Origin of the sequence: Maribacter halichondriae, from assembly GCF_027474825.1 — a bacterium.
GTDB classification, from domain to species: Bacteria; Bacteroidota; Bacteroidia; order Flavobacteriales; family Flavobacteriaceae; genus Meishania; species Meishania halichondriae.
On record NZ_CP107030.1, the window covers coordinates 3,288,811 to 3,404,153 of the forward strand.

Annotated in this window: 94 protein-coding genes and 17 pseudogenes (2 of these 111 only partly in view); 64 read left to right on the forward strand and 47 right to left on the reverse strand. The window is 41.0% G+C overall.

Annotated features, from left to right (window positions below):
- Positions 1 to 926: the 5' portion of a M56 family metallopeptidase gene (locus N8A86_RS15265; protein ID WP_273566180.1), read on the reverse strand. The gene continues 322 nt to the left of window position 1, outside the view; only the first 926 of its 1,248 coding nucleotides appear in the window; the start codon lies at positions 924 to 926; its stop codon lies beyond the left edge, outside the window.
- Positions 926 to 1,285, reverse strand: a complete 360-nt coding sequence (locus N8A86_RS15270) for a BlaI/MecI/CopY family transcriptional regulator (protein ID WP_273566181.1) — start codon at positions 1,283 to 1,285, stop codon at positions 926 to 928. The genes N8A86_RS15265 and N8A86_RS15270 overlap by 1 nt, the downstream gene beginning before the upstream one ends.
- Before the next feature lie 155 nt (positions 1,286 to 1,440).
- Between N8A86_RS15270 and N8A86_RS15275 the strand changes: the two genes are divergently transcribed.
- The 5 genes from N8A86_RS15275 (at position 1,441) to N8A86_RS15295 (ending at position 7,534) form a co-directional block, all read left to right on the forward strand.
- Positions 1,441 to 2,379 (forward strand): calcium/sodium antiporter, encoded by a 939-nt coding sequence (locus N8A86_RS15275; RefSeq protein WP_273566182.1) that lies wholly within the window; start codon positions 1,441 to 1,443, stop codon positions 2,377 to 2,379.
- A gap of 14 nt (positions 2,380 to 2,393) precedes the next feature.
- A complete protein-coding gene (locus N8A86_RS15280; RefSeq protein ID WP_273566183.1) occupies positions 2,394 to 3,623 on the forward strand; it encodes a carboxypeptidase-like regulatory domain-containing protein in 1,230 nt (409 codons plus the stop codon).
- Positions 3,608 to 3,994 (forward strand): hypothetical protein, encoded by a 387-nt coding sequence (locus tag N8A86_RS15285; RefSeq protein WP_273566184.1) that lies wholly within the window; start codon positions 3,608 to 3,610, stop codon positions 3,992 to 3,994. Before N8A86_RS15280 ends, N8A86_RS15285 begins: the two co-directional genes overlap by 16 nt.
- Before the next feature lie 152 nt (positions 3,995 to 4,146).
- Positions 4,147 to 5,766, forward strand: a complete 1,620-nt coding sequence (locus tag N8A86_RS15290; protein WP_273566185.1) for a carboxypeptidase-like regulatory domain-containing protein — start codon at positions 4,147 to 4,149, stop codon at positions 5,764 to 5,766.
- Positions 5,767 to 5,914: 148 nt separating this feature from the next.
- Positions 5,915 to 7,534, forward strand: coding sequence for a carboxypeptidase-like regulatory domain-containing protein (locus tag N8A86_RS15295; RefSeq protein ID WP_273566186.1), 1,620 nt, complete (start codon positions 5,915 to 5,917; stop codon positions 7,532 to 7,534).
- 39 nt (positions 7,535 to 7,573) lie between these two features.
- On the opposite strand, the gene N8A86_RS15300 is transcribed toward N8A86_RS15295, so the two are convergent.
- Complete coding sequence (locus N8A86_RS15300) at positions 7,574 to 8,590, reverse strand: glutamine synthetase beta-grasp domain-containing protein (protein WP_273566187.1); 1,017 nt, start codon at positions 8,588 to 8,590, stop codon at positions 7,574 to 7,576.
- 217 nt (positions 8,591 to 8,807) lie between these two features.
- On the opposite strand from N8A86_RS15300, the gene N8A86_RS15305 reads away from it, so the two are divergent.
- The 11 genes and pseudogenes from N8A86_RS15305 to N8A86_RS22135 all read left to right on the forward strand — a co-directional run bounded on the left by N8A86_RS15305 (position 8,808) and on the right by N8A86_RS22135 (position 20,555).
- Positions 8,808 to 10,994: a glutamine synthetase III family protein gene (locus tag N8A86_RS15305; RefSeq protein ID WP_273566188.1), complete on the forward strand. Its 2,187-nt coding sequence runs from the start codon at positions 8,808 to 8,810 to the stop codon at positions 10,992 to 10,994.
- A gap of 566 nt (positions 10,995 to 11,560) precedes the next feature.
- Positions 11,561 to 12,652, forward strand: a complete 1,092-nt coding sequence (locus N8A86_RS15310; RefSeq protein ID WP_273566189.1) for a hypothetical protein — start codon at positions 11,561 to 11,563, stop codon at positions 12,650 to 12,652.
- A gap of 266 nt (positions 12,653 to 12,918) precedes the next feature.
- The gene (locus N8A86_RS15315) at positions 12,919 to 13,434 is read left to right on the forward strand and encodes a hypothetical protein (protein ID WP_273566190.1); all 516 of its coding nucleotides are present in this window, start codon (positions 12,919 to 12,921) and stop codon (positions 13,432 to 13,434) included.
- A gap of 21 nt (positions 13,435 to 13,455) precedes the next feature.
- A complete protein-coding gene (locus tag N8A86_RS15320) occupies positions 13,456 to 14,229 on the forward strand; it encodes a CsgE family curli-type amyloid fiber assembly protein (RefSeq protein WP_273566191.1) in 774 nt (257 codons plus the stop codon).
- A gap of 4 nt (positions 14,230 to 14,233) precedes the next feature.
- Positions 14,234 to 14,635 carry a curli production assembly/transport component CsgF gene (locus N8A86_RS15325; protein WP_273566192.1) on the forward strand — a complete coding sequence of 134 codons (402 nt, stop codon included), beginning with the start codon at positions 14,234 to 14,236 and terminating at the stop codon, positions 14,633 to 14,635.
- 12 nt (positions 14,636 to 14,647) lie between these two features.
- Entirely contained in the window at positions 14,648 to 16,054 is a 1,407-nt protein-coding gene (locus N8A86_RS15330; protein ID WP_273566193.1) for a CsgG/HfaB family protein, read from the forward strand.
- 2 nt (positions 16,055 to 16,056) lie between these two features.
- Positions 16,057 to 17,583, forward strand: coding sequence for a carboxypeptidase-like regulatory domain-containing protein (locus tag N8A86_RS15335; RefSeq protein ID WP_273566194.1), 1,527 nt, complete (start codon positions 16,057 to 16,059; stop codon positions 17,581 to 17,583).
- Between the two features lie 125 nt (positions 17,584 to 17,708).
- A pseudogene (locus N8A86_RS15340) lies at positions 17,709 to 18,886 on the forward strand (AIR synthase related protein).
- Between the two features lie 49 nt (positions 18,887 to 18,935).
- Entirely contained in the window at positions 18,936 to 19,379 is a 444-nt protein-coding gene (locus N8A86_RS15345; protein WP_273566195.1) for a QcrA and Rieske domain-containing protein, read from the forward strand.
- A gap of 286 nt (positions 19,380 to 19,665) precedes the next feature.
- Positions 19,666 to 20,256: pseudogene (locus N8A86_RS21680) on the forward strand (FAD:protein FMN transferase); the annotation flags it as partial.
- Between the two features lie 119 nt (positions 20,257 to 20,375).
- Complete coding sequence (locus N8A86_RS22135; RefSeq protein WP_337251808.1) at positions 20,376 to 20,555, forward strand: FAD:protein FMN transferase; 180 nt, start codon at positions 20,376 to 20,378, stop codon at positions 20,553 to 20,555.
- A gap of 8 nt (positions 20,556 to 20,563) precedes the next feature.
- Here N8A86_RS22135 and N8A86_RS15355 read toward each other — a convergent pair whose 3' ends face one another.
- Positions 20,564 to 21,235, reverse strand: a complete 672-nt coding sequence (locus tag N8A86_RS15355) for an ATP-binding cassette domain-containing protein (RefSeq protein ID WP_273566196.1) — start codon at positions 21,233 to 21,235, stop codon at positions 20,564 to 20,566.
- A 390-nt stretch (positions 21,236 to 21,625) separates the two neighbouring features.
- Between N8A86_RS15355 and prfA the strand changes: the two genes are divergently transcribed.
- Both prfA and pyrF read left to right on the forward strand, forming a co-directional pair.
- The gene (prfA, locus tag N8A86_RS15360; protein ID WP_273566197.1) at positions 21,626 to 22,702 is read left to right on the forward strand and encodes a peptide chain release factor 1; all 1,077 of its coding nucleotides are present in this window, start codon (positions 21,626 to 21,628) and stop codon (positions 22,700 to 22,702) included.
- Between the two features lie 76 nt (positions 22,703 to 22,778).
- A pseudogene (pyrF, locus tag N8A86_RS15365) lies at positions 22,779 to 23,587 on the forward strand (orotidine-5'-phosphate decarboxylase).
- Between the two features lie 8 nt (positions 23,588 to 23,595).
- On the opposite strand, the gene N8A86_RS15370 reads toward pyrF, so the two are convergent.
- Positions 23,596 to 23,859: a hypothetical protein gene (locus N8A86_RS15370; protein ID WP_273566198.1), complete on the reverse strand. Its 264-nt coding sequence runs from the start codon at positions 23,857 to 23,859 to the stop codon at positions 23,596 to 23,598.
- A 166-nt stretch (positions 23,860 to 24,025) separates the two neighbouring features.
- Here N8A86_RS15370 and N8A86_RS15375 point away from each other — a divergent pair.
- Both N8A86_RS15375 and N8A86_RS15380 read left to right on the forward strand, forming a co-directional pair.
- Positions 24,026 to 24,804, forward strand: a pseudogene (locus N8A86_RS15375) (alpha/beta fold hydrolase).
- Between the two features lie 37 nt (positions 24,805 to 24,841).
- Positions 24,842 to 25,345, forward strand: coding sequence for a hypothetical protein (locus N8A86_RS15380; RefSeq protein WP_273566199.1), 504 nt, complete (start codon positions 24,842 to 24,844; stop codon positions 25,343 to 25,345).
- An 85-nt stretch (positions 25,346 to 25,430) separates the two neighbouring features.
- Here the strand turns inward: N8A86_RS15380 and N8A86_RS15385 are convergent, their stop codons facing one another.
- The 6 genes from N8A86_RS15385 to purU form a co-directional block, all read right to left on the reverse strand.
- A complete protein-coding gene (locus tag N8A86_RS15385; RefSeq protein ID WP_273566200.1) occupies positions 25,431 to 26,330 on the reverse strand; it encodes a hypothetical protein in 900 nt (299 codons plus the stop codon).
- Complete coding sequence (locus N8A86_RS15390; RefSeq protein WP_273566201.1) at positions 26,327 to 28,069, reverse strand: SusD/RagB family nutrient-binding outer membrane lipoprotein; 1,743 nt, start codon at positions 28,067 to 28,069, stop codon at positions 26,327 to 26,329. The genes N8A86_RS15385 and N8A86_RS15390 overlap by 4 nt, the downstream gene beginning before the upstream one ends.
- Positions 28,070 to 28,088: 19 nt before the next feature.
- Entirely contained in the window at positions 28,089 to 31,340 is a 3,252-nt protein-coding gene (locus tag N8A86_RS15395; RefSeq protein ID WP_273566202.1) for a SusC/RagA family TonB-linked outer membrane protein, read from the reverse strand.
- Between the two features lie 657 nt (positions 31,341 to 31,997).
- Entirely contained in the window at positions 31,998 to 33,341 is a 1,344-nt protein-coding gene (locus N8A86_RS15400; RefSeq protein ID WP_273566203.1) for a helix-turn-helix domain-containing protein, read from the reverse strand.
- Between the two features lie 625 nt (positions 33,342 to 33,966).
- Positions 33,967 to 34,674 carry a DUF4197 domain-containing protein gene (locus N8A86_RS15405; RefSeq protein WP_273566204.1) on the reverse strand — a complete coding sequence of 236 codons (708 nt, stop codon included), beginning with the start codon at positions 34,672 to 34,674 and terminating at the stop codon, positions 33,967 to 33,969.
- Between the two features lie 41 nt (positions 34,675 to 34,715).
- Positions 34,716 to 35,567, reverse strand: a complete 852-nt coding sequence (purU, locus tag N8A86_RS15410; protein WP_273566205.1) for a formyltetrahydrofolate deformylase — start codon at positions 35,565 to 35,567, stop codon at positions 34,716 to 34,718.
- 143 nt (positions 35,568 to 35,710) lie between these two features.
- On the opposite strand from purU, the gene N8A86_RS15415 reads away from it, so the two are divergent.
- Positions 35,711 to 39,148, forward strand: a complete 3,438-nt coding sequence (locus N8A86_RS15415; protein ID WP_273566206.1) for a methylmalonyl-CoA mutase family protein — start codon at positions 35,711 to 35,713, stop codon at positions 39,146 to 39,148.
- A gap of 17 nt (positions 39,149 to 39,165) precedes the next feature.
- On the opposite strand, the gene N8A86_RS15420 is transcribed toward N8A86_RS15415, so the two are convergent.
- Positions 39,166 to 39,600, reverse strand: coding sequence for a hypothetical protein (locus tag N8A86_RS15420; protein WP_273566207.1), 435 nt, complete (start codon positions 39,598 to 39,600; stop codon positions 39,166 to 39,168).
- A gap of 119 nt (positions 39,601 to 39,719) precedes the next feature.
- Here N8A86_RS15420 and N8A86_RS15425 point away from each other — a divergent pair, with 119 nt between their 5' ends.
- The 6 genes and pseudogenes from N8A86_RS15425 (at position 39,720) to N8A86_RS15450 (ending at position 45,430) form a co-directional block, all read left to right on the forward strand.
- The gene (locus tag N8A86_RS15425) at positions 39,720 to 40,172 is read left to right on the forward strand and encodes an Lrp/AsnC family transcriptional regulator (protein WP_273566208.1); all 453 of its coding nucleotides are present in this window, start codon (positions 39,720 to 39,722) and stop codon (positions 40,170 to 40,172) included.
- 79 nt (positions 40,173 to 40,251) lie between these two features.
- Positions 40,252 to 41,085: a hypothetical protein gene (locus N8A86_RS15430; RefSeq protein WP_273566209.1), complete on the forward strand. Its 834-nt coding sequence runs from the start codon at positions 40,252 to 40,254 to the stop codon at positions 41,083 to 41,085.
- On the forward strand, positions 41,049 to 41,369 hold the full coding sequence (locus N8A86_RS15435; RefSeq protein WP_273566210.1) for a helix-turn-helix domain-containing protein: 321 nt from the start codon (positions 41,049 to 41,051) through the stop codon (positions 41,367 to 41,369). The genes N8A86_RS15430 and N8A86_RS15435 overlap by 37 nt, the downstream gene beginning before the upstream one ends.
- 116 nt (positions 41,370 to 41,485) lie before the next feature.
- Positions 41,486 to 43,065 (forward strand): annotated as a pseudogene (locus N8A86_RS15440) (alanine/glycine:cation symporter family protein).
- A 49-nt stretch (positions 43,066 to 43,114) separates the two neighbouring features.
- Positions 43,115 to 43,939 (forward strand): mechanosensitive ion channel family protein, encoded by an 825-nt coding sequence (locus tag N8A86_RS15445; protein ID WP_273566211.1) that lies wholly within the window; start codon positions 43,115 to 43,117, stop codon positions 43,937 to 43,939.
- 78 nt (positions 43,940 to 44,017) lie between these two features.
- On the forward strand, positions 44,018 to 45,430 hold the full coding sequence (locus N8A86_RS15450) for an alpha/beta hydrolase (protein ID WP_273566212.1): 1,413 nt from the start codon (positions 44,018 to 44,020) through the stop codon (positions 45,428 to 45,430).
- Here N8A86_RS15450 and N8A86_RS15455 read toward each other — a convergent pair.
- Positions 45,417 to 46,154 (reverse strand): DJ-1/PfpI family protein, encoded by a 738-nt coding sequence (locus N8A86_RS15455; RefSeq protein ID WP_273566213.1) that lies wholly within the window; start codon positions 46,152 to 46,154, stop codon positions 45,417 to 45,419. The two genes, N8A86_RS15450 and N8A86_RS15455, sit on opposite strands and share 14 nt — an antisense overlap.
- Positions 46,155 to 46,241: 87 nt before the next feature.
- Here N8A86_RS15455 and N8A86_RS15460 point away from each other — a divergent pair, with 87 nt between their 5' ends.
- On the forward strand, positions 46,242 to 46,892 hold the full coding sequence (locus tag N8A86_RS15460; RefSeq protein WP_273566214.1) for a DUF1684 domain-containing protein: 651 nt from the start codon (positions 46,242 to 46,244) through the stop codon (positions 46,890 to 46,892).
- 63 nt (positions 46,893 to 46,955) lie between these two features.
- On the opposite strand, the gene N8A86_RS15465 is transcribed toward N8A86_RS15460, so the two are convergent.
- The 6 genes and pseudogenes from N8A86_RS15465 to N8A86_RS15490 form a co-directional block, all read right to left on the reverse strand.
- Positions 46,956 to 48,101, reverse strand: a complete 1,146-nt coding sequence (locus N8A86_RS15465) for an outer membrane beta-barrel protein (RefSeq protein WP_273566215.1) — start codon at positions 48,099 to 48,101, stop codon at positions 46,956 to 46,958.
- A 135-nt stretch (positions 48,102 to 48,236) separates the two neighbouring features.
- Entirely contained in the window at positions 48,237 to 49,469 is a 1,233-nt protein-coding gene (locus N8A86_RS15470; protein WP_273566216.1) for an ammonium transporter, read from the reverse strand.
- 27 nt (positions 49,470 to 49,496) lie between these two features.
- Positions 49,497 to 49,834: pseudogene (locus tag N8A86_RS15475) on the reverse strand (P-II family nitrogen regulator).
- A 283-nt stretch (positions 49,835 to 50,117) separates the two neighbouring features.
- Positions 50,118 to 50,489 (reverse strand): fluoride efflux transporter CrcB, encoded by a 372-nt coding sequence (gene crcB / locus N8A86_RS15480; protein WP_273566217.1) that lies wholly within the window; start codon positions 50,487 to 50,489, stop codon positions 50,118 to 50,120.
- A gap of 17 nt (positions 50,490 to 50,506) precedes the next feature.
- A complete protein-coding gene (locus N8A86_RS15485) occupies positions 50,507 to 50,686 on the reverse strand; it encodes a hypothetical protein (RefSeq protein ID WP_273566218.1) in 180 nt (59 codons plus the stop codon).
- A 115-nt stretch (positions 50,687 to 50,801) separates the two neighbouring features.
- Positions 50,802 to 50,990 carry a hypothetical protein gene (locus N8A86_RS15490; protein ID WP_273566219.1) on the reverse strand — a complete coding sequence of 63 codons (189 nt, stop codon included), beginning with the start codon at positions 50,988 to 50,990 and terminating at the stop codon, positions 50,802 to 50,804.
- Positions 50,991 to 51,024: 34 nt separating this feature from the next.
- Here N8A86_RS15490 and N8A86_RS15495 point away from each other — a divergent pair, with 34 nt between their 5' ends.
- The gene (locus N8A86_RS15495; RefSeq protein WP_273566220.1) at positions 51,025 to 51,411 is read left to right on the forward strand and encodes a nucleoside triphosphate pyrophosphohydrolase family protein; all 387 of its coding nucleotides are present in this window, start codon (positions 51,025 to 51,027) and stop codon (positions 51,409 to 51,411) included.
- A 206-nt stretch (positions 51,412 to 51,617) separates the two neighbouring features.
- Here the strand turns inward: N8A86_RS15495 and N8A86_RS15500 are convergent, their stop codons facing one another.
- The 6 genes from N8A86_RS15500 to N8A86_RS15525 all read right to left on the reverse strand — a co-directional run bounded on the left by N8A86_RS15500 (position 51,618) and on the right by N8A86_RS15525 (position 57,953).
- On the reverse strand, positions 51,618 to 53,348 hold the full coding sequence (locus N8A86_RS15500) for a DUF885 domain-containing protein (RefSeq protein WP_273566221.1): 1,731 nt from the start codon (positions 53,346 to 53,348) through the stop codon (positions 51,618 to 51,620).
- An 86-nt stretch (positions 53,349 to 53,434) separates the two neighbouring features.
- The gene (locus N8A86_RS15505) at positions 53,435 to 54,922 is read right to left on the reverse strand and encodes an ArnT family glycosyltransferase (protein ID WP_273566222.1); all 1,488 of its coding nucleotides are present in this window, start codon (positions 54,920 to 54,922) and stop codon (positions 53,435 to 53,437) included.
- 165 nt (positions 54,923 to 55,087) lie between these two features.
- Positions 55,088 to 55,477, reverse strand: coding sequence for a methyltransferase domain-containing protein (locus N8A86_RS15510; protein WP_273566223.1), 390 nt, complete (start codon positions 55,475 to 55,477; stop codon positions 55,088 to 55,090).
- Positions 55,450 to 55,731 carry a hypothetical protein gene (locus tag N8A86_RS15515; protein ID WP_273566224.1) on the reverse strand — a complete coding sequence of 94 codons (282 nt, stop codon included), beginning with the start codon at positions 55,729 to 55,731 and terminating at the stop codon, positions 55,450 to 55,452. The genes N8A86_RS15510 and N8A86_RS15515 overlap by 28 nt, the downstream gene beginning before the upstream one ends.
- Positions 55,732 to 56,116: 385 nt before the next feature.
- The gene (locus N8A86_RS15520) at positions 56,117 to 56,686 is read right to left on the reverse strand and encodes a hypothetical protein (protein WP_273566225.1); all 570 of its coding nucleotides are present in this window, start codon (positions 56,684 to 56,686) and stop codon (positions 56,117 to 56,119) included.
- Between the two features lie 202 nt (positions 56,687 to 56,888).
- A complete protein-coding gene (locus N8A86_RS15525) occupies positions 56,889 to 57,953 on the reverse strand; it encodes a branched-chain amino acid aminotransferase (RefSeq protein WP_273566226.1) in 1,065 nt (354 codons plus the stop codon).
- A gap of 104 nt (positions 57,954 to 58,057) precedes the next feature.
- Between N8A86_RS15525 and N8A86_RS15530 the strand changes: the two genes are divergently transcribed.
- The 10 genes and pseudogenes from N8A86_RS15530 to N8A86_RS15575 all read left to right on the forward strand — a co-directional run bounded on the left by N8A86_RS15530 (position 58,058) and on the right by N8A86_RS15575 (position 67,877).
- On the forward strand, positions 58,058 to 58,552 hold the full coding sequence (locus N8A86_RS15530) for a DUF4920 domain-containing protein (protein ID WP_337251636.1): 495 nt from the start codon (positions 58,058 to 58,060) through the stop codon (positions 58,550 to 58,552).
- A gap of 37 nt (positions 58,553 to 58,589) precedes the next feature.
- Entirely contained in the window at positions 58,590 to 59,258 is a 669-nt protein-coding gene (gene mnmC2, locus N8A86_RS15535) for a tRNA (5-methylaminomethyl-2-thiouridine)(34)-methyltransferase MnmC2 (protein ID WP_273569074.1), read from the forward strand.
- Between the two features lie 191 nt (positions 59,259 to 59,449).
- Positions 59,450 to 60,412: a TIGR01777 family oxidoreductase gene (locus tag N8A86_RS15540; protein ID WP_273566227.1), complete on the forward strand. Its 963-nt coding sequence runs from the start codon at positions 59,450 to 59,452 to the stop codon at positions 60,410 to 60,412.
- Between the two features lie 137 nt (positions 60,413 to 60,549).
- On the forward strand, positions 60,550 to 61,107 hold the full coding sequence (locus tag N8A86_RS15545; RefSeq protein WP_273566228.1) for a nucleotide exchange factor GrpE: 558 nt from the start codon (positions 60,550 to 60,552) through the stop codon (positions 61,105 to 61,107).
- 9 nt (positions 61,108 to 61,116) lie between these two features.
- Positions 61,117 to 62,234 (forward strand): annotated as a pseudogene (gene dnaJ / locus N8A86_RS15550) (molecular chaperone DnaJ).
- Between the two features lie 440 nt (positions 62,235 to 62,674).
- A complete protein-coding gene (locus tag N8A86_RS15555) occupies positions 62,675 to 63,610 on the forward strand; it encodes an ABC transporter ATP-binding protein (protein ID WP_273566229.1) in 936 nt (311 codons plus the stop codon).
- Positions 63,603 to 64,934: pseudogene (locus N8A86_RS15560) on the forward strand (ABC transporter permease). The gene N8A86_RS15555 and the pseudogene N8A86_RS15560 overlap by 8 nt, the downstream one beginning before the upstream one ends.
- Position 64,935: 1 nt before the next feature.
- Entirely contained in the window at positions 64,936 to 65,841 is a 906-nt protein-coding gene (locus tag N8A86_RS15565) for a mechanosensitive ion channel family protein (protein ID WP_273566230.1), read from the forward strand.
- Positions 65,820 to 66,704, forward strand: a complete 885-nt coding sequence (locus N8A86_RS15570; RefSeq protein WP_273566231.1) for a DUF6268 family outer membrane beta-barrel protein — start codon at positions 65,820 to 65,822, stop codon at positions 66,702 to 66,704. Before N8A86_RS15565 ends, N8A86_RS15570 begins: the two co-directional genes overlap by 22 nt.
- Before the next feature lie 10 nt (positions 66,705 to 66,714).
- Positions 66,715 to 67,877, forward strand: a pseudogene (locus N8A86_RS15575) (sigma-54-dependent transcriptional regulator).
- A gap of 24 nt (positions 67,878 to 67,901) precedes the next feature.
- Here N8A86_RS15575 and N8A86_RS15580 read toward each other — a convergent pair.
- A complete protein-coding gene (locus N8A86_RS15580) occupies positions 67,902 to 68,591 on the reverse strand; it encodes a hypothetical protein (protein ID WP_273566232.1) in 690 nt (229 codons plus the stop codon).
- Positions 68,592 to 68,790: 199 nt separating this feature from the next.
- On the opposite strand from N8A86_RS15580, the gene N8A86_RS15585 reads away from it, so the two are divergent.
- The 3 genes and pseudogenes from N8A86_RS15585 to N8A86_RS15595 all read left to right on the forward strand — a co-directional run bounded on the left by N8A86_RS15585 (position 68,791) and on the right by N8A86_RS15595 (position 72,089).
- Positions 68,791 to 69,675, forward strand: coding sequence for a PPK2 family polyphosphate kinase (locus tag N8A86_RS15585; RefSeq protein ID WP_273566233.1), 885 nt, complete (start codon positions 68,791 to 68,793; stop codon positions 69,673 to 69,675).
- Positions 69,672 to 71,045 (forward strand): M20/M25/M40 family metallo-hydrolase, encoded by a 1,374-nt coding sequence (locus N8A86_RS15590; protein ID WP_273566234.1) that lies wholly within the window; start codon positions 69,672 to 69,674, stop codon positions 71,043 to 71,045. Before N8A86_RS15585 ends, N8A86_RS15590 begins: the two co-directional genes overlap by 4 nt.
- Positions 71,046 to 71,157: 112 nt before the next feature.
- Positions 71,158 to 72,089: pseudogene (locus N8A86_RS15595) on the forward strand (peptidylprolyl isomerase).
- 921 nt (positions 72,090 to 73,010) lie between these two features.
- Here N8A86_RS15595 and N8A86_RS15600 read toward each other — a convergent pair.
- From N8A86_RS15600 to N8A86_RS15610, 3 genes and pseudogenes are all read right to left on the reverse strand, one after another.
- Positions 73,011 to 73,205 carry a cold-shock protein gene (locus N8A86_RS15600; protein WP_013304911.1) on the reverse strand — a complete coding sequence of 65 codons (195 nt, stop codon included), beginning with the start codon at positions 73,203 to 73,205 and terminating at the stop codon, positions 73,011 to 73,013.
- A 120-nt stretch (positions 73,206 to 73,325) separates the two neighbouring features.
- Entirely contained in the window at positions 73,326 to 74,324 is a 999-nt protein-coding gene (lpxD, locus tag N8A86_RS15605; RefSeq protein WP_273566235.1) for a UDP-3-O-(3-hydroxymyristoyl)glucosamine N-acyltransferase, read from the reverse strand.
- A 187-nt stretch (positions 74,325 to 74,511) separates the two neighbouring features.
- A pseudogene (locus N8A86_RS15610) lies at positions 74,512 to 75,148 on the reverse strand (peroxiredoxin).
- A 195-nt stretch (positions 75,149 to 75,343) separates the two neighbouring features.
- Here N8A86_RS15610 and N8A86_RS15615 point away from each other — a divergent pair.
- Complete coding sequence (locus N8A86_RS15615) at positions 75,344 to 75,871, forward strand: YfiT family bacillithiol transferase (protein ID WP_430682161.1); 528 nt, start codon at positions 75,344 to 75,346, stop codon at positions 75,869 to 75,871.
- Between the two features lie 30 nt (positions 75,872 to 75,901).
- Here the strand turns inward: N8A86_RS15615 and N8A86_RS15620 are convergent, their stop codons facing one another.
- The 3 genes and pseudogenes from N8A86_RS15620 to N8A86_RS15630 form a co-directional block, all read right to left on the reverse strand.
- Entirely contained in the window at positions 75,902 to 76,429 is a 528-nt protein-coding gene (locus N8A86_RS15620) for a GNAT family N-acetyltransferase (protein ID WP_273566236.1), read from the reverse strand.
- A gap of 6 nt (positions 76,430 to 76,435) precedes the next feature.
- Positions 76,436 to 76,756 carry a cupin domain-containing protein gene (locus N8A86_RS15625; RefSeq protein ID WP_273566237.1) on the reverse strand — a complete coding sequence of 107 codons (321 nt, stop codon included), beginning with the start codon at positions 76,754 to 76,756 and terminating at the stop codon, positions 76,436 to 76,438.
- Between the two features lie 10 nt (positions 76,757 to 76,766).
- Positions 76,767 to 77,332 (reverse strand): annotated as a pseudogene (locus N8A86_RS15630) (thioredoxin family protein).
- A gap of 219 nt (positions 77,333 to 77,551) precedes the next feature.
- Here N8A86_RS15630 and N8A86_RS15635 point away from each other — a divergent pair.
- The gene (locus tag N8A86_RS15635) at positions 77,552 to 78,472 is read left to right on the forward strand and encodes a bile acid:sodium symporter family protein (protein WP_273566238.1); all 921 of its coding nucleotides are present in this window, start codon (positions 77,552 to 77,554) and stop codon (positions 78,470 to 78,472) included.
- Entirely contained in the window at positions 78,469 to 79,521 is a 1,053-nt protein-coding gene (locus N8A86_RS15640) for a lysophospholipid acyltransferase family protein (protein ID WP_273566239.1), read from the forward strand. The genes N8A86_RS15635 and N8A86_RS15640 overlap by 4 nt, the downstream gene beginning before the upstream one ends.
- Positions 79,522 to 79,542: 21 nt before the next feature.
- Here the strand turns inward: N8A86_RS15640 and N8A86_RS15645 are convergent.
- The 3 genes and pseudogenes from N8A86_RS15645 to N8A86_RS15655 form a co-directional block, all read right to left on the reverse strand.
- Positions 79,543 to 82,061, reverse strand: a pseudogene (locus N8A86_RS15645) (M14 family zinc carboxypeptidase).
- Positions 82,062 to 82,168: 107 nt separating this feature from the next.
- Entirely contained in the window at positions 82,169 to 82,546 is a 378-nt protein-coding gene (locus N8A86_RS15650; RefSeq protein WP_273566240.1) for a PUR family DNA/RNA-binding protein, read from the reverse strand.
- Positions 82,547 to 82,624: 78 nt separating this feature from the next.
- Complete coding sequence (locus N8A86_RS15655; RefSeq protein WP_273566241.1) at positions 82,625 to 84,379, reverse strand: ABC transporter ATP-binding protein; 1,755 nt, start codon at positions 84,377 to 84,379, stop codon at positions 82,625 to 82,627.
- Positions 84,380 to 84,559: 180 nt separating this feature from the next.
- On the opposite strand from N8A86_RS15655, the gene nusB reads away from it, so the two are divergent.
- From nusB to N8A86_RS15675, 4 genes are all read left to right on the forward strand, one after another.
- Entirely contained in the window at positions 84,560 to 85,507 is a 948-nt protein-coding gene (gene nusB, locus N8A86_RS15660; RefSeq protein ID WP_273566242.1) for a transcription antitermination factor NusB, read from the forward strand.
- Between the two features lie 161 nt (positions 85,508 to 85,668).
- On the forward strand, positions 85,669 to 86,145 hold the full coding sequence (locus N8A86_RS15665; RefSeq protein WP_273566243.1) for a DUF1573 domain-containing protein: 477 nt from the start codon (positions 85,669 to 85,671) through the stop codon (positions 86,143 to 86,145).
- A 30-nt stretch (positions 86,146 to 86,175) separates the two neighbouring features.
- A complete protein-coding gene (gene yajC, locus N8A86_RS15670) occupies positions 86,176 to 86,463 on the forward strand; it encodes a preprotein translocase subunit YajC (protein ID WP_273566244.1) in 288 nt (95 codons plus the stop codon).
- 354 nt (positions 86,464 to 86,817) lie between these two features.
- Positions 86,818 to 88,167: a Gfo/Idh/MocA family protein gene (locus N8A86_RS15675; RefSeq protein WP_273566245.1), complete on the forward strand. Its 1,350-nt coding sequence runs from the start codon at positions 86,818 to 86,820 to the stop codon at positions 88,165 to 88,167.
- Positions 88,168 to 88,252: 85 nt separating this feature from the next.
- Here the strand turns inward: N8A86_RS15675 and N8A86_RS15680 are convergent, their stop codons facing one another.
- Positions 88,253 to 88,849 (reverse strand): YdeI/OmpD-associated family protein, encoded by a 597-nt coding sequence (locus N8A86_RS15680; protein WP_273566246.1) that lies wholly within the window; start codon positions 88,847 to 88,849, stop codon positions 88,253 to 88,255.
- A 5-nt stretch (positions 88,850 to 88,854) separates the two neighbouring features.
- Positions 88,855 to 90,081: a peptidase T gene (gene pepT, locus N8A86_RS15685; protein ID WP_273566247.1), complete on the reverse strand. Its 1,227-nt coding sequence runs from the start codon at positions 90,079 to 90,081 to the stop codon at positions 88,855 to 88,857.
- A gap of 60 nt (positions 90,082 to 90,141) precedes the next feature.
- On the opposite strand from pepT, the gene N8A86_RS15690 reads away from it, so the two are divergent.
- Both N8A86_RS15690 and N8A86_RS15695 read left to right on the forward strand, forming a co-directional pair.
- Positions 90,142 to 90,582, forward strand: a complete 441-nt coding sequence (locus N8A86_RS15690) for a hypothetical protein (protein WP_273566248.1) — start codon at positions 90,142 to 90,144, stop codon at positions 90,580 to 90,582.
- 88 nt (positions 90,583 to 90,670) lie between these two features.
- A complete protein-coding gene (locus N8A86_RS15695; protein WP_273566249.1) occupies positions 90,671 to 91,720 on the forward strand; it encodes a quinone-dependent dihydroorotate dehydrogenase in 1,050 nt (349 codons plus the stop codon).
- Between the two features lie 118 nt (positions 91,721 to 91,838).
- On the opposite strand, the gene N8A86_RS15700 is transcribed toward N8A86_RS15695, so the two are convergent.
- Entirely contained in the window at positions 91,839 to 92,261 is a 423-nt protein-coding gene (locus N8A86_RS15700) for a Dabb family protein (RefSeq protein ID WP_430682162.1), read from the reverse strand.
- A gap of 77 nt (positions 92,262 to 92,338) precedes the next feature.
- Here N8A86_RS15700 and N8A86_RS15705 point away from each other — a divergent pair, with 77 nt between their 5' ends.
- Both N8A86_RS15705 and N8A86_RS15710 read left to right on the forward strand, forming a co-directional pair.
- On the forward strand, positions 92,339 to 92,971 hold the full coding sequence (locus N8A86_RS15705; protein WP_273566250.1) for a LysE family translocator: 633 nt from the start codon (positions 92,339 to 92,341) through the stop codon (positions 92,969 to 92,971).
- 125 nt (positions 92,972 to 93,096) lie between these two features.
- On the forward strand, positions 93,097 to 93,960 hold the full coding sequence (locus tag N8A86_RS15710; protein WP_273566251.1) for a hydroxymethylglutaryl-CoA lyase: 864 nt from the start codon (positions 93,097 to 93,099) through the stop codon (positions 93,958 to 93,960).
- A 203-nt stretch (positions 93,961 to 94,163) separates the two neighbouring features.
- Here the strand turns inward: N8A86_RS15710 and N8A86_RS15715 are convergent, their stop codons facing one another.
- Both N8A86_RS15715 and N8A86_RS15720 read right to left on the reverse strand, forming a co-directional pair.
- On the reverse strand, positions 94,164 to 94,676 hold the full coding sequence (locus N8A86_RS15715) for a DinB family protein (RefSeq protein WP_273566252.1): 513 nt from the start codon (positions 94,674 to 94,676) through the stop codon (positions 94,164 to 94,166).
- A 100-nt stretch (positions 94,677 to 94,776) separates the two neighbouring features.
- Positions 94,777 to 96,921, reverse strand: a complete 2,145-nt coding sequence (locus N8A86_RS15720) for a TonB-dependent receptor family protein (protein ID WP_273566253.1) — start codon at positions 96,919 to 96,921, stop codon at positions 94,777 to 94,779.
- 255 nt (positions 96,922 to 97,176) lie between these two features.
- On the opposite strand from N8A86_RS15720, the gene N8A86_RS15725 reads away from it, so the two are divergent.
- The 6 genes and pseudogenes from N8A86_RS15725 (at position 97,177) to N8A86_RS21690 (ending at position 103,050) form a co-directional block, all read left to right on the forward strand.
- The gene (locus N8A86_RS15725; protein WP_273566254.1) at positions 97,177 to 97,650 is read left to right on the forward strand and encodes a YybH family protein; all 474 of its coding nucleotides are present in this window, start codon (positions 97,177 to 97,179) and stop codon (positions 97,648 to 97,650) included.
- A gap of 248 nt (positions 97,651 to 97,898) precedes the next feature.
- Complete coding sequence (guaB, locus tag N8A86_RS15730; protein WP_273566255.1) at positions 97,899 to 99,371, forward strand: IMP dehydrogenase; 1,473 nt, start codon at positions 97,899 to 97,901, stop codon at positions 99,369 to 99,371.
- Between the two features lie 10 nt (positions 99,372 to 99,381).
- On the forward strand, positions 99,382 to 100,029 hold the full coding sequence (locus N8A86_RS15735; RefSeq protein ID WP_273566256.1) for a class I SAM-dependent methyltransferase: 648 nt from the start codon (positions 99,382 to 99,384) through the stop codon (positions 100,027 to 100,029).
- A gap of 442 nt (positions 100,030 to 100,471) precedes the next feature.
- Positions 100,472 to 101,266, forward strand: a complete 795-nt coding sequence (locus N8A86_RS15740) for an alkaline phosphatase PhoX (RefSeq protein ID WP_273569077.1) — start codon at positions 100,472 to 100,474, stop codon at positions 101,264 to 101,266.
- Positions 101,260 to 101,373: pseudogene (locus tag N8A86_RS15745) on the forward strand (hypothetical protein); the annotation flags it as partial. The gene N8A86_RS15740 and the pseudogene N8A86_RS15745, both read left to right, overlap by 7 nt.
- Positions 101,374 to 101,415: 42 nt before the next feature.
- Positions 101,416 to 103,050: a T9SS type A sorting domain-containing protein gene (locus N8A86_RS21690; protein WP_337251809.1), complete on the forward strand. Its 1,635-nt coding sequence runs from the start codon at positions 101,416 to 101,418 to the stop codon at positions 103,048 to 103,050.
- 71 nt (positions 103,051 to 103,121) lie between these two features.
- Here the strand turns inward: N8A86_RS21690 and N8A86_RS15755 are convergent, their stop codons facing one another.
- From N8A86_RS15755 to lysA, 4 genes and pseudogenes are all read right to left on the reverse strand, one after another.
- Positions 103,122 to 104,966, reverse strand: a complete 1,845-nt coding sequence (locus tag N8A86_RS15755; protein ID WP_337251810.1) for a M1 family aminopeptidase — start codon at positions 104,964 to 104,966, stop codon at positions 103,122 to 103,124.
- Positions 104,939 to 105,700 carry a gluzincin family metallopeptidase gene (locus tag N8A86_RS15760; RefSeq protein WP_273566257.1) on the reverse strand — a complete coding sequence of 254 codons (762 nt, stop codon included), beginning with the start codon at positions 105,698 to 105,700 and terminating at the stop codon, positions 104,939 to 104,941. Before N8A86_RS15760 ends, N8A86_RS15755 begins: the two co-directional genes overlap by 28 nt.
- A gap of 129 nt (positions 105,701 to 105,829) precedes the next feature.
- Positions 105,830 to 106,316, reverse strand: a pseudogene (locus N8A86_RS15765) (thioredoxin family protein).
- A gap of 108 nt (positions 106,317 to 106,424) precedes the next feature.
- Positions 106,425 to 107,665 (reverse strand): annotated as a pseudogene (gene lysA, locus N8A86_RS15770) (diaminopimelate decarboxylase).
- Between the two features lie 170 nt (positions 107,666 to 107,835).
- Between lysA and N8A86_RS15775 the strand changes: the two are divergent.
- The 3 genes and pseudogenes from N8A86_RS15775 (at position 107,836) to N8A86_RS15785 (ending at position 110,470) form a co-directional block, all read left to right on the forward strand.
- Positions 107,836 to 108,474 (forward strand): LON peptidase substrate-binding domain-containing protein, encoded by a 639-nt coding sequence (locus N8A86_RS15775; protein WP_273566258.1) that lies wholly within the window; start codon positions 107,836 to 107,838, stop codon positions 108,472 to 108,474.
- A gap of 153 nt (positions 108,475 to 108,627) precedes the next feature.
- Positions 108,628 to 109,820 (forward strand): annotated as a pseudogene (gene sucC / locus N8A86_RS15780) (ADP-forming succinate--CoA ligase subunit beta).
- Between the two features lie 305 nt (positions 109,821 to 110,125).
- Complete coding sequence (locus tag N8A86_RS15785; protein WP_273566259.1) at positions 110,126 to 110,470, forward strand: hypothetical protein; 345 nt, start codon at positions 110,126 to 110,128, stop codon at positions 110,468 to 110,470.
- A gap of 50 nt (positions 110,471 to 110,520) precedes the next feature.
- On the opposite strand, the gene N8A86_RS15790 is transcribed toward N8A86_RS15785, so the two are convergent.
- Positions 110,521 to 110,886, reverse strand: a complete 366-nt coding sequence (locus tag N8A86_RS15790) for a DUF1456 family protein (protein ID WP_273566260.1) — start codon at positions 110,884 to 110,886, stop codon at positions 110,521 to 110,523.
- A gap of 131 nt (positions 110,887 to 111,017) precedes the next feature.
- On the opposite strand from N8A86_RS15790, the gene N8A86_RS15795 reads away from it, so the two are divergent.
- Positions 111,018 to 111,419, forward strand: coding sequence for a TerB family tellurite resistance protein (locus N8A86_RS15795; protein WP_273566261.1), 402 nt, complete (start codon positions 111,018 to 111,020; stop codon positions 111,417 to 111,419).
- Between the two features lie 164 nt (positions 111,420 to 111,583).
- On the forward strand, positions 111,584 to 112,009 hold the full coding sequence (locus tag N8A86_RS15800; protein WP_273566262.1) for an Hsp20/alpha crystallin family protein: 426 nt from the start codon (positions 111,584 to 111,586) through the stop codon (positions 112,007 to 112,009).
- Positions 112,010 to 112,212: 203 nt separating this feature from the next.
- Here the strand turns inward: N8A86_RS15800 and N8A86_RS15805 are convergent, their stop codons facing one another.
- Positions 112,213 to 113,445 carry a M20/M25/M40 family metallo-hydrolase gene (locus tag N8A86_RS15805; RefSeq protein ID WP_273566263.1) on the reverse strand — a complete coding sequence of 411 codons (1,233 nt, stop codon included), beginning with the start codon at positions 113,443 to 113,445 and terminating at the stop codon, positions 112,213 to 112,215.
- A gap of 478 nt (positions 113,446 to 113,923) precedes the next feature.
- Positions 113,924 to 115,343: the 3' portion of an excinuclease ABC subunit UvrB gene (uvrB, locus tag N8A86_RS15810; protein ID WP_273566264.1), read on the reverse strand. It continues 569 nt past the right edge of the window; the window shows 1,420 of its 1,989 coding nt (coding positions 570–1,989); its start codon lies off the right edge, out of view — the gene reads right to left on this strand; its stop codon occupies positions 113,924 to 113,926.

Sequence of the window (115,343 nt, forward strand, 5' to 3'; positions counted from 1 at the left end):
TTAATGGTCTTCTCCGGATTTTCATAGACCCAGGAAGTGTCGGATTCCGAATTTGTGGCAATATAAATCTCCTTGGTATTGAAGCTGACCAAAAATATTGCAAGCACGGGCAGTATCAGCAGTACTTTTAAAAGGTTCTTGTTGTTTGATTTTGATTTGTTTAACATGACTATTCGTTTTTTGATTAATGAATTGTAAAAGGTGTTAACTATTGATGTGCAATATTGATTTCCGGAGACTTTTAATAAAGTATATTGGTAATTGGAGAGCGATACAGATTCTTTTGTAGCAGCTTGATCGGCTAGAAACTCAAGGTTCTGTTTAACACATGTTCGGTATAACCAACTAAAGGGATTTACCCAAGTTAGTATAGTAATGAGATGAGCGAAAAGCACATCTGCCGAATGCCATTGTGAGCTGTGCACCACTTCATGCTTAATGATGGCCGACAATTCGCTTTCGGTGTATAGTGACGGATTGTAAAAAATGTATTTGAAAAAGGAAAAAGGCGCAATGTCCAAAGAAGTCTCCACATAGTAATAATCGCCAAATTTTCTAGGAATGTTGCCATCGACCATTCTAAAAAGTGATACCAACTGAATGATGAACTTTGTGCTGAAAACCATTACGCCGATACCATAGACAATGAAAAAAACCTGTGACCAGTCTATCGGTTTTGCCGAAACGGATGCAGCAAAAGTATTTGGGAAATTATTCATAAACATTGTAGTGCCAACCACAGATTCAATTTCTACATACCTCGTCACTTCGACACATGGCAATGCGATGGCAATTAGAATGCCTGAAAGTAAAAAGTAGCGGTTGAACTTGAAAAATGTCTCGTTCTTTAGAAATAAGAGGTATGTCCCACAGAATAGGGCCAGTATACAGGATACCTTTAAAATATAGGGTATGAATGCTTCCATTATTTTTTCTTTTCGATTAAATCGATAATTTCCTTTAGTTCCTCCACCGAAATTTTTTCCTCCTTGGCAAAGAATGAAACCATGCTTTTATACGAGTTATCAAAATATTCGGCCAATTTAGAATTCACAAAACGCTTGCGATATTCTTCAATGGTAACTTTAGGATAGTAGCGATGGGTATTGCCGAATGCCTCATAGTCGACATATTTTTTTTCCTCTAGGTTGCGTACTATGGTAGAAAGCGTATTATAATGGGGTTTTTGACCCTCGATTTCTTCCATTATTTCTTTCACGAACGCTTTTTTTAGACGCCACATTATAATCATTATCTCTTCCTCTTTGTTGGTCAATTTTTGCATCCCGCTTAATTTTTATCAAACATAGCATATCCCAAATCATCAAACAACTATTTTAATAGTTATTTAACTATAAATATAGTTTACATAAATCTTTGGATTTAGACCTGACGTTTGAAAATTAAATGGTTAGGTTATATTTGTTCAAAACCAATCGAATGCTGAACGTTCTTTTCATTGTTTTAGGCCTAGGTCTCTTGATCGCCGGTGGAAACTGGCTTCTTAAATCGGCCGTTGCGTTGTCGCTACGATTGAACATTCCCAAGATCGTTATCGGTATGACCGTAGTCTCTTTCGCAACTTCGGCACCTGAACTTATCGTGAGCATTCAAGCCGCATTGGATGGCTTTCCCGACCTTGCCCTGGGCAACGTAGTGGGCTCCAATATTGCCAATTTAGGCCTAGTGCTGGCCATCACCATTCTGTTAGGAAGCATAGATGTACGAAGAAGCTTTTACACGACCGACTGGCCTGTAATGATGCTGGCCTCTCTTTTATTTTTCGGATTTATTTATTTCGACGGTGAACTTCAGCAATATGAGGGGATTATCATGGTGATTGTACTATTTTTATTTCTGGTGTATTTGCTACGCTTTCAAAAAACTGCGGTCGTCGATGAATTACCGGAAGACGATATGCCTTTACCATTATATAAAACAGTTTTGTTTTTGGGCTTGGGCGGGACTGCACTTTGGGGCGGATCCGAACTATTGATCAAAGGAGCGGTCAACTTGGCGAATACTTTTGGGGTCAGCGACCGGGTAATCGGTATTACTGTTGTTTCCATTGGTACTAGCATACCTGAATTGGCCGCATCGGTCATTGCGGTCATAAAAAAAGAGAAAGCTATTTCTTTAGGAAACCTTATCGGCTCGAATATTTTTAATTTGTTGGCGGTTTTAGGGATAACCTCGATCATAACTCCGATCCGGGTCATGGACCAAGGGCTGTTGACCAACGATATCTTTTGGATGCTGGGTATTTCTTTCTTGATTCTTCCACTGGTTTTTCTACCAAAAGGGCTTCGCCTGGGGTGGCGAGATGGCATAGTTCTTGTGGCGGTTTATTTGACTTTTGTTTATTTTACCATAGGCTAACCAACACGCATGATATGCGAAATTTAACCTTTTGCATCTTTGTTTTATTCTTTCTTTTGGGTTCTGGTATACGTCTTCTTGCCCAAGAGAATGAATATTTATACGGTAGAGTTTTAGAGGAAGAAACGGGTGCCCCGGTTGTTTTTGCCTCGGTTCAAATCAAAGGGAGGACTAAAGGTGTTATTACCAACCAAGATGGCGGTTTTAGATTGCCTTTTGCACTGTTGTCTTCAGGCGAAAGCATTGACATATCCTCAATGGGCTATGAAAAAAAGACTGTCGCAATAAAAGACCTTTCTTTAGACGAAACCAATATTATTTATCTCTCTACAGGAGTGTTTTCATTGACAGAAACGGTAGTCACCGCCAAAAGAAAAGGAAGGCTTACCGCAAAACGAATTGTAAGTAATGCCATAGAGAACATTCCGAATAATTATCCCTCAGGTAATTTTACACTCAAAGGATATTACCGGGATTATCAACTGGATAGTCTAGCGTACGTAAACCTCAACGAAGCCCTTTTAGAAGTTTTCGATTCCGGTTTCGATGAAATAGACTCGACCAGCACCAAAACACGTCTTTACGAATATCTTCAGAACGAAAGTTTTAGAAGAGATACGATAGCCGATAATCCCTATAATTACAAAGAGCATCTTAAAACAATAGATAATGCCTATCTAAATGCCTATGGCGGTAATGAATTTGCCATTCTTCGTATTCACGATGCCATTCGCAATTATCGGATTAACAGTTACGATTTCGTCAATACTATGAAAGAAGGCGATATTCTGAAAAACCACTCTTTCAAGAGGCTGCCGGACACTTATTTGGAAGATGAACCACTCTATACGATTCAATTAAAAAAGGAGCATCCAAAGTATTCGGTAAGGGGAATTTTATATATCTCTCAAAATGATTTTGCCATTCATAAATTGGAATATGCGGTCTATGATGAAAAAAAGCGCAACACTGACGAAAAACTAAGGGATCAAGGCATTAAGGGCGAACTGATTTTTGAAGTTAGCACAGAATATAAACGCCTGGCGGATTATAAAATGTATCTTAACTATATTTCTTTGCACAATACGTTTCAACTTACCATACCACCTAAGTTTATAATTAAAGAAACATTAGTTTCGGCTCCCACAAATACGTTTATTATCACGCTCAATAATAAATTGGCAACTAAACCTGATGCCGAAAAAGCGATTGGTACGATTTTAAATACATGGGCGAAAAATTAAAGTTTAAAAGGATTGAAATTGTAGACGATACTTTGATTAATCTGCACCCATTTTTAAGAAAGAAGACCTTGAATATGATGCCTAAATTGGTAACCATGTTCCAAAAAGGACATAATGTTTATGAAGTATTAAAATTCAAAGTTACCGGACTGTTAGATTTAGATGGAAATTTATTGAACCAACCAACTTATAGAGAATTTGATCAATTCAGAGAATTTTTTGTCCAAGAGGTTAATCCGGGTGTGGTTGTACCTGCAGATGTATTATTTATGGATAAAAACAAACCTATATTCGAAGATCAACCTATCGAACGGCCGGATGATTTTGATAAGTATTGGATGAATACGCCATTGCCCCCGATTAAGGATTAGAGGTCAGATTGAGTTTACATATTATTTTTGATTTTACCTTTGGTTTTTCTCCCAAAAAGAGCTTCGTTTAGAGTGGCGAGATGGTATAGTTCTTGTGGCGGTTTATGTGGTATTTGTATATTTTACCATTACTTGAAACCAACAACAGAAAAATGGGAAAAAGAGCTATCACATACTTTGCTTTTTTCCTTTGGTTATTATTTGGCACTATTGTCTTTTCACAACAGCGCGAATTCATAACCGGGCGATTGTTGGATGCGACCACCAATGAACCAATTGTCTTCGCCAGCATTCGTATTAAAGATCAAGCATTAGGGGTCATCTCAAATGTAGACGGAAGTTTCAAGATTCCCATAAAATATAAGGCGTATGGTGATATTCTTGAAATATCCTCTATGGGTTATCAGAGCAAGGAATTTTTGATTCAAGAAATGTCAGAAAACACACTGCATATTCTAAAACTTGAACCGGCGGTCTTTGGGCTATCGGAAACCATTGTGACTGCGAAAAAGAAAAAAACTAAGTTATCGGCGCGACAAATTGTTAGAAAGGCCATAGCGGCGATACCACAAAATTACCCGACCGATCCATTTTCGACTATCGGATATTATCGTGACTATCAGTTCAATGAAAATAAGTATGTGAATTTGAACGAGGCGATTCTAGAAGTCTTCGATTATGGTTTTGATGAACCGGATTACAAAACCACACAAGTCAAAATTTTCGATTACATAGAGAATAAGGATTTTGAAGCGGATAACGGCGCTAGGCAGCAGTACAATTACCAAACTTCGCAAAAGGTTATTGACAATGCATATCTATCCGGGTATGGTGGAAATGAGTTTGTCATCTTGAGAGTACACGATGCAATACGAAACAGTAAGGTTAACAGCTATGATTTTGCAAACATCTTGGTAATCGATTTTATGAAAAATCACACCTTTTCAAAAGAGCCCATTACATTTTTGAACGACGAGGCACTCTATGTAATACGCTTCAATGCCCTAAAACCGGGCTATAGGGTTCATGGAACGATGTATATTTCGAAACGCGATTTTTCGATTCATAAGATGGAATATGCCCTCTACAACAATCGAAAATTAAACAAAAGCCAAAAACCAGACAAGAATGGTTTTGATAAGCAGCTTATTTTTGAAGTAACGACGGCATATGCGCGCAGGGACAATAAAATGTATCTCAATTTTATTTCTTTTAATAACAGTTTTAAGTTGTGGCAACCGCCCATATTTCAAGAAAAGTATATTGATATAGATGTAGAGAAAGGTCGTTTTATTGTTGAGTTTAGTCAGAAGGTTGATAAAGAAGATGGAAAAATTTTAAGTAATTATACCTTTAAATTCAAGGATAAAAAAATAGATTTCGAAAAAGTCGAAGTGGGTGATGAAAAAGTTTTCTTATACCCGAAACGAAAATACGCTACCCAAGCAGAGGAGGTAAGGACAATGTTTTTTCAAATCGATTCGGTTTGGAAAAAGAATAGTACAGAGACAGAAAAAATTGGGGAGCTCTTGGTGACCGACATAAAAAATATACATGATGTTAAGGGAAATTTATTAGGCGAATGGACTACAAATAATTACAATCAATTCCGCGAATTTTTTGTTCAAGAGGTAAAAACGAATACCGAAGCTCCTTTGAATTCAAGGTTTATGGACAAAAAGCGCCCCATTTTTAAAGACCAACCCATCGCACGGCAGGATAATTTTGATAAGTATTGGATGAATACGCCATTGCCTCCGATTAAGGATTAGAGGCAAAATTGAGTTAATATATTATTTTTGATTTGACCTTAGGTTTTCTCCCAAAGGGTCTTCGTTCGGGGTGGTGAGATGGTATGGTTCTTGTTGCGGTTTATGTGACCTTTGTGCATTTCACTATTTTGTAAAATTCATTTCGCCTATGCCGACCAAATATTTTATTCTGCTCTGTTGTGTACTTTTTTTTATTCCCGTTAACTCCCAAGAAGAATTTATATTGGGCGAGCTCTACGATAGTAAGACCAATGAACCGATTGCGTTTGCCACGATTCGGGTCAAAGGGTATGCCATGGGTGTTATTTCCAATCAAGACGGCGGATTCAAGGTTCCTTTAAAATTCAAGGCATACAGCGAAATACTTGAAATTTCGTCCATGGGCTATGTGACAAAAGAAGTCGGTATAGTAAGCTTATCAACCGAACGGATCAATGTCATACGAATGGCTCCGGGAATTCTAGAACTGAATGAGGTCGTTGTACGGGCAAAATCGAAGGTAAGAGAAAGACTTACGGCCCGTCAAATCGTAGAAAGGGCGATCAAGAACATCCCGACAAATTATCCTTTGGAACCCTTTTCCTTAATAGGATATTATCGTGACTATCAATATGAAAATAATCGATATGTCAATCTTAACGAATCCATTTTAGAGGTTTTTGATACGGGGTTTGCGAAAAACTCTCTGGAATCGACCAATGTTCAAATCTATGATAATCGTAAGAATAATGATTTTTTACGGGATACGTTAGCCCTTAGTCCTTATGATTATAATAATAAAAAGAAAATCATACAAAAGGCTATTATTCCGAACTATGGAGGCAACGAGTTTCAGATACTGAGTGCCCATGATGCCATTCGAAACTATATGATCAATTCCTATTCTTTTATAAATCGCCTGGAGACCGATCTGCTCACCAATCATATCTTCAGTAAAGAAGACGATACTTATTTCGATGGAAAGTATCTGTATACCATAAAATTCACAAAAAATTCAGGAGGCCCCTATTCGCAAAAGGGCCATACTGCCAATGGTACTTTTTACATATCGAAAAGTAATTTTGCCATATATTGGATGGACTATAAGGTCTATGATAAAAACCGAATGTCGACTGATAGTAGAAAGGATAAATACGGTGAAGATGCTTATGTGATGCTTGAGGTAAAATCGGAATATCGCAACATCGAAAACAAGATGTACTTGAACTACATTTCAATGTTCAACAAATTCCAAGTTCGAGAACCTTATAGATTTCAGGTCGATGAGGTTGCGGTGAATTTTGCCAAAAAATGTTTTATAGTTTCATTTTCCGATCCGGTTAACGATGATGATGCTAATAAAGTTACGCGATATAAAATCCGTTATAAAGGCAAAAGAATAAAGGTTGATGGTATTGTGGTTATTCAAGATGAGGTGCTGCTATTCCCAAAACTGTCCAAAGAAGACCTTGACCGAATATTTTATGAGATGGAGTTGGCACAAAGGAGAAATGCCCTGGACGCCGACGTGCTCTATTTTGAATTCGGAAACATAAGGGATAGGTATGGTAATCTTCTCCATGAACCCACATATAAGGAAATGGATCAATTCCGTGAATTTTTTGTCCAAGAAGTAAAACCGAATGTGGCCATGCCTACCGATGTGTTATTTATGAATAAAAATAAACCTATATTCAAAGATCAACCCATTGTAAGGCCAGCTAATTTTGACAAGTATTGGATGAATACGCCCTTGCCAACAATTGAAAAACAAAAAGGCCCTAACTGAATTTAGGACCTTTTCTATTATCAACAATTAATTCTAAGCTTATAACTTAGCAGACTTCACAGTCTTAACGATTCTACCGGCAATCTTATATGGATCTCCGTTAGAAGCGGGTCGTCTATCTTCAAGCCAACCTTTCCAACCGCTTTCGACCGTAGCGATCGGAATTCGAATGGAAGCCCCACGATCAGAAATACCGTAGCTAAAGTCATGAATAGATGCGGTCTCATGGAGACCGGTCAAACGTTGGTCGTTAAATTCACCATAAACCGCAATGTGCTCTGCGACTAAGGGCCTAAAAGCCTCACATATCTTTTCGTAAACATCTTTGGAACCCGCAGTGCGCAAAGTACTGTTAGAGAAATTGGCGTGCATACCGGAACCATTCCAATCCATATCCCTTCCAAGTGGTTTAGGGTGGTATTCTATATAGTAGCCATGTTTTTCCGTTAACCTATCCAAAAGATATCTTGCCACCCATAGTTCATCGCCCGCCTTTTTGGCTCCTTTGGCGAACAATTGAAATTCCCACTGACCACAGGCAACTTCTTGGTTAATACCTTCGAAATTTATTCCTGCGGCGATGCAATAATCGGCATGTTCTTCTACCAAATCCCTTCCGTGGGTATTTCTTCCGCCAACCGAGCAATAATAGAGACCCTGTGGGGCCGGATAACCACCAATTGGAAAGCCTAAGGGCATTTGGGTATGCACATCCATAATAAAGTATTCTTGCTCAAAACCGAACCAGAAATCGTTGTCATCATCATCAATAGTCGCGCGACCGTTCGATTCATGTGCAGAACCGTCTGCATTCAGAACCTCTGTCATTACCAAGTAACCATCTTTTCTATCCGGATCCGGAAAAATGGCTACAGGCTTCAAGAGGCAATCCGAAGAACCACCTTCTGCCTGTCTTGTTGAACTTCCGTCAAAAGACCACATGGGGCAATCTTCCAGTTTGCCCCCAAAGTTATTTACGACCTTGGTCTTGCTTCTCATGTTTTGTGTGGGGAAATATCCATCTAACCAGATGTATTCCAATTTTGTTTTGCTCATATTCTAAAAGTGTTAGTTATTCCATTTTTGAACGATCCACAAAAATATGTTTTTAAATGTTTTCAACTAATTTTTAAGGGGTCAAATCCGTATTATTTAGATAAAATTATCAACACCCCTGTTGAAAAGAGGGTATTTTTAATTATAATTATTTATTTGAAGCTTTAATTATTAAATCGCTAATTCCTACTTTTGCCTAATATCAACAATCTGTACCATGTCTGAGCTACGATTTAGGGCTATTTCGGATAGCCAAAAAAGAAATCACATCCAAATTGAGGAACGCGGTAGACGGTCCGAACTTTTCGGAAAAAACGTCTTCAATGAAGAGCGTATGTTGCAATACCTGACCAAGGATGCCCTTGAAAGTGTTAAGGCCGCAATTTTTTCCGGTTCAAAAATAGACCGAAAAATAGCCGATCAAGTAGCCGAGGCAATGAAAGGGTGGGCCATCACCATGGGTGCCACCCATTATACGCATTGGTTTCAGCCATTGACAGGATCGACTGCCGAAAAACACGATGCATTTTTTGACCTCTTGCCTGATGGTAGGGCCTTGGAAAAATTTGGCGGCGCACAATTGGTACAGCAAGAGCCCGATGCTTCGAGCTTTCCGAGCGGTGGCATTCGAAATACATTTGAAGCTAGGGGGTATACCGCTTGGGACCCCACTTCACCGGCCTTTATTTATGGCACAACACTATGCATCCCTACCATATTTGTTTCCTATACAGGCGAGGCGCTAGACAATAAGGCTCCGCTATTAAGAGCTTTGCATGCTGTCGATGAGGCCGCAACGGCGGTGGCCAGATACTTTGATAAAAACGTGTCAAAAGTTCATGCTACCTTAGGTTGGGAGCAAGAATATTTTCTGATCGACAAGGCCTTGGCACAATCTCGGCCTGACATATTGTTGACGGGTAGAACCTTGGTTGGACAATCCGCCGCAAAAGGCCAACAATTGGACGACCATTATTTTGGGGTTATTCCGGTTCGGGTGTTGAGTTTTATGAGCGATCTTGAACAAGAATGTACCAAATTGGGCATACCGGTCAAGACGCGACATAACGAAGTGGCACCGAATCAATTTGAATTGGCTCCGGTATTCGAAGAGGCAAATTTGGCCGTTGACCATAATCTGCTACTTATGGATGTTATGGACAAAGTAGCCGATAGGCATCATTTAAAGGTATTGTTCCATGAGAAGCCCTTTGAAGGCATAAATGGTTCGGGCAAGCATAATAATTGGTCTTTGGCTACAGATACCGGAGTGAATTTGCTAAGTCCGGGTTCTACGCCCATGAAAAACCTTCAGTTCTTGACCTTTTTCATAAACACCATAAAAGCCGTGGATACCTATGAAGAATTGCTGCGCTCATCGATTGCGTCGGCCAGCAATGATTATCGATTGGGTGCCAATGAAGCTCCACCGGCAATCATGTCCATTTTTATCGGAAAACAGTTAAGCAGTGTTTTGGATGAATTGGAAGGTGTTTCAAAAGGAAAACTTTCCCCCGAAGAAAAAACCGAACTGAAACTCAATGTAGTCGGAAAGATTCCTGAGATATTGTTGGACAATACGGATAGAAATAGAACATCTCCCTTTGCATTTACCGGAAACAAGTTCGAGATGCGGGGGGTAGGTTCTAAGACCAATTGCGCGAAACCCATGACCGTTTTGAACACGATCGTGGCCAAACAATTACAAGAATTTAAAAAGGAAGTTGATCTGCTTATCGATAAGAAAAACCTAAAGAAAGATGAGGCGGTCTTCAATGTATTGCGAGAACACATAAAAGCATCGAAACGTATTCGTTTTGATGGGGACGGCTACAGCATCGATTGGGAAAAAGAGGCCAAGAAGAGAAAATTGAGTAATAATAAGTCTACCCCCGAAGCATTGCAGGTATTGACGGACAAAGTAAGTCTTGAACTTTTCGGGTCCATGAACGTAATGAGCGAGAAAGAGGTAGCTGCTCGCAAAGAAGTGGAGTTGGAGACCTATATATTAAATGTACAGATCGAGGGTCGGGTCATGACCGAGCTAGTTTATAATTACATACTGCCCGCCGCAATGCGGTATCAGAACATGCTCTTAAAAAATCTTGCAGGTATGAAAGACATCTATGGAAGCACCTTTAAAAAATATGTACCCGCCCAAATGGACATTCTAGAACAAGTATCGACCCATATTTCGGAACTCAAAACGAAAACGGATACCATGGTCGAAGCGCGAAAAAAGGGTAACGCCATGCTCGACACTAATAAAAAGGCCCATACGTATTGCAACGAGGTTCGACCCTACTTTGATGAAATTCGATTTAATTGTGATAGACTCGAACGCTTGGTCGACGATCGTCTTTGGCCCTTGACCAAATATCGCGAGTTGTTGTTTGTTAAATAGTCGATTCCGGCACTACGGGTTAATCTCGATTTTTCTATGTGAAAACCCCACATTTTTTATCGATCAAACGAGCTCCTTGTACATTTGGCACCATCTTTAACTGCCATCTTTTGTAAGTAATCTTGTATGATTTTTTAAGTGCTTACGCCTGAAATTACACTTTATCGATTAAAATGACCGAACAACGAAATAGTGTATCTAAAGATTTTTAACAGTATAGTTTTAACACATCTTAACGTTGAGAAATAATTTGAATACAGATTTAAGTTAATCTGACCTTTTAAATTATAGTATAGAAGCTAACCAATTTCTCCCCCTAGGTTAGTAAGTAGTTGATTCCCCTTTTTAAATAGTATTAGCATTTTAATTTGTACAGGTACCCCACATATCTTGCACAGACTTAGAATACCTATGTTTCCCTCGATGGTTGCTACCATGGTTCATATCGAACCTTGGTCAAGACCAAACGTAATAGTTTGATGTGTAACAATGTATTTTAACCTTTAAACCTTAATATTATGATTAAAAAAGTAGTTTTATGCGCTGCGGCGCTAGTATTTGGAACTGTGGCTTTTGCCCAGACCAATAACAGTACCATTAACCAGGTAGGTGGTCTTTTTGGTGCGAACACGGCCAGTGTAGGCCAAGCGGGTGTCTTCATCAATTCCGAGTTGAATCAATTGGGATCTAACAATGGAGGTACTGTTTTACAAACGGGAGCACTTCAGCTTTCCGAGATGGATCAAATCGGCTTTGGCAACCTTGCTAGTGCAACTCAGAGTGATGCTTTGAATTATTCCGATATAGATCAGGTAGGTAGAACGAACACTGCGGGTAACACGCAGAGTGGTCTTGGTAACTACTCTTCTATCGACCAGACTTCAGGTTTCTTTTCTGCAGGTGGTAACCAAGCGTACACCACGCAAGCTGGTCTTGGGCTCTATAGTGAAGTCACACAAGATGGTACCATGAACACAAGCAACGTGATGCAGACCGGAGCATTCCATGAGAGTTATGTCGAGCAAATAGGCAATGGCAATGGCAGCTATGTAAACCAGAGCCAAACTGGTACTCCAAACTATTCTGATGTGTATCAGGAAGGGGATGATAACGGTAGCTCTGTACAACAAGGTTGGGGTGACAATTACTCTGATGTCGACCAGATCGGTGACAGAAACTGGAGTGGTGTGATTCAAAATTTTGGAACAAATACTTCTAACGTTCTCCAATTGGGCAATGACAACGCTAGTGACGTAACACAGTTCGCTGGTAATAACAACGTTTCTGATGTAAACCAAGCTGGTAATGGCAACAAAAGTAGCGTTGACCAAGCATGGGGTGACAACGATTCTTATGTTGGTCAACTTGGCTTAGGTTCAGGTGCTGGTAGCGGAAACACAAGTTTTGTAGTTCAGCGTAGAGGTAACGATAACAATTCCGTTGTTGGGCAAATAGGTGTAGGTAATGAAAGCTACGTCTATCAAAGCGGTGCTGGAGGATCAGTTGTAAACAACAGCTTTTTGATCCAAGCAGGTATTGGCAACTACCATTCGGTTAGCCAAACAGGCGCTTTCGGTATCAATAATAGTGCCGTGACTCAAATAGGTACCAACTCGGCTACTGTTGTACAAGTTTCGGGATCTACGGTTTTTCCATAATACGAGTACCCCGAATGCCGACGGGTTTTCTTAGACTCGTTTAAGTTTAAATAGTAAAAGCACAGGGGTGGGTACTAGGTCTAACGATCAAAAGCCCTAACCCCTGTGCTTCTTTTTACTTCCCCACAGAAAATAGTTGATTGACTTTTTAGGTCTTTGTTTTGACGAGAGTGACGGACACCGAATTTTTTGGTCTTTGGCACAATCAAACTTTTATACACAGCATAATTTACTTACATTTAAAAGTCTTATGTAACGATTACCCAATGAAGAAAAAAACAACTTTATTGCAATTTTTGGCTATATGCCTTGTTTCGACACTAGCCTACGCACAAAATACGGTTGAAGAAACACGACCTTCGGATTTGATAGAAACGATTGGGCCGGAAAACGAACTGTTACGATCATTTGTGAATCCGTTACAGGCAAATACTTCCCTTAACACAAACAACATTTTTATAGAGCAGATTGGCTCGGGCAATTTGACCCAAGTAAATACCAACACCTCGACAAGTGATATAAAAGCCATGCAGTATGGCAATGGCAATTCGATTCGGACTACTGTTGCGGTCTTGGGCATGATGGAAACCATACGACAACAAGGCGATAATCATCACTTCGCTGAATTCGCCAATACCCCTTCACTAGAAATACAACGCCAGATAGACCAAATTGGGAACGGACAAAATTTGACCATTCATGGGAATAATTCCATCAGTGACAATATGCGTTTGACCATGGAAGGTAGTGCCAAAACAATTGTCATACGAAATTTCAATTAACTGAACTGCATAGCTATAAAAATGAAAAATATCACCTACATCATACTAGTAACGTTTTGCCTTCCTTTTTGCTGTTTAGGGCAATACTATAATAAGGAGGTTGAAGCTTCTATCGATGTAAAGGTACTTGATAACAGCGTTTTACAAATTTCAGGATCCGCTTACAACAAAACCGAAATCAATAAAAGCTTACGGTATACGCTATCCGTAATAAAGGGAGCTCCTGATGCAACCAATAAAAGTACAAATAGTCAAGAAGGGCGTTTCGTACTCGAACCGGGCATCAAGAAGAGTTTATCGACTACTTCGATTAATATCTCAGAAAAAGACCGAACGATTATTCTATTATTGGTGTATAATGATGAGGATAATATTGTCGGAAAAGATAGAAAAATATTAAATGGCCTAGAAGGGGAAGAAGATACCCTTGACCAAGCGGAGGCTGTAATAAGCGGCAGTCCAGATGTAAAGGAAAGTAAGGAAGATGGCTTTATCTTAAAAGGAATGGTAATAGAAGACACAAAGACCAAGGCTGGAAGCGATTTCTATGACTTGTTCTATTCCGCCTATTTAGCGCAAAATATCAATGGGGAAAAAATTGTGAAAATAGAAGAGAAATTGGCTATTGCCAACAATACCCAAATTCAAGTTGTTGTAGATGATGCTGTGGTCATGCAATTTATTATGAACCCCCGGGGTCAATATTTAGACGCCATGGCCGAACAGGCAATATATCGGGTAAACCTATATTTTCAACAATTGAGAAACCGAAAAAATCAAATCATAAGATATTAGGATTATGAAAAAAACGATTTTCATTTTGATGTTATTTGTCTCGGGTTATTGTCTCGGGCAGCAATTGGTCTATGAGCCCGTCAACCCTGCTTTTGGGGGCAATACGTTCAATTATCAATGGCTACTGAGTTCGGCCGAAGCCCAAAATGGCTTTGAAGACCCCAACTCAATTTTGGATAGGGAAGAATTGACCGAACTCGAACGGTTTCAACAAGATCTGAACCGGCAAATTTTAGGCAGCCTTTCAAGAACGGTTTTCAACTCGCAACTTGGGGAAGGCCTTCAGGAAGGTACTTTTGCAATCGGAGACTTGGCATTGGAAATTTTCGAGACCCCTGAGGGCCTGGTCATAAATATTCTTGATACTTCAACCGGAGAACAAACCCAAATTGTTGTGCCCAATTAATAGATGAATCAAATGTACAAAAGAATAACAGTCAAGCTTTTGCTTATATTTTCCTTTTTGTTATCGGGTTGTGGGGCCTATTTCAATCAGCCCTATGAGCCCCAAGACGCAAGGATCGGTGAATTGACTTCAAAGACCCAAGTGTTACGCGAATTACCTGCACCACATGAAAAAGTGGTCGTTGGGGTCTATAATTTTAAGGACCAGACTGGGCAATACAAAAATCTAGAGGCAGGTAGTTCGTTCAGTACGGCGGTCTCTCAGGGTGCGACCACGATGTTGGTTCAGGCATTGGAAGATTCCAAATGGTTTACGCCCATAGAGCGTGAAAATTTGAATAATTTATTGAACGAACGCAACATCATTCGATCCACACGTGAAGAATATCGCAGAAATGCGAATTCAAATCAGCCCACCTTGCCACCACTGCTTTACGCAGGCATTCTGTTAGAGGGCGGTGTGGTTTCCTACGACACCAATATCATCACAGGGGGTGCCGGGGCTCGCTATTTTGGAGCAGGTGCTTCAACACAATACCGCCAAGATCGTATTACCATTTATTTACGGGCGGTCTCTACGAGTAATGGTGAAATTTTAAAGACAGTTTATGTCTCAAAGACCATCTTATCGCAATCTTTGGATGCCAGTTTGTTTCGGTATGTCGCTTTTCAACGTTTGTTGGAGGCTGAAACAGGTTTTACCAAAAACGAACCGGTACAATTGGCTATGAAAAATGCCATTGAATCGGCGGTTGAGGCCCTAATCGTAGAAGGTGTGGCTAAAGGACTTTGGACTACCGCTGACGGTGGTCTTAAGAACAAACAACTTATGGATGCCTATAAGGCCCAAAAAGAATATGAAGAATCACAATTGTTGTATGATAGGGACCAGATAGAGACACCAGCGCAGGATGCGATTACGATTGGGGCTACAGCACCACTTTTGAACGGCGATCTACCCAATCAAGATTTTGGTTTTGGCGGCTATGTCGGCTACTCGAAATGGTTGTCGCCAAAATTAAGTCTGAACTTTGATTTCGATTATGTGTATTTGACAGGAGGGAAATCTTTTTTTGAAGAGTACCTGAGTCCTGAATTGAACCTGGAACTCAAGATATTGCCAAATGACAAATTTGGACCCTTTGTATACGGAGGGGCCGGATATATTTTTGAAATCCATTCTCCGGATCTCGGGCAGACCAAAAAGGTAACGACACCCAAAGCACAACTTGGTGCCGGTCTGAATATCAAAATATCCGATAGAATCGATTTCAGGGTATTCGGCGAGAGCAACTTTACTTTTACCGACCAGCTCGATGAAACCATAAACGGCAAAAGAGATGATTTTTATTACTCCTTCGGAGCAGGCATAAAGTACAAGCTTGGAAAGTATAAAATGAACCAAAAGATAAACGACTAAAAATGAAAAATAATATCATACCCTATCTAGTATCGGCACTAGTACTCTTTTTTGTAGGATGTTCTGAAGATCCCATAGAAGAAAATGCTTTTGGAACGTTAACCGGTAAAGTAGTCACAAAAGGTGATAATGTTCCTTTGCCCAATGTGAAAATATCGACCACCCCAGTATCTACGACCATATTTACCGATGCGGAGGGCAATTTCATTTTCGAGGAGATTGAAGCGGGTGATTATTCGGTCCAAGCCGATTTGGCCGAATTTCTCACCGCATTCGAAGGTGCCAACATCATTGCAGGCAAAACGAGCAATGTCATTTTTGAGATGGATTCGGTAAATTCAGCCAATATCTTACCTAAGTCACCATTGCTTATTTTCCCGGAAGATGGAACGGAGAATATAGGCACCGAAGTAGAGTTACAATGGAATTCTTCCGATAACGATGATGACAAAATACTATATACCCTTGAGCTCCGAAATGGTGAAACCAATGAAATACAGCTTTTCAAGGATATTAAGGATACCATGTTCTTGGTAGAAAATTTACCGATCGGCAAAAACTTTATTTGGCAGGTATCCGCAGATGATGGTATCAATGAGATGGTAGAAAGTGCATTAAGCAGTTTCGCTACGAAGGACGGTGCGTCAAATCGATTTTTTTACACGCGTAATGTAGATGGTAACAATGTGATTTTTTCAGGTACGGAACCCGTTACCGATGACGAAAATAATGTGAATCAAAACGAAATTCAATTGACCGGAAATGATAAGAATAGTTATCGGCCCATGAAAAATAATACGGTTGGAAAAATAGCCTTTTTGCGCTCGCAAGGCGGCGAAAACCACATTTTCACCATGAGATTAGATGGTACCGAACTTACACAGGTAACCCAAGATATTCCCGTGGCAGGTTTTAGAAATTCCGAATTGGAATATACTTGGTTCGATAATGGGGCGAAACTATATTATCCGAACTTCAATAAGTTGTTTTCCATAAATCAAGACGGTTCTGGAGGCCAATTGGTATACCAGGCTGCCGATACTGTATTGATTTCAGAAGTTGCCGTGAACCCCACAAACGACCTTGTCGCTATTAAGACAAATGCATCGAACGGCTATAGCGCCCGTATCATCGTTGTCGATCTGGTGGCAGGTACCGAGCAAGTGGTCATTGAAAACGAACCAGGTGCGCTGGGCGGAATAGACTTTTCAATCGACGGAAATACAGTATTGTATACCAGAGATGTCACGGGCATAGAAAATGCGGAATACCGACAACTGGACGCTAGAATCTTTGAATACGACTTAACCGATGCAACGGCGACCGAGATTGATACAGGTAAAGCCCCTGGCACCAATGACCTCGATGTCAAGTATTCCCCTGACGACGGTACGATAATATTTATGAATACGTCGAACGATGGCATTTCAGAGCGTACCATATATCGGAGTATACCAGATGATGAAATTACAGGTGAAGGTCAGAGTGAAGTTTTGTTCACCAACGCCTTTATGCCCAATTGGGAGTAAACTAACCGAGTAAACCTGAAAAATTCCGCTCTGTATGAGCGGGATTTTTTTTGTTTGGAATATAATTTGAAAAAGGTCGGTACCTAATTATAAGAATCCGTTATTTTTGCCATAAACTAGACGTAATGGGTTCATCCAATAGCGAAAGATATAGTCAAAGGGGTGTTTCGGCTTCTAAGGAAGACGTTCACAATGCCATAAAGAATATCGACAAAGGGCTGTTTCCAAAAGCTTTTGCAAAATTGTTCCCGACTATTTGACGAACGATGAAGATTATTGCTTGGTGATGCATGCCGATGGTGCGGGTACAAAGTCTTCCTTGGCCTATATGTATTGGAAAGAAACGGGCGATATTTCCGTTTGGAAAGGCATTGCCCAAGACGCATTGATCATGAATATTGATGATCTGATCTGTGTCGGTGCTACCGATAATATTATGTTGTCCTCTACAATTGGTCGAAATAAGAATCTGATTCCCGGTGAAGTTATTTCAGCCATTATCAATGGTACCGAAGAACTGATAGCCGATCTTAAGGAACATGGAATGACTATTCATTCGACGGGCGGCGAGACCGCCGATGTAGGGGATTTGGTACGCACCATTATCGTCGATTCTACAGTTACTGCACGGTTGAAGCGTAGCGAAGTAATCGATAATTCGAATATTAAGGCGGGAGACGTAATCATTGGTTTGGCATCTTTTGGACAAGCTACCTATGAAAAGGAATACAACGGCGGTATGGGAAGCAATGGCCTGACTTCGGCCCGGCACGATGTGTTTTCAAAATATTTGGCGGAGAAATACCCTGAAAGTTATGATGCGGCGGTTCCTGATGAGCTGGTATATTCCGGTAAGGTCAAATTGACCGATGCAATTCCCGAATCCCCGTTAGATGCTGGTAAACTGGTGCTCTCCCCTACAAGGACCTATGCGCCGATAATAAAGAAAATCCTTGAAAAATACGGTTCCAAAGATATTCATGGCATGATACATTGTAGTGGCGGTGCACAGACCAAAATTCTACACTTTATAGATAATTTACATGTCGTAAAAGACAGCCTTTTTCCTATTCCTCCGCTCTTTAAATTGATCCAACAACAATCCGGTACAGATTGGAAAGAAATGTACCAGGTCTTTAACTGCGGTCATCGTTTGGAACTTTACGTCGATAAGGCCATTTCACAAGATATTATGGCTATTTCCGAAAGCTTTGGGGTGTCTGCCCAAGAAATTGGTAGGGTAGAGGAGAGCCCCATTAAAAAATTGACCATAAAGAGCACCTACGGAACCTTTGCCTATTAGGCATACGATAACGCCGATTACCACGTTTTCTATACTAAATAAGCTTGTTATGGAAAGAAAACAGTTTCTCAGAACCCTGGGTGCCGGGGCCGCCTTTGCGTTGACCTTTCCCTGTGTACAGGGGTGCTCTAAGGATGATGAAGGTGGTGGAAATACGCCCGTACCTACCGGAGTAGATTTTACCATTGATTTAAATGCTGCAGAAGCAGCACCATTGGCGAACAACGGCGGTTTTGTCTTGAAAAACCTAATCGTGGTGGTCAAAAATTTAGATGGTAATTTTATAGCTGCCAGCCAAGTCTGTAGTCATGAACAATACGATCAGGTTCGTTTTGTCAACAACAATAGTGAAACATTCTTTTATTGTGATGTTCACGGGTCTGAATTTGAACTTGACGGCACGCCTATTAATCAAGTCGATAGTAAAACTCCGAAACCCCTTAAAATTTTCAATACCGAACTTACGGGCGATGTGCTGCGTATTTTTGAGTAAATTGTAACGGAATTTAGCTCCAGTTCCCTATGCAAAAGAAAACTTGTACGAACTTATTTTACAGGCCTTTTTTTGGCTGTTCCGTTACTATTGGACGGAAGTTTTTTTTTATAAGTTTCACTAGTTTTTCAGGTATATCTGTTTCGGAGTATAATTTTATTGAAATTTTACTTTTAAACGGTTTCGAAAAGTGCGCATAATTCTTCCCCTACTTTTTGGCTTTCTTATGTTTATGGGTACTGCCCAAGAACGTAAGTACGTGACGGTCAAAAAGACCGTAAAACTCATGGGAAGTGATTTCGACATTACCGTGGTCGCCCCAAATGAAGAATTGGGCTATATCAACATTGATGAAGCCACTGCCGAGATCAGTCGTATCGAAAAAATGATATCCTCTTGGGACTCGCAATCAGAAACTTCGCTAATCAACAAAAATGCTGGCATTAAACCAGTAAAAGTGAGTTACGAACTTTACAATCTTATCGAACGGGCCATTCAGTACTCCGAAATTACCTATGGTGCATTTGATATTACTTTTGCTTCAATGGACCAAGTTTGGAAATTTGACGGTACGATGGAGTATGAGCCGACCCATGAGGAAATTAGAAAGTCGATAGCCAAGGTAGGCTACAAAAAAATCATTTTGAACGAAGAGAACCGAACCGTATTTTTAAAGGAAAAAGGAATGCAAATTTCCTTTGGCGGAGTGGGCAAAGGCTTTGCTGCCGATAAAGCCAAAGAACTTTTGACTTCCAAACAGGTGGTCGCGGGAGTTATCAACGCTTCCGGAGATCTAACAACATGGGGTACGAGGGCCAGTGGTGAAAAATGGATGTTAGGAATTGCCAACCCGAAGAATAAAGGAAAAATTTTTACATGGCTTCCTGTGTTGGAATCTTCGGTCGCAACCTCACGAAGTTTTGACCAGTATATAAATTTCAAAGGCAAAAGTACTCCCATATTATCGACCCCAGAACGGGATACCCTACAACTGGAATCAAAAGCGTGCATGTCTTTGCAAAAAGTGCTGAATTTTGTGATGCCCTGGCGACCGCTATTTTTATTATGGGAAAAGATGCAGGTCTCGCACTTGTTAATCAACTTCCGCTTACCGAGGTAATCTTGGTCGACAGTGAAAACAAAATGTTTAAAAGTAGTGGAATACTGTTCGATTAGATGAAAGTTTACCGACCCATTTGCCCAATTTTTATGTCAGTACTTAAATATCCTTCGTTCTCCAGATCCGATTTATTGTTTATTAGTTTGGATCGTCCATTTTTAAGAAAATAAACAGTATCACTTATATCGATAATGTCCCGATAAAAATGATCAGTAATAACAATAACGGAGGTCTGTTTCTTTTCATTGATTATCGATTTGAATGTTTGAACATATAAGGGCGCAATAAAGGAAAAGGGTTCGTCTAGCAAGATTACTTCACGGTTAGAGCACAAAACCAGGTAGGTTTCTACAATACGAAGTTCCCCTGAAGAAAGTTCAGCTACCCGAGCATTGACATATTTTTCGAAAGAATCGAAATACGCTATAAATGTGCTCCAATCGGTTTGGAATAATCTAAATGCCTTGTTTAGTTTCAATTTACCCGGAAGTAATTGATGCTGAGGTAAATAGGCAGCATTGAACGATTGAAAAAGATTTCGTTTTTGATACTTCCCATCCTTCCGAATGTTCTTATATTTTGCCTTGAGGTCTCCGAAGAGAATACGCAACAAACAGGTTTTTCCACTTCCGTTTCTGCCTAGAATTCCTGTTACTTTTCCTGTTTCGGCTTTTAGACTGATTCCATACAGAATCTTTTTTTCTCCGAAACTCAATTCTATGTTGTCGATTTCCAAGATCAAAATAGGTTCAGAATTAGAATGGTGAAGAAGGTCAAAAGGGCATCCCAAAAGAAAGAGACAAGAAATAATTGTATTCTAGAAATCCCGAAGTTTTTATAAAAAATAAATCTTTGCCCCAAACCGACATCCAAATAGAATAGAAACAACAAACCAAAAAGAATTGATTTGATCAAAAGAATTTTTGAAAACATGGCACTTATATCTTCCACTCTAAGAATAGTGTATTGAATCAAGGTGACGACAGTAGAAGCAAAAATAAATTTTCTATAAAATAAGAAGATAAGTTCATAGGTTTTGAAACGGAACAGCGTATGCATCTAATGTCGAGGATATCTTTAAATGTACAAATTTATCGTAAATTCGCACTCCAACCGAGGTACGATAATGATAGACAAACTCAACATTGTAAAGCAGCGTTTCGATGAAGTATCGGATCTGATCATACAGCCCGATGTGATAACGGACCAAAAGCGCTATGTGCAATTGACCAAGGAATATAAAGACCTTAAAGACTTGATGGCCAAGCGTGAGGAATATATTACGCTGACCAATAATATCGAAGAGGCCGAGGCGATTATTTCGGATGGTAGCGATGCCGAAATGCTCGATATGGCCAAAATGCAATTGGATGAGGCCAAAGAGCGCATGCCGATTTTGGAGGAGGAAATAAAGTTTATGCTCATTCCCAAAGACCCGGAAGATGCCAAAGACGTAGTAGTTGAGATCCGGGCGGGAACCGGGGGTGATGAAGCAAGTATTTTTGCAGGTGACCTTTTTCGTATGTACACCAAATATTGCGAATCAAAAGGTTGGAAGACCAATGTCATCGATTTGAGCGAAGGAACCAGCGGTGGATATAAAGAAATTCAGTTCGAAGTCGCCGGAGAAGATGTTTATGGCACCTTGAAATTCGAGGCAGGCGTGCACCGTGTTCAACGTGTTCCACAAACGGAGACCCAAGGTCGGGTACATACAAGTGCTGCGACGGTGATGGTTCTTCCCGAAGCTGAGGATTTTGATGTCCAAATTGACCCGAAAGATGTTCGTATCGACTTTTTCTGTTCTTCCGGTCCGGGCGGTCAATCGGTAAACACGACCTATTCCGCAGTGCGATTGACGCATATTCCAACCGGATTGGTGGCCCAATGCCAGGATCAAAAGTCACAACATAAGAATAAAGAAAAGGCATTCAAGGTACTACGCTCGCGCCTTTACGATATGGAGCTTGCAAAAAAACAGGAAGAGGATGCCGCCAAACGAAATTCGCAAGTAAGTAGTGGAGACCGCTCCGCAAAAATACGCACCTACAATTATCCTCAGGGCAGGGTTACCGATCACCGAATAGGATTGACCTTATATGACTTGCAGAATATTATTGATGGTGACGTACAACGAATTATAGATGAATTGAGTCTTGTGGAGAATACCGAGAAATTACGTGACGCCTCAGAGATTTTTTAATTCTAGATAAAATCGGAAAACTGCCACACCGAGCTCGTCGAAGTGTTGTCGAAGAACGAAATCCAAACCCAGAAAAGTGACCACCCAACAACTAATAGACCAGATCCACAAAAAAAATCCTTTCTCTGTATTGGATTGGATACGGACTTGGAAAAAATTCCGCTCCATCTTTTGGAGGAAGAAGATCCCATCTTCGCTTTTAACAAGGCCATCATAGATGCGACGCACCATCTCTGCGTCGCCTACAAACCTAACATAGCCTTTTATGAGGCTTATGGCATAAAAGGATGGAAATCATTGGAGAGAACCATACAGTACTTGAATAAGAACTATTCTGAGCAATTTACCATCGCCGATGCGAAACGCGGCGATATCGGAAATACTTCAACACGGTATGCCAAGGCATTTTTCGAAGACCTTGAGTTTGATTCGATTACTATAGCCCCTTACATGGGCAAGGATTCCGTAGAACCTTTTTTAGCCTTCGAGGGCAAACACACGATTCTATTGGCATTGACCTCGAACGAGGGAGCCTATGATTTTCAGACTCAAAAAATCGACGGGAAGGAGCTTTATAAAAAGGTACTTGAAACCTCGAAGTCGTACAAAAATTCACAAAATTTGATGTATGTCGTGGGAGCAACGAAGGCGAGCTACTTAGCCGATATTAGAAAAATAGTACCCGAAAGTTTTCTCTTGGTTCCTGGAGTAGGAGCGCAAGGAGGCAATCTACAGGAAGTTTGTCGTTACGGTATGAACCAAAAAATCGGCCTATTGGTCAATTCCTCACGTGGAATCATTTATGCCTCAAATGGAAAAGATTTCGCAGAGGCCGCTACAAGAGAGGCAGGGAAACTACAAGTGCAAATGGCCTCGGAACTTTAGAAGCTGGGTTAGCCCATCATATTCTCCAATACCTTTTTGATCTTCTGGGCTTTTTGCTCAAAAAATTCGACCAATTTGGCATCGGTATAATCCATGTTACTGGCCTTGTCCAAAAAGTTTTGGTATTGATATTCCAAAAGGTGAATGGCGTTTCTGTTGGCAGCGATGGGGGTTACTGATCCTACTTTGCAATATTGATTTTCCATAATCGTATAAATAAGTTCTTCCAAATATACGGGCGAAAACCATTTTTGGACGTGGGATATCGTCATATTTATCTAAAAATCGGTTCTTTTGATGATTTATTAACAAGTATTGGATATTAGATCTGTGGATCTCACAGATTTGTTGTTAAAAATATCCGACCAACTGCATAGTGTATCGAAAGTTTTAATACATTGCGGAGCTTACGGATTTAGATAAGTCAACGAGAACACTTTGCTAAATTACACGACACATTTACATTCAAATTCCACCAGCTGGGTAACTTTCGTACATGGTGCGGGGGGTAGTTCGTCCATTTGGTACAAGCAAGTGCGTGAGTTCAAACAACACTTCAATATACTCTTATTAGACCTTCGGGGGCATGGGGATTCGAAGCCCAGCCTTATCGATACCTTTGATGAAAAATATGACTTTGATAAGATAACAAATGATATCGTAGAAGTTATTGATCATTTGAAGATTGAAAAATCACATTTTGTTGGAATATCATTGGGTACTGTACTTATTCGAAACTTGGCCGAGAAGTTTCCCCAACGTGTGGAAAGTATGGTCATGGGTGGTGCCATCATGAGGCTAGACCTACGGTTTAGAATCCTTATGGTTTTTGGAAGTCTTTTTAAATCGTTGGTACCTTACATTTGGCTATACCGAATGTTTACGTTTGCTATCATGCCCGATAGAAATCATAAGGAATCAAGATCGTTATTTGTGCGCGAGGCCAAAAAATTATACCAGAAAGAGTTTATACGCTGGTTCAAATTGGGTTCTCAGATAAGTCCGTTGCTTCGTTTTTTAGATCGGTAGATCTTAAGATTCCGACCTTGTACGTAATGGGTGGCGAAGATTATCTTTTTCTTCCATCGGTAAAAAAGATGGTAAAAAAGAGTGCTACCTCTAGCCTTCTTTTGATAGAACATTGCGGTCATGTTGTGAATGTGGAACAGCCCAAACTGTTCAATGATATGGTCATTGGCTATCTTTCTCAGGAATAGTCTTTAATAGCTACATTACTTTTTAAAAAATTATATCATGAGACCTTTTGTTCTTGTCTTTTTTTTGATAACCGTTTGTTTCGATTTAAATGCGCAGACGGATACCTGCGCCTGCTGTAGTGAAGATCACACGGCTTTCGATTTTTGGATAGGGGAGTGGGAAGTAACCAATCCCGACGGTACACTGGGAGGAAAAAACAACATCGACAAAATACAGGATGGATGTATACTTCGTGAAAACTGGACAGGTGCCAGCGGAAATACCGGAACCAGTACTAATTTTTACAACCTTAAAACGAAGCAATGGGAACAGCTATGGGTTGATAATTCAGGAACTCACATTAAGTTAAAAGGAAATCGAATTGGCAATCAAATGATCCTTTCTTCCGATGAGTTCACACATACCGATGGGAAAATATATACCAACAGGATCACTTGGACACTGAACGACGACGGAAGCGTTCGACAACTTTGGGAACTCTTGCAAAAAGAGAAAGTGGTAAATATCGCCTTTGATGGATTGTATAGGAAAATCGAATAAGCGAGTGCATCGACCTTATTATTCAACCAAAAGGCCACTGCTATGCAGTGGCCTTTTGGTTGAATAAACCATTATTAATGACTGTTTAAAGAATATCTCCGAGACAATAATCCAAAAGCTCGACACCTGCACTTGGCGAGGGCCCAAGATCAAGAATTTCAGTCCCGTTTGCAGAAGTTACCTGAAAAGTAACCTCTTCATCAAAGGCACCTGAGGTGAAAACAATTGACATTACTTCAGTTCCAATAGGTACATCTAGGGTAAAAGACCCTGAGAAACCATCGTCAAATGTAAAAGTCGTCGCTGTACCATCCAAGGTGATTACCAGAGCTGCATCGTTCAAACCATCACCAAATGAATCTTGCATTTCAATACTCCAAGAGCCAGCAGTTGGTGGAGTAGGTGGGCAGACAACTGGAGAAACATAGGCAAAGGGCGAGCTAAAAAAAGACCCACCGGTTACCGTACCATTAGCATTGTTAGTATAGGTTCTTCCATTTGTCAAATTCGCCTCGAGTCTATAATTAAAAGTATCCCCTCCATCAATATTATCAAAATCCACTCCCGTGGCTGCTATGGCCTCGGCATAAGAGTATGAAATATCACCTCTGGGAAATCCGAAAGGTCCGATATTAGAAAAATTCGCCGCGGAGAATGTGCCAATTTCAGTCTCGGCCGTACTGAAGTCAGTGCCTCCATCCTCTACGGTAGTATCTACAAATGATACAAAGACCTTAACGTCTGACAGCAAGGCACCATTTTCTTTGTCCTGTACCTCAAGGGTTACGCCCCAAACAGAACTTGTATCCGAGATATTGTAATTATCTCCGAGACTTGCGACAGTTCGCAATACCAATCCTCGATCGGTTTCCTCGAAAACATCATCGATTAATTTAGTTTCGCTACAAGACCAGGCTAAACTACCTAGTATGAGCGACGTCATATATATCTTTATTTTCTTCATGATTTTTAGTTTATCGTTCATACTTCATTAGTTGGATAGCGGAAACCCGGTGGCAGGATTTGTATCCCAAAAACTTGTACCGTCTGATCCGTTTTCTGAGTAATATTCGGGTTACTGGTCACCGCCTGGTTCGGATAATACATAGAACGGATATAAGCCCCTGGATCCGGTTCTCTATTAGGTTGTAATGTGCTCGGGTACCCTGTTCTTCTATAAAAATTATAGGTCTCGATTCCATTTCCGTAATGGCTTATCATATATTGCTCTCCTAAAATATCCCATTGAGCTGTTGCACCGGCAGCATTGTAGGCTGAAATTTCACCTGCGATGAAACTGTCAATTTCTGTCTGGGTGGGTGCAAAAGATAAGTCCGCCGCCGGATCGTTTGCCACAAAACTAGTTGCTTTGGCAATTTGTTTGGTCAACGCACTTTCCAATGCCGTTGCGGCGGCACCGGTATTACCTGCTACCATCGCCATTTCAGCAATCCAAAAATCAACCATAAATGCATCGAGAATGGGCGTGATTCCTAAACCACCAGCTCCGAAGGAGTTTGGGTCATTGGCCTGTGCAATGGCGGATACACTATTGTCATCAAAACGCCCGCCCGCCGGATAAACTCCAAAAGTGGTCTTGAGCAATCCGTCCGGTGGTCCGCCTTCATCATCCCCTGAATCACGGCCCCAGTAGCCGTTGGGAAGTGCACAGAATGTGAATCCGCCACTAACATAATGGGCCGGAGGTGTTTGTAAGGAACAGGTCAGCAATTCTTCATCCGGTGGAAAGCCGTCTTGTCCTGGTACATCGAATGTCTGACGATAAAAATAATATCGAATTCTGGGATCGCCACCGGTATCCATTTCATTGATCATCCAGTTTGACATATAATCGCCTGCACCTGCCGAAGCATAATTCAAACCATATCTTGGGTGTCTAGTATCGGGTTGCGAAGCACTTGTGCCTGTCCAAGTCCAATCAAAATCATCCGCAGTATCTTGGATATAATTTCCGGATGCGACTATGGCATTGAAACTTGCTTCTGCAGAAGAATCTACCAAACGTCTCTGCAGGTAGATTTTCATTTTTAAGGTGTTCGCGGCTCTTACCCATTTGCTGTAATCATTCCCATAAAAATAATCGGTAGGAGGTAGCGCCGAGGCACTATTGGTAAAATTCACGATTGCCTGATCAAGAAGACCCAATGCGGCATCGTAGATTGAAGCTCCACTGTCCAATGCAGGGTTAAGAATCTCAGGAGCCTGTACTGCTTCCGAGTAGGGAACATCTCCAAAAAAGTCCACCAAGGTTACCATAGTGTATGCTTCAATAAACTGGGCGATACCCAAATGTCTTGTAAGCCCGTTTTCCTCCGCGGCCGGCGTCATGGTTCGAATATCGAACAGTACACCTCGGTACGCATTGTCCCATTCATCATCGGTATCGATATCTTGATACCCACCGCGATAATCACGACTTCCGAAAGGCATTAAACGAGTAAGTTCCATTCCAAGAATCGAAAGGCCATCACCGTTCACATTACCACCCGTCTGGAAATTATCCTGGGGGTCGCCCGTGGCATCTCCTTCAATGGTTCTGGCAAAATCTTCTTGAATGGAGTTCAAAAAGAAATCGGGACTCGCCTGTACCGGGGTCAAAAAGTTTGGATCTTCTGTAATGTCAAGTTCTTTTGACTCGCATGAGATGAACGCGAGCGAACCTGTCAAAAAGGAGATTGCTAAGTATTTATGTATATTTTTCATTTTTTGACTTTTTTTAATCTTAGAATGTTGCTTTTACACTTAAACCATATCTTCTTGAACTCGGGCCATTAAGAAAATCAAATCCGAATCCGTTACCGACACCTGTACCTGATGTGTTCGGATCAAAATTTGCTCCGTCAGGGGTATTGATGGCGTCGTACCAGAGGTTGAAACCTGATACTGTAAAAGACAGACTTCCAAATGGTGTTCTATCCAAGAATTGCTTTGGCAACGAATAACCCAATGAGAGCTCTTGAAGACGTATTACGGTAGCATCATAGACCTGTAGCTCACTTGGCCCAAAAAGAATGTTATTGAAAAAGTAATCCGAGTTGTTGATCTGCACATCGTTCGGAGTGCCATCGGACTGCTTCACCCCATTGAGAACAAAGGTGTTCTCCCTATCTAGGGTCTCTACGATCAGTCCTCTACCCAATAGGGTTGCGATGGTACTTGAGTAAATATCTCCACCTTGGGTCCAGTTGAATTGAAAGCCTAGGGTAAAATTCTTGTACGAAAAGCTGTTGTTCAAGTTGGTCACAAAATCAGGATTCGGATCCCCGATAACCCCATCTTGTGAATCTTGAACATAATCACCTGCCGAATTCGTAACCAGATTTCCACTGGCATCACGCAGTATTCTACTTCCATAGATGACTCCAAGAGGTTGACCTTTGATGGCCGCATTACCTAAGTTTCCAAAACCTGAATAGACGATAAGATCGGTATCATTACCAAGGTCGGTCACTTCGGTTTCTATCATACTGAAATTAATATTGGTGTTCCAGTTGAACCCATCACCCTCATGCTCGACCAATCGAAGACCCAAATCCAATTCTAGACCTTGCCCCTTAATCTCACCAACGTTGGTGGTGGTCCTGAAATATCCTGAGGATGGATCTAAGGGTTGTGTGACGATAAGATCGGTAGTCGTTCTTTCATAGACCGAGGCATCCAACGTAATCTTTCCGTTCCACCATCTGGATTCTATTCCCAATTCAATTTCCGAGACTTGCTCAGGTTTCAGATCCGGATTTCCTAAAGTCAATCCAGTGGTGTTAGTTACAATATTTCTACCGGTGTTATCCTGAAAATCCTGTGTATCCAAAGACAGCCTAGAAGCAACGGGATACGAATCGGAATTCTGATCAGGGAAACCTGCAGAAGTACCGTATCCTCCCCGAATCTTAAGATAATTAAGAATGTTTTCACTTTTAAGTCCCTGGAACACCGTGGTCGGCACAAACGAAAGACTCGCACTTGGGTAAAATAAAGATCGGTTCGCTTTCGATAGATTGGATACCCAATCATTTCTACCTGCGACGGTCAAATAGAGAAATGAGTCATAGTCAAATTCGACCTGTCCATAAAGACCTACTACATTTCTTTCTGCACTACTTTGAATCTCGTTGTTGTTAAGAAAGTTAAAGTGCCTTAAAACGCCGAAGACCTGTTGTCCGTCGCTTGAGGTACCTCCGCTTTGAAAAACCTCTCTTCTTCCGTTGGCTCCAATATTAAAGGTAGCCCCGATTTTTTCAGTTATGTCGTAATCACCATTGAGCGCTAGATTGTGATCCCAAATGGTATTTGTATTGTTCCACGTTTCGTAAACACCGCTCTGTAATCGTATATCGTTACTATTGCTATTGACCCCTCCTTTATTTTGATAGTTGAGGTTGTTTTCACTATAGACGTCAAGACCTACTCGATACGATACGTTCAGATTTTCATTGAATCCGTACACTAGACCTAGATTACCAAAGGTTCTGTTGGTCTCTTGTTGCGTGCCTGCGTTGTTCACCGTCCACAATGGATGCTGTATCGAGTTGTTTTGTCGATAATATACACTACCTCCGGTAAGCGGGTCTTGAAAGGGTAGGCCCGCAACATCTACCGAACGAGGGGTGAAATATAGGTCACCGAATACAGAGGAACCGCTACCCGTCGCACCGTTACCTTGACTTAAGGCGACAGGAGGTGATATAAATTTGGTCCGGGCATAATTAATTGTACCACTTACGGTAAACTTATTACTAAGTTCGGCCCTACCGCCGATACCGAAGTTGTTTCTGTTCAGACCGTTGCCTGGTGTAAAGCCCTGATCTTTTAAATAGCCATAATTCGCGTTGTAGGATATTTTGCCATCGTCCGATGCCCCTGCAAGGTTAACGGATGCATTTGCTACCGTACCTGTTTTAAAAAAGTTTCCGAAGTTATCATAGGGTTGCCATTTATAACGTTGGCCTTGAAACTCTGGAAATGCCGCTTGAATGGCCGAAGTAGATGTTGAATATGGGTGGGCCAATGTACCGTTTGCATCAAACGATGCGCTGTTTCCCCAGCCCGAAATCCCTTCTTGATCAAAACTTGGTCCCCAGTTACTGAAGAACCAGCCAAATGCTTGATCAAAACCATTTCCGTATTGATTCTGGTAATCCGGCGTAGAGGCAATCTCATTGAAGAACAATGATGAAGTCGCCGTAATTTCGGTTTTCTTGATACCAGAACCACCGGCACCTGCCTTGGTCGTAATCAGTATTACCCCATTTCTACCCAATGAACCATATAATGTGGAGGCGGCAAGACCTTTTAGTACGTTTACACTTTCTATACTATTGGGGTCTAGATCCAAGAACCTGCTCGAACCGTTGTTACCATTGATAAAGTCTTGACGGCTGCCTTGACGGCCCGAGGGGTTAGTATCACCATTAAAGGGAACACCATCAACAATGAAGAGCGGTTGGTTACTTTGGCTAAATGAGTTGAAACCTCGGATAATAATGTTTGTGCCTGAACCTGAAAGTCCACTTTGTTGCGTAATATTTACTCCGGAAGCCTTGCCCATAAGTACTCGGCCCAAATCTCCTTCGGCCTTTTCTTCCAACTGCTCTGAACTTACTTCGGCAACGGCATAACCGAGGGCCTGTTTTTCCCTTTTAATACCTAGTGCGGTGACGATAACTTCCTCCAATGCCTGTGCATCTTCTTCCATTTGAATGTTGATCACATTTGAAGCACCTATGTCGCGTGAAATATTTTTCATTCCGATATAACTGAATACCAGAGTTTGTCCGACCTCGCCAGAAATCTCATAATTTCCATCGAAATCGGATTGCGTTCCCGTCGTAGTGCCCTGCACAAGGATGTTCGCCCCAGGAAGCGGTTGACCATCTTGATCGGTCACGTTACCGGTAATGGTTTTTTCTTGTGCGAATGCCCATGAAATTCCGAGTAGGAATAGCATACACAACCAATTGCTTTTTTTCTGCATACCTAAAAATTTAAATTAATTTGAGTTAGATAGTAAAATGCGGCCCTGGATAACAATATTGATAGCTAATTCAAATAATTACCCTAAAAAGTGAGACAAGAATATCTTTAGTTAGGTGTAAGTTTCCAGAGCCGCTTTACTTGTTTAATTAGTCATTAAGGCCAAAGTAACAGCCTCTTAACATAGTTTTGGGAACTTCTTATAAACCTTTACTCTACCGACAAAAGCTTACCCATGGTTTACTTATGAAGGTCTAGATGCCAAGTCGACCCCAAACCGAATTGGTGCATATTTTAAAGAATGGCGAAGCCATGCAATCATTTAGAAATAAGAAAGCAAGAAATGCTCCTTCATAAAGATTCATGTATGAGGAAAAATAATGACGAACCCAAGATGGGTATGCTTTTGTTTTGACCAAAAAGGGAATAAAAATCAAAGGATATATAAAAGGGAAAGATGTAAAATGCAGCCCTGAAAAGTTTTGATGACTAATTCAAATACACGCTCCAAAGAATGAAAGGAAGTAGATTTCTAAGAGAGTAACCCACAGGGCCGCTTTTACATTTTGATTGATGAAATATCAAGGTAAAAATTTTAGATCTTTAATATGGAAGTTCTTATAAACGTTTCCATTTCCGATAAAAATTTACGGCTTACTTACCTTACCTGCTGTGTTCTCATGACAAATTTTTGAAATTCGCTCGGAGTCTGTTGCGTAGCTTTCTTAAAGGCTTTGTTGAAGGTTACCTTATTATTATAGCCTACCTCATAGGCAACATCTATGATATTGAGATTTTTATACGAATCATTGTATAGAATTTCTTTTGCTTCTTGAATTCGATAGACATTTATGAGCTCATGAAAACTTACTTTAAAATGCTCATTGATGACCTGTGAAGCATTGTGACGAGTGGTATTGAGCAGATCTGCTAGACGTTCTAGGTTTATATGACTTTCCTTATAAATCTTTTCTTCGTCAAAAAGCTGGACTAACTGTTCCTTTAATTCCATGGATAGGCTTGGGGTCAGACCCGACTTTTCATATTTAAAGGGAATTCGGTTATCAAATGTATATAGACCATCAAAAACATTGGGCTGCACGTAGGCCGAATATCCTATATAGAGGACCATGAGCGACATGCAGACTATCTGGCTATGATAGATTATTCCTGAAGAGAGGTGATTGACAACAAGCACGCCATAAATCGCATAGGCAATGATGTACAGAAAATGCAGCCTATAAATATTTCGTTGCCATAACTTATTTGTTTCGGATATACTTTGATTTGACTTTGTCTTCAAGTATAATCTCCTAATGAAATACCCGTACACCAATAGTGAGATAATTTTTAAAGCCACCACGATTAACATATCATTGGAATCGCCCGGATTATAACCTTCGCTTGCCCTACTTAACATGATGTTTAGTTTTTCCTCTCCAGATAAACCATAAACAGGTATGATATAGATTAGTATGAGTACCGTTGGAATGAGGTGTAAAAGGTCTATTTTTTTGAATTTATACTGTTCAGTAATCCTTTTTAGATAAAAATAGAGTAGTGGGCCGTACAAGAACGAAAATAGTGTAGACATCAAGTAGGTATGGGGGTACTCGAATTGATAATTTGTGATGTTAAAGCAAATATTGAGTATGAAAAACGAATGGATGAATATAAAGACGCTTATCAAAATTCTTGATACCGTATCAATCTTTTTATTGAAGTTGATGACTATTGCGATAAAAAAACCAATAAAGGAAACATAGAGATATATAAAAGACCAAACATCAAAGCCTGGCTCATATTTATCGGCAAGATTTACAAATTCCTCAGATGTTCGAATGGTATCAAAGCCTTCGTTTTGAATTAAAGATGTCTTAAAATCATTTATGAGAAAAGACTCAAGGTGCTTTGTAGCTTCTTTGGGATGAGATAATGCGGCATGGCCGAGCGCTATTTTTTTTAAGACCAATGACTTTTCGGTCACTTCCAAATTAAGCAACGCCTTTTCATAAATTGGTAGTGCCCTTGAATACTCTTTTGATCGAATAGACTGTCCGCTTCGATTAAGTCGGCTTTCGATATATTATTGTGCCCGAATAGTGTTTCCTTTGAGAAATCATAGGGAAAAATGGCATAAACATTCTGAAAAAAAACGAGGGACAGGAAAAACAGGAGTGCTAGCTGTCTCATTTAGATGATGATTGATGATTGATTGATGATTGATGAACATGTATAAACTAGTCATGTTGAAATTAGGAAATAATTAAGATTTTTCTCTTAAAGAAACCTTAAAACAGGTAAGCCCCGATAATAGTTTACCTTTGATAATAGTGTTGAAATCACCTTAAAATCAATATTTTGGAGAGTAATATAGGGTAGGGCACTTTTTTTTGATAAAAAAAAATTCTGTTTGTATAGAGAATGAAATCAATAAAAAACCGGTGCTCCCACCGGTTTTTAACTAACTAACTCAAAAAATTACTAACTCAAATAATTCAGTACAAAAGTCTTTTAAAAGTGCTATCGAGAGGTTATGTTACATTTCGTAAATCGTTATCGAAACCCTTTAAATTTTTAACGGAAAAGTAGCGGCTTTAGTATGGCCTAAAGGAATTTTTTTGCAATTAATCTTGCTCGCCGAAAACCTTACGCAGAAGATCGGTAGTTCTTGATGATACCTTGGTGCGTATTTCCTTCTCTTCTACGGCGATCATTGTATAGACGCCCTTAAGTGCTTCTTGTGTGACATAGTCCGTCAAATCCGGATTCACATTATTGGTCAAGGGTATACTATTGTACTTATTTATAAGGTTGTTCCAGATTTTATCGGCACCTACTTTTTTGAACGAATCTTCGATTACCGGGCTGAATTTTGCATACAATGCGGTTTGTGTTCTTCCTTCTAAATATTGCGTAGCGGCATTATCATTGCCCATTAAAATATTTCGCGCATCGTTGAAATTGATGCCTTTTACGGCATCCACAAAAATAGGGGTCGCTTCACTCACGGCATCTTCTGCTGCACGGTTCAGTACTTTTAAGCCTTCATCGGCCAAGTTGCCTAGACCGATATCACGAAGTGTTTTATCTACTTTTTGAAGTTCTTCGGGCAAAAGTATTTTTACTAGTTCGTTTTTAAAAAAACCATCGGTCTGGGTAAGCTTGCTAACTTGTTTGTCGATACCCATATCGAGAGCTTCCCGAAGACCGTTCGCGATATCAAGATTGCTTAGCCCTTGGGTCCCTTGGGGCAATTGATTAACTACTTGTTGCAATTCCCCACAGGAAACAAATTGAAATAGGACTATAAAAAGAAGGAGTTTTTTTGTCATTTTATCGGTTTTATCACGGGTGCACAAAGCACATATCATGATTACGAGAAAATAACTGTTTTATTGTTGTAGGCCATGGTTTTTCGCTGCACATGTAACCGCACGGCCCGCGAAAGAACGATTTTTTCCAAATCGCGGCCCTTGGCAATAAAATCGCTAATGGTGTGCGCGTGTGAAACTGTAGTTACATCTTGTTCGATAATTGGGCCGGCATCCAATTGTTCGGTTACATAGTGACTTGTAGCACCGATAATCTTAACTCCCCTTTTAAAAGCGGCATGGTAAGGTTTTGCGCCGGCGAAGGCCGGAAGAAAAGAATGATGAATATTGATAATTTTATTAGGATATACATCGATTAATCGTTCACTCACAATTTGCATATATCTAGCCAATACAATGAAATCTATTTTATGCTTTTTTAGGAGGTGAAGTTGTTGGCTCTCCGCTTCTTCTTTGGTCGATTTACTAACCGGAATATGATAAAAAGTAATATTGAATTGGTCCGCAATAAAACGCAGATCTTCATGATTGCTAATGATAAAGGGAATTTCAACAGAAAGCTCCCCCGAATTATATCTGCTCAATAAGTCATAAAGACAATGTTTGTATTTTGAAACGAAAACGGCCATTTTAGGTTTTATCGAATCGAGATGTAGACTCCACTCCATTTTATACGGAAGCCCTAGCGATGTGTTGAATTCATCCTCAAATGTATCGATATCTGAGTTTCCTGTCTCAAAATCGCTTTCCAAACGCATGAAAAAGACATTTGCTTCTTTGTCCACATGCTGATCCAAATAGATAATGTTACCGCCTTTATCGTGTATAAAACCCGTAACTGCACTAATAATTCCTGATTGGTCTGGGCAATGGATTAAAATAGTAATTTTCACTTCGGATGGTTTCTAACATCAAAATTAGGATAATTCAAATCGCAAGGACTTTGGCCAATGAATTTTTGTAAAATTCCAACCACAATCGGTTAATCTTTGCGATTTCCGTAAATTGCAGTTCTCAAAATGGTCTTTTATTGCAGATGAAACAAACCAAGCCGTATAATCCAAAACACAAAATTCGAATCGTCACTGCCGCCTCTTTGTTCGATGGCCATGATGCAGCCATCAACATCATGCGCCGGATCATTCAAGCGACAGGGGTAGAGGTCATTCATTTGGGTCATGATCGTAGTGTTTCCGAAGTCGTCGATTGCGCCATTCAAGAGGATGCCAATGCTATCGCAATGACTTCTTATCAGGGAGGACACAACGAGTATTTCAGGTATATGCACGACCTTTTGCAGGAAAGAGGCGCGGGCCACATCAAAATTTTTGGCGGAGGTGGGGGAGTCATTCTTCCTGAAGAAATCCAGGCATTGATGGATTATGGAATTTCCCGAATTTATTCCCCCGACGATGGAAGAAAAATGGGCCTTCAAGGAATGATAAACGATTTGGTGCAACAAAGTGATTTTGAGGTACCTGCTTTGAAACTTCCCAAAGGAAAGGACTTGTCTAAATCTCTGAAAGATAAAGATGTCAATTCCATTGCACGTTTGATCAGCTTGGCAGAAAATAGGCATGATGAGTTTGAAAGCCATTTTTCAACAATAAAAAAAGGCAATAAAAATATCCCCGTAATAGGAATTACGGGTACGGGTGGTGCAGGAAAGTCAAGTTTGGTCGATGAATTGGTCCGGCGTTTTTTGATTGATTTTGCCGATAAAAATATCGGCATCATATCCGTCGATCCATCCAAGCGAAAAACGGGTGGGGCGTTATTAGGGGATCGAATTCGAATGAACGCAATCGATAATGAACGTGTTTATATGCGGTCTCTGGCGACGCGTCAATCGAACTTGGCGTTGTCGAAACATGTCAATGAAGCTGTAAATGTTCTTAAGGCCGCAGAGTTCGATGTCATCATTTTGGAAACCTCTGGCATCGGTCAGTCCGATACCGAAATCATTGAACACAGTGATGTTTCGCTATATGTGATGACCCCTGAATTCGGTGCGGCTACACAATTGGAAAAAATCGACATGCTCGATTTCGCCGATTTGGTGGCCATCAATAAGTTTGACAAGAGAGGTTCGCAAGATGCATTGCGCGATGTGAAAAAGCAATATATGCGCAATCACAATCTCTGGGATATGGATCAAGAAGACCTTCCCGTTTTTGGTACTATAGCCTCACAGTTCAATGACCCGGGAATGAACCGATTATACATTGCGGTAATCGATAAGCTAAATGAAAAAGTCAAAACGGACTGGAAAACTAAATTGGTGATGGATGGAAATCCATCTGAAAAACAGTTTATCATTCCACCTGCACGAACGCGATACCTTTCTGAAATCGTCGAGAACAATCGAGCGTATGATGCAACATTAGAAGCACAGGCCGAAATTGCGCAGCGACTGTACGGCATTTATAAAACCGCTGGGGGTCTGAGAAATTCAAAAGTCGAATTGACCAAGAATGGCATCGAGATTTCAGCATCAGGTAAATCCACTACCAAAGACCATGAAGAGCTGGAAAATCTGTTGCTAAAGGAATTCAATCACCTCAAAATGGATTTGGATCCCCGAAATTGGGAAACTATTTTGCAATGGGAAGCTAAGGTACGATCATTTAAAAATCCCGAATATCTCTTTAAGGTTCGCGGTAAGGAAGTTAAAATAGAAACCCATACCGAGTCGCTTTCACATCTACAGATTCCGAAAGTGGTATTACCAAAGTTCAAAGCTTGGGGCGATATACTTCGCTGGTGTGGGCAAGAGAATGTTCCCGGCGAATTTCCATATACTGCTGGGTTGTACCCCTTTAAGAGAAAAGGAGAAGATCCTACCCGAATGTTTGCCGGTGAGGGTGGCCCGGAACGCACCAACCGCAGGTTTCATTATGTTAGTTTGGAAACAGTTTCAAAACGTTTATCCACTGCTTTTGATTCGGTCACGTTATATGGCAATGATCCAGGGCATCGGCCCGATATCTATGGAAAAATAGGTAATGCGGGTGTTTCTATATGTTGTTTGGACGATGCAAAAAAACTCTATTCGGGCTTTGATCTTTGTGACCCAAAGACTTCGGTAAGTATGACCATAAACGGTCCCGCTCCCATGCTTTTGGGCTTTTTTATGAACGCGGCCATTGATCAGCGTTGTGAAAAATATATCATGGAGCTTGGTTTGGAAAAAGAGGTTGAGGCAAAAATAAAATCTATTTATAAAGGAAAGGGGGTCGCCCGTCCAAAATACCAAGGTAAATTACCCGAAGGGAACAATGGATTGGGTTTGATGCTTTTAGGAGTGACAGGCGACGAGGTGTTGCCCAAGAAAGTATATGACGATCTAAAGCGCAAAACGATTTCCCAGGTTCGGGGTACGGTGCAGGCCGATATTTTAAAAGAAGACCAAGCCCAGAACACTTGTATTTTTTCAACCGAATTTGCGCTACGATTGATGGGTGATGTTCAGGAATATTTTATTCAAAACGAGATTCGCAATTTTTATTCGGTTTCTATTTCGGGCTATCATATTGCCGAGGCGGGTGCGAACCCGATTTCGCAATTGGCGTTTACCTTATCCAACGGTTTCACGTATGTAGAATATTACCTGAGTAGGGGAATGGACATCAATAAGTTCGGTCCGAACCTATCGTTTTTCTTTTCAAACGGAATCGACCCTGAATATGCTGTTATAGGTCGTGTGGCCAGAAAAATATGGGCCAAGGCAATGAAACATAAGTATGGAGCGGACGCCAGGGCACAAATGCTAAAATATCATATTCAGACCTCGGGTCGAAGTTTGCACGCACAGGAAATAGATTTCAACGATATCCGAACGACACTTCAAGCGCTATATGCCATTTACGACAATTGCAATTCATTGCATACCAATGCCTATGACGAGGCGATAACAACACCTACTGAGGAGTCGGTGCGTAGGGCCATGGCCATTCAATTGATCATCAATAAAGAATTGGGCCTGGCCAAAAATGAAAATCCGTTGCAGGGTTCGTTTATCATCGAAGAGCTTACCGACCTGGTTGAAGAAGCGGTTTTAATCGAGTTTGATCGTATAACGGAAAGGGGCGGAGTATTGGGCGCCATGGAAACCATGTACCAACGGTCAAAAATTCAGGAAGAAAGTCTGCACTACGAAACCCTGAAACATTCTGGGGAATACCCCATTATTGGTGTGAATACCTTCTTAAGTTCGAAGGGCTCTACGACCATTTTGCCCGCTGAAGTCATTCGAGCGACGGAAGCTGAGAAAAAAGCTCAGATCGAAACCCTTCAAAATCTCCATTTAAAAAATGGAGAAGTCGCAAAAGAACATTTGAAAAAACTTCAAGAAGTAGCCGTTCGCAATGAAAATATCTTTGAAAGTTTAATGGAAGTTACTAAAGTCTGTTCCCTCGGACAGATTACAAATGCTTTGTTCGAAGTAGGGGGTCAGTACCGAAGAAATATGTGATGAGTCTTGCCAAGTTTTTATATGGCGGAAGGATCGATTTTCCCCAAAGTATCATCGTTGCCATTAATAATGGACTTCCGCCATTCGCGAAACGATTTTCGAAAACTTCTGACATCTTTCCGGAGCAAATTCAAATACTCGATTTCACGAACTCCGTCATGTTCAAGCCCGCGGCAGTACGAATTAATATTGCGGATCATGATATTAATAAAGACGGCACTTTTTAATCGTTCTTTTCGAGATTTTGAATATTCTGCCTGTGCTATTTGTTGTGGAATCAATATGGAATCGGTCAGCAAAGCTTCCGCGATAATATCTCGAAGGCCTTGTGATTTATAAAGTTTTAGCAAATCTTTATTGAAAGTTACATACGAAGCAATCGCTCTGCTGGTCGAGCAGAGTTCCAACGCTTTCCGATAAATCGGCACGGAACTTAAATGATTGTGGGACATGTTTCTTTTCTAGCAATAACGGAACATAAAGTTACGCACGAATCCAGCATTCTATCTTTAGTTTCAAAGGTAAAATTGTATATTTACCTTTGAAAGATAATATTTTAAAGATTTAACTATTGAATACTAAGATAGATGACTTAAACTGGAGGATATTGGAATGTCTTCAAGAAAATGCCCGAGAATCTTTCGCCAATATTGGCCGAAAAATAGGGTTGACACCTCCTGCCGTGGCAGAGCGGGTAAAAAAGATGGAGGATTTGGGAATCCTTCAAGGGTATAAGGCTATGGTATCCCATTCTTTAACGGGACATCAATTAAAAGCGATCATTACCTTACGTGCCTTTATGGGAAAATTAAAATCATTTTTAGAAATGGTACCGTTACTCGATGAGGTTATCAATTGCTATAGAATCACCGGCAACGAAAACATTGTGATGGAAGTGGTCTTAAAAGATCAGTTTCACTTAGAAAAGTTCATAGATAGGTTGATTCAGTATGGCGAAACGAGAACCCATATTATTCTTTCGAATGTGGTTAAGAATGCGCCGATTCGTAAATCCGGTGGTTGATTGGTAATGGTTAAGTAATGCTTAAGTTGATTTGACACAGTCATTTTGATTACTTTTAAGTCAATCAATGTCGGCAACTATGTTAACCACGCTCGAACATGTCGTTACCGCAATAGTCTGTTTGATTACGGCCGTTGTTATTCAACGCATTTACAGAAAGGAACGCAGCACCCATAACGTACCTCAAAACATAAAAGGTATCATGTGGTTCGGCCTAGCTATTTTTATCTGGGGTATCGGGGCGTTGATAAATTTGGTGGTGACCACTTTTTTCGGATTGTCCGTTTCCGATAAACTATTGATTTATATCGGGGTATTAATGTCACTCTTGAATTCCATGTTCATCTTGCTGTCCCTTCCTTCCATTAAATACGAGGGAAGACGGAATATCGTAATACGCTTGGTCGAGAAGTTCTCGGAACGTGAGTTTATTCTCATTTATTCGGGTGTCATGGCTATGCTGGGTTTTGTATTTGTTGTAGCTTCATATATGGGCAACGGTATCGATAATTCCTTTATTTGGCTCATCGATATTCCCGTTTCCGTAGTGGTAGCCTTTGCATTATTGAACGCCCTTAATAAGGCCTTTAGTATGCGAAAAATGCGGTTCATGTATCTACCAAGTTTTGTACTCTTTATACTTATCGTCATTGCGGTAACACATCGAATTTTTCCTCTGGATATGCAAAAACCACTCAGTCAAGAATCTTGGGCACTCTTGGGCACGATTACCGGTATTTCCTTTAAGTTTTTATTTATACTCCTGTTTTCCATTTTGTTGTACAGTTGGAAGTTCCTCTCGGAAAAAGAAGAAAAACAATCACTGCTTGAGGCCACCTTGCTGGAGCGGGACAAACTTCAAAAAAGAATCTACAATTGGGCATTGCCAATGAAAGTCATTTGGATACCATAGGAAGATTGAAGGAAGAGTTGGATGCCTTAAAGACAGCAACTAAAATCGAACTTTCCGAAAGACAGAAAGAAGTTCTTGCCAATCTTGAGTGTTGGGGAGAAAAAAAATCATACGCAGAAATTGCCGAGGCGATGCATATTAGTGCCGATGGTTTTCAGGCCCATATCCATCAAATTAAAAAGGTGCTCAATATAAGCGGGGCCGATGGCAAAAGTCTTTTAATGGCATATTCTAAAAGTAATGGTCTTAAAAAATATGCTACTTTAAATGAAGAAACTTCATAGAACATGTAGCGCTACTTAATCAAGCCATTACGCAATTTAGATTATTTTTTCACCCATAGTTAACCTTTTCGGGTACCAATGATATTTCCAATTTAGCCCTAAAGCAAATTTAGGCTATGAGGATTAAAAAGGGTCTTTGGGTATTTTTCTTTCTTGTCACGTCACCTATTTTTTCGCAAAACACGGACGAAATCATCAATCAAAAATTCGAACAGGCTACGGGCTGGTTTGTCAATGCCATCTTTGCGGAAATACCCATCACTGATGTGGTGGGGCTTCCATGGGTGCTGTTGGTCTTACTTTTCGGAGCCGGATACTTCACCATTTATTTTAAGGGGATTAACCTAAGAAGTTTTGGAACCGCCATCAAAATCGTAAAAGGGGATTATGATGGTTTGGAAGGAAAGCTACCCACAGAGGTTTCCAATTTCAACGACACGGAACAAATCGATAATCCTGATACCATACGAATCGAGGGGAACGATGGCGAGGTCACCCACTTTCAAGCATTGACGGCGGCCTTATCAGCTACGGTAGGTTTGGGCAACATTGCAGGGGTCGCCATTGCATTGTCCATTGGCGGTCCAGGCGCCACATTTTGGATGATTTTTGTCGGATTATTGGGTATGGCCTCCAAATTTGTAGAATGCACCCTTGGCGTGGCCTATCGAGAAATTGACGAAAACGGAACGGTCTATGGCGGTCCGATGTACTACCTAACCAAGGGTCTTAAAGAGCGCGGTCTTGCCAAACTGGGTAAAGTTTTGGCCGTTATTTTCGCAATCATGTGTATCGGAGGATCTTTTGGTGGAGGGAATATGTTTCAGGTAAATCAGGCGTTTCAGCTTTTCGAACATGTAACTGGAGGTGAAACTAGTTTCATTTATGGTAGAGGTTGGCTATTTGGTTTGATCATGGCAATTTGTGTGGCTATTGTTATTATTGGGGGTATAAAAAAATTGCAAAGGTTACCGACAAGATCGTTCCGGCGATGGTGATACTTTATGTGCTGGCGGTCATTGGTATTTTAGCGATTAATTATCAGACGATACCCGCGGCTTTTGCAGCAATCTTGAACGGTGCCTTTTCTCCGGAAGGGATTACCGGTGGATTTATCGGAGTTTTGATACAGGGTTTCAAGAGAGCGGCTTTTTCCAATGAGGCCGGCATCGGTTCAGCTTCGATCGCACATTCGGCGGTAAAGACAAAATATCCCGCAAGTGAGGGATTGGTGGCCCTACTCGAACCTTTTATCGATACGGTCGTAGTATGCACCATGACGGCATTGGTACTCATTATCACAGGGCAAATTCAAGTTGGCGTTGAAATTTCGGATGCCCAAGGTGTCGTCTTGACTTCGAATGCATTGGCCAGCGGAGTTTCTTGGTTTCCATATCTATTGGCCTTGGCGGTAGTGCTCTTTGCTTTTTCCTCTATGATTTCATGGTCTTATTATGGGTATCAGGCATGGTCCTTTTTGTTCGGAAGGGGTAAAGTCATGGAGTATCTCTACAAATCGATTTTCTGTCTTTTTGTGGTAATAGGTGGTGCGGCGGGACTCGATTCCGTTACCGATTTTTCCGACGCCATGATTTTTGCCATGCTCGTACCGAATATGATTGGTTTGTTCATCCTTTTGCCAAAAGTAAAGGATGAATTGATAGCGTATAGATCGGCTATTCGAAAGACATCATAAAACGACCCGAATATTTGTCCATAAGCGATTTAATCGTTTATTTTATTGAATGGAATGGGATAAATGGAATGAGTATCTTCAAATAGCCGTAGACAAGGCCGTGTTCTATTTGCCGAGGATTATTTTGGCCGGTGTCATTCTTTGGATAGGTTTCAAAATAGTCAAGAAGTTGGTTCAGATGGTCGGGGCCGCACTTCAAAAAACAGGTTTTTCGGAAACCTTACGGCCTTTTCTATCTTCAACGATAAGTATAATTTTAAAAGGGGCGGTTCTTTTTGTCATCGCTTCGATTCTTGGTGCCGACCTCACAGGATTGGTCGCCATACTTGCCGCCGCGGGTTTTGCCATCGGCATGGCCTTGCAAGGAAGTCTGGGCAATTTCGCTTCCGGAATTTTGATACTCTCGCTGAAGCCCTATAAGATTGGTGATTGGATTCAATTGGATGATAAGTTCGGGCGCGTCGAAGAAATCGGAATTTTCAGTACCGATGTGCTCACACCAGGTAATAAAATATTGATTATTCCGAATTCAAAGGTCACCGATAACGTGGTAACCAATTATTCAGAAAAGGGGATGATCCGTTTGGAGCTTATGGTAACCATGCCCTATGCAGAAAGTTTCCCCAAGGTCAAATCCATCATTCTAGAGGCACTGAGTGGTATTCCTAAAATCATGAAAGAGCCGGCCACTGAAATCGGAATCAATAACTTTGATTCCCATAGTATTGAATTATTGGTACGCCCTTATGTGCTTCCCGATGATTTTTGGGAAGTTACCTTTGCCGCCAATTCCGCTATTAAAAAAGCCTTTAGCCAACATGAAATCAAGGTAGCCTATTCCGAAGGAATAGAAATCGGTGCGATAGGTGAATAAAATATTGACTTGCCAAAAAAATACGTAATACTTTGGGTATGTTAATTTTTTGGCTAGATTTTTGATGAAAGAACTTGTATGAAGCAAATTTTACTGGTACTCGCACTCGGGGTCTTTTTTTCTACCTCTGCTCAGCAGATTTCCCTTAAAAAGGGTGCTATTGTCGAATCCGTAAAGGTGCTTGACTCGGTATCGGAGAATTTTGCGATTTATCTTCCTTCTAATTTTGATAGTTCAAAGCAATGGCCCGTAGCTTTTGTATTCGATATGAAAGGGCGGGGCAAACAGGTCGTTAGCATGTTCGTTGAGGCTGCCGAAAAGCAAGGTTATATTCTTGCCAGTTCTAACAATGTACATGATAGCTTGTCGCTGGCGGCCAATATATTGGTTACTAGCCGTATGTTCAATACCGTATTTTCACTTTTTCCGATACATAAGGACAGAACGTATGTAGGAGGTTTTTCTGGCGGTGCCCGTTTTTCTTCTTTGGTGCCTACATTCATTCAAAATATTGCGGGAGTCATCTCATGTGGGGCCCCGATTGCGAATACGGAGGTTTTGAACATCAAAAAACCATTTCATTTTATTGGTATCGTGGGAAATACGGACTATAATTATCCCAATATGCTTACTCTTGAGACGATTCTCAACAAAATGAAGTTTCCCAACCAGTTGATGGTTTTCGAAGGAGGTCACGAATGGCCCCCGAGTAATAACATTTCCAAGGCGTTTGAAATCATGACCTTGGCCGCCATGGCAAAGGGCATCGAGAGGAAGGATACTATTTTTATAGAAAACAGTTATAATAAGCATTTGGCGGAAGCGAGTCTCTATATCCAAGAAAACAAACCGCTTTTTGCAGATAAAATATTGGCTGATATGATGGAGGTCTATCGCCCTTTTAAGAATGTCGATTCTCTTAAGGAGAGTAGAAAAACACTGAAGAAAAGCAAATTTTATAAATCCAATACCCGAAGACAGAATGCCCTTCTTTTAAAAGAAGATTTTATTAAGGCGGATTATGACTATTACTTGGAGGAGGATATCATGACCTATAATTTCAACAATCTAGGCTGGTGGAACTATCAGATGGAAGAATTGGAAAAATATGATACCGGTATCGATATTTTCGAAAAACAAATGGGCGAAAGGTTGCGCGGTTATATCAATGCATTGGTGCAAGACAATGTCGATTTGCTTCTAGCAGAGCCCGAACTTGATCTTGATGCCTTGAATTTTGTATACATGCTACATACGATTACAGATCCCAAAAATTCGGATACATATATTAAGGTTATTTCCAACAGTGCGAGAATAGAAGACTATCAAACCGTCCTTTTTTATCTGGAAGAACTTTTGAAAACGGGTTACGAAGACCGCGCCTCCTTATATGAAATAGAGCATACCGCATTGATCCGGATAACACCTGAATACAACAAAATAGTTGAAAAATACCTGAAAAAGGCCAGGTACGATGTTATTGAGCAATAAACCTTGGGACTTCCGAAAGGTTCCAATCGATGACCAGACCCTTGGCAATGGAATCCGCAATTTCTTTGCCATACAGCAACTCACATAAATAAAGTGCCGCTTCGAAACTCTTTGCGCCTCCCGCCGAGGTAATGTATTTTCCATCATGTACAAAGAGCACACTGTCCTTCACATCAAGATCCGGAAACATGTTCTTGTACGTCTCAATGTCGCTCGGAAAGGTAGTTGAGGCCATATGGTCTAAAATTCCTGTCTTTGCAAGAACGAAAGCCCCGTCGCAATGGCTGGTCATGAATTTTGCTTGTACATCTACTTTCTTTACGAATTCCAACATTTGGGTATCGTTCAAATCGGTATCAAGATGATGTTCGGCACTGGGTACGACCAGAATATCGATACGTGGCATCTCGTCTGAAGTGTAATCAAAATCGGGTAATACCCGAACGCCTTCGAAAGTGGTTATGGGTTCGAGGGTATTTGCCACGGTGAAAGTGTTCATTGCTTTGATTCCCTTTCGGTATTGGGTGTGTTGAAAGATGTCGTAGGGTGCGGTAAATTCAGTATTATATGTTCCGTTCATAATCAAGAAGGCTACGTTGTACCGGGTCGGATCAAGTTTTGGGAGTATGCGTTCAACAAGAGGCTCTTCAGGCTTTATCTCTTTGGATTCTTGACAGGATAGAAGTAGGAGCGGCATCAAAACTAAAAACACATATTTTTTCATGGTGATTTCTTTACGGAAGGAAAAGTAGGCAAATATACCATCCCTAGCGAAGAACTTAAAATTGTATTTTTATCGTAAAGTTTTGAAATGAAATATTTTTTGATGGCCATGCTTTTCTTGGTACTATCCTGTAAGCAGGATAAAAAGTACCACGATGAAGCGCAAAATGATACGGAATTCATACAAACCGATGCCTTGAAGGATATCGTTGACTTTCAGAAAAAAATGAACGAAGACTTCAAAGACCCTGAAACCTCACCTTTACCTGACAAGTATCGCACAACTTTCGAGGCCTTGGACTTCTTTCAGCCGGATACCAATTATATTGTCAAGGCAAAATTGGTCCGCACCCCTGAGGCGTTACCCTTTCTTATGCCCACTACCACGGATCGTAAATCGGAGGAAACCGTATACGGTATTGCACACTTTACGTTGAATGGAAAGCCACATCAACTGGAAATCTACCAGAACAAAGAATTGATGCAAGAAGAAGAATACCGTGATTATCTGTTTCTACCATTTACTGATTTGACCAACGGCGAAGGGACCTATATGGGTGGACGATATTTGGATCTTTCCATTCCCGAGGGCGATACCATCGTTTTGGATTTTAACCTGGCGTACAACCCGTATTGTGTGTATAATAAAAAATATTCGTGCCCATTGGTGCCTTCCGTAAATGCTTTGGACACAAGGATATTGGCGGGTATCAAAGATTTCAAACCTATTATAAAATAAAAACCCGGCCCCAAGGCCGGGTTTTTTGAAATGGAAATAACTCAACTTTAAACAACTAATATTTTAGAAGGAATAGACCGCTGCTAGCATAAAGGAAGCCAAACTTTTTGATGCTTCTAAATCGGAAGTGATGAAATTAAAGGTTTCGTCGGAAGCCGAATCTAGACGTAATTCGGGCTTGATCATTAAATCACCGATGGTCGCGCTTCCCGTTAACGTAACTGCAATAACACTCGAATCTTCAAGGCCAGTTCCGATGGCACCAAAACTTCCCATTTCTTGAAAATATTCTCCTCTAAGTCCGATAGCGAAATTATCGGAAGTCTGCAATTGTGGGTATAGGGCAGCTCCGGCAAAACCAACACCATCATTATCTTGATAGGTAGCGTTGATTCCTAAAAAGAAAGAATCCGAAAGATCAAAACCACCTGTGTAGTCTACTTGAAAAAGCGAAGAAACGTCAGTATCCACAATATTTCCGTTGACATCGACTGCTTCTCCGGCCCCTTGAGGGCCGTAAATGAAATTCAAATATTGACCTGAGTATCCTAATTGGGCACCCAAAGTATAATTCCCAAAAGGATTGACATCGGTGAAATCGGTAGCGTTCATCACCGCCAACATGGCCGACCAATCATTGCCCAAGTCAAAATCCGCTTTAAGTCCTGCATGTGAAAAAGGCCCCCATGAGAACATATACGATGTACTGTAGTTAAAATTGGCCGCTGGGGATATTACCTCGTACCCTAAAAAAGTGTTGAAATTTCCCAAGGTCAATTTGAATTTTTCGCTTACATTCCAATAGACATAAAGCTGATTCACAATATTGGCGGATCCGATAGGGGAACCAAAAACGGCTTCTTCACCTCTTGGGCCAAAAACCAAATCGGCCACAAATCCGACTTTTTCACCCTCATATCCGGCAATTAAATTCACCATTCCCAATGCAAACCCTGGGCGATTTGCGAAAGATGTTCCTGGGATCGCAGGGGCGAACACGCCAATTTCATCACCATTGGCGTCTAACTGAGGCAAAAACTTATTGAGTCCACCTAAATTTGTTCTATAATAGGCGTCCACGCTTCCGCTAAACGTAAATTTCGGTTTGGCTTCTTCCTCTTCATCCTGTGCAAAAACTACAGCTCCTAAGAGCATGATAGCTAGAAATACTAGATTTTTTACGAAATTTGTATTTGTAATCGTTTTCATATATTCAGATTTAGATGCCCCCTTAGGGGATGTTTGTATTGAGTGTCCTGCCATCTGGCAGGCGGGTTTGAATTTTATGGGAAGGTTATTGAACGGAGCGTTCTGCAAAACGCTCCGTTCTCCTTCCTACTTGAATTAGTCATTCGTAAAGTCCGGATAGGCATCCATACCATGTTCATGTAAGTCGAGGCCTTCAATTTCCTCTTCTTTTGATACCCTGAGCCCCATAATGGCTTTTAATGCGCCAAGAATGAAAAGTGAGGTAATTATACAAAATGCACCGATGATCAACACACCGTACAATTGGGCCATAAATTGTTCTCCACCGGCTTTTGAACCGAAGATGCCGACAGCCAAAGTACCCCAAATACCACATATTAAGTGAACTGTCACGGCTCCTACGGGATCATCGAGCTTTAATTTGTCGATTAGGGCAACACCACCTACGATAATGAGACCCGCTAGAAACCCTATAATTATTGCCTCGTTGGGAGACATGAGGTCGGCTCCTGCAGTAATTCCCACAAGACCACCTAAGATTCCGTTCAAGAACATGGTGAGGTCTAGATTTTTATAAAGCAAGGTCGAGAAAAGCATGGATCCGATTCCACCGGCCGCTGCGGCCAAACTTGTCGTTACCAATACCAATGAGGTCAATTCGGGGTCAGCCGATAGTACTGAACCACCGTTAAAACCGAACCATCCCAACCAAAGGATCAATACCCCTGCCGTAGCCATCGGAATACTGTGCCCGGGAATCGCTTTTGGCTTTCCGTCCGATCCGAATTTTCCGATTCTGGCCCCTAATAGGGCAATGGCGACCAATGCGGCCCAACCACCAACGGAGTGTACCAAAGTAGAACCTGCGAAGTCGTAGAAGCCCCAAGAATCTAAGAAGCCACCGCCCCATTTCCATGCACCTACGATTGGGTATACAAGCCCTACATAGATAACCGTAAAAATCATAAAGGCACCAATTTTTATACGCTCGGCGACAGCACCCGAGACAATCGTCGCGGCCGTTGCAGCGAACATACCCTGAAATAGAAAGTCGGTCCACCATGTATATCCACCATCCGCGTATTCAGGGGTCATGCCGTTTTCAGGTGCGGCTATTCCGAATCCTGCGAAACCGAAAATTCCTGAAGAGCCTTCCTCAAACCCTGGGTACATCATATTGAAGCCCCAAGCGTAGTATAGTAAAAGGCCGATAGTGATAATGAAAATATTCTTGAATAAAATGTTGATCGTGTTTTTTTGTCGGGTCAGCCCGATTTCCAAAAATGCAAATCCTGTATGCATGAAGAATACCAAGGCGGTAGCCAACATCATCCATACATTATTAGCGGTAAATAATCCTGCGTCCATATTATAAAGTCTTTTGTGGGTTAGTTTTTAGTTGATTCCTGCTTGTCCGTTTTCCTTGGTACGTATGCGATAGGCTTCCAATACCTCTGAAACGAATATTTTACCGTCTCCTACATTACCGGTATATGCGGATTCTAAAATCGTTTGAACCGTTTTGTCCAGAAATTCGTCGGAAACTACAATCGATAGGTAGCGTCGTTGTATATCGGTCGTACTATATGAGATACCTCTGTATACATGACCTTGTTTTTCATTTCCAACCCCAGTTACATCCCAGTAGCTAAAAAGTTGACCTCAATTTGATGTAGGGCCGCTTTGACCTCATCAAATTTTGATTTTCTAATAATTGCCTCGATTTGTTTCATGATTTTTTAAATTAATTGTTCGCCAAAAGTATATTAAAAAAATCCACCCCCTATAAAAATTAGGGGGTAAAATATCAATTTTTATAGTTCTTGTAATTTTAACCCCTATTTTTTAGGGGTATGTAATATTAAATAAAATAAAATAGGAATTTGATATGGATACTATGGTAAGAGCGAATAGTTTTAAATAAAAACTACGCTTTTGAACGAATTCTTGAGAATTGTTCAATAAATTACTAGGGGTATGATATCAAATAAAAGAAAAGTAGCGTGGAATTCCTTTTTAAAATAGTCTAGAGATCCAAAGACCAAATACCACGGCAAGAATACCTACCGCAATACTACTTAAAGTATAGAAAGAAAAATGAAGAAGTTCTCCATCGCGCAACAAGCTGTGCTTTTCAAGCGCAAATGTCGAGAAAGTAGTAAACCCGCCACAAAAGCCCGTAGCAAGCAAGAGAGTCTGATTTTGTGAAAGAATGCTAGTCTTGAGTGATAGGCCTATAATAATACCTATAAGAAGACATCCTAAAATATTTACTAGAAAAGTGCCTAGAAAAAAATGCTGAAAGTAGGGGTTTAGGGTTTTTGAGATGATATATCGCAGCATGCTACCAATTCCACCACCTAAAAAAACAAGCGCCAACTGTTTCATACCCTAAAGGTATAAAACTATACCGCTTTTTTATACTTGGAAGAAATCAAATCTATTGGGTAGATTTTTGAAGTCGAAGTCTCGGAATCTCCGTCAGTAGATTTTTTGATCTTTTGATCAACACCGTTAATACTGAAAATCATCAAGACGGCATTGATGCCGATTAAGATAAAAAGTATGCCAAAAAAAGTTATCATTTTGTTGCCCCTTTGTTTTACAAACGCAAAATTACGTCGTTTGTTATGTTATACGGTCAAAAAAGATCGTTCAGATGCACAAAAGGCCATTTTTGCGAGTAATGTAAAGTTTATGTCAATTTTTGAACAAATACTTGATCATGAAGAGAATTAATATGAAAATGATAAATACTATGCCCACCCATTTAACACCACGATAGTTTTTTTCGTGCAGTTTTTTATCTTTTTTATACGATAGTATGATGAAGATGGTAAAAGCTACGACGAAAAGTGCTGCAAAAATGAGTTGCCCGGTGCTGAACATTTTATCTATTTTTGGCAAAACTAACGTAAAAGACATGCAAAAGAAAATAGGTGCCGTAGAATTGTTCCATACCTCTTTCGGATTGGGGGTTTCGCAAACCATGAAAGCGGATTTAGGTAAGACAAAGAACCTTCTCAGGTTTAACTTAATGGATGAAGAGAATAAAGAGTATTTGGAGGCGGCCAACAATAACGATATGATAGAAGTTGCCGATGCCCTCGGAGATATGCTCTATATCTTGTGCGGAACCATTTTGGAACACGGCATGCAATTTAAGATCGAGGAAGTTTTCGAAGAAATACAACGCAGCAATATGAGCAAATTGGGCGCCGATGGAAAACCGATTTATCGGGAAGATGGTAAGGTACTGAAAGGCCCTAACTATTTTAAGCCCAACATTCAAGGGATTTTAGACAAGTAATGGCCACTTTTGACTTAGAGACTGTTTTGAAATATGTCGATTATTTTGTTATGCCCCTTTTTGCGCCATTCTTCGTTAAAATTTTAGACCGTAGCTATGGCTATGCTATAAAATTTTGCCTAAACTGGCATCAAAAATGACCTATAACAATTCTAATCACTTATTTCAAAACAGTCTCTTAATTGCTTTGGAATTTTAAGTCCGGACTATTCTTCTTTCTTTTTCGTCACAATATTTTTAATTTCCCCATCCATACCGGTCATTTGCCAAAGTCCTAATGAAATAGGGATATTACCGATGGCGTTCAATTGGTCAAAAAAGTCCCTGAGCTGGAAAGCCTGATTTTTTGATTCCTTCATTCGGGCGAATTCGGCCATTGTCTTTTCGAGCAGATATTTTCCGGTTATATAGCTTGTGCCGTAGCCCGGTTGGCGCAGATAAAGATGTTGTTCGAACAACAGCAGTTCTTTTTCGGTTTTCATCCATCCCCTTGGGGTATACTCGGAATGGATACCACCCGCCTCTTCCATGGTCATTTCATTGGCGTGTGCGTACAAAGAACCTAAACCCCGTGCCGCTCGCTGTGCGATCATGATATAAACAATTTCACGAACCCTGGGGTCGTCGTCGTACAGTCCTGCATCCATGAACATCTCTTCTACCGCGGTTGCCGTGCCTTCGTTTCGGGAATCGAAAATATTATAGAGTAGAGGCCCTTTACGAATTTCGCTAGTATTCGGCTCTGTATCCATCCGCGCCAATTCGAACCAATGATAAAAATGGGAATAAAGCGGGCGAGGGTCATAATGCTCCGTGATATAGAAAAAATTACGTTTCTCCTTCGGAATATATTCCCCCAAATGTGCCCGTAATGCAGGTTCAAAATAATCCTTGACCGTTACGATTTCGTCTTTTTCTAAAAAGTTCAATAAACTCTGGGCGGCCTTTTCGGCCAAGGCGTCATAGGCTTCCGGCGAGTCTGCATCGACCAATTCGGGCAGATTGCGATTGCGGTGTTCTTCTAATTTCAGGGCCGACCATGCACGGGCAAGCTCACGTTTTAAAAGCAGCACTTCATCTTCCCAAGTCAGGGGAACCAAATGTACATTTTGAAGATACCAGGTATAATTCTCTTTTCCGATGCCTGAAGGACCGGTTTTTTTACCGGACTCCGCTTCGAGCCAAGCAATGAAATCATTGGTCGATGCAATAGCGGTTTCGATGGTCTTTACCAGTTTTCGGTCCTTTGCTACGCCAGCTAAAGTCAATATTGCTGCGAGATCCTTGCTTTGTGCCCGAATATCACGAATTCCGGCTATCCATAGATCTTTTGCATTTCCGGTCAGGTTTTGTTTGGCCTGTTCGTTCAAAGGGGGAATAACGGCAAGTTCTCGGATCAATCGGGACTTATCCTCTTTGTTCAAGGGAAAAGTATAGGTCCATAGTTCGGTGGTCGCATGATTGGTCGGGCCTTCATGTGCGGGAACATCACTTCGGTCGGTCCATACATTTTTATAAAAGGCGGGATCGCGTACCCAAGGTTTTAAAATATGATAGTTAAAATCAAATCCGTTCATTTCGGCCCAAACAATATGCCAATCGACTTGTTGGTCAATGGGCCAATTTGAAATATCAAAGGCAAGAAGTTTCGATTGCAAGGCTTTAAACGCCGGCCATCGCTTTTCAAAGGTACCGGCTGAATAATCGGGAACATTTTCTATCAATGGGGGTTGCTCAAAAGCACGCCACTCTTTAAATAGGGTAACCAGAGTTTGATAGCTATTTTCTTGGGCAGCCTGGGCGCTTATTTTTTCGGGACTTAAACCGACGAGCGCAGAAAAAATTAGTGTAAGGAATAAAAGCGAAGTTTGTTTTATCATGGTATTCAAAGGTTTCTTATATGGGTTATGGCAGGTTTTAAGTAGTGGCTCTTCCATGTATTAGGGGCCAATGTGGTGTTTATATTTTCGTTTTATCCCTAGTCCGTTATATTATACTTGCCGTATTACACTGCGTTTTTCTTTCAATCGAATATATGCTCTTCATAATTTTTCCACCAGATTTCAATATCAACTTTTGGTTTTCGACAGATAAAAAGCGGGATGCCGTTTTCCTCGCCGATGGCATATTTGTGAGTGATTATTTTCACCAATTCTACCTCTTCAAATACATATTCTACCGAGGGTTTCTCATTTCCTAAACTTATCCAGACAGCGGCATTTTTATTTCCATAACCCCAAGTCCAAAAACTGCCATGCCTGCTAATTGGGTTAGGAAGGTCATATTTTTTTCCTAATATTTTGAGCGTTCCCGCTTCTCCATAATTCTCCGCCCAAAGTACACAATTGTTTTTTTCTTTAGGACTTAACGATCGATACACACTATCCACCAGTTTTACTTGTTCTTCCCAACCGAACATATCCGCATAATCGCCCTTTAATTTTACGCGCCCGTTTTTTTCTTCTAGTTGTGCATATTCTACATATTTTTCAATCGGAAGAATGGGCGTAAGTTCAGGAATAAAATAAATAGAGGGAACTAATATAACTATTGCGATACCATAAACCCAACCCGGTTTTTTAGAAAATAAGGCCTCCATCTTTACCGCGCCGCTGGCAAATAGAACTGGATAAATAGCGAACACATAGTAGGCCTTGGCATTCAGTAGCCACATCGTACAAAAAATCACTAAGGCTGCTATTCCAACGGTTCTGTATTTTTTTAGGTTTTCATCGATAAGTAGCGCTACTAGACCAAAAAGACTGATTATCAAAGTAAATGGAAAGTTTAACTGTTCCAGACCAAATGCCATGGGGTCGATTTCATTTAGCTGATTTTCGGCAAGCGCCTGTAAATGTCTTACTAACGGGAGGTTATTCTGTGCCTGCCAAATAATATTGGGCAAGAAAATCAGTAGTGAAATCAATGTCGAAACATAAAGCCATTTATCTTTGAAAAGCTTGCCTTTTTGATAGAAAATTAAACCGACCAATATTCCATAGGCCCATACCAACATGGTGTACTTGTTCATTAACCCTACGCCCAAGGTTATACCCAAAAGAATTAGGTGTTTCTTGTGCTGTGAGTTCGTATATTTTATGATATAGTAAAACCCCAATGTCCAGAATAATTGGTCGAAGGCGACAGGCTGAAATAATGTGTGATTTCGATAAAACGGCAGAAACGCCAAAATACATACTCCTGCCAGCAGTACAGCCTTACGTTTACCTCCAAGTTCTTTGGCCATTAGGCAGCATAGAATCAAGATCGCAACACCTGCAAGGGTCGGAAAAAGTCTAACTCCCAATAGTGAATAATCAAAAAGCCAATATGACATTTTTCCGAGCACGCCGATGAACGGTGGAAACTCCATAAATCCCCAATCCAAATGTTCGCTAACGGACAAATGAAGTAATTCATCACGATGAAAACCATAGTTCTTATTTCCAAACCATTGAATAAGCAGTTTAATAATGGACAGGATTAGAATTACGGGTACATATTTTCTCATTGAGCGATGCTTTCAAGTACACTACCGGTCTAAGTTACGGTATTGCAATGATTCGGACGAAGGCGATATAGCTGAATCGAAAGTCATTTACGCTAGATTTCCCCGTCTGTACGGCGTGCACATATGAAATCTGAAAGCGATTTTTATGGTTTAGTATTTGGTCGATTACTTTTTCTCCGCAACAACACGCACTTGAAACCAAGTTGTTTCCAACCGTGCATATATTTTACAGGCTACGTTGAATATTCCTCGCCCGAACAGTTTGGCTATTGTTCTATGTTTGGGAGGCCATTTATGTTTAAACGCTTTTGATTCAATAACGTTAAAACCGGCTTCGTTAAAAAGATTTCCCGCACACATGGGCCCCCAACTATACAAATGGTAGTTGATATCGTTGGGCTTGTACGAATAACTTATAGATTCGCAAGGCACAACAAAAACGATTTTCCCTCCTGGTTTAAGAACTCGGTATAACTCCTTTAATTCTTCGAGTGGATGCGTAGTATGTTCCAGAGCGTTGTTCGATATCACCAAATCTGCAAAATTATCTTCCAATAGTTTTGAGGACTCGACACTTTTGATACCGATTTCTTTTGATTTTTTTTTGCCGTTGCATTGATTTCAACCCCAACTTTGTCTTTACAGGTAATATTGTTCAGCAAGAATCCGCCTCCACTTCCAAAATCTACAATAGTCTGATTTTCATCAATATATTTTAAGAATTTATCAAGGTTGGCCCAACCGCCAAATTCCCCAATGGTTCCCTGATACTTAAAATAACGCTCCGTGTAATGCTCTTTATGATTCATGTCTATAGTTTTATTGGGTAAGCTATAGTCTTGATTACAACGGTTTGGCCATGTAACTTGCGGAAAATCTATGTAGTACTTTTCTTTGGTTCCTCTAAGGTAGTGAATACGTTGTGATTTCTTTCTAGGAAGTCTACTACAATCGACGAGAAGCATGATAATTGATGGCTTTTGGTTTTTTGCCGTCAGAGTTGAACGAAAATTTGTATAAATAATTAGGATTACGTTGTTTACTATAAAAAATTATAAGAGTGCATTTTTGTCCGAATCATATTAAAAAGAAAAAGGTGGTCTAAGTAAAAAAGGAAATATTAATTAATTTTAGAGAATTGGATTAGGGCTTTTCATAGGAGGTTTTGTTGTGCAACATTTTTCTTTGCAATACTTATCCCGTTCGAGTTTGAAGTCTGATGTCTTTTTTGAAAATTAGTACTATAATTCCAATAGTTAGTAAAATGTGACTAACAACAATAAGAATTCTACTGTCAAAAGCAAACGCACCCGATCCAATTCCAATTACTCCAATAAAAACCAATATTGACCATAAAATATGCGTTTTTATAAATTTTCCTGCGTGTGATGCTAGTCCAAAATAAAATAACGCTGGTCCGATAGTCATAAAAGGAATTCGAATAGATGGTCTCTCCATTATTTGACCTGTTAATTTATCCATTCCTTCGAAATCAGTTCCATAACTCCACCATAAGAAATCTATTGTTGCTTGCCCGATAAGGGCAACTATACCTAAAGAAGTCAAAATTGTTGCTAGGTTGCTAAAAATATTATCCGAAAAGATATAGTTTAATGATAAACACAACAATGCTCCAATTAATAATAACCAATGGGCATAGTCAATCGGTTGTTGATTTTGTATAAATTCATTTCCTCCTAAAAGCATTATTTGATTGATAATCAAAAAAACAAGTCCAATTATAGCTGAATGTTTTAATTTCATTATTCTAGTTCGGTTGGTTTGTATGCCCAAAACTCAAACTTTTTTCGAGTCTCAAAAATTTTTTAATGCTGAATTGTGGAATAGTGCCGATGGATTGTCAAAGTGTTGCACAACTAGGGCATATGCCCAACTTTTATCAGCATATACCTCCAATTTGGGGGCTATGCTGATGTTTTAGCATTTTTCTAAAAATAAGACCGATTTATACCTTAAACCGCCACCCAAAGGGATCTTCGGCCCGATTGTATTGAATATCGGTAATACGTTTTTTCAATCGTGAAGCATAACTGTCGGAAAGTTCGGGAAGATCATAATCGGTATTACGATAGCCAAATGTCGAGATAGGCGAAACCACGGCCGCCGTTCCGGCACCGAACATTTCTTTTAGCGTGCCGTTTTTGGCCGCTTCTACCACTTCGGTCACGGTAATTTTTCGTACTTCGGTCGCGATGCCTTCGTCTTTGGCGATTTCAAGAATACTTTTTCGGGTGATACCGTCCAGAATACGGTCACTGGTCGGGCCGGTCATCAAGGTATCGCCGATTCTGACAAAAATGTTCATGGCGCCGGCCTCCTCGATATATTCGTGGGTGTTATCGTCTGTCCAGATGACCTGGTTGTACCCTTTTTTAACGGCCAATTGGGTGGGGTAGAATTGTCCAGCATAGTTGCCTCCCGCCTTGGCGAAGCCCACTCCGCCATTGGCAGATCTTGAATACGTTTCTTCGATGAGCACTTGAACCTTGCCGGCAAAATAAGAACCTGACGGTGCCGTGGCGATGATAAATTTATATTCATCGGCCGGTGAGGCGTGAAATCCCTTTCCCGAGGCAAAAATGAAAGGTCGTATATATAATGAACTTCCCGCGGTCTGCGGAATCCAATCTTTGTCAAGTTCTAATAAGGTTGTCAACCCTTCCATAAAATAGGCTTCCGGAAGTTCAGGAATCGCCATTCGTTTTGCAGAAATGTTCAAGCGCTTAAAATTGTCCAACGGACGGAATAGAAAAATGTCGTTATTCCCATCCTTATAGGCCTTCATTCCCTCGAATATCGATTGCCCATAATGGAAAATCTTAGCGGAAGGTTCCAAGCTTATCGGCTGATATGGCATTATTTTAGGAGTTTCCCAAGCACCGTTTCTGTAATCGCAGACCAACATATGATCTGAAAAAACGCTTCCGAACGATAAATTATCAAAATCGACCTGATTGATTTTGGAAGTTTTGGCTTTCTCGACCAAAATTTTCTGCGCTGTACTGTTCATATCAAAAAGATTTAAGATTAAAATTAACTATTTACTGCAAAGAAATCTTCTTTTTTAGCCCAAAATTGTCCAGTTTTGTAACCTAATCTTGATTTTTAGTAAATATGAAAGCTTTTAACATTTTAGTTGTGTTTTTATTGCTTTTGGGTACTGCCACGGCCCAAGAAGCGGAGCCAAATAAAGGTATGGATGTCAATACTGCAAAGGGCTATGCCTCTTTTGGGCAAAAAATAACCGATTCTGGTACCATGTCAAGCCAAGAAATGGCTGAAAAATTCAATGCAATCGCTGTCGCCGATACCGTTGAGACAAAATTTAAGGCCAAAGTGGTCGAGGTGTGTCAGGCAAAAGGCTGCTGGATGAAATTGACATTGGAAGATGGTCATGAAACCATGGTGCGCTTCAAGGACTATGGTTTTTTTATGCCCAAAGACATCACTGGCAAAGAAGTAGTCGTTCGCGGAAAGGCCTTTGTAGAGGCCATGAGTGTTGAAGATCAAAAGCATTACGCCAAAGATGCCGGAATGTCGGAACAAGAAATCGCCAAAATTACGGCCCCAAAAAAACCTATGGGTTTGAGGCCGATGGCGTACTTTTAAAACAATAGTGAATGAACTCGGCAATTACCGCGGAGGCTTGAAGCGTGAGATTATTATAACGGGCGATGGTTCCACCACCCTGCAAATAAAGGACTGGAACGAACAATACCATTCAAAACATGGTGCCATACAAGAGGCCTACCATGTTTTTATCCAAAACGGATTTTCTTTGTTCGGCCAAAACGACCTCGCTATTTTGGAAATCGGTTTTGGTACAGGCCTGAACGCTTTGATTACGTATTTAGAAGGAAAAAAGACCGAACAGAAGATTCAATATACGGGAGTCGAAAAATATCCGATCACCCATGAAGAATTTCATTCCCTCAATTTTATTTCAGAGCTCCAATGCGAAGCTGCTGCAAAAGATTTTCTTCTAATGCACGAAGCCCCTTCTGAGGAGGAGATAGCAATTTCCGAGAATTTTCAACTGACCAAACTTCAAAAAGATTTTAGGGACCTCGATTTTGACAATGCCTTCGATTTGGTCTATTTCGATGCCTTCGGGGCACGCGTACAACCGGATTTATGGACAGAAGCCATTTTCCTCAGTATGTTCAAGGCCCTGAAGTCCGGCGGTGTCTTGGTCACCTATGCGGCCAAGGGAAGTGTTCGCCGCGCGATGCAAGCAGTGGGGTTTTCGGTAGAGCGATTGCCGGGCCCGCCCGGAAAACGCGAAATGCTACGGGCGACCAAACCGATAACGTAGTCTTTACATACTTTGCGAACTCCGCGATTTTTTTATGGCGTTTCGAGCGGTTAAATCTCCTTTCGGACATTCGGTTAGTTAACTCCAAAAATAGATTACCAATTTGAGAAGCCCATTTAATTGATGGGCCCAAACGTTAAATCGAAATTAAAGTGCATCTGGCCGTGCCATAGATCCCATACCTTTATGCGATGAAGGTATTGATAACAGGTGCGACGGGATTAATAGGCAGCGAAATTGTGGCACTTTGCCATATAAAAAAAATCGCTGTAAATTATTTGACAACAAGTAAGGACAAGATTGTTTCAAAGGATGATTATCAAGGTTTTTATTGGAATCCCGATACCCATGAAATCGACTTGGAATGTTTCTCGGGGGTTTTCGCCATCATAAACCTCGCCGGGGCCAGTATCTCAAAACGCTGGACGGACAGTTATAAAAAAGAAATCTTGTCAAGTCGTATAAACACCCTTAAAACTCTATATGGGGGACTTGAAAAAGTAGATAGAAGTCAAATCAAAACTTTCGTATCGGCTTCCGCCATTGGTATTTACCCCAATTCACTTAGTTCGCTATATACCGAAGAAGAAAAATGGGTCGACGATAGCTTCTTGGGCCTAGTGGTCAAAGCTTGGGAAACCGAAGCAGATTCGTTCAAGGCATTCGATACGAACGTTTCAAAAGTGAGGATCGGGCTGGTCATGTCATACGACGGCGGTGCCTTGCCCGAAATGGCAAAGCCTATAAAATATTATGCGGGTGCTGCCTTCGGCAGTGGTGAGCAATGGCAATCTTGGATCCATATCGAAGATTTGGCGCGTATCTTTATGTTCGTTATCGAGAACGATTTGACCGGAGTGTACAATGGGGTAGGGCCCAATCCCGTAACCAACAACAAATTGGTCAAAGAAATTGCTAAGGTTTTGAACAGACCCTTGTTTCTGCCCAACATACCGAAATTCGTGATGAAGACGATTTTAGGCGAAATGTCATATATTCTGTTTGCCAGCCAGCGCGTAAGCAGTAAAAAAATAGAGAATGAAGGTTTTCATTTTAACTATACCAATCTATATGCGGCCTTGGAAGAAATTTATCAAAAAAGTGCTATATCTGAATCCACGAGTACTTTATCTCGAAAAGAGTTTTCTGCGTAACGCTTGTTTTTTTGGAAAATTAAATAGTATCGTAAATCCTGTTACAACAGGATTTTTTCTTTAATGACATTTTGACATTTTTGAAGAATTGGCAGTACTTTTGCCACTTGAAAACGCGGAATATAACCTGAGAATACATGAGCAAAAAAGATAAAGCCGAAGAAATCGATGAAATAGGTTCTGAAACCCAAGAAAATAGGGAGGCATCGGAACAAGGCGAAATGCACGAAGAACAGCATGAACGTACTGTCGAAGAAGAGCTTCGAGAAGAATTAGGTAAGGAAAAAGATAAATTTTTGCGCCTGTTCGCTGAATTCGAGAATTATAAGCGGAGAACTTCCAAGGAGCGTATGGAACTGTTCAAGACGGCGGGGCAAGAGATTATGGTCTCGTTACTTCCCGTATTGGATGATTTTGACCGTGCCTTGAAAGAACTTTCAAAAGCCGATGATGATGAATTGTTGAAGGGAGTCAAGCTTATTCGGGGTAAATTTCGTGAGACCCTGAATTCAAAAGGCCTTCAAGAGGTAGGTGCGGAACAGGGCGATGTTTTTGATGCCGAAATACATGAGGCGATTACCCAAATTCCCGCTCCGAACAAAATGCTCAAAGGTAAAATCATCGATATAATCGAAAAAGGGTATAAACTCGGCGATAAGATTATTCGGCACCCCAAAGTGGTAGTCGGCAACTAAAACCTGAACATGAAGGAAGACTACTACGACATATTGGGCATCAGCAAGAATGCTACCGCCGCTGAGATCAAAAAGGCGTACCGGAAAAAGCGCTGGAATATCATCCTGATAAGAATCCTGGTGATGCGAAGGCCGAAGAAATGTTCAAAAAGGCTGCAGAGGCCTACGAGGTTTTGAGCGACCCGAATAAAAAATCGCGATATGACCAATTCGGTCACGGGGCCTTTGAAGGAGGCGGTTTTGGTGGTGGAGGCATGAATATGGATGATATCTTTAGCCAATTCGGCGATATCTTTGGCGGTGCCTTTGGTGGCGGAGGATTCAGTGGCTTCGGAGGATTCGGGGGCGGTGGTCAACGCCGGGTGAAAGGCAGTAATCTTAGAATTCGGGTAAACCTGACTTTGGAAGAAGTTGCCAATGGTGTCGAGAAAAAGGTCAAAGTACGCCGAAAGGTTCAGGCCGATGGTGTTACCTATAAGACGTGTTCGACCTGTAACGGCCGAGGGCAGGTAACCAAGATCACCAATACGATTTTAGGAAGAATGCAAACGGCCGCGACCTGTAGTACGTGTGGTGGGAGTGGACAAATCTTGGACAAGCGACCTAACGATGCCGATGCCCAAGGCCTTAAGGTAGAGGAAGAAACGGTTTCCATTAAGATTCCTGCAGGTGTTGAAGATGGTATGCAGTTAAAAGTGCCCAATAAAGGAAATGGGGCCCCTGGCAATGGGGTCCCCGGCGATTTATTGGTGGCCATAGAGACCAAAGATCACGAAACCCTGAAAAGGGAAGGAGATAATTTGCATTACGATCTATATGTCAGTATTTCTGAAGCGGTACTGGGTACTTCAAAGGAAATCGATGCTGTCGGTGGCAAGGTGCGCATAAAATTGGAACCGGGTATTCAATCGGGTAAAATATTGCGCCTACGGGGTAAGGGAATATCAAGTCTAAACGGATATGGTAGCGGAGATTTACTGGTACACGTCAATGTTTGGACGCCCAAAGAGCTTAACAAAGAACAAAAGGATTTTTTCGAGCGCATGAACGGTGATGGCAATTTTGAACCAAAACCTGAAAAGTCCGATAAATCGTTCTTTGAAAAGGTAAAGGATATGTTCTCATAACGAGAATTTTCAGTATCCTTTGGATTTACTATTTGGTTTTTAAATAAAAAACGTATATTTGATTTTAATATTGGGAAACCGATATTAATTTTCTTTTTCATAGCAATTTTTTTCCCATCCTTAATCTAATTGAGGGTGGGTTTTGTTTTTTAGTGGATCCACGTTTTGAAAGACCGAAGGTCGAAGCAAAGCGGCCGGATGAACTAACCCCGCCGTAGGGCGGGGTCTTAACGTATCGACGGGCGGGTTTTGTCGTGGTCTTTCTTCCCCGTTTTGAAAGACCGAAGGTGGAAGCAAAGTGACCTGATGAACTAACCCTGCTGTAGGACGAGGTGTTGAGGCGATGGTGATGGTTTGTTTTTGTGAAACTATTTCTCCTGAATTCCCTCTAAATACCAAGTAATATTGGGCATTTCTCTATCTTTGAAAAAATTGCCTGCATGAACAATATTTTGGTCACGAATGGGGTCACCAAACGTTTTGGAAACTATACCGCCCTCAATAACGTTTCCTTAGAAATACCTAGAAATAGCATATACGGACTTTTAGGTCCAAATGGGGCCGGTAAGACCACTCTTATCCGTATTATCAATCAAATTACCTTTCCTGATAGCGGTACTGTATTTTTTGATGGCGAGCCTTTAAGGCCCAACGATATCTCGAATATTGGATACTTGCCCGAAGAACGAGGCCTCTACAAAAGTATGAAGGTAGGAGAGCAGGCTTTGTATCTGGCGCAGTTGAAGGGACTAAGCAAGATAGAAGCCAAAAAACGCTTAAAATTTTGGTTCGACCGTTTTGAAATAGGTGACTGGTGGAACAAGAAAATTCAGGAACTGTCAAAGGGCATGGCCCAAAAAATCCAGTTTATCGTCACAGTGCTGCACGAACCTAAACTTTTGATTTTTGATGAACCCTTTAGTGGTTTCGACCCCATAAATGCCAATATTATCAAAGACGAGATCTTGAAACTAAAAGATCAGGGCACCTCGATTATTTTTTCTACCCATAGAATGGAGTCGGTCGAAGAACTTTGTGAATACATTGCGCTGCTACATCAATCTGAAAAAATATTGGACGGTAAACTATCCGATATCAAGAAGGCATACAAAAACAATATTTTTAAAGTGGGGCTTGAGGTCGAGCAAGGTGAAATACTTTTAAAGGAATTGTCGGATACTTTTGAAATTTCGTCTTCTACATACACCGCGAATGAAAGGCAATTGGATTTTACGCTACAATTGCCGAACAACGATACCCGAAACGTATTGCAGTATTTATCGAGTAAGGGAAATGTGAACCAATTCTTGGAAACCGTACCCTCGGCCAACGAAATTTTTATTCGAACCGTTAAAAACAAAGGCACCTATGAATAAACTGCCATTGATCATAAAAAGGAGTATTTGGCCAAGGTACGCAACAAGTCGTTCGTGATCATGACGTTTTTGAGTCCTATTTTAATGGTCGGTATGATCGTGTTGATTGCCTTTTTGACCAAGGTGAACGATAATGAGCGGCGGGTCATCGTAGTTCTGAACGAGAGTGATTATTTTTCCAATGACTTCAATTCTACCGAAAGAACATCATATATCAATTTTGAGGATATTTCCTTAGAGGCTGCCAAAGACTCCGTAGCCAGTCTAGGCTATAGCGGTCTTTTATATATTCCCGATGAAAAAGATTTGGAGAAAGTAGCGGGCCGTTCGTTCTTTTATACCAAAGATGCCCCGAATACCGGGGTACTCGATAATTTGGAAGATACCTTTCGTGATAGGCTAAGGCAACGCAGATTACAAGAGTTAGGGGTTTCTGAGAAAGAGTTTGCCTCGATGGACAAGAGTTTCGAAATCAACACGGCTACCTTCGAAGGCGAACAGAATCTCAAGGGCATCAATGAAATAAAAGCTGCAATAGGTGGGGGTTTCGGGTATCTGATTATGATGTTCATCATTATTTATGGCGGTTTCGTCATGCGAAGTGTCATCGAAGAAAAAACGAGTCGCATTATCGAGGTCATCATCTCGTCGGTAAAGCCTTTTCAATTGATGTTGGGCAAGATTATCGGTACTTCCTTGGCGGGCATCACGCAATTTGCGATTTGGATTGTTTCCGCCGGAGTGCTGATGATCGTAGCTTTCGCCATATTTGATATAGACCCTAGTGGTATATCCCCAAGCGGCGGGGTAGGTTCGGGTATCGGGGTGGCACCTCCGATGCCTGATGCAAATCAGACACTGAATTTATACGCACAAGAAATATTTAAGATTCCGTGGTTGATGCTGATCACTTTTTTTATCATTTATTTCATTTTGGGGTACTTGATCTATAGCTCGATTTATGCTGCCATCGGCGCTGCAGTTGATAACGAAACTGATACACAACAGTTTATATTTCCTATTATTCTGCCGTTGATGTTGGCCATTTATGTGGGTTTCTTTTCGGTATTTAACAACCCACATGGCCCTATAGCGGTGGGTTTTTCGTTGTTCCCATTAACTTCACCAATTGTTATGCTGATGCGGCTGCCCGGGGTGTTGGTGAAGACGGTGTACCCATTTGGCAATTGGCGACCTCTATTTTGTTGTTAATCTGTACCTTTATAGGTATTGTTTGGTTGGCTGCCAAAATTTATAGGGTAGGCATTTTGATGTATGGAAAAAACCGAGCTATAAAGAACTGTTCAAATGGTTAAGATATTGATATGGATAATTTGAGCGACATTGGGGATGCAATAAAAAGCTTTCTAAATACCAGTATATTAGATAGCAATGATATTCATATCAATGTAGGCACTTTGATTACTATCATACTTGCACTGGTAGTGGTCTCATTTATCCTTAGGGTTATCAATAGAATCGTAACCAAAAAGCTTCCGCTCGAGGATAAAAATAAATTTATAAGCGTCTTCAACTTCCTGAGATACCTGCTTTATATTTTTGTAGTGGTCATCGTGCTGCATTCCTCAGGGGTCAACCTTACCGTGCTTCTTACCGCATCTGCCGCTTTGTTCGTAGGTTTGGGCTTTGCCTTGCAATATCTTTTTCAGGATATTATTTCAGGGGTCTTGATGATTATGGACCAATCGCTTCATGTTGGCGATATCATCGAGGTGGATGGAAAAGTGGGTCGTGTCTTTGAAATTCGCCTTCGTACCACTCGTGCCTTGACTCGGGATGATAAGGTTATCGTAATCCCCAACCATATATTTTTGACGGATAGTATTTACAATTATACTCAAAACCACAAGACGACTCGCGAAAGTGTAAAAGTAGGCGTGGCCTATGGCAGTGATGTAACAAAGGTCACCCAAATCTTAGAGGAGGTCGTCAGCGACCAGCGAGGAATACTTAAAAGTCCAAAACCATTTGTTCAATTCGATGATTTTGGCGATTCGGCATTATTGTTTTCGGTTCATTTCTATATTACCGATAGTTTTGGGGATCCGAGGATTAAAAGCGAAGTACGCTATAAAATCGATGCTGAATTCCGTAAAAATGCCGTTACCATACCTTTCCCGCAACGAGATGTTCATATTTTTCAACCGAGACCCTTTGAACACAGTAATGTCACTAAAACGGACCAGGAATGGGGATTAGCAGACGACTAGGTATCATTTGGTCCGTTGGTATTTTCTTTATTATGGGTTGGTGCAATGCCCAGACTCCTGATGTATTCCGTCTCGAATACATGTTGATGCCAAGAAATGATGCAGGGGCTAAGTTATCTCGAATTAAGCTTGTGGCGAACATGCCCATCAAGGTTCGAGACTCGAACAATATCATTATTGGGGGCGAATACAACCGTTTGGCCTATGATTTGCAACGTGACGATATTGTAGTCGGGGCAGAAGGATTGAATTTTTTTCATCTCATCGATTTGAATTTGGCGTATGTAATGAAGTATAACCAAGATTGGCGATTTGTTGGTGTGTTGACACCGCGATTGGCATCTACGTTGACAAATCCTCTAGAGAATGGAGATTTTTCAATAAATGCGACAATAGGCGCTTTTAGAGATCGACAAAAAATTGCCAAACCGGATCGTCTCGTTTTGGGTATTGTCTATAATTCGACCGTGGCACTAAGAATTCCATTGCCAGTAGTGTATTATGAGAAACGCTTTCATCCCAATTGGACATATGTGGTCGGTGTACCCAAAACCGGAATGAAATTCCATTTTAAGGAACGTAATATCATTCAGACCGAATTTATTTTGGACGGCTATTTCGTGAACCTTCAAAATAGTACGGTGCTGCCGGATGCAGGTTTTGCCTCATCAATATCGTCGTCAGCGGCCTTGGTCACTTTAGGATATTCCTATAATTTGAATAAGGCCATGTCGCTTTATATGTTTGCGGGGCATACGTTATTTCAAAGTGGGGTCTTGAGGGATAGCGATAGAAATGATATTTTTACATTGAACGATAAGGCCAGCTTTTACTTTAGAACTGGATTTAGAATAGGACTTTAAAAAGAAGATTATGCCTAAAATATTGATTATTGAGGATGAATCGGCGATTCGCAGGGTATTGGTAAAAATACTTTCTGAGGAAAACGATACCTATGACGTTGAGGAAGCGGAAGATGGATTAAAAGGCCTTGAGGCCGTAAAGAACAATGATTATGATTTGGTACTCTGCGACATAAAGATGCCCAAAATGGATGGGGTTGAGGTCTTAGAAGCCGCAAGAAAAATCAAGCCCGAGGTTCCATTCATTATGATTTCAGGTCATGGGGATCTCGATACGGCAGTAAACACCATGCGCTTAGGGGCATTCGATTATATATCGAAACCTCCTGATTTAAATCGATTGCTGACTACCGTGCGCAACGCGCTCGACCGTAAAGAGCTTGTGGTCGAGAACAAAATCCTCAAGAAAAAGTCAGTAAGAACTATGAAATGGTGGGCGAAAGCGAAGCGATCAGCAATATTAAGGATATGATAGAAAAGGTGGCCCCTACCGATGCACGAGTACTTATAACGGGCTCAAACGGTACCGGAAAAGAACTGGTGGCCCATTGGATCCATGAAAAAAGCCATCGCCACTCCGCTCCGTTTATCGAAGTGAATTGCGCGGCAATTCCGTCAGAATTGATAGAAAGTGAACTTTTCGGCCATGTTAAAGGGGCATTTACGTCGGCGGTTAGAGACAGGGCCGGTAAGTTCGAAGCGGCGAACAAAGGCACGATTTTTCTGGATGAAATTGGTGATATGAGCCTCTCGGCCCAGGCCAAAGTATTGCGCGCACTACAAGAAAGTAAAATTTCTAGAGTAGGCACTGATAAGGATATCAAAGTAGATGTTCGCGTCGTGGCGGCTACCAACAAAGACTTGCAAAAAGAGATCGAGGAAGGTAAATTTCGTGAAGACCTATACCATCGATTGGCGGTCATTTTGATAAAGGTCCCCGCTTTGAACGATAGACGTGATGATATACCTATTTTGATCAATCACTTTGCCGATAAAATAACATCTGAGCAGGGTATTGCCCCAAAAGTATTCTCGAACAAAGCCATCAGCTTATTAAAGGGTTACGATTGGACGGGTAACATTCGAGAACTCCGAAATGTTGTCGAAAGGCTTATCATCCTTGGTGGAAAAGAGGTTTCGGAAGATGACGTAAAATTATTTGCAAGCAAATAGGCATTCAGTAAGCCGTATTTACATTTATTTCGAGCAGTTCTTAAGTCTTTCAAGGGCTTCTGCCGTAATTTCTTTTGTTCTAAGATTGTAATATTTCTTTCCTTCCGAGAGATTGGGCTTTAAGAGCTCTGTTTCACAATTGTTGTAAACTCGAGTGGCAAATTCCAATGCTTCCTTGCAATCAACGGTTTCGACGATATTGTCCAGCGAAAATTGGTAGTCTATTAACGAAGCGTCGATTTTACGATGAAGTTCATCCTCAGTTGGGATTTTACTAAAGGCTTCGGTATTTCTGGTTTCTGTAGTATTCATGGCCAGAACATCGGTCGGGTACTTGCTTACATGTTGTTCATGGTCTTCAAGCGCAGATAGGCCGTCAAGTATATTCTGTAATGAGCTTCGCAATAAGCGTTTGGCGTCAGTCAACGTGCTTGTTTTGACCGTTCGCTTTAAGTTTTCCTTTCCTTCCTCAATAAGTTCGTTGGCATCTTCGCAACCACATTCCGTCAGCTCTTTTTTAGTTTTTTCAATAGCATTTAGGGCCTTATACGTGAAGAAACGAACTTTGTTCAGGTCATTCTCGTCAATGGCTTTTTCCGTCTGGGTTTGTACAAAACCTAGATTTGAACTGGCATATTCGCAGGCCTTGGTCATTGCAAAGGAGGAAAATATACAAAATGCCAATAAGCATATAATCAGGTAAATTTTCTTCATGATATCGTCGGTTTATGGCGTAAAATTTGGGAATTCTAGCTATGTAAAATTAAACCATGAGGAACTTTGAAACCTTATTTTTTCGATAGATGGAGGGTGGTATCCCATATATTGGACAAACCGTTTTTTAACTAAGATGAACGGTCATTTTTTTTAACATTATCGGCATTTCAACGATGAATTATTTTATATTCGGACTATGATTACACCAGATTTAGCATCATTTCGCGTCGATAAAACGATAAAACTGTCAGATTTCCCTACTTATAATGATTTAGAAGCTTCCAATAAAAAACTAAAAAAAAGCTTAGAAGTCGTTAGGGTCGAGCTTGGCGAGTTTCAAAACACACTTTATGCAGATGGCGAATACAGTGTTCTGATATGCCTTCAAGGAACCGACACGGCTGGAAAAGACAGCCTTATTCGCGAAGTTTTCAAGGATTTTAACGCCAGTGGAGTGGTCGTACACAGTTTTAAGGTACCGACTGAACTCGAATTGAAGCACGATTATCTATGGAGGCACTACATTGCACTCCCCGCTAAGGGGAAATTCGGGGTTTTTAACCGTACCCATTATGAAAATGTACTGGTTACCCGGGTGCATCCCGAGTATATTTTAGGGGAACATATTCCGGGTATTCAAGACGTTTCCGACATTGATCAAGCTTTTTGGAACAAACGTTTCGAACAGATAAATAACTTTGAACGCCATATTGCCGAAAATGGGACCATAATCTTTAAATTCTTTCTACATCTTTCTAAGGAAGAACAACGCCAACGTCTTTTGAGAAGATTGGCCCTAAAAAGGAAAAATTGGAAATTTTCTCCTAGTGATTTAAAAGAGAGAAAGCTGTGGGATGCCTATCAGCAGTGTTATGAGCAAGCCATTAACGAAACTTCGAAACCCCACGCGCCATGGTATGTGATACCTTCCGATAATAAGAAGGCGGCAAGGGTGATAGTTGCTTCCATTATCTTGGAAGAACTCAAAAAATATACTGATATCAAAGAACCCGAACTTGACGACAAAATAAAAGAGAATTTAGAACTTTATAGAAATCAATTGCAGAAAGAAAAAGAATGAAAAAGTGGATATTGATTGTATTGGTGGTCGTACAAGGTTTCGCCCAGTCGGAAGATGAAAAACAGATAAAATCAATTTATGAGGCGTCACTGACCCAAGGTAAGGCCTACGATTGGCTGAACCATTTATCGAATCAGATCGGTGGTAGGCTTTCAGGTTCGGTACAGGCACAACAGGCGGTCGACTACACCAAGGCCCAATTGGATTCTTTAGGCCTCGACAGGGTATGGTTGCAATCCGTAATGGTGCCCAAATGGGTTCGGGGCACCCCCGAATTCGCTTTTGTAGAAACCGAACCGGGAATGACCAATACCCTACCAATTTGCGCACTCGGTGGCTCGGTGGCCACCCCGCCCACCGGAATCAAGGCCAACGTAATTGAGGTGAAAGACCTTAAAGAACTTGAGACTTTGGGAAAGGAGAAAATTGAAGGTAAGATCGTATTTTACAATCGACCGATGGATCCCAAGTTCATCAATACCTTTCAGTCATATTCCGGCTGTGTGGATCAGCGTTATTCCGGGGCGGTCGAGGCTATGAAATACGGTGCCGTGGGAGTCATAGTTCGCTCAATGACGTTACGATCTGATGATTATCCCCATACGGGTTCAATGACATACGGAGATACGGCTGTTTCCGAAAGAATTCCTGCTGCGGCCATCAGTACCAACGGTGCGGATTTTTTAAGTACTACCTTGAAATTGAATCCTGATATAAAATTCTATTTTAAGCAGAACTGCAAACAACTTGAGGATGTTGAATCCTTTAACGTTATCGGAGAGGTTAAAGGTAGTACCTATCCTGATGAAATTTTGTTGGTAGGTGGGCATTTGGATTCTTGGGACCTCGGGGACGGCGCGCACGATGACGGTGCCGGATGCGTTCAAAGTATGGATGCGCTAAGACTTCTAAAAGTTTCCGGTTACAAACCCCAACGAACCCTTCGCGTGGTACTTTTTATGAACGAAGAAAACGGAATGCGTGGCGGAAACAAATATGCGGCCATTGCCACGAGTATCAAAGAAAAACACATTTTTGCCTTGGAGAGTGATTCTGGAGGCTTCACGCCAAGAGGTTTCTCCTTTGATTGTTCTGATGCGAATTTTGAGCGCGTTTTAGAATGGAGAAACCTATTTGAACCATATATGGTACATTACTTTGAAAAAGGAGGTAGCGGAGCCGATATTGGCCCCTTAAAAAACGATGAAATCGTTTTGGCCGGACTTCGACCCGATTCACAGCGTTATTTCGACCACCATCATGCCGAGAACGACACGTTCGAACATGTAAATAAGCGAGAACTGGAGTTGGGCGCGGCAACGATGGCGAGCCTTTTATATCTTTTCGATAAATATGGCATAGTCAAATAACGTCAACAATCGATGTTGATTTTGTTCGCTTTATACAATCGATAACTGCCCACTGCCCACCATCTACTAGATACTTTTTTCCTATCTTTGCCGCTCATTAAAAACGAGTAAAATGCAAGAAGGAATCTACGCAAAGTTCAATACTTCTAAAGGAGAAATTTTGGTAAAATTGACCTATGATAAAACTCCGGGTACGGTCGGTAATTTTGTGGCGTTAGCCGAAGGAAATCAAGAAAATAAGGTGAAAGCTAAAGGAGAACCTTATTACGATGGCCTTACTTTTCATAGAGTAATTCCTGATTTTATGATTCAAGGAGGTTGTCCCAAGGCACAGGAACCGGTGATGCCGGTTATAAATTCGATGATGAATTCCATCCTGAACTCACACATGAAGGGCCAGGAGTACTCTCCATGGCGAATGCTGGACCGGGTACAAATGGTAGTCAATTTTTCATAACACATATCGCAACCCCATGGTTGGATAATAAACACACTGTTTTCGGCCATGTAGAATCAGGTCAAGATGTTGTAAATGCGATAGCCCAGGGCGATACTATTGAGACCCTAGAAATTGTTAGGGTGGGCGATGAGACCAGAAATTGGAATGCTTCCAAGGCTTTTGAAGATTTCAAAAGTTCAAAAGAGAAAAGAATCGCCGAGGAAAAAGAAAGACAGGCGGCTGAATTGGATAAAGTTGCGGCAGGTTTTGATGAGACCGATAGTGGTCTGCGCTATAAAATCATCCAAAAAGGTGACGGGGCAAAAGCAGAAAAAGGACAAAAAGTTTCGGTGCACTACGAAGGTGCGCTATTGAACGGACAGGTATTTGATTCTTCTTATAAAAGAAAAGAACCTATTGATTTTCAATTGGGAATCGGTCAGGTCATTCCGGGCTGGGATGAGGGTATCGCACTTTTGAAAGTAGGTGATAAGGCCCGATTCGTCATTCCGTCCGATTTAGCCTATGGAAGTGCAGGTGCTGGTGGAGTAATTCCTCCAAACGCGACTTTGCTCTTTGATGTTGAGTTAGTGAATGTGAAATAACCTAGGGGCGGTTATTAAATAGATGATAACATACACAGAAATCCCTGAAGATATTTCGGGGAATTTTTGCGTTATATTGTAAAGTTTCTAAACCTAGGAAATTACTCCTAACCAGACTTTTTTACCAAACTAGCATTGACTATAATTAATTCGAAGAATTATCAAATTCTACAGAACTATATTTTATCAAAGCAATATTAAGCGCAACAAGCACGCCAACAATTATTAAGAAGGCTATCATATTTTTGATTTTGGGGCAAAAATTCGATTAAACACAATATTTAACGCCTATATGTAAGAATTAGTATAAAGTGTTGCCTGAAATATAAGAATTTTAATTTGGTATTTGCACTTCAAAAGTAATATTGCAGAACACTTTTGCCCTTATCAATAGTGTAGGGAAGACCGTTACAGGTCAAAATTTCAAGAAGATAACGGGGTCTTAAAAGAGGTTTTAGACATTCAAACTTTGCTTCGGAAGTCGATACTGATTGCCAAAAGGATGAGGTTGATAGCAACCAATATAGTAAGAATGGTGAAAAAGGTAAGCATATAGGGGCTTTTCAAATTGTTATTGGGCTTCATTAAAATAACAACTGAGACCCAATTGACCCTACCATCTAATTTGAAAACACGATGCCCTAAGATCCTTTTGTCTTATTAAGGCTGAAGGCCAATAAAACGATATTAATTATAAGAATGATGAAAAGTACTCCAAAGAAGGATAGCATATTTTGTTCTAGTTTTCAATGGGGAAACACTGAAATTGTTTAAGTATGAGATAGAAGAAGTTGTAAAAGGTTGCGTTTAAGTTGAACAAAGTTACCAAAATGTATGTTATTTCTTACCAAATTGAACAAAAAGAATAAAAAAACCCTGACAAAGATGTCAGGGCTATACTATAAAAAAGTTTATTTCTACCTAGTCAACTACTTTCACATTAACGGCGTTCAATCCTTTTTTACCTTGTTGTAGTTCAAATTCCACAACATCACCTTCTCGAACTTCATCGATCAAGCCAGAAATGTGTACAAAATGATCTTCGTTTGAACCATCTTCAGTGATGAAACCATATCCTTTGGAATCATTGAAGAATTTTACTGTTCCTTTACTCATAATAAATAAAATTAAAAATTAATTAAAGCGCAAATGTACTGTTAAATTTTGAAATCACATATATTTTATCATGTTATCTTTATGTTATGGTATTGAACTCACTGATAGGGCTTTACGGGATTAGTCGGAGGCATTGACCAATTTTCGCATCTGTACCCATTGTTTCAACATAAGTCGGGCATCTTGAGCAGGATAGCCAAGCACTGATTTTCCCGCAGCAATATCGCCCATCACGCCTGAACCGGCACCAACCACGGCTCCTGAGTGAATGGTGGTATGGTCTTTTATAGAGGCACTACCGCCGATTATTACCCCATCGCCTAATGTGACGGACCCAGCAAGACCGCTATGGCCGGCCATAATGCAAGACCGGCCCATAACACAATTATGCGCAATCTGTACCTGATTGTCTATTTTACAACCATCACCGATAATGGTGGCACTGAATTTGCCACGATCAACGCATGAATTAGCACCTATTTCGACTTGGTTTCCGATGATCACATTTCCGATTTGGGGAATCTTAACAAGTCCCTTGCCGTCATCGCTAGGCCGATATCCGAATCCATCGGCTCCTATGCTAACGTTATTATGGAATATACAATCGTCACCGATTTGAGTACGTTCGCGAATTACCGTACCTGACCATACTATGGTGCGATTTCCGATAGAGGTTTCATCATAAATGCAAACATTAGGGTATACGACGACACCATCTCCTAAAACGACATTTTTCCCAATATAAGAGTTGGCCCCTATTTTACATTGCTCCCCAATCTTTGCTGAAGGATGAACGACGGCGGTAGCATGTATTTCAGTTTGTAGTTCGGGTGGTCCGGGGTCAAAGAGTTCCAATAGCTTTGCCATAGCGAGGTCGGCGTTCTTTACTTTTATAAAGGCACGATTTTCTCCGGGGCCAATATTGATGTCCTCAAATACGATGGCCGCACAGGCATTTGAAGTAGCCCATTTTTTGGCGAATTTCGAGTTTCCAATAAATGTGATTTGATTGGAGGTAGCTTTTTCCACTTGTTCGGGGCCAACGATGTTTTCTTTGGTGTCTCCTTCAAGAACCCCGTTCAAAAAGGAGTTCAATTCAGTAATGGTAAACGATTTCATAGCTTGGTTTTTGGTGGTTATTAAGCGGAGCTTATTCTATTCTTGAAAGATAAGTATTCGTTAAGTATTTGAACGTAAATAATTTAAAACAATGCTATTTATATGACTGTTAAGAACTTAATTCAATTTACGGGTACAAAAAAACCTTCCGAAAAGAGGAAGGCTTGTTATCGACAAAAATTAGTTTTTAGACAGTAGGGTCAGGAGTCATGCGTAAATAAGGTTTTATTTCTTCAACCCCTTCGAGAATATTTTTCTTGCTTCATCCGTTGGGATGGCGGGACTGACCACTACATCCTGCCCATTTTCCCAATTGGCTGGTGTGGCCACTTTGTGATAGGCCGTAAGCTGTAACGAATCGACGACGCGCAATAGCTCATAGAAATTACGTCCGGTAGAAGCGGGGTAAGTCAATATTAGTTTTACCGTTTTATCGGGAGCGATTATGAAAACGGAACGAACCGTAAGGTTATTATCGGCATTCGGATGAATCATTTCATAAAGGTCCGACACCTTTTTGTCCTCGTCGGCGATAATCGGAAAATTCACCGTGGTTTGTTGTACCTCGTTAATGTCTTTGATCCACTCTAAATGAGATTCCGCACCGTCGACGCTCAAGGCCAACATTTTTACGTTTCGTTTATCGAACTCCCCTTTAAATTTTGCCGCAGTACCTAATTCCGTGGTACATACCGGAGTAAAATCAGCAGGATGGGAAAAAGTATGCCCCAGCCATCACCAAGATATTCGTAGAGATTTATTGTTCCCATAGAACTGTTCGCTGTAAAATCAGGGGCTTTGTCGCCCAATCGTATTGTTGCCATTGTATATGGTTTTTAGGATGAAAATTATTATCCTACAAATTTACTAGATTAAAAGGTTTCGTTGAATTCTTAAAGTTAAATGTGTATTAAAATTTAAGCCCTTTTCAATTGTTTGGGAATGGTTTTAAATCCATAAAATCATTTTTGTTCTTACTCCCGTATTTCTTGTTATTTTTAGGGATGGAAAATATTGAGATGGATAAACTTCGCTATCCTATTGGAAAGTTCGAGAAGCCTGATACTATTGATAAGACCCATATTGAACAGTGGATTCAGATACTTGAAGAATTGCCCGAAAAGCTGACCGGAAGGGTCAAAAATCTTTCCGATGAGCAGTTGGATACCCCTTATCGGCCAAATGGTTGGACGGTGCGACAGCTCGTGCACCATATCGCCGATAGCCATCATCATAGTTATACCCGTTTTAAATGGTCGCTGACCGAAGATAGGCCACTAATAAAGGCTTACGAAGAAAAAGATTGGGCGGAATTGTTCGATGCCAGAACCGCACCTGTCGAACTCTCGTTTGACTATCTTAAAGCCTTGCATGCGAAAATGGTTTTTCTACTTAAGGGTCTGAAGTCCGAAGATCTTAAAAAATCATACTTGCATCCCGAAGATAATGCGACGGTAACCGTGGAAGAAAATATTGGGAAATATGCTTGGCATAGTCAACATCATTTAGCGCACATCGAAAATCTACTGGAAAGAAAAGGTTGGTAGTTGGCCAGAGGAAAATAGGGCAAAACAGGCCTATACTTCTTGCTTCATAATAAACATTCCACGTTCGGAATCTATCAGGCCTGGAAACCCCAAGGTCTTTTCTGAAAAAATCTCGAATCCGTTTTTCTCATAGAAAAAACGGGCTTGACCTTTTTTCATGGTTTCCAGCCAAACCACTTTTTTGTTCGATTTTTTGGCGAAATCAAGTACGAAATCGATGATAAAACTCCCAATTCCTTGACCCGAAAATTCTTTGAGCAGGTAAATTTTGTCCAATAGTAAAGCTTCATTTTCATTGAGGGGTGCGGGTGTCGCAACCTTTCTTAATTTAAGGATTCCCGCCGGAACTTCATCCGCATAAACCATGTATTGCATAGAATCGGTATCCTTCATATCGTCAAGCAATACCGCTCTGGTAAAACTGTGTTTTATATAATAATCAGGATCTTTACACTGCCAAAGATGTAGATAGTGTTGTTCGTAGGCTTGTCTGCCCACTTCCATATAGGTACCGAAAAGTGCTTCTTGAAGTGGTTTGATAGTGATATTTTTTTGCATGCGCCGCTATGCTTGTTCGCCGCCCTCAGGACCATAAAATAAAACCCATGTCGAGAAATCTTCAGTAAAATTTTCAAACCGATGTTCTATTCCCGCTGGAACAAAAAGAAAATCCCCTGGTTGGAAAGTGGTTCGCGCCCCATCATTTAAAAATTCCCCTGAACCGGAAATGACGATATAGACCTCATCACGGGCATGGGGTTGTTGTAAATCTACCTTTTCAGGTTCGTATACTTCTACGGAAAGGGTGCCATGCTCAAAAACCGTAAGAAAGGGAGAGTTCGTTTCCGCCAACTTTTTAAGGGCTTCGGTGGTATTGATTTTCATCTCAAAAAAATTAATGTCGATTATCGGTCCATTTAATGTTACAGCCAATACTTGGTTTTTGTTCGGGATTTACTTCACCCCCTGAAAGTATGACATCCATTGCATTGCGAAGGTCTGTTCCGGTCACGGGAATACCGTTTCCGGGGCGTGAATCATCCAGTTGTCCTCTATAGACCAATTTCAGATCCGAATCGAATAAATAGAAATCGGGGTGCAGGCAGCATCATAATTCTTAGCGACTTCTTGAGTACTATCGTAGAGATAGGGAAAAGTATAGTCTTCTTGCTCTGCCACCTGTTTCATGAGATGTGGGGCATCCTGAGGATAATTAGCTACATCGTTGCTGGAAATTGCGATGAAACCGATTCCCTCGGGTTGATATCCCTTCGCCATTTTAGAGATTTCCTCATTAACATGTTTTACAAACGGACAATGGTTGCAAATAAACATGATGACGGTGCCTTTTTCGCCTTTTACAGTTTGCAGGTTTACCGTTTTTTCGGTTACAGAATCCATTAAACTGAATTCGGGAGCCCGAGTGCCTAATGGCAACATTTTACTAGCTGTTCTTGCCATTTTGAAATGTTTTTTGGACTTTAAAGTTACAGGTATTTCGACAATTTTTTGATGTGAGGAAATTATTTTCTCCTGTTCCAGGCCGAACCAGAGCCATTCTGTTTTGGTTCTTTGTTCCAGTACTGTGGCGATTCAATATATATATAGGACAATCATGATTTCAGAATAACCTTTATTTTAGAATGTTTTATCTTAGGGACTTCAAAACCGACCCAGCTATTGACCGAAACCATACTCGATACCGTTCGTATCAACTTCGATACCCAAACATTATGGGCGCTTAACTCGGCATTGGCTTTGGTCATGTTCGGAATCGCATTGGAAATCTCTTTCAATGATTTCAGACAGTTGTTCAAAAAACCGAAACCAGTCATTACGGGAGTGCTCAGCCAATTTTTACTATTACCTGTGGTGACCTACTTCTTGGTGATCACAATGGAGCCGTTACCGAGTATTGCCCTCGGAATGTTTATGGTGGCCGCCTGTCCTGGAGGCAATGTTTCGAATTTTATCACCCATTTGTCCAAAGGAAACTCCGCCCTATCCGTGAGCCTTACGGCCATCGCTACAATTTTGGCTGTGGTAATGACCCCATTGAACCTTCAATTTTGGGGAGCAATGTATGCACCCACTGCTGCACTTTTAAAGCAAGTGGCCATCGATCCGTTTGAAATGATAAAATTGGTTTCCCTTCTTTTGGGTATTCCTTTGCTATTGGGCATGTGTGTCAATTACTTTCAGCCGATGCTGGCGAAAAAAATGGCCGGAGTGCTCAAGATTGTTTCATTGCTCTTTTTTATCTCGCTGGTTTTTTTGGCCCTTTACAACAACCGTGATATATTCATGGAATACGTGTTCTACGTTTTTTGGATTGTACTCATCCATAACCTTATTGCCTTTACGACGGGCTTTTCTTTTGCAAGGTTGTTAGGACTGTCACAGCGTGATATTCGTTCGATAACCATTGAAACCGGAATACAGAATTCAGGTCTTGGCCTTTTGCTCATCTTTACCTTTTTCGATGGCCTAGGGGGAATGGCCTTGTTGGCCGCCTTTTGGGGGATTTGGCATTTGGTCACGGGTCTAGTTTTGGCTGCGTTTTGGGGGTATAGACCGATTAAAAAGGAAGAATTGGCTTGAAGAACTTGGGATATAATCTGGTAAAAGTATGGATAAAGGCCAGTCTTTATCTATATCACGGTAAAATTAAGGTTTCAGGACTTGAAAATATTCCCAAAGACAAACCGGTGCTCTTTTTGCCCAATCATCAAAGTGCCCTGCTCGATGTGCTTCTCATTGCCGTTGATTGTGTGCGGAAACCCTATTTTTTGACCCGCTCCGATGTTTTTACGAACAGGGCCTTAATCGCCATTTTCGATTATTTTCAGATGATTCCCATCTATCGTATTCGGGATGGGCGTGATTCCCTAAAGAATAATCAGGCCGTTTTTGAACGCTGCGCCAAGCTACTGGAAAGGGGAGAAGCCCTATTAATGTTTCCGGAAGCGAACCATAATTTGAGAAGACGTGTAAGGCCTCTGAGTAAAGGTTTTACGCGAATATTGTTCGCGGCACTGGAAAAGCAACCGAACTTGGATATTCAATTGGTCCCCGTCGGGCTAAATTACCGGAATGCAACGGCGTTCCCGGATCAAATGGCTATCAATTACGGGAAGGCTATTCCGCTGCAAGATTTCATAGTCAAGAATGATCAACAAGTCTCAATTGCAAAAATCAAGGCCGAAGTAACTGGGGCCTTGCTGCATCTCACTACCCATATCGATGATGAGGAGAATTATGATACCATACTAGAACGATTGGAAGCTAAGGAAATAAACTTTTTATATCCCAAAAAGGTAAATGCGACTATTGAAGAAATCGATATTTCAAGTGAAATACCTGAAAAAGCGAAAAGGAAAACCAATGTTTTCTTTTTGTTGTTAAAATTAGTTTTTACTCTTTTGAACTTTCCAATGCTGTTGCTTTGGAGAACTTTCGGTAAACCCAAAGTTTGGGAGCCTGAATTTATGGGGACTTTAAGATTTGCATTTGCACTGTTGGCGTACCCGATGTATTATCTTTTATTGTTTTTGGTAGTCGGGTTTTTATTGACCTGGTCTATTGGGCTTGCTTCAGCTTTTGGGCTGTTCTTATTTAATTTTATGTTTGTTAAAAGCACCAAAATTTGATTTTGATTTCAATGCTTTATTCTACATCATCCCCCCAAAAAAGATAGCATTCATCAACAACTTGTTTGTTCCGTACCAAAAAGCCCTAAAGTTCGTATTGTCCGTAAAGACGATAACACGGCCCTTACCCATCCGTTTGACGACAAAGGGCACAGAATTTTTAATGAGCTCTGCATTCTCCTCTGAGATATAGCCGCTTAACAATGGATTATTGGTATATTGAATCGGGTTGTTGTAGCTATGTTTATCCGCTTCGATATAGACGTTTGAGTTTCTAAATAAGGCCAATCGGTTATTTTTATACCCAAAATTTACCGGGTGTGACCGATCTAGTCTAGCCTCGAAAATGGCACCACCGGTTACTTGGGCACCATTGAAATCATTTTTCTGTTCGAATGAAATGTTTTTGGCGACTCGGGTCGTATCTTTTTTGAACTCCAATTTCAAGAACTCGTTTTTATCGAGCCATTCGGCAACATTGATATACCCGATCAAGGTACCGCCAGCTTTGACCCATTCCTTTAATTTATCTGCATCTTTCTTGCTCAACGCACTGCCCGAACTTCTTGGAATAATAATATCCGTATAATCACTCAAATCGACACCGTTGAAATATTCGGTATCGATTTTGGTCAATTTCATGTCGTAACGTGTATCGAACAAATGCCAAATTTCCCCTGCATCTGCGTAGCGTACTCCGCTGCCGACCAACATGGCGACCTTTTGTTTTTTTAATCGGTCAAAGTCGTTGCTTCCTAAATCAATGCCTTTGGTAAGTCCGGTGCCGACCGCTATAATTTGCAATTTGCTATCATTGGCGACTTCCGATAAAAAGGAGTGGAGTTCTGAAGCATCCAAATCTTGGTTCCGTACGGGGATCATAATCGTACCGTAGTCGTATTGTTTTCCTTCTAAGGTAAATGGTGATTTCGCGACTTTGGCGCGCAGTCCTTTTTCAAGAATTTGGTTCAAGGCTTTCGGTGTATAGTATTCATGCCATTCAAAAAGGTAGGCGTAATTGCTCTGGGCGCTTACATTTCCTGAAAGGGGTTTGAGTTCCGTGATTACGTCCCCTGCATTGGTCAAAGAGCTTATTTCGGAATAGTCCACATTGAAGGCCAATGGAAATGTCCAAGCCGAAATATCATAAAAAAGGCTGTCGGTAAAAGTGGTGCGCTTTTCGAACATAGCCTTGACCAGTCTTGAATTTTTTGATTTGCCGGAACGACATAACTATGTCCCTTTTTATAATTTTTTCCGGCAATGGTGGCATCGTTGGCAAGTTCGTGAACCTTGATTTTATGGCGTTTCAATATTTCGGCGAGATGCCATGCTTTGGCGCCATCTTTACTGTCGCCAAAAACGATGGACTTTTCTTTTGTGGCTTCATTTCTGAGCTGCGCATAGAAATCACGTTGGTACTCCAAAATTTTTGTACGCATGTTTTTGGCAGCCTCAATAGTAGAGAGGGCCGTGGTAAACTGATTGCGAACGGTAAACGGAAAAGTCAATAGTCCGTTTTCACTTTCTTGAATATGTCCTCGTGAACTGCCTTGTTCGAAGAGAATACCAATACTTCCGTTTACATCAGGAAAAGTAGAACCTTTTCCATAATAGTAATCGTCATAATTTTCCTCAGAATAATAAAGCGAGCCGATTTTATCCAAGGCCTTGGCATGGTAGGTTCCTATTTCAGCAGTCAATTCTTGATTTATTTTCGGGGTCAACGGATGTACCCGGGTCGGTTCGCCCGGTTGAAAAAAGAAGGTAGAGTTTGTGCCCATTTCATGATGGTCGGTCAAGATATTCGGCAACCATTTATGGAACGTTTCGATACGCGCTCTACTTTCGGGTAGCTGCACGGGCAGCCAATCACGGTTCATATCGAACCAATAATGGTTCGAACGCCCACCGGGCCATACTTCATGGTACTCCCTTTCGTTGTTATCAGGATTTAGGTTGATACTTTTATTGGTGTTGGCCCAGTAGGCAAAACGCTGCAGCCCATCGGGATTGAACGACGGATCCATCAAAATGACCGTTTTGTCAAGCATCGCTTCGATTTCGGGACTTTCGGCAGCGGCCAAATAATAGGCGTAGGCCAATCCGGCATTGGCGCCGCTGGGTTCGTTGCCGTGAATTGAAAACCCTTGATACACGATTATAGGCTGTTCTTCGACCGAAACGGAGTTGCCGCTACTTTCGGTAAGTGCGATATGGTCTTGTCTTATTTTTTCAATGTTCTGATGGTTCTTGGGTGATGTGACCGTTAGCAACAAAACCGGTCGTCCTTCGAAAGTTGAACCTCTATTTTCTATGGAAATACGGCCGCTGGCCTGCGCCAAGGTTTGCATATAGAACATCAATTTGTCGTGGGTGACATGCCATTCACCAACCTCGTGCCCGATAATTTCTTTGGGAGTGGGAATGTCGGCATTATAACTGATGTCTTGCGGAAGATAATAGTTGAGGTCCAATTTCTCTTGGGCAATACTATTTTGGAAAATTAAAATGGACAGTACGAGTACAATTTTTTTCATGTGTTCCTTTGAATTAGCTAATGAACTCCAGATGAGTTCAAGTTTTAAATGTAAAAAAAACGACCCTATAAAAAAGGGTCGTTGTACAAATATTTTATTTGCGATTTCTAGATATCATCAAAATCGACGTCGGTAAAACTATCCGTTGATTTCACCTCGCCATTTTCGCTAGGTACTTCATCTTCTTTCTTAAAATCTTTTTGATGTCGTTCTGAAATTACCTCACTTCCTTTTTCGTCGATGATATAATCCATCATTTCTTCGACATGTTCCCTAAAGGCGGAGAAATCCTCTTTGTAGAGATATATTTTATGTTTTTTGTAGTGGAAAGAACCATCATCGTGGGTAAACTTCTTGCTCTCCGTGATTGTTAAATAGTAGTCACCCGCCTTGGTGCTTCTAACATCAAAAAAATATGTTCTTCTTCCTGCCCTTAAAACTTTGGAATAAATTTCTTCCTGTTCCATTGAATCTCTGTCGCCCATTTCGTGTAGTGTCTGGTTGTCTTTAAAAAGGTGTTATCTATCAAAAATGAAAAAAAATGCGGTTTGAGCAACAATTTTTTAGTTTTCTTTCTCGGATAATTGGCTACTGTAAAGCTCTTTGTAGTAACCATCAACGTTATTCAATTGATCATGCGTGCCTTCTTGCAACAACTCACCATCGGCCAAGACCAAGATTTTATCCGCGTTTTTGGCCGAGGAAACGCGGTGGCTCACGATAAGTGTGGTTCGATTTCGGGAAGCCTTTTTGAGGTTGTTCAAAATTTCTTCCTCGGTCTCGGTGTCCACTGCCGAGAGGCAATCATCGAATAGATAGATCTGTGGGTCCTTTATCAAGGCCCTCGCGATGGAGACTCTTTGTTTTTGGCCGCCGCTCAGGGTAATGCCCCGTTCTCCTAGAACCGTATCATATTGTTTTGAAAAGCCCATGATATTTTTGTGGACGACTGCATTTTTGGCAGCGGTCATCACTTCTTCGTCGGTAGCATCTTCCTTTCCGAATTTGATATTGTTCTTTATGGAGTCAGAAAAAAGAAAGGCATCTTGGGGTACCGCTCCGATGCTACTGCGAAGATTTTCAAGGTTTAATTTTTTTACGGGAACTTCATCGATTAAGATTTCCCCTGAATCCACATCGTACAGTCTTGCGACTAGGTCTAATATAGTAGATTTCCCTGATCCAGTCTTGCCAAGGATCGCCACCGTCTCTCCCTCGTTGATGGTAAATGATATATTTTTTAGGGCGGTTATTTCTGTATCCGAATAGGTAAAGCTTACATTTTTAAATTCTATTTTACCCTGAATAGGGGTAGATTCCATAATCTCGTTAGAAATCGAAGGGGTTTCCTTCAAAAATTCATTGATTCTTTTTTGGGATGCCTCGGCACGTTGTACGATGGAGGTCAGCCAACCTACAATAGCGACGGGCCATGTCAGCATATTTACATAGAGAATAAATTCTGCGATTACGCCGACCGAGGTAATTTCACCATCTAAATATTGCTTACCGCCAATATAAATGACAAAGATATTACTGATCCCGATCATCAACACCATCAACGGAAAAAACCATGCATTCACTTTGGCCAGATCCATACTTTTGTCCTTTCCTTCGATGGCCAATACATTGAGTTCTGCATTTATTTGCGGCTCCAACGCATAGGCTTTGATGACCGAAACCCCTGAAAAAGTCTCTTGGGTAAATGTCGAAAGTGTTGAAAGAAATTCTTGCACTTTGGTACTGCGACGATGAATAATGCGACTGATCTGATAGATAAGTACCGATAATATGGGCAAGGGAATCAAGGCATACGCAGCCAAAGTGGGCGCCGTGATAAACATAATAGGTATGATACATGCAAAAAGGGTAATGGTGTTGATACCGTACATCAAGGCCGGACCGGCATACATTCGTACTTGCCCTACATCTTCACTGATGCGGTTCATCAGGTCTCCCGTTCGGTTCTTTTTGTAAAAGTCAAGGCTCAAAAATTGATAATGGTCAAAAACCTCGTTCTTCAGGTCGTACTCAATATATCTTGAAACATTGATAATGGTCTGCCGCATGAGAAACGTAAAAAATCCGGATAGTAATGCGGCGCCGACGATAATCAAAATAAATTCTAAGAGTTGTTCCCTTGCAAGGGTCTCGGCAATTTTACCATCCATAAATTCTTCAACGACCGTAATTGATTTATTCACATACGATGGCATAACCAGCGTGAAGACGCGGGCTATAATCGTAATAATTATGCCCATGAGCAGCTTGAACCAATATTTCTTGAAGTATTTGTTAATGTACCTTAGTTCTTTCATGCTACTGGTCGGCCGTGGCTAGTTGGTCAGTTTACCGAAGTGTCAAAGATAAAGGTTTGTGGCAAACGTAAATGTTATAAAATACCTAAGATAAAGATGAAGGCCTAGCTCCGATTCGAAAATAGATTGTTATTTTTGCTCCGTGAAACTTGGCCCAAACTTATTTAAAGTTCTTTAAACATGCTTACCAGAAGGCATATTCGCGTTAAAGTGATGCAATGCATCTATGCGCTGATCCAGTCGAAGGATGATTCGTTGGAGAAGCAGGAAAAATTCCTGAAGTTGAGCATTGATAATATGTACACGCTGTATCTTTTGATGCTGAGCCTTCTAATAGAGGTACAGAAAATGGCGGAAGAACAGATTAAGCTTTCCTCTAAAAAATACCTAAAGAATACTTCTGATAGTTATCCCGATAAAGAAAAGTTCGCCAATAATGAACTTTTGAAACAATTGGCCAAGAATGAATTGTTGAAATCGGAATTGGAGAAACGAAAACTCAAGCATTGGTATCTTAATGAGGAATATGTAAAATTGATTTACAAAGCTATTGTCGAAAGTGAACATTATTCGAGCTATATGCTTTCACCGAAGACCTCTTACGAAGATGATCGTAATTTGATCCTTGAACTCTATAAAGAGGTTATCGCCCCAAACGAAAAAATCTATGATTATTTTGAGGATAATCAACTGACCTGGGTCGATGACATCCCTATCGTAAACACGTATATCGTGAAACAACTGAAAAAGGTTCGACAAGGTCAAAACGAATCTTTCTTTTTACCTCGATTGTTAAAAGATGATGACGATATGGATTTTGCTCGAAAACTTTTGACAAAGACCTTGCTGAACGATGCCATGTTGGAAAAGGAAATAGAGGGCAAAACCCCAAATTGGGACAAAGACCGTATTGCCGATATTGACTCGATTTTATTAAAAATGGCGATTTGCGAATTGTTGAATTTTTCATCGATTCCTGAAAAAGTGACCATTAATGAATTCTTGGAAATCGCAAAAGAATATTCGACCCCAAAAAGTAGTATTTTCATCAACGGCGTGTTAGATAAGTTAGTGAAAGAATACAAAGTTGAGGGTAAGTTGCAAAAGGTGGGTAGGGGCTTGTTATAATACTTGTCTCAAAAATTCTGGCATGCCCCGGCACTTGGGATATAGTAGGCTCATCGATAAACGGTATATCAAAAAAATTGCTTGTTGATAGACTACAGACCTATTTTTAACGTTACTAATTAAAATATTCTTTAATTTCGCAAAAAATAATTCGTACTACTATGAAAAAATTAGTTTTATCAATAGGAATTTTGAGCCTATTCGTTTTCGCTTCTTGTAAGGAAAACGCATCTGAAAAAATCAAGACGGATAATGTAGCAGTGGCTGCACAACGCGACGAGGCCGCCAAGCAGCTTCCTGTAATGCAATTCGATGAATCTGAGTTCGACTTCGGAACTATAGATCAAGGTACTCCGCAAGAACACACGTTCACGTTTACCAATACTGGTAATGCCCCTTTGATCATAACCGACGCTAAGAGTACTTGCGGCTGTACCGTTCCTAAAAAACCTGATGCACCAATTGCTCCCGGAGAAAAAGGAGAACTTTTGGTACGTTTCAATGGTTCAGGTCAAAATCAGGTTACTAAGACGATTACTGTTACGGCCAATACCGAAAAAGGGCAAGAGCTTTTGAGAATCAAGGCTTTTGTTAATCCGAAAGGGGCGACTCCAGCAGGACCGGTAGCGGGCAAGTGATACAAACGAGAATTTAGAGAGACACTAATTATGGGAGATATTGGACAGTTCCTGCCGATGCTGTTGATTTTTGTGGTTGCATATTTTTTTATGATACGCCCACAAATGAAGCGCCAAAAGGATGAGAAAAAATTTGCATCGGAATTAAAAAGGGGTGACCGTGTTATTACAAAAAGCGGTCTCCATGGAAAAATTTTGGAATTGAACGATAGCGACCTTTCTTGTGTTATCGAGACAATGGCAGGTAAATTAAAGTTTGACCGTTCCGCGATTTCTATGGAACTCAGCAGAAAATTGAATGCCCCGGTAAAGAAATAGTCTTTCTAACCTAAAGTTTTAGAAGCGGCGACCCTAAGGTCGCCGCTTTTTTGTTGGTCCATTGCGGGGAAGGTTTTAGGTTTTAAGAATGTATAGAAAGATCAATACGACGAATCAATCTACTGAACTTATTTTACCTAATATTTGGCTTTCGAAAAACCCCTCTCCCAAGGGGAGAGAACCTTTTCTAGAAACAGATGTTTTAGGGTTGGCTCCCCTCCTTGGGCGGGGCGGGGGGGAGGTCAGACCTGACCCATTATTAAAGAAAATATCAAATTGTCGAACACTCGATTTCATCATTCCCGAAGTCTTTCCAAAAATCATTATATTCAAGCTTCCTTAAAACAAATAAGTATGTACACGAATAGACGAAGTTTTATCAAAAAAAGTTCTTTGGCCTTGGCCGGGTCAAGTGCCGCATTTCTCTTTCCCATGGAACTTTTGGCAATGATGCGCAAAAGGGTCGGCGCAAATGACCGAATCAATGTGGGTCTGGTAGGGTGTAAAGGCATGGGTTTTTCAGATTTGAGCTCCATGCTGAAGATAAGCGAGGTCAGCGTAATCGCACTCTGCGATGTCGATGAAAACGTGCTTAAGGAAAGAACCGCCGATCTTGAAAAGGCAGGAATCAAAAAACCAAAATGGTATAAAGATTATCGCAAACTATTGGAGAACAAAGATATCGATGTCGTTATCATCGGTACTCCCGACCATTGGCATTGCCTCATGTTGACCGATGCCCTACAAGCTGGTAAGGATGTGTATTGTGAAAAGCCGATTGCCAACTCCATTCAAGAGGCCGATATCATGTTGAATTATGTTGGTGCAAGTGATCGCATGGTACAAATCGGACAATGGCAGCGTAGTCAGCCCCATTTCGTGGATGCGATAAATTTTGTCCATTCCGGAAAGTTGGGCAATATTCGTTTGGCCAAGGCATGGGCCTATCAAGGTTGGATGAAACCTGTACCCTTAGTTCCGGATGCAGCAGTTCCTGAAGGTGTTGATTATGATATGTGGTTAGGCCCTGCGCCTCAAAGACCCTTTAATGAGAATCGGTTTCATTTCAATTTTAGATGGTTCTGGGATTACGCAGGCGGACTCATGACCGATTGGGGCGTACATTTGATTGATTATGCCTTATATGGGATGAAAGCCGGTCGACCGCAATCCGTGATGGCACTGGGCGGAAAATTTGCCTATCCTGATGATGCTTCCGAAACTCCGGATACCTTACAAACCGTTTTTGAATACGATGGATTCTCCATTTTATGGGAACACGCCACAGGAATCGATGGCGGTAATTATGGACGTAACCATGGTATCGCTTTCATTGGTAATAACGGAACTTTGGTAGTCGATAGAAACGGATGGGAAATAATTCCCGAGGAAGAATTTCAAGGATGGGGCAAAGACGGAATACCCAAAATGGAAGCTGCTAGTTTTGATACCGGAGGCGTCAGCGGATTGGACCTGCATACCGTCAATTTTATTGAGGCTGTAAAAAGTAGGGATTCGTCGAAACTCACGGCACCGATTCAAGTAGGCTACGATGCCGCTTTGGTTTCCCATATGGGAAATGTAGCCTTTAAGACCGGAAATCGCATTTACTGGGATACCGATGCCCATAAATTCAAAGAAGAGGCCGCGAACGAATATATGAAAGCCAACTATCAGAACGGCTGGAAGTTGCCAATGCTCTAGGGCAAAACCCAAAATCCAAATCCCAAATTCCAAAAAGTGCTATTGGAACTTGGGATTTGGATTTTGGAATTTATCCCGCTAGGGATTATTTGTATTTATCATTGAGTCCCTTTCCTTCCAAAATCATCGGAAGTATTTTTTCAAGGCGCGAGACCTTGGTTTTTTCTTGTTTGGCAGTTGTAATATATTCCGAGTATTCTTTTTGATGGTATGGGGATAGACCTTTGAAGGCCTTTTTCAAACTCTCTTTTTCGCCCAAAGCGTCTTTCAGCAATTTTGGAACAGCGACTATTACGGCAGCTTTCTTTTTGGATACCAGTTCCATTCCTTTTTTCTGGTTTTCCAAAGATTCGTTCATGTAGGCGAGAACCCCCTTTTTGTCTATTTCATCGATAGATTTGAAATGCCAGTGCCGCATGGCTTGGGTTTTTCCTTTTTGAACGTTGACCAAAACATTTTTTGGGTCTTTCAAAAAGACACCGTTAAAAAAGCCGACGCCAAAATGGTTCTTGAAGCGTGCTATCCAAAATACATTTTTTCCTTGGATGGCGTAAACGGGAGCGGACCATTTAAAGGTTTCTTCGGCTTTTGTTTTCAGCGCCAAATCTCGTAAAATTTGTATTCCTTCTTGAAAATGATGCGCTGTGGTAAAGTAAGCTTCCAGTTTTTCTGAACGATCCATGAGTTTTAGTTTTTGCTTGCCGTAAGTTCGCAAATTTTCACGATAACGTCAACGGCTATTACCATGCTTTCTACGGGTACATATTCATATTTACCGTGAAAATTATGTCCGCCAGCAAAAATATTGGGACAAGGGAGGCCTTTATAACTTAGCTGGGATCCATCGGTACCTCCGCGAATCGGTTTTATGATCGGGGTAATCCCGATGGCTTCCATCGCTTCCTTTGCGATTTCTACGATGTGGAATACAGGCTCGACCTTCGCTCGCATATTGTAGTATTGGTCTTTTAATTCCAACGAAATACAGTCGCCAAATTTTTTGTTCAATGCGGTCGCCGTATCTTTCAAAAGCTGCTTCCTTTTTTCAAAAAGTTCCATGTCGTGATCGCGGATGATCAATTCAAATTCTGCATGCTCGATCTCACCTTTGATATGATACACATGAAAAAACCCTTCACGACCTTCAGTATGTTGTGGAGTCTCCCTCGACGGTAGTTGATTCATAAATTCTTGTGCAATACTTATGGCATTGACCATTTTGTTCTTGGCATAACCTGGGTGCACGCTCTTTCCCTTAATGATAACCTTGGCGCTTGCCGCGTTGAAATTTTCGTATTCCAGTTCCCCGATTTGGCTTCCGTCCATCGTATAGGCCCAATCGGCCCCGAATTTCTCGACATCAAAGTGATGGGCCCCGCGACCGATTTCTTCATCGGGAGTAAATCCGACCCGAATTTCTCCATGTTTTATCTCCGGATGTTGGACTAGGTACTCCATGGCACTGACGATTTCCGTAATACCTGCTTTATCATCTGCGCCTAATAGGGTAGTACCGTCGGTAGTGATAAGTGTCTGGCCTTTGTACAATAATAAATCCTCAAAATAATTAGGAGATAGCACGATGTTTTCTTTGGCATTCAAAACAATATCTTTTCCATCATAATCAGAAATAATCTGCGGATTCACATTTGTACCTGAAAAATCGGGAGAAGTATCGAAATGGGATATAAAACCAATAGTCGGAACTTTTTTATCAATGTTGCTCGGCAATTTCGCCATGATATATGCCTTTTCATCTATCGTGACGTCATGCAGTCCTATTTCCTTTAATTCATCTACCAATTTACGGGCCAAGACCCATTGTTTTTCAGTACTTGGTATGGCATCCGATTTTGGGTCACTTTGGGTGTCGATTGTCACATAACGTATAAATCGGTCTATAATATGTTGCATCCGTATAATTTTTGAACAAAAATACTGTTAATACTAAACGAATTACAAAGTAATAATTTTATGTATTTCAGAGCTTTAATGATTTTTTGCATATTGGTCTGTACTGCCTGTACCGTCAATGCCCAGAACTGTACGTTGGATATAGGAGGGAAAAATATCGATATGATCGTGAAGATATTTCAACTCAATGAAGCACAAATAGGTTCTATGGAAGAATTACGGGCCGAACTCGAAATAACGAACAAAACAGTTGAAGAAGATATTCAAAAATTGTTCGACCAACATCCGCAAAGCACCCCGGAAGAATTAATGACCATGGCGGGCAAATACAAAGTCTTACAGCAAAAGATTATCGATGCCTCTTTCGAAAGCGATAAAAAACTACTTTCCCTTTTTAATGAAAAACAATATGAGCGTTATTTAATTCTTTGTGAGGAAGCGATTCGAGATCCGATACGGATAATTCCGGTTTCGGTAGAAGAAATTATTGATCCTGAATGATGTTAACTTTCAATGTTGATAAATTACGCTGAGATAGGAGAAATACTAGGGTTTTGTTTGTATTTTTGACAAAATCTTACCGTAGTTCATGTATAAAATATTCGTTCGACCTTTTCTTTTCCTACTTGACCCAGAAAAGGTACATCACTTCACATTTTCCCTGATCGGGATACTATCAAGTATCGGATTTTCAAAAATCTTTAGGTCGCTCTATGTTTTGGAGGACCAAAGATTGGAACGAGAGGTCTTCGGACTGAAGTTCAAAAATCCTGTCGGTCTTGCGGCCGGTTTCGATAAGGATGCCAAACTTTATAAAGAGCTCTCCGATTTCGGATTCGGTTTTATCGAAATCGGAACATTGACTCCCAAGGCACAAGAAGGAAACCCTAAAAAACGGTTATTTCGTTTAAAAGCGGACAAAGCACTCATTAATCGCATGGGATTCAACAACAAAGGGGTTTTCGATGCCGTAGAGCGTTTAAAGAAGAATCCAGGGGTACTGATCGGGGGTAATATCGGAAAGAACAAGATAACGCCCAATGAAAATGCGGTAAAGGATTATCTCATATGTTTTGACGCACTTTTTGATCATGTCAATTACTTTGTGGTCAATGTGAGTTCGCCGAATACTCCCGGACTTCGAGAACTTCAAGACAAAGAACCTTTGACGGCCTTGTTGAAAGAACTTAAAAAGGAAAATGAAAAGTATGCCCATCGAAACGATGGTAAAGAAAAACCGATACTTTTAAAGATCGCCCCTGACCTTACTGATGCGCAATTACTCGATATTATCCAAATAGTTACCGTAACCCAAATTGATGGCGTTATTGCAACGAATACTACTATCGATCGTAAGAACCTCAAATCTGAACTCGTCTATACCGAGGAAAAAGGCGGACTTAGCGGAAAACCGTTGGCAGAAAGAAGCACTGAAGTCATTCGTTTTTTGGCCGAAAAAAGCAACAAAGCTTTTCCGATCATAGGGGTAGGGGGCATTCATTCCGCCCAAGACGCTATGGAAAAGTTGGAAGCCGGCGCAGACTTGGTTCAGCTGTACACGGGTTTCGTCTATGAAGGGCCATCCTTGATTAAAAAAATCAACAAAGCGATACTTCAAAATAGTGGGCAGTTGCAGTAAGCATTACCTTTTTAGACCAAAGATTCTTATTCAGAGAAACCTTTTAGACGGTTTTATAAAATATCAGGATTGCAATGACCTGCACCGCCAACCGCTATCTGTCCACCGCCTACTTTATTTACTTCGTCCAATAATCCACTACGGTAACAACCTCTAGATGAGGTGAGAGCAGTTCAACAAAGGCCTTATGATCTGGGTGGGGTAGATACGCGGCCCTATCTTCCTCAGAATTAAAGGTTACGAAGAAACAATGGGTAAGTCCCTTGTTCAATCCTTCAGGACTATTGTTTGTTCCCCATTCGTAGCCCGAAATTTCGGATATTTTTGATGGTAGGGCGCCGAAGGCATCTTCGATTTCCTTTATTTTTTCAGGCGCCGTACCTTCCTTAAATTTAAATAACACCACATGGCGCAAAAGGCTGTCTTGAACTAGGGTCATTGTTGTAGTTTTGGTCGATGTTATTTTCTCCGTTTTTTTCTGATGCATTCCAAAAACGGAAAAGGTCACAAGAATGGCAACGGAAGTAATCATATTTTTCATAAGTTCTCAGTTTTTCGAAAGATATAAAAAAAGATGGGCATTCTAACGGAATTTGTATTTTACGAGCTGCTATCGCTATGTTGAACTACGAAATACTTTTAGCATTTATGGGGGCCACGGCAGCCTTGGCCATCTCTCCGGGACCGGATAATATCTATGTCTTGATGCAAGGGGTGACGAATGGTAGAAAGTACGGACTTGCCACTACTGCCGGACTCATTTCAGGATGCATCATACACACCACGCTTCTGGCATTCGGCGTTTCAGCCCTGATCAAGGAAAATGACAACCTGTTTTTTGGGATAAAAGTATTGGGTGCATTGTACCTACTTTATTTGGCTTTTAAAGTCTTTAAAACTGATGCCACACTTCGTTTGGGAGAAAGTAATAAAGTTCCTCAAAAAACGATGGGACAATTGTTCCGAGAGGGATTTATCATGAATGTATTGAACCCTAAGGTGACCATTTTCTTTTTAGCGTTCTTTCCGGGATTTTTGTTCAGTGATTCAATGAGTACAGTCGTTCAGTTCTATATTCTAGGTTTGCTTTTTATGGCTGTTTCGGCCATAATCTTTAGTTTGATAGCCATTTTATCCGGTATGATTTCCGATTACATTACGAAAAACAGGAATGTCGGTACGCTGTTGAAATGGTTGCAGATAATTGTGTTTGTCGGCATTGCTATTTATCTTCTGCTATCAGAGAAATAATGGTATTTTTGATTTCATCTTTTCTTTGTGTGGCTCTCTGATTCTCCGTGCAACTCTGTGATATAGTTATTACACAGAACTGCACAGAGAAAAAGGAGTTTCACAGAGGTGGGCTGTTAAATTTTATGGAGACAAAAATCAAGATCATCGAATGTCCTCGAGATGCCATGCAAGGCATCAAGACTTTTATTCCTACGGATGAAAAAGTCAAATACATTCAGTCGCTTTTGGGATGCGGTTTTGATACTATCGATTTTGGAAGTTTCGTCTCCCCCAAAGCCATTCCACAAATGGTCGACACCGCAGAAGTGCTTTCCCGACTTGATTTATCCAAAACCAAAAGCAAGCTATTGGCCATCGTTGCCAATGTGCGTGGCGCTAGGGATGCTTGCGAACATGATGCAATCGATTATTTAGGATTTCCCTTTTCCATTTCCGAGAACTTCCAGATGCGAAATACGCATAAGACCATAGCTGAATCCGTGATTACCTTAAGGGAGATTTTCAATATTGCGAATACATCAGGTAAACAAGTGGTAACTTATATTTCCATGGGGTTCGGCAATCCTTATGGAGATCCGTGGAACGTAGAAATAGTGGGGGAATGGACCGAAAAACTGGCCGAAATGGGTGCACGGATTCTATCCCTTTCGGATACAGTGGGCACTTCCGATCCTAAAACCATTGATTATTTGTTTTCCAATCTTATCCCAAAATATCCTGAAATTGAATTCGGAGCACATTTGCATACGACACCGAAGAAGTGGCATGAAAAAGTGGATGCGGCTTATAAATCCGGTTGCCGAAGGTTCGATGGTGCCGTTCAAGGTTTTGGTGGTTGCCCCATGGCCAAAGACGAACTAACAGGCAATATGCCAACCGAGAAAATGCTTTCGTACTTCAATGCGGCAAAAGTGGATTCGGGAGTCAATTGGTTGGTTTTTGAGGCGGCTTATAATAAGGCCTCCGAATTGTTTTCTGCGTATTAGTCAGCTAAGAAAAGTAAGGCGAGAGACACGCGCCAATCATCGTCCAAAGTTGTGGTCCAAGTTTTTTCACCTGCCGGCAGATAAGTTTTATTTTTCTTTTCCCTTTCCTGCTCAGAATTTCAAAGGTGCTTGTTTTAAAATACTTAGAGGTTTTGAACAAGAAACGAAAGTGATATAGAATATAACTAAAATGTAGAGATTCTTCATTTCCACCAACCTTTTTGTTTTCTAATATAAATTATTTGTCCTGTATGATAGGCATTATGTGAAGACATAGTCAAAAGGTCGGAAGCCCATTCGGACAACTCTTTTTCATTTGCTTTTTCAATCAATCGTTCCAATTCAGTTTGAACGCTGTCCAATTTGATAATAAGGTTTTTCCATTCCTTTTCGGTGTATATTTTAAAAGTTGAGTCATTGTCTATCTCAAAGTTCGAAAAGTCCTCTCCTTTAAAAGCTCTTAGCTGCATTTCATTCCAAAAGGTTAGATGAGAAACGAGTTCTCCTATCGAATGGTTTGCAGTATTGTCCTTCCAATTCGATTGTTGAGCAGAAAGTTCATCTGTGGCTGTTTTTATGGGAACGAACCAATTTTCTTCACTATGTGAGTATTTTAATTGTTGTACAAGTAATGATTTCACATTCGGTTCAACAGTTCTTTCTGAGCAGTTCAAGATTAATAGTGCAAATCCGACAAAGGCTAAAATATTTTTCATAGTTCTGATTGTTTGTTAAAATGTTGCACAACACTAGTATAAAAACAACGAGGACGCACAGCGCATTTGCATTTCACCAAAACCAAACTCAAACCCTTTTTTAGTACCGTAATTCGAGTCCCCCAAAGAGACCGAAAGGTAATCCGGGACGGAGGCCCGCAGGCACTCTCGCCACTGCGTAGGTTTCATCCAATAAGTTCATCGCATTGAGTGTTAAGGCGATATGTTCGTTGTAACGGTATTTGCCGCCCAGATCAAGAACGATGTTGGAGGCCACTTTTTCGTTTTGAGGAATCGTTCCACTACCTGCTTTCGTTCTGAAGGCCCCATTGAAACGACCACTAAAGTTGATTTCAAAATCCTTATGTTCTAAAGATATCGTGGTGTTCAACTGGTGTTTTGAAAGATAAGGCAACTCATCGCCTACATTGACCTCTCCCCAAATATCATTTTGACTGCCGAAACTTTTCAAGAATTCGGTATCGGTCAGGGTGTAGCCGAACGTTATGGGCAAGATATATTTTTTGGAATTCGGCAATACATTGTAATTCAACAATACCTCAAGGCCCTGTACCTTTACTTCGCCCGCATTGAACTGGTCCAGAGACCCTGTACCACCCGTTGCGGCCAGATCGCTTCCCAATAAATTACTGTAATCATTGTAGAAGCCTACGACTTCCCCTGTGAAGCCACCATAAGAAAAACGGGTGCCAAGTTCATAATTGATGCTTTCTTCCGGTTTTTCGCCGACTTGGTTGCTAGGTGGGGAGAATCCTTTGTGTATTCCGCCGAAAAGGGAAATATTTTGAAAATTGTAGTTAAAACCTATTCCGGGAATAAAAACATCGACCTTGTTTTCCCTTTCAGAAAGGTCGGTTCCTAATCTGGTCACATCGTTTCTACCGTAATCGGCCCGTCCTAAGGAAATATTCTCATAACGTATACCCGGTGTCAAGGTCAGGTTATTATACTTCAATTTGTACAAGGCATACGATGAAAATGCACGGGCATCACTGATTCGATTGGCATCCGTACCGGGTATTCCCATTTCGGTCAACACCATGGTACCATTGGTAATACCATAGCTATCGACCCATTGAAAACGGTCTTCTTCGTCAAAATGGTAGCGGAGACCGACCTCTATATCGTGAAAAGTGTTTTGGCCCGTCCAATGATAGTCCAGTTTCGTTTGAATCCCTGTAGAAAGGTAATCACGGTTGTTCGCTTTGACGCCCAGAATATCACCCGTAGCACTGTTTGTAGTTCCGTTGACTAAATTGAAATATGAGGAAAGACCCACCGGATTTTCGAGAATTCCGGATATACCCTCGCGCTCACCGGCTACGGTAACATAATCCAGCTTGTACCAGTTTCTACTAAACCCATTGTAGTAACCAACCGTGGTGATTTGAAAATAATCGCTGAATTTTAAGGTATGCGTGCCCATAAACTGCACATGCTCGGTAGTCATCTGATCTGCTTGAGAACCTGCGTACCGACGAAATGGTGTCGCCTCGAAGTCCGATTGGGTCAAGCCTAAATAAGTTTCGTTTGAAATTTCATCCGAGTACTGAAATTTTAGCTCAAACTCTTGCCCTATCGCAGCATCGGGATTGGTTTTGAGGCGGAATTTCGTAACCAAATCGTTTTTGTCGAAACCGGTATCCTCCCCATTATCCAATTCTTTGAATCCGTTCGAATTGTAGTTCAGGTATTCTACCGAATAGCCAAAATTCTTCTTGCTATCGCCCAATTGCGCATGCAAGCGGCCACTTTGAAAACTACCGTAGCTAGAGTTCAGAAAGATTCCAAAAGTGTCGGGCACTTCAGTGGAAAGCATATTGATCGCGCCACCCGTAGTATAAGGGCCGTATTGCACCTGACTACTGCCCTTTAAAATTTCAACCGACTGCATTCGGGCGATGGTCGGAAAGTAATAAGCGGAAGGGGCGCTGTAGGGTGCCGGCGCAATAAGCACGCCATCTTCCATCAATGATATTTTTGAACTCCGCTCAGGTGATGTTCCGCGCAGGCTTATATTTGGCCGAAGTCCAAAACCATCTTCTTCATAGACGTTTACGCCGGGCACTGATCGAAGGGTTCTATTGACATCGGTATAATTGAATTTTTTAATCTCTTTCGGAGAAATATAATAGGCCGAGCCCGTTCTGTTCTTCGCTTCGAACTTGCTGCCCAAGATTACCTTGGCGGACAACACAATTTCGTTCAGGTATATCGAATCCATGGGTTTTGTTGATGGTTGTTGAGCGTAAAGGGAGAAAGAAAATAATAGTATTCCGAAAGTAATTTTGCCGTACATCTTATTTAGACTTATTTAAAATAATAAAACAAATGTATGATGTGTTTTGAAAATAACAAAGCTTATTTAGAATAAATAAAAATAGAATTTTGTTAGTTTTTTGTTATCAAGGAGTTAAGCACAAATTTTAACAATGAAGTGATTATTTTTACACCAACTATTGAACAAAGAGATAAAACTATGCCATCAAAAAAAATGTTTTCGTTACTAGTTCTTTTAACATTCATTGCTGGACCTACCGTTATGGCCCAAACCGTAATGCAAGAAGATGTTGCTGCCATTACCGCGGTCAGTAAAGCCCGTGCGGAGGCTTTTAATCAAGCCAATGCGAAGGAAATAGCTAGCTATTTCACCGAAGATGCCGTGCTTATGGCTCCTGGAGAATCGGCTGCAATCGGTACGGAAGCTGTTCGCGAATATTATCAAGACATTTTTGATAGCTTCGATGTAGACTTGGAAAGTCATTACGAAGAAGTTGAGGTTTTTGGTGATATGGCTTATGGCCGTGGAGAGGCTATTGTTCGTCTTACTCCGCGAAATGGAGGTAAATCTACCGTAGCTTCTTCAAAGTATTTGAATATCTTAAAAAGACAACCTGATGGTAGCTGGATGACGACCCATGATATCTGGAATGACAATGATAAAATACCATGAGTTGGTAAGGTCAAAGTACTATCGAATTTAGTCTTTTCCAACGTTGTCATGAGTAAGGATAATATGCCGCGAAATAGCGGTTAGTAGAAGATTGCAGAAATGCGTATTCTACCTTATACTAAAAATGGTATTTTGCAACATCGGTTCGATATGCTATAATTACTTTGCTCAAATCGGGGATGATTTTACCACTACGATTTAACCAATAAAAATCGTTACATTTGCACGCAATTAAATCCTTAATTGCCATGCAAGCCCACCTAAACAAAATTCTCGGAGAAGGTCTTACGTACGATGACGTACTTCTTGTTCCGGCCTATTCCGAAGTGCTTCCTAGAGAAGTCAACATCCAGACAAAATTCACGCGAAATATTACTATCAATGTGCCCATCGTTTCAGCGGCAATGGATACCGTAACAGAATCACGCATGGCCATTGCCATGGCTCAAGAGGGTGGTATCGGGGTCTTACACAAAAACATGACCATCGAGCAACAGGCGATGAAAGTGCGTAAAGTAAAACGTGCGGAAAGCGGAATGATCCTAGATCCGGTTACCTTGCCTGCAGATGCTCTGGTCAAAGACGCCAAAGCCAATATGAGGGAGTTCAGTATTGGTGGTATACCTATTGTGGATAAAGACGGAAAATTAATAGGTATCGTTACGAACCGTGACTTGCGTTTCGAGAAGAATAATGACCGTCCGCTTTCGGAAGTCATGACCAAAGAAAATTTGGTTACCGTGGGCGAGGGCACTTCTTTGGAACAGGCGGAAGACATTCTTCAAGAAAATAAAATTGAAAAACTTCCAGTAGTCGATAAAGATTATAAACTGGTAGGTCTGATTACTTTTAGGGATATTACGAAACTGACTCAAAAACCGATTGCCAATAAAGATCAATACGGCAGGTTGCGGGTAGCGGCAGCCCTTGGTGTCACGGGAGATGTAGTCGAAAGAGCCGAGGCATTGGTGCATGCAGGTGTTGATGCTGTGGTAATTGATACCGCCCATGGTCATACTCAAGGTGTGGTAAATGCCTTGAAGAGCGTAAAAAAGGAATTTCCTAATCTGGAAGTTATCGTGGGCAATATTGCTACCGGCGAGGCTGCTAAGTATTTGGTAGAAGCTGGTGCTGATGCCGTTAAAGTCGGAATCGGACCAGGTTCAATTTGTACCACAAGGGTAGTTGCGGGAGTTGGTTTCCCACAGTTTTCTGCAGTATTGGAGGTTGCCGCGGCCATTAAAGGTAGTGGCGTACCCGTAATCGCAGATGGCGGAATTCGATATACAGGTGATATTCCAAAAGCTATCGCTGCAGGAGCAGATACGGTAATGCTAGGGTCGCTTTTAGCGGGAACGAAAGAATCGCCAGGTGAGACTATCATCTACGAAGGCCGAAAATTCAAATCATATCGTGGTATGGGTTCGGTAGAAGCCATGAAGCAAGGTTCAAAAGATCGTTACTTTCAAGATGTCGAGGACGATATCAAAAAACTGGTGCCCGAGGGTATTGTAGGTCGCGTACCCTATAAAGGTGATCTTTACGAAAGCATTCACCAGTTCGTTGGCGGACTCCGTGCGGGAATGGGGTATTGTGGTGCCAAAGATATTGCCACCTTACAAGAAACTGGTCGTTTTGTACAGATTACAGCTAGCGGAATTAACGAAAGTCATCCGCATGATGTGACAATTACGAAGGAGTCGCCGAATTATAGCCGCTAGAATACCACAAATGGACTACGAAAATAAAGCGGACGACTATTATAACCACGAGCGGCCCGAAATGCTGGCCTATATTCCTAGGGGCTGTAAAACATTATTGGATGTAGGCTGTGGCGAAGGCACTTTCGCCGGCTATATCAAAGAAAAAGAAGGTCTTGAGGCTTGGGGCATCGAACTGATGCCAGAACCCGGTGAACAAGCTAAAGAAAGATTGGATAAGGTCTTTATTGGTCCATGTGAAGATTTTCTTGATGAGCTGCCCGATAATTATTTTGATGTTATTTATTGCAATGATGTATTGGAACATCTTGTTGACCCTTATACCGTGCTAGGTATCTTAAAAAATAAACTTACCGAAAAAGGGGTGGTCATTAGTTCGATTCCGAATATCAGATATCACGATGCCTTTAAAAAAATCATCCTTCAAAAGAAATTCGAATATGAAGGCCATGGTATTTTCGACAAGACTCACATGCGTTTTTTTACCAAAAGCAGTATTGCCAATATGTACCGTGATCAGGGCTATAAAATTTTGAGCCATGAGGGCATTAACAGAACTAGATCGTTAAAGCCCTACTTGTACAACATTCCTTTTTTCTTTACCGCAATGGATATGTTCTACCTACAATTTGCTACAGTAGCCCAGCGGGCAGACTGACCCGAAGTACGGAGTTGTCCGATGCCCCATTTATCCGGCTCCTTGTCGACTATTTACTTCGTTTGGATGCAATATTATCTAACTTTATCGTTATCAGGTTTAGGTCTCGACTTTCCCACAAAAGAATATTCTGATTTTCCTGGCAAAAGGATGCATAAATGATTTTAAAATTACTTCCTTTCTCTTATTTAGCGTTGTCATAAGTGCACAACAAATCGGAGATTTTATTTCCGTACCGCCTGGTGCTCAGAATACTGATTTTGTCATTCCTTCTACACATCGTTTTCAAAAAATTATCGAAACCGGAGATGCCCTAACCGAAGGAGGGGCATTAAAGAACAAAAATGACTTTGCTGGCTATGTTCCTATTGCCGGGAGCAGTGAAAATGGATATTTAAGTATCAATTCGGAAGATGCTCCGGGCGGAGTTGCGATACTTGACATAAATTACAATTCAAATACAGGACTTTGGCAAACGACCCGATCGGAAGCAGTCAATTTTGACGGGGTTTTTGCTACTGCAGCCAATTGTTCAGGAACTGTTACCCCATGGAATACTATTATTAGCTGTGAAGAATATACGAGTGCTGAATTGGAAAATAATCCAAACCTTCCTTTTCAGGGGTCTAGAGATTTTAATAATGACGGATATGACGATTTTGGTTGGGCCATAGAAATTGATCCGGTCACCAAAACGGTAATTGACCAGCCCGGCGGATTGAATGGCGCCGATAAGCTATGGGCCATGGGCAATTTCAAACATGAAAATGCAGCTATTCACAATAATCAGCGTACGGTCTACCAAGGGGCCGACGCAGCGATAGGCTACTTGTACAAATTCATTGCGGATAATGCACAAGACCTGAGTAGTGGAAATCTCTATGTATATAGCGGGTCTAAAAATGGCTCTGGCAGTTGGATCCAGCTTGCCAATACAACACAGGCCGAGCAAAATTCAACGGTACAACAGAGTGCAAATCTGGGCGCTACTGTCTTTGATGGTATTGAAGATGTTGAAATAGGCCTTGACGGCATGGTCTACTTTGCCGTAAAAAGTGAGAACAGGGTGTATCGTTTTCAAGATTCAGATCCTATTTCTGGTACGACGGTTTCGCAAATGGAAACCTATGTTGGCAATGCAGCCTATAATGTGCAACACGAGGGGGTACATCAACTGTTGATTGGGGGCATGGAAATGATAACCTTGCTTTTGACGGGCAGGGAAATTTATGGGTGATGCAAGATGCAAACGACTATCAGAATTATATATGGGTCGTTGAAAATGGTCATTCACAAAGTAGTCCAAAAGTAAAGATATTCGGTCGTACACCCGTGGGCTCCGAACCTACAGGTATTACGTTTTCACCCGATTATCGTTTTCTTTTCATGTCGATTCAACATCCCAATGTCAATAATGGAAGTACAACACAGACCGATGCAGCAGGTAATGCAATAGCTTTTGATAAAGATCTTACACTTGTAATCTCGCTTGAAACACCTACAAATCAGACTTGGTATCTTGATGCTGATGGGGACGGTTATGCCGACCCGAATACGGTTTTAAGTCCCACGAGTCCTGGAGTGGGATATACAAACAGTACTTTACTAACAACCGATTGCGATGATTCTAATTCCGCGATTAATCCAGAAACAGTTTGGTATCTAGATGGTGACGGCGACGGTTTTGCGGATCCTAATACCGTTCAAAGCTGCCTTAGTCCTGGCGCAGGATATTCCATAAACTCTTTGCCAACTACGGACTGCGATGATGATGATTCTTCTGTCAATGCACCTTCTACATGGTACTTGGATACCGACGGTGATGGTTTTGCCATTGCACCAACGATGGAAAGTTGCCAGAGTCCCGGTACGGGATATACAAGAAACATTTTGCCGACCACGGATTGTGACGATAACGATGCTTCGGTGAACGCTTCGTCTACCTGGTATTTGGACGCTGATGGTGACGGTTTTGCTGTTCCAACCACTGTAGAAAGTTGCCAAAGCCCCGGACCGGGTTATACAATGACAGTGCTACCGACCACAGATTGCGATGACACAAATAATTCCATAAATGCCTCGGTAATCTGGTATTTGGATGCCGATGATGATGGATACGCCGCATCGGAAACCATAGAAAGTTGCTTTAGTCCCGGAACGGGCTATACAATGACCGTATTGCCCAATACCGATTGCGATGATGGTGACGCAAGTATAAATATGGCGTCGACTTGGTACTTGGATGCAGATTTGGATGGTTTTGCAGACCCGAACACCATAGAGAGTTGTCAGAGTCCCGGTTCCACGTATACGCTAACTATATTGCCGACCACGGATTGTGACGATAACGATGCTTCGGTCAATACGCCTCTGATTTGGTATTTAGATACTGATGGTGATGGCTTTGCTTCACCCGAAACCATAGAAAGTTGCCAAAACCCTGGAAATGGCTATACAACGTCTGTTTTGCCAACAACGGACTGTGATGATAACAATGCAATGTTCAACCTAATATCAACGTGGTATTTGGACGCTGACGGAGATGGGTTTGCAGATCCTGAGACCGTTGAGAGTTGCCAAAGCCCTGGTCCTGGTTTTAAGACTACTGAGATGCCGACTACCGATTGCGATGATGCGGATGGGACGGTCAATTTAGAGGCGCTTTGGTATTTAGATGTGGACGATGATGGCTTTGCGGATGAACCACCAGTAACAAGCTGCAAAAGACCCGGTGATGCTTATACCTTGAGCGAATTACAGTTAAAAACTGACTTGGCCGATGAAAGGGGTATTCTCTATCCAAACCCGACCGATAGCGAAGTGTACGTGCAGCTCGATAAAACGTATGATGAACTGGATGTCGAAGTATTGACTTTGAACCGGGTTCAGGTATACGCTAAGAAGAGCACAAATACCGACATAATTTCCTTTGACCTCATTGGGCAGCCTACCGGGGTATACTTTCTACAGGTACGAAACCAAGGCGAACGTATTGGTTTCTATAAAGTAATAAAGTTATAATCAGCCCAGAAAACACAATTCGACACAAAACAGGAAATCTTCTCGGGGCATTTGAAATCATGTTTGGAATTTCAATTATTACTTACATCCACCTTTTTTCTTAATAATTGCATCCTTCTTAAATCATCGGAAGCTTGTAGTAGTTTTTTCAACAGAGCGGGATTTAAATCAGGGTTTGCCTCAATAAATTTTTGAAGAATCTGGTATGACTCCGGCGAATTATATTTACCTATGGTATTGTTCAGCCATCCTTTGGGAAAAAAGATATCCCCTGTTTTTTGAATTTCGTCCAAAAGTTCCAAACTGGGTTTTAGATATTGAATGGTTTCCCTGTGCCGAAGTGGATGGTTCAAATAGTTTAAGGCACTGAGCGTCCAGTTCTCTTTTTCCCGGTTTTCAGCATCCTTCAAACTTTCAAAAAAAGCATTGCGAATTGCTGGTTCATTGGATAGCGACGGTAACAGAAATTCAAAACGCTCGCGCTTGTCGGGGTTGCTAATATTCTTTTTTGCAATTTCAAGAATTTCAGTTGTGTCAGGGTGTTCGAAAAGGGCCAAGGTCATGGCCATACGGGTATAATCATCCTCATTGAGCTTAAGATCCGGAATTATAATTGATTTGTTCCAAATTTTATAGAGGGTTTCATTTCCCGAATCGGAGTAGGCAATAGATTGAAAGCTACCAAATAGTATCTTTTTAATATTTGGCGGCAGGTCGCTTTGTAGCTGTCGTATCAACTGATTTTCTAGATTGGATTGGTGTTTTTCCTGTTGTGCCTCGGTAAGGTATGTCCAAAAGAGCATGTTCAGATAGCCTGAAATCAGATTGACCAAAAGCTCGTTTTTTTCCGACAAGAGGCTTTTCTGATAGAGGTTGAAGAGGGTTTCTGCCGCTAGATTTCCGTTCAACGCGTTTTCATAGGCATTGATGTAGGTGTAACCGCGGGCAACTTCATCCTCGATATCCAGAATGGCATCCAAATTTTCCGTATCGATGGGGAAAACGCCATAGCCAAGTCCGTTCGAATTATAGATAATAGCCTTTGGTTTTTTCAACCCAGCCGCGTTTTCAATAGCATTTTTTGGCTTTGAAACAGTTGCGGTTAGCTTGTGAACACTATCCGAGTAGACCATTGAAATGTCAAAGGTCTGTGGCCAGATACCATCGCTACCATCTTCTGCTTCTTGCATCAGTTCAAAAGTGTCAATGGTACCGTCGTCGTTATAAGTGATCTTTTCTTGAAACAAGGGTCTGCTCGAACGGTTGACCCAGATTTCACTCCATTTTTTTAAATCGGTCTTCGTTTCCTTGTCCAACAGTTCCACGAGGTCGTTCCAGACCGCATTACCATATTCGTATTCCTTTATATAGGCTTGAATTCCTTTTTGAAAAGATGCCGTTCCCATAATCGTTTCCAATTGTCGCATCATAATGGGTGCCTTGTTATAGATAATACTTCCGTAAAGGGATCCCGCATCATTGAGGTTTTCCAAGTTTTGACGGATTGGATTCGTGCCCAAGGTCCGGTCTTCACCATAGGCCCTGGGGTAGTGCGTGACCATGAACGCTAGGTCATGATTGATGTCTGGAAAAACAGGATTAACGATTTTATCCGCCATAAAATTGGCAAATACTTCTTTCATCCAAACATCGCTGAACCAGTCCATGGTTACAAGGTCGCCGAACCACATATGGGCCGTCTCGTGCGCAATCAATTTGGCCCTCGAAAGTCTTTGGTTTTCGGTGGCGCTTTCATCAAGAAACAGCGCTCCTTCGCGATATTGTATTGCACCTACATGTTCCATGCCGCCGTATTGAAATCCAGGGATTGCCGCATAATCGAGTTTTTGAAATGGAAAGGGATAGGCAGTGTAGTCTTCTAGAAATGCTATAGATTGCCGGTGCGAATCAAAAATTTTGGAAGGCTCAAATCGATTTTGGCACTATCGTTTTCTCGATAGAGCAAGGTCATGTCAAAATTATCGCGACTTTCTGAAGCTTTTTGAAACTTACCGGAAACAAAGGAAAACAGATAGGTGCTCATGGTGTCGGTCGTGCCGAATTCGTGTATTGTAAAATCACCATTTTGTGAAGTACGTTTTTCCAGAGCACCGGAGAGCACTTGCCAGTCGTTAGGTGCCGTAATCGTCAAGGTGTATTTAGCTTTTATATTCGGCTGGTCGAAACAAGGAAACAAAGTACGTGCCCGATCCGGCACCAAAAGCGTATAGAGGTATTCGTCATTTCGGTTGAGTGACAGTTCGCCCATGGTAAATTCGATTTCGATTTCGTTGGTACCTACCTTGAGATGGTCTGGAGAAATTTTCAAATGTTCATTTTGATGGAAAATCTCACACTTGTTCCCGTTGGTTTTTAAGGATTTTAAAAGATTTGATTCTTCCTTGAAATCTAAAAGAAGCGGGGCATCGAGATTTGAAATGTCCAGTTTTAATTTCAGTACTGCGGAAATCGGCGCTTCCTTTTGCTCAGGAATCTTAAAAGCAAGTCCATATTTGACATTTGAAACCTGTTCACTTCGATATTCGGCCAAGGCCAAGGGTACGCCTTCCTTTAGAAAAGTTTCGGCCGAAGGTGGGTTGCTACAGCACAATAAAAGAAGCGATACGAAAATACAATAAACACTTTTCAATTTTCTAGGGATAAAATAGTACGGTCATCATACCTGTGGTTGAGGTCGAAAGGTAACTAATGAGAAAATCTAATACAAGTTCTTCCTTTAAGCGGAATGCCTACTCAGGGGGTAAGATATTTATAAAAATTATTTACCCTGACCGGCGTAGGTCTTCCAATCTTTCTCTTTGTAGATGTCATCACCAAAATACTTGGCGATTTCAAGAAAGGGCTTTGGTTTTTGATATCCCGGTACGGGTGACAGCATATTCATTTTTTCATCAAGGAAAATTGTCGTTGGGTAGCTCATTTTTCCTTGCATCAATGCCGCGGCGAATTCATGGTATCCTTTTCTTCCCGAAGGAACAAATTTATAGGTCTTGCCTTTAAATTCGATAGGGTCTTTGCCTTCTCCATCCAATTTTACCATATAGAAGTTATCGGCCATATAGTTCGCCACTTCCGCGTTCTGAAAAGTATCCTTATCCATTTTTTTTGCACCAACCGCACCAATCGGTATAGACATCTACGAATATCTTCTTTGGATTTTTGTCCGTTTCGGCCAATTTGGCTGCTTCCTCCCAAGAAAGCCATTTTACTTCTTGAGCCTGAATTGTCAAGGGCAATGATACCATTATAAATAGCAGAATAATTTTGATGGAATGTGGGGCCGATAGTTTCATGTGCTTTTTTTGTCGAGTTAGTCCAAATACTATACCAAAACTAACGAAAATACCGTCGCTTTATTTTACCAAGGACTTTTCCTTTTTAGGAACGAACAAATCCTTAACGTCCACTTGATTTCTGATCAGGTCATCAAAAGTCTCGCGTTCACGAATCAAAACAGCCTTCCCCCTATGCCAGAGTACTTCGGGCGGTCGAAATCGGGAGTTATAATTACTCGCCATGGTAAAGCAATATGCGCCCGCATTTCTAAAACAAAGAATATCTCCTTCCGCAATTTCATTGATTCTTCTGTTGTTGCCGAAGGTATCCGTTTCGCAAATGTATCCTACCACGGAATAGTAACGTTCACGCCCATCAGGATTCGAAATATTGGAAATCGAATGGGTAGCCCCGTAAAGCATGGGCCTAATTAAGTGGTTAAATCCAGAATCAACACTGGCGAAGACTGTTGAGGTGGTTTGCTTGACCACATTCACCTTGGCCAAAAAGTAACCTGCTTCGCTGACTAAAAACTTACCCGGCTCAAAGGCGAGGGTCAATTCTCTGCCGTATTCATTACAAAACTCATTAAAGCGATAGCTCAATTTTTTACCCAATTCTTCGACATTGGTTTCGATATCACCTTCTTTGTATGGTACTTTGAACCCACTGCCAAAATCTATAAAATCCAAGTTTTTGAAGTTTTTTGCCGTCTCGAAGAGGATTTCCGAAGCATATAAAAAGACATCGATATCCAGAATATCACTTCCCGTATGCATGTGGATCCCGTTGATATTCATTTTAGTCAAATCGACGATACGCAGCAAATGGGGAATCTGGTGAATACTGATGCCGAATTTTGAATCGATATGGCCCACAGAAATATTTGAATTTCCCCGGCCATCACATGCGGATTGATACGGATACAAACTGGAATCTTTGGATGCTTGCTTCCAAATTGCTCCAGTATAGAGAGATTATCGATATTGATACGTACGCCAAGTTTTGAAGCTTCCTCAATTTCTTCAAGTGATACTCCGTTTGGGGTAAAAATAATATCTTGTGGTTCAAAACCCGCCAATAGACCTAGTTGTACTTCTTGAATTGAAACGGTATCCAAACCACTTCCAAGACTGTTCATCAATCGTAAGATCGTAATGTTCGACAGAGCCTTAGCGGCATAGTTCAGCTTCAATTTCTTGACACCGCTAAAGGCATTGGTCAATCTTTTGAATTGTGAAATTATCTTTTCAGAATCATACACATATAGAGGGTCACCGTATGTTTTTGCGATTTTCAGTAGATCGGCATTTTTCATTTCGCTATCAATTTGGGGTAAATCTAACGCACTTATGGGTATCTTCCAAGAATTTTATACTCAATTATAATTAATACAACAAAATGTTATGTTTGTAACAATTAAAATGATTGATACGATTTGTTGCTATGCATCATGAATTGTACATTTAAAATGAAAAATATTGACTTATGAGATTACCTTTCTTTCCGTTACAATCCGTTTTTTTCCCAGGGGAATCGGTACCCTTGCACATATTTGAAGAACGATACAAACAATTGATAATCGACTGTAGGGAAGAAGCAATAACCTTTGGTATTCCTGTTTATATATATGGAAATGTGACCTACGGCACCGAGGTGCAATTGGTGGAAGTTGTAACCACTTATGAGAATGGTGAAATGGATGTGGTTTGCGTTGCACGTCAAGTGTTCAAGATTTTGACCTTTGAAAACGAATTGCCCGATAAACCCTATGCAGGTGGTGAAGTACAGTTTTTGGATTCGATAAACGATATCGACGAGTCGTTAAAAGCTGAGGTTCTGGGGTTGATCGAAGAACTATACAATCTTATGGATGTGCCTTCTACACCGATGCCCTTAGAAAAATTTCACAGTTATGTTTTGGCCCATAAAATGGGACTATCCTATGAACAAGAGTTTGAACTCTTGCAATTGTCAAAAGAAAGTGAACGGCTTGATTTCATAAAAGCTCATCTAAAGGGTACCATTGCCGTCTTGAACGAAGTTGAACGCACGAAAAAGACTATTGAACTGAACGGTGATTTCAGAAATTTCGACCCGTTGGATTTTAAGGGGTTTAAGGAGTAGTAGGCGGTTTGCAGTTGGCAGTTGCAGTTAGAAGTCGGCAGTAATCAATAATTTAATCCATCTTTTGAACCCTGAATTTTTACTGCCGACTGCAACTGCCAACTGCCAACTTTTTTCTTTATTTTTGCCAGCGAACCAAAGACATTATAATATATGAACCTTCATGAGTATCAGGGTAAAGAGATTTTGGCAAGTTTCGGTGTACGCATTCAACGCGGCATCGTTGCGCATAATGCAAAGGAGGCCGTAGAGGCCGCAAAACAACTGACCGCCGAGACCGGAACGGGCTGGCATGTCATTAAGGCCCAGGTACACGCGGGTGGTAGAGGGAAAGGTGGTGGCGTAAAATTAGCCAAAAATCTGAAGGAAGTGGAAGAATTAGCCGGAAGTATCATCGGTATGAACCTGATAACTCCACAAACTTCTGCGGAAGGAAAAAAGTACACCAAGTTTTGGTCGCCGAAGATGTTTACTATCCCGGGGATAGCGAGACCAAGGAATTCTATATGTCGGTGCTTTTGAACCGCGGAACGGGAAGAAATATGATTATGTATTCCACGGAAGGAGGAATGGACATCGAGGAGGTAGCCGAAAAAACACCACATCTTATCTTCACCGAAGAAATCGACCCTGCTGCTGGATTGTTGCCCTTTCAAGCACGTAAGATCGCATTCAATTTAGGATTGTCGGGTACCTCTTTTAAAGAAATGACCAAATTCGTATCATCTTTGTATAAAGCCTATGTTGAAAGTGATTCGAACATGTTCGAGATTAATCCCGTTCTGAAGACTTCCGACGATAAGATTATGGCCGTTGATGCAAAGGTTTCCATTGATGACAATGCGTTGTATCGAAGAAAGCAATATGCAGAAATGCGAGATTTGCGGGAAGAAAACCCTATCGAAGTCGAGGCGCGTATGGTCGGATTGAACTACGTCGATCTTGATGGTAACGTCGGCTGCATGGTCAATGGTGCAGGATTGGCAATGGCTACGATGGATCTTATAAAAATGGCCGGCGGGGAGCCAGCCAACTTTTTGGATGTAGGCGGCACCGCCGATGCCAAAAGGGTAGAAGAGGCTTTCAGGATTATTTTGAAAGACCCTGCAGTAAAGGCAATATTGATCAATATTTTTGGTGGAATCGTGCGGTGTGACCGGGTAGCACAAGGTATAGTCGATGCCTATAAAAATATGGGGGATTCAATTAAGGTACCGATCATAGTTCGATTGCAGGGTACCAACGCCGAATTGGCCAAAGAGATTATTGATAATTCTGGTCTGGCCGTACATTCAGCGGTGCAATTTCAAGAAGCCGCTGATAAAGTGAAAGAAGTGTTGAACTAGACTTTTGCAATATAAAAGTGAAGGCCATGTGAAGACATGGCCTTTTTTTTGTCAAATATATTACCCTATTGTTATGCGTTTTTAGTTATGGTTAACCTTCTCGATTTCAATGGATAATGTTCTTTTTCTTCCTTTGTTTTAGCGTAGCAGGCAATATGGAGAATGATTAATTATTTGTTAAAAATGAGATTTATTGTAACATTCTCATTTCTGAGGCGTCTTTTTAATAACATCATCAATCAGTATTAATCAAATTCTGCAATAACATCGACAATCATCGAAGCAGGATTAAAAACAAACAAGTCATGAGAAAATTCAGTTTAGCACTGGTAGCTGCAATGCTACTTATCACATCAGGTGTTTTTGCCAACGATTCTAAAATCGATTCCAAAAAAGCTGACCCCAACAAAACCATTTCATCACAGATTGCAGAACTTTTAGATGACAATCCTTTTGTATTGACGCACGATTTGACCGCCAATATCAAGTTCATGTTGAACGACCAGAAAGAGATTGTTGTACTTTCTGTAGATACCGAGGATGAAGTTTTGGAAGGTTTCTTAAAAAGTCGTTTGAACTACACCAAGGTAGAATCTAAAGACTGTAAAGAAGGCGAAACCTATACTGTTCCTGTACGGATAACAGAGTAATAGGTAGTTGTACTTTATAAAGAATAAAAATCCTGATGTAATTTATTGCCTCAGGATTTTTTCTTGTTCTTATATTTTACCGGACTTATGTCCGTGTCCATTTTCCTTCTTTGAATTGCCTTGTAGACTGGTTTTGGTGCATCGGGTTTTTTTGCAGTATTTCTAGTAGATAGAACCTCGCTAGGTTCTTTGGGATTTTCTTTTGTCCCCCTAAGATGAATTACGAGTCCGTTCAAGAAATTACGAAGTACTTGGTCTCCACAATCCATATAGTTTGGATGGTCCTCCTTTCGGAAAAAGGCACCAAGTTCGCTTTTCGAAATTTTAAAATCGACCAATTCCAGGATATCCACGATTTCATCGTCCCGTAACTTTAGGGCTACCCTTAGCTTTTTGAAAACATCGTTATTGTTCATCGAACTTTTTTTGGCAAGGTATTACAAAATTATTTGTGCATATCGAAGCCTCAAGTATTTTGGTCGATTATATACGAAAAGTTGGTAATTATTGTTATATATGACACGGCCTTTGCCCTAAATCACTCTTAATGAGTAGCTACGAAGAAAAATTAAGTATTTTATCTGAGATGATTTCTTTTGCGAAAGTGGACAATACGGTCAAAGAATCCGAGTACAATTTATTACTGGGCGTGGCGACACACCTTGGTGTCGACAGAAATACATTTGATTCCCTTTTTGAAAAGGAAGCAAAACACGTTATTCCAAAATCACAGGCAGATCGTATTCTGCAGTTCCATCGGTTGGTGCTGTTGATGAACGTTGATGCCGTACAGGAAGAAATAGAAATAGGTAGACTTCATAATATAGGTTTGGGCATGGGCCTGCCACCTTCTGCGATCGAACAGGTACTTTCCATTATGCACGAATATCCTAATAATGTAGTACCGCCGACTGTGCTTATCGATATCTTCAAGGCACATTACAATTAATTTTTCCTCTTAGTTAATGGGTCAATTTCCACTGGAAATTTACAATAAGCGCCATTTTGACAGTATCCACATCACAAAAAAAGACATAAAGGCAGTTTTTCTGTATTGGTATATGTTTTGTCTATATAAACACGAAAACAAAGTTTAATAAAAAACATATAGTCATGAGTATAGTAAGAAGAAACAATTTGGTATTTCCTTCAATAATGAACGAAATTTTCAAACCCGATTGGTTCGGAGGAATGGAGAAACTGAATAGTAGCGTTCCCGCGGTCAACATTAAGGAAAACGAAAAAGATTTTGAATTGGAGCTAGCCGTTCCCGGAAGAAAAAAGAATGATTTCAACATTGAAATCGATAATAATCTTCTAACGGTATCCTCTGAAATGAAGACTGCGAACGAGACTTCTGAAGACAATTATACCAGAAGGGAATTCGGTTTCACTTCGTTCAAGAGAGCGTTTACTTTACCGGAAACCATTGATGAGGATAAAATCAAAGCGGATTATGTGGATGGACTCTTGCGCTGCACGCTTCCTAAGAAAAAAGAGGCATTGCCAAAACCTAAGCGAATGATTGAGCTTAAGTAAACTGCCTCAGCACAAGCCCGCAAGTCATTGAAAGGAAATTCATGTTTGATTGCGACGCAAGCGTCGGAGCATTTAAATCTCGATTATCGAGTAAAAAATTGAAGAAATTATGTTGTGTCGTACCGTCCCGGTAAGACTTTCATAATGGTTGGTTTAGTTGGTTAGTTTGGGAAGCGTCCCGCGCATCTGTGTGGGGCGCTTTCTTATTCAATAGGTTCATCTAAAATTGCCAGACAGGTAATGATTCCCTCCAAAAAATTGCCCAAACGAAGATTTTCATCCGGACTATGAATATTATTGTCTGGATTTGGAATCCTGATGGAAACCGCAGGTATGTTCAGGGTGGTGATAAAGGGCGACATGGGTTGCGAACCCCCGGTGGTACGCATGTTTACGAACTCACTCCCAAAGACTTTTCGCATGGTCTTCTCTAGGTGTTTCCCTATAGGGGAGTCCATATCCGTTCGAAAAGCTTTTGAGCCTAGTTTGTAGTTAAAGGATGCTAGCTTGGGATATTTTCTTCGTTCATCGTCCGATGGAATGGAGTCCACTAAATGAAATCCATCGTCCTTGATGTGTTTTTTAAGTGATTCCATCAAACGTTCACCATCTGATTCCGGTACTAAGCGCATATCTATTTCCACAACAACCTCCGAGGGAATGATGGTCCGTACTTCATCGCCGACCCATGCCGCATTTAAACCCCTGATGTTCAAAGATGGATATTGCAATGCTTCCTGATAGGTTTTTCCCACGGCATCTGCTCTTGCGATACCTAAACGTTGTTTGATGCTATCCAAATTTTCCGGAACATTATTGAGCAATCTTTTTTCTTTTTCTGATAGTACGATACCGTCATAAAAACCTTCCAAGGTTACACGCCCATTTTCATCTTTCAATCTACCCAATAGTTTTGCGGTCTCGAACACGGGGTTCGGCGCAATATTGCCATACTGACCACTATGTAACGGATTTCGAGGTCCAAAAACTTTTAAAGTAGCTGTAGCGATTCCCCTAGCGCCAAATGTTAGGGTCGGCAGGTTCGAGAGGTGCCTGGTGCCGTCCATGATAAAAAGCATGTCGGCATTCAATAACTCCCGATTTTCTGTCACTGCTTTTGGAAGGGAAGGCGAACCCATTTCTTCTTGAAAGTCCATAATGACTTTTATGTTGAAAGCTAGTTTTACTTTTTTGTCCTGTAAAATTTGCAAAGCGGAAATCAAAGACATTGCGGGACCTTTTGAATCGGAAGCCGACCTGGCAAAAACTCGCCAATCGGGATTGAACTCGGTTTTCAGTTTTTCGGAATCGGTAATGTTCCAAATTCCGGAATCATCTTTTTCCTTCAAAACAGGTAAGAACGGATTTGGTTGGCTCCACTTTGTGGTGTCTACAGGTTGGCCATCAATTTGCAAATAGAACAAAACCGTTTTCAATTTTTTATCGACTTTTTTTTTGGCAAAGAGTAGGGGGCACCTTCGGTTTTAATGGCCTGTGTTTCGAATTTTAAATCGGTAAAAACAGAGTCGCACCATTTTAAATTTTGTTGGATTTCATTTTCAAAATGACCATCGTTCGGTAGCTTTAAAAAGTCTATCAAATTGAAAATCGCTTCAGGAAATTTTTCTCCTGCGGCCGTATTTATTTTTTCTGGGGATAAGGATTGCGCGGTCGAAAAAAATCCGCAAAAAAGGAAGAAAAGTAGAACATCAAATTTCTGGCTATTGACGGGTCCAATTTTCGAAAAAATAAAGCGAAAGAATGGATTTCGGTGCATTTTACTGAATTTAGACAAATCTAAAAATTAATATTAAAATATTTAAAACCAGTTACTTGAATTATATTATTTGATTATTTAGATAAAATATTAAAAAAACGCTCCTCTTAAGGAAAGCTACAATAATTTTGTCTATTTCAGTCCTGTTCTTGTAATATTTTTATTTCGTCACGTAGTTTTGCGGCCTGCATGAAATCCAATTCTTTGGCAGCTTTTTCCATCATTTTTCGCTTCTCCCGAATAAGCTTTTCTATCTGGTCTTTGGTCAAATAGTCGAGGTCGGGTTCTGCCGCCCGCATCTCCTCTTTTTCAAAATGATAGGTCGAAACTGAATTTTTTGCAAGGGCACTATCCAAACTTTTATTCAGGGATTTAGGAGTAATATTATGTTCCAAATTATATGCAGTTTGTTTCTCTCGACGATAGTTGGTTTCGTCTATTGTCTTCTGCATACTATCCGTAATTTTGTCTGCATACATGATTGCTTTTCCGTTCAAATGTCTCGCCGCTCTTCCTACAGTTTGAGTCAAAGAACGGTTACTTCTAAGAAAACCTTCCTTGTCCGCATCCAAAATTGCGACCAAAGAAACTTCTGGTAAATCGAGTCCTTCGCGTAATAAATTCACTCCGATTAATACATCGAAAATCCCTTTTCTCAGGTCTTGCATAATTTCAACTCTTTCCAAAGTATCCACATCACTATGAATATATCTACAGCGAACATTGATGCGGTCAAGGTATTTCGCAAGCTCTTCGGCCATACGTTTTGTAAGGGTTGTTACTAGGGTTCTTTCGTCTTTTTCAACCCGTTGATGTATCTCTTCTACCAAGTCATCAATTTGGTTCAGACTTGGTCTCACCTCTATAATTGGGTCTAAAAGTCCTGTTGGGCGAATCACTTGTTCTACAAAAACGCCTTGACTTAATTGCAGTTCATAGTCTGCGGGAGTAGCACTAACAAATATTACTTGATTTTGTAGAGCTTCAAACTCTTCGAATTTCAAGGGCCTGTTGTCCATAGCCGCAGGAAGACGGAAACCGTAATCGACCAAGTTTACTTTACGAGAGCGATCTCCCCCGTACATGGCGTGCACTTGTGAAATGGTCACGTGACTTTCATCGACCACCATCAAATAATCATCGGGAAAATAATCGATCAAACAGAAAGGGCGTGTACCAGGTTCACGACCATCGAGATATCTGGAATAATTCTCAATACCAGAGCAGTACCCCAATTCGCGTATCATTTCTAGGTCGAAACTAGTGCGTTCTTCCAAACGTTTGGCTTCTAGTGGTTTTCCTATTTCCTTGAAATAATTTACCTGTTTCACCATGTCTTCCCCAATTTGGTGAATGGCGTTCTGTAGAATATCCTGTGAGGTCACGAACATGTTTGCCGGGTAGATCCGAAGACTTTGAAAGGTTTCTAAAACCGTATTGTTGAACGGGTCGAACGACTCGATTTCTTCTATTTCATCTCCAAAAAAATGAATCCGAAACGCATGGTCGGCATAACTGGGGAACACATCCACTACATCGCCTTTGACCCTGAAATTC

Coding starts and splice junctions, on each gene's coding strand:
- N8A86_RS15345 (WP_273566195.1), top strand. CDS start 18,936: ATGGAAAGAAAACAGTTTCTCAGAACCCTGGGTGCCGGGGCCGCCTTT.
- N8A86_RS15665 (WP_273566243.1), top strand. CDS start 85,669: ATGAAAAAATTAGTTTTATCAATAGGAATTTTGAGCCTATTCGTTTTC.
- N8A86_RS15500 (WP_273566221.1), bottom strand. CDS start 53,348: ATGGAAGAGCCACTACTTAAAACCTGCCATAACCCATATAAGAAACCT.
- N8A86_RS15585 (WP_273566233.1), top strand. CDS start 68,791: ATGATTACACCAGATTTAGCATCATTTCGCGTCGATAAAACGATAAAA.
- prfA (WP_273566197.1), top strand. CDS start 21,626: ATGATAGACAAACTCAACATTGTAAAGCAGCGTTTCGATGAAGTATCG.
- N8A86_RS15720 (WP_273566253.1), bottom strand. CDS start 96,921: ATGGATTCGATATACCTGAACGAAATTGTGTTGTCCGCCAAGGTAATC.
- N8A86_RS15580 (WP_273566232.1), bottom strand. CDS start 68,591: ATGAAGAAAATTTACCTGATTATATGCTTATTGGCATTTTGTATATTT.
- N8A86_RS15715 (WP_273566252.1), bottom strand. CDS start 94,676: ATGAAAAATATTTTAGCCTTTGTCGGATTTGCACTATTAATCTTGAAC.
- N8A86_RS15540 (WP_273566227.1), top strand. CDS start 59,450: ATGAAGGTATTGATAACAGGTGCGACGGGATTAATAGGCAGCGAAATT.
- N8A86_RS15455 (WP_273566213.1), bottom strand. CDS start 46,154: ATGAAAAAATATGTGTTTTTAGTTTTGATGCCGCTCCTACTTCTATCC.
- N8A86_RS15300 (WP_273566187.1), bottom strand. CDS start 8,590: ATGAGCAAAACAAAATTGGAATACATCTGGTTAGATGGATATTTCCCC.
- N8A86_RS15775 (WP_273566258.1), top strand. CDS start 107,836: ATGAGATTACCTTTCTTTCCGTTACAATCCGTTTTTTTCCCAGGGGAA.
- lpxD (WP_273566235.1), bottom strand. CDS start 74,324: ATGAAATCGTTTACCATTACTGAATTGAACTCCTTTTTGAACGGGGTT.
- N8A86_RS15325 (WP_273566192.1), top strand. CDS start 14,234: ATGAAAAAAACGATTTTCATTTTGATGTTATTTGTCTCGGGTTATTGT.
- N8A86_RS15285 (WP_273566184.1), top strand. CDS start 3,608: ATGGGCGAAAAATTAAAGTTTAAAAGGATTGAAATTGTAGACGATACT.
- N8A86_RS15565 (WP_273566230.1), top strand. CDS start 64,936: ATGGATAATTTGAGCGACATTGGGGATGCAATAAAAAGCTTTCTAAAT.
- N8A86_RS15290 (WP_273566185.1), top strand. CDS start 4,147: ATGGGAAAAAGAGCTATCACATACTTTGCTTTTTTCCTTTGGTTATTA.
- N8A86_RS15395 (WP_273566202.1), bottom strand. CDS start 31,340: ATGCAGAAAAAAAGCAATTGGTTGTGTATGCTATTCCTACTCGGAATT.
- N8A86_RS15555 (WP_273566229.1), top strand. CDS start 62,675: ATGAACAATATTTTGGTCACGAATGGGGTCACCAAACGTTTTGGAAAC.
- N8A86_RS15320 (WP_273566191.1), top strand. CDS start 13,456: ATGAAAAATATCACCTACATCATACTAGTAACGTTTTGCCTTCCTTTT.
- N8A86_RS15525 (WP_273566226.1), bottom strand. CDS start 57,953: ATGAACAGTACAGCGCAGAAAATTTTGGTCGAGAAAGCCAAAACTTCC.
- N8A86_RS15705 (WP_273566250.1), top strand. CDS start 92,339: ATGTTGAACTACGAAATACTTTTAGCATTTATGGGGGCCACGGCAGCC.
- N8A86_RS15790 (WP_273566260.1), bottom strand. CDS start 110,886: ATGAACAATAACGATGTTTTCAAAAAGCTAAGGGTAGCCCTAAAGTTA.
- N8A86_RS15415 (WP_273566206.1), top strand. CDS start 35,711: ATGAAACAAACCAAGCCGTATAATCCAAAACACAAAATTCGAATCGTC.
- N8A86_RS15515 (WP_273566224.1), bottom strand. CDS start 55,731: ATGAATCATAAAGAGCATTACACGGAGCGTTATTTTAAGTATCAGGGA.
- N8A86_RS15590 (WP_273566234.1), top strand. CDS start 69,672: ATGAAAAAGTGGATATTGATTGTATTGGTGGTCGTACAAGGTTTCGCC.
- N8A86_RS15330 (WP_273566193.1), top strand. CDS start 14,648: ATGTACAAAAGAATAACAGTCAAGCTTTTGCTTATATTTTCCTTTTTG.
- N8A86_RS15505 (WP_273566222.1), bottom strand. CDS start 54,922: ATGAGAAAATATGTACCCGTAATTCTAATCCTGTCCATTATTAAACTG.
- N8A86_RS15370 (WP_273566198.1), bottom strand. CDS start 23,859: ATGACGATATCCCACGTCCAAAAATGGTTTTCGCCCGTATATTTGGAA.
- N8A86_RS15655 (WP_273566241.1), bottom strand. CDS start 84,379: ATGAAAGAACTAAGGTACATTAACAAATACTTCAAGAAATATTGGTTC.
- N8A86_RS15485 (WP_273566218.1), bottom strand. CDS start 50,686: ATGATAACTTTTTTTGGCATACTTTTTATCTTAATCGGCATCAATGCC.
- N8A86_RS15405 (WP_273566204.1), bottom strand. CDS start 34,674: ATGACAAAAAAACTCCTTCTTTTTATAGTCCTATTTCAATTTGTTTCC.
- N8A86_RS15315 (WP_273566190.1), top strand. CDS start 12,919: ATGAAGAAAAAAACAACTTTATTGCAATTTTTGGCTATATGCCTTGTT.
- N8A86_RS15420 (WP_273566207.1), bottom strand. CDS start 39,600: ATGTCCCACAATCATTTAAGTTCCGTGCCGATTTATCGGAAAGCGTTG.
- N8A86_RS15470 (WP_273566216.1), bottom strand. CDS start 49,469: ATGGACGCAGGATTATTTACCGCTAATAATGTATGGATGATGTTGGCT.
- N8A86_RS21690 (WP_337251809.1), top strand. CDS start 101,416: ATGTCGATTCAACATCCCAATGTCAATAATGGAAGTACAACACAGACC.
- N8A86_RS15785 (WP_273566259.1), top strand. CDS start 110,126: ATGAGAAAATTCAGTTTAGCACTGGTAGCTGCAATGCTACTTATCACA.
- N8A86_RS15795 (WP_273566261.1), top strand. CDS start 111,018: ATGAGTAGCTACGAAGAAAAATTAAGTATTTTATCTGAGATGATTTCT.
- N8A86_RS15735 (WP_273566256.1), top strand. CDS start 99,382: ATGGACTACGAAAATAAAGCGGACGACTATTATAACCACGAGCGGCCC.
- N8A86_RS15520 (WP_273566225.1), bottom strand. CDS start 56,686: ATGAAATTAAAACATTCAGCTATAATTGGACTTGTTTTTTTGATTATC.
- N8A86_RS15695 (WP_273566249.1), top strand. CDS start 90,671: ATGTATAAAATATTCGTTCGACCTTTTCTTTTCCTACTTGACCCAGAA.
- N8A86_RS15675 (WP_273566245.1), top strand. CDS start 86,818: ATGTACACGAATAGACGAAGTTTTATCAAAAAAAGTTCTTTGGCCTTG.
- N8A86_RS15570 (WP_273566231.1), top strand. CDS start 65,820: ATGGGGATTAGCAGACGACTAGGTATCATTTGGTCCGTTGGTATTTTC.
- N8A86_RS15445 (WP_273566211.1), top strand. CDS start 43,115: ATGGAATGGGATAAATGGAATGAGTATCTTCAAATAGCCGTAGACAAG.
- N8A86_RS15625 (WP_273566237.1), bottom strand. CDS start 76,756: ATGAAAATCAATACCACCGAAGCCCTTAAAAAGTTGGCGGAAACGAAC.
- N8A86_RS15530 (WP_337251636.1), top strand. CDS start 58,058: ATGAAAGCTTTTAACATTTTAGTTGTGTTTTTATTGCTTTTGGGTACT.
- N8A86_RS15450 (WP_273566212.1), top strand. CDS start 44,018: ATGAAGCAAATTTTACTGGTACTCGCACTCGGGGTCTTTTTTTCTACC.
- N8A86_RS15385 (WP_273566200.1), bottom strand. CDS start 26,330: ATGAACGATAAACTAAAAATCATGAAGAAAATAAAGATATATATGACG.
- N8A86_RS15725 (WP_273566254.1), top strand. CDS start 97,177: ATGCCATCAAAAAAAATGTTTTCGTTACTAGTTCTTTTAACATTCATT.
- N8A86_RS15430 (WP_273566209.1), top strand. CDS start 40,252: ATGTTAACCACGCTCGAACATGTCGTTACCGCAATAGTCTGTTTGATT.
- nusB (WP_273566242.1), top strand. CDS start 84,560: ATGCTTACCAGAAGGCATATTCGCGTTAAAGTGATGCAATGCATCTAT.
- N8A86_RS15270 (WP_273566181.1), bottom strand. CDS start 1,285: ATGCAAAAATTGACCAACAAAGAGGAAGAGATAATGATTATAATGTGG.
- N8A86_RS15690 (WP_273566248.1), top strand. CDS start 90,142: ATGTATTTCAGAGCTTTAATGATTTTTTGCATATTGGTCTGTACTGCC.
- N8A86_RS15620 (WP_273566236.1), bottom strand. CDS start 76,429: ATGCAAAAAAATATCACTATCAAACCACTTCAAGAAGCACTTTTCGGT.
- N8A86_RS15305 (WP_273566188.1), top strand. CDS start 8,808: ATGTCTGAGCTACGATTTAGGGCTATTTCGGATAGCCAAAAAAGAAAT.
- N8A86_RS15650 (WP_273566240.1), bottom strand. CDS start 82,546: ATGGGCGACAGAGATTCAATGGAACAGGAAGAAATTTATTCCAAAGTT.
- crcB (WP_273566217.1), bottom strand. CDS start 50,489: ATGAAACAGTTGGCGCTTGTTTTTTTAGGTGGTGGAATTGGTAGCATG.
- N8A86_RS15465 (WP_273566215.1), bottom strand. CDS start 48,101: ATGAAAACGATTACAAATACAAATTTCGTAAAAAATCTAGTATTTCTA.
- yajC (WP_273566244.1), top strand. CDS start 86,176: ATGGGAGATATTGGACAGTTCCTGCCGATGCTGTTGATTTTTGTGGTT.
- pepT (WP_273566247.1), bottom strand. CDS start 90,081: ATGCAACATATTATAGACCGATTTATACGTTATGTGACAATCGACACC.
- N8A86_RS15275 (WP_273566182.1), top strand. CDS start 1,441: ATGCTGAACGTTCTTTTCATTGTTTTAGGCCTAGGTCTCTTGATCGCC.
- N8A86_RS15615 (WP_430682161.1), top strand. CDS start 75,344: ATGGATAAACTTCGCTATCCTATTGGAAAGTTCGAGAAGCCTGATACT.
- N8A86_RS15490 (WP_273566219.1), bottom strand. CDS start 50,990: ATGTTCAGCACCGGGCAACTCATTTTTGCAGCACTTTTCGTCGTAGCT.
- N8A86_RS15800 (WP_273566262.1), top strand. CDS start 111,584: ATGAGTATAGTAAGAAGAAACAATTTGGTATTTCCTTCAATAATGAAC.
- N8A86_RS15295 (WP_273566186.1), top strand. CDS start 5,915: ATGCCGACCAAATATTTTATTCTGCTCTGTTGTGTACTTTTTTTTATT.
- N8A86_RS15280 (WP_273566183.1), top strand. CDS start 2,394: ATGCGAAATTTAACCTTTTGCATCTTTGTTTTATTCTTTCTTTTGGGT.
- N8A86_RS15460 (WP_273566214.1), top strand. CDS start 46,242: ATGAAATATTTTTTGATGGCCATGCTTTTCTTGGTACTATCCTGTAAG.
- N8A86_RS15710 (WP_273566251.1), top strand. CDS start 93,097: ATGGAGACAAAAATCAAGATCATCGAATGTCCTCGAGATGCCATGCAA.
- N8A86_RS15335 (WP_273566194.1), top strand. CDS start 16,057: ATGAAAAATAATATCATACCCTATCTAGTATCGGCACTAGTACTCTTT.
- guaB (WP_273566255.1), top strand. CDS start 97,899: ATGCAAGCCCACCTAAACAAAATTCTCGGAGAAGGTCTTACGTACGAT.
- N8A86_RS15600 (WP_013304911.1), bottom strand. CDS start 73,205: ATGAGTAAAGGAACAGTAAAATTCTTCAATGATTCCAAAGGATATGGT.
- N8A86_RS15700 (WP_430682162.1), bottom strand. CDS start 92,261: ATGAAAAATATGATTACTTCCGTTGCCATTCTTGTGACCTTTTCCGTT.
- N8A86_RS15390 (WP_273566201.1), bottom strand. CDS start 28,069: ATGAAAAATATACATAAATACTTAGCAATCTCCTTTTTGACAGGTTCG.
- N8A86_RS15680 (WP_273566246.1), bottom strand. CDS start 88,849: ATGGATCGTTCAGAAAAACTGGAAGCTTACTTTACCACAGCGCATCAT.
- N8A86_RS15545 (WP_273566228.1), top strand. CDS start 60,550: ATGAGCAAAAAAGATAAAGCCGAAGAAATCGATGAAATAGGTTCTGAA.
- N8A86_RS15380 (WP_273566199.1), top strand. CDS start 24,842: ATGAGACCTTTTGTTCTTGTCTTTTTTTTGATAACCGTTTGTTTCGAT.
- N8A86_RS15495 (WP_273566220.1), top strand. CDS start 51,025: ATGCAAAAGAAAATAGGTGCCGTAGAATTGTTCCATACCTCTTTCGGA.